84 protein-coding genes (2 of these 84 only partly in view) are annotated in these 115,343 nt (G+C 43.7%); 39 read left to right on the forward strand and 45 right to left on the reverse strand.

Annotated features, from left to right (window positions below; genetic code table 11):
• Positions 1-81: the 5' end (the start) of a DUF4286 family protein gene (locus G5B43_RS06845; RefSeq protein ID WP_165293950.1), read on the reverse strand. It extends 210 nt beyond the left edge of the window; the window shows 81 of its 291 coding nt (coding positions 1-81); its start codon is at positions 79-81; its stop codon lies beyond the left edge, outside the window.
• A 140-nt stretch (positions 82-221) separates the two neighbouring features.
• On the opposite strand from G5B43_RS06845, the gene G5B43_RS06850 reads away from it, so the two are divergent.
• The 9 genes from G5B43_RS06850 to G5B43_RS06890 all read left to right on the forward strand — a co-directional run bounded on the left by G5B43_RS06850 (position 222) and on the right by G5B43_RS06890 (position 9,079).
• Entirely contained in the window at positions 222-2,111 is a 1,890-nt protein-coding gene (locus tag G5B43_RS06850; protein ID WP_165293951.1) for a S9 family peptidase, read from the forward strand.
• A gap of 5 nt (positions 2,112-2,116) precedes the next feature.
• The gene (locus tag G5B43_RS06855; protein ID WP_165293952.1) at positions 2,117-3,793 is read left to right on the forward strand and encodes a sensor histidine kinase; all 1,677 of its coding nucleotides are present in this window, start codon (positions 2,117-2,119) and stop codon (positions 3,791-3,793) included.
• Between the two features lie 4 nt (positions 3,794-3,797).
• The gene (locus G5B43_RS06860) at positions 3,798-4,496 is read left to right on the forward strand and encodes a response regulator transcription factor (protein ID WP_165293953.1); all 699 of its coding nucleotides are present in this window, start codon (positions 3,798-3,800) and stop codon (positions 4,494-4,496) included.
• A 133-nt stretch (positions 4,497-4,629) separates the two neighbouring features.
• On the forward strand, positions 4,630-5,103 hold the full coding sequence (greA, locus tag G5B43_RS06865) for a transcription elongation factor GreA (protein WP_165293954.1): 474 nt from the start codon (positions 4,630-4,632) through the stop codon (positions 5,101-5,103).
• A gap of 212 nt (positions 5,104-5,315) precedes the next feature.
• Positions 5,316-5,726, forward strand: coding sequence for an HIT family protein (locus G5B43_RS06870; protein ID WP_165293955.1), 411 nt, complete (start codon positions 5,316-5,318; stop codon positions 5,724-5,726).
• 67 nt (positions 5,727-5,793) lie between these two features.
• On the forward strand, positions 5,794-6,468 hold the full coding sequence (locus G5B43_RS06875) for a DedA family protein (RefSeq protein ID WP_165293956.1): 675 nt from the start codon (positions 5,794-5,796) through the stop codon (positions 6,466-6,468).
• A gap of 3 nt (positions 6,469-6,471) precedes the next feature.
• Positions 6,472-7,014, forward strand: coding sequence for an inorganic diphosphatase (locus tag G5B43_RS06880; protein ID WP_165293957.1), 543 nt, complete (start codon positions 6,472-6,474; stop codon positions 7,012-7,014).
• Between the two features lie 8 nt (positions 7,015-7,022).
• Positions 7,023-8,339, forward strand: a complete 1,317-nt coding sequence (locus G5B43_RS06885; protein WP_165293958.1) for a hemolysin family protein — start codon at positions 7,023-7,025, stop codon at positions 8,337-8,339.
• 23 nt (positions 8,340-8,362) lie between these two features.
• Complete coding sequence (locus tag G5B43_RS06890) at positions 8,363-9,079, forward strand: 16S rRNA (uracil(1498)-N(3))-methyltransferase (RefSeq protein WP_165293959.1); 717 nt, start codon at positions 8,363-8,365, stop codon at positions 9,077-9,079.
• A gap of 444 nt (positions 9,080-9,523) precedes the next feature.
• Here the strand turns inward: G5B43_RS06890 and G5B43_RS06895 are convergent, their stop codons facing one another.
• From G5B43_RS06895 to G5B43_RS06915, 5 genes are all read right to left on the reverse strand, one after another.
• On the reverse strand, positions 9,524-10,009 hold the full coding sequence (locus G5B43_RS06895; RefSeq protein ID WP_165293960.1) for a hypothetical protein: 486 nt from the start codon (positions 10,007-10,009) through the stop codon (positions 9,524-9,526).
• Positions 10,010-10,074: 65 nt separating this feature from the next.
• Entirely contained in the window at positions 10,075-11,490 is a 1,416-nt protein-coding gene (locus G5B43_RS19490) for an ABC transporter permease (RefSeq protein WP_165293961.1), read from the reverse strand.
• Between the two features lie 2 nt (positions 11,491-11,492).
• On the reverse strand, positions 11,493-12,131 hold the full coding sequence (locus tag G5B43_RS06905) for an ABC transporter ATP-binding protein (RefSeq protein ID WP_165293962.1): 639 nt from the start codon (positions 12,129-12,131) through the stop codon (positions 11,493-11,495).
• 33 nt (positions 12,132-12,164) lie between these two features.
• A complete protein-coding gene (locus G5B43_RS06910; RefSeq protein WP_165293963.1) occupies positions 12,165-12,485 on the reverse strand; it encodes a hypothetical protein in 321 nt (106 codons plus the stop codon).
• Positions 12,473-12,676, reverse strand: coding sequence for a hypothetical protein (locus G5B43_RS06915; protein ID WP_165293964.1), 204 nt, complete (start codon positions 12,674-12,676; stop codon positions 12,473-12,475). The genes G5B43_RS06910 and G5B43_RS06915 overlap by 13 nt, the downstream gene beginning before the upstream one ends.
• Before the next feature lie 334 nt (positions 12,677-13,010).
• On the opposite strand from G5B43_RS06915, the gene G5B43_RS06920 reads away from it, so the two are divergent.
• Positions 13,011-14,234, forward strand: a complete 1,224-nt coding sequence (locus G5B43_RS06920) for a hypothetical protein (RefSeq protein ID WP_165293965.1) — start codon at positions 13,011-13,013, stop codon at positions 14,232-14,234.
• A gap of 168 nt (positions 14,235-14,402) precedes the next feature.
• Positions 14,403-17,222 carry a TonB-dependent receptor gene (locus G5B43_RS06925; protein WP_165293966.1) on the forward strand — a complete coding sequence of 940 codons (2,820 nt, stop codon included), beginning with the start codon at positions 14,403-14,405 and terminating at the stop codon, positions 17,220-17,222.
• A 61-nt stretch (positions 17,223-17,283) separates the two neighbouring features.
• Here G5B43_RS06925 and G5B43_RS06930 read toward each other — a convergent pair whose 3' ends face one another.
• A complete protein-coding gene (locus G5B43_RS06930; RefSeq protein WP_240904777.1) occupies positions 17,284-18,492 on the reverse strand; it encodes a hypothetical protein in 1,209 nt (402 codons plus the stop codon).
• 439 nt (positions 18,493-18,931) lie between these two features.
• Positions 18,932-19,453, reverse strand: a complete 522-nt coding sequence (locus tag G5B43_RS06935; RefSeq protein WP_165293967.1) for a hypothetical protein — start codon at positions 19,451-19,453, stop codon at positions 18,932-18,934.
• Between the two features lie 72 nt (positions 19,454-19,525).
• Here G5B43_RS06935 and G5B43_RS06940 point away from each other — a divergent pair, with 72 nt between their 5' ends.
• On the forward strand, positions 19,526-20,437 hold the full coding sequence (locus G5B43_RS06940; RefSeq protein ID WP_165293968.1) for an Rpn family recombination-promoting nuclease/putative transposase: 912 nt from the start codon (positions 19,526-19,528) through the stop codon (positions 20,435-20,437).
• A gap of 40 nt (positions 20,438-20,477) precedes the next feature.
• Here the strand turns inward: G5B43_RS06940 and G5B43_RS06945 are convergent, their stop codons facing one another.
• A complete protein-coding gene (locus G5B43_RS06945; protein ID WP_165293969.1) occupies positions 20,478-20,975 on the reverse strand; it encodes a helix-turn-helix domain-containing protein in 498 nt (165 codons plus the stop codon).
• Positions 20,976-21,295: 320 nt separating this feature from the next.
• On the opposite strand from G5B43_RS06945, the gene G5B43_RS06950 reads away from it, so the two are divergent.
• Positions 21,296-21,445 (forward strand): hypothetical protein, encoded by a 150-nt coding sequence (locus G5B43_RS06950; protein ID WP_165293970.1) that lies wholly within the window; start codon positions 21,296-21,298, stop codon positions 21,443-21,445.
• Between the two features lie 73 nt (positions 21,446-21,518).
• Positions 21,519-21,950: a hypothetical protein gene (locus G5B43_RS06955; protein WP_165293971.1), complete on the forward strand. Its 432-nt coding sequence runs from the start codon at positions 21,519-21,521 to the stop codon at positions 21,948-21,950.
• Here the strand turns inward: G5B43_RS06955 and G5B43_RS06960 are convergent.
• The 5 genes from G5B43_RS06960 to G5B43_RS06980 form a co-directional block, all read right to left on the reverse strand.
• A complete protein-coding gene (locus G5B43_RS06960; RefSeq protein ID WP_240904778.1) occupies positions 21,944-24,199 on the reverse strand; it encodes a multicopper oxidase domain-containing protein in 2,256 nt (751 codons plus the stop codon). The genes G5B43_RS06955 and G5B43_RS06960 overlap by 7 nt on opposite strands.
• Positions 24,200-24,223: 24 nt before the next feature.
• Positions 24,224-24,649 carry a heavy-metal-associated domain-containing protein gene (locus G5B43_RS06965; RefSeq protein WP_165293973.1) on the reverse strand — a complete coding sequence of 142 codons (426 nt, stop codon included), beginning with the start codon at positions 24,647-24,649 and terminating at the stop codon, positions 24,224-24,226.
• A gap of 24 nt (positions 24,650-24,673) precedes the next feature.
• Entirely contained in the window at positions 24,674-24,889 is a 216-nt protein-coding gene (locus G5B43_RS06970; protein ID WP_165293974.1) for a heavy-metal-associated domain-containing protein, read from the reverse strand.
• 66 nt (positions 24,890-24,955) lie between these two features.
• Complete coding sequence (locus G5B43_RS06975) at positions 24,956-27,370, reverse strand: heavy metal translocating P-type ATPase (RefSeq protein ID WP_165293975.1); 2,415 nt, start codon at positions 27,368-27,370, stop codon at positions 24,956-24,958.
• A gap of 94 nt (positions 27,371-27,464) precedes the next feature.
• Complete coding sequence (locus tag G5B43_RS06980) at positions 27,465-28,022, reverse strand: helix-turn-helix domain-containing protein (protein WP_165293976.1); 558 nt, start codon at positions 28,020-28,022, stop codon at positions 27,465-27,467.
• A 365-nt stretch (positions 28,023-28,387) separates the two neighbouring features.
• Between G5B43_RS06980 and G5B43_RS06985 the strand changes: the two genes are divergently transcribed.
• Together G5B43_RS06985 and G5B43_RS06990 are read left to right on the forward strand one after the other, a co-directional pair.
• A complete protein-coding gene (locus G5B43_RS06985) occupies positions 28,388-29,161 on the forward strand; it encodes an alpha/beta fold hydrolase (protein ID WP_165293977.1) in 774 nt (257 codons plus the stop codon).
• Positions 29,162-29,211: 50 nt separating this feature from the next.
• Positions 29,212-30,663 carry a glycoside hydrolase family 28 protein gene (locus tag G5B43_RS06990; protein WP_165293978.1) on the forward strand — a complete coding sequence of 484 codons (1,452 nt, stop codon included), beginning with the start codon at positions 29,212-29,214 and terminating at the stop codon, positions 30,661-30,663.
• Positions 30,664-30,723: 60 nt separating this feature from the next.
• Here the strand turns inward: G5B43_RS06990 and G5B43_RS06995 are convergent, their stop codons facing one another.
• From G5B43_RS06995 to G5B43_RS07015, 5 genes are all read right to left on the reverse strand, one after another.
• On the reverse strand, positions 30,724-31,794 hold the full coding sequence (locus tag G5B43_RS06995) for a phytase (RefSeq protein WP_165293979.1): 1,071 nt from the start codon (positions 31,792-31,794) through the stop codon (positions 30,724-30,726).
• Positions 31,795-31,815: 21 nt separating this feature from the next.
• On the reverse strand, positions 31,816-32,814 hold the full coding sequence (locus tag G5B43_RS07000; RefSeq protein WP_165293980.1) for a metallophosphoesterase: 999 nt from the start codon (positions 32,812-32,814) through the stop codon (positions 31,816-31,818).
• A 75-nt stretch (positions 32,815-32,889) separates the two neighbouring features.
• Positions 32,890-35,688: a TonB-dependent receptor gene (locus G5B43_RS07005; RefSeq protein ID WP_165293981.1), complete on the reverse strand. Its 2,799-nt coding sequence runs from the start codon at positions 35,686-35,688 to the stop codon at positions 32,890-32,892.
• A gap of 242 nt (positions 35,689-35,930) precedes the next feature.
• Positions 35,931-37,562, reverse strand: a complete 1,632-nt coding sequence (locus G5B43_RS07010; RefSeq protein ID WP_165293982.1) for a tetratricopeptide repeat protein — start codon at positions 37,560-37,562, stop codon at positions 35,931-35,933.
• Positions 37,563-37,732: 170 nt separating this feature from the next.
• Positions 37,733-41,734: a hybrid sensor histidine kinase/response regulator transcription factor gene (locus tag G5B43_RS07015; RefSeq protein WP_165293983.1), complete on the reverse strand. Its 4,002-nt coding sequence runs from the start codon at positions 41,732-41,734 to the stop codon at positions 37,733-37,735.
• 296 nt (positions 41,735-42,030) lie between these two features.
• Between G5B43_RS07015 and G5B43_RS07020 the strand changes: the two genes are divergently transcribed.
• The 8 genes from G5B43_RS07020 (at position 42,031) to G5B43_RS07055 (ending at position 56,381) form a co-directional block, all read left to right on the forward strand.
• A complete protein-coding gene (locus G5B43_RS07020) occupies positions 42,031-44,538 on the forward strand; it encodes a glycosyl hydrolase 115 family protein (RefSeq protein ID WP_165293984.1) in 2,508 nt (835 codons plus the stop codon).
• Positions 44,539-44,565: 27 nt separating this feature from the next.
• On the forward strand, positions 44,566-45,975 hold the full coding sequence (locus tag G5B43_RS07025) for an MFS transporter (RefSeq protein ID WP_165293985.1): 1,410 nt from the start codon (positions 44,566-44,568) through the stop codon (positions 45,973-45,975).
• A 22-nt stretch (positions 45,976-45,997) separates the two neighbouring features.
• On the forward strand, positions 45,998-47,137 hold the full coding sequence (locus tag G5B43_RS07030) for an endo-1,4-beta-xylanase (protein WP_165293986.1): 1,140 nt from the start codon (positions 45,998-46,000) through the stop codon (positions 47,135-47,137).
• Positions 47,138-47,157: 20 nt separating this feature from the next.
• A complete protein-coding gene (locus G5B43_RS07035) occupies positions 47,158-48,120 on the forward strand; it encodes a glycoside hydrolase family 43 protein (protein ID WP_165293987.1) in 963 nt (320 codons plus the stop codon).
• A gap of 22 nt (positions 48,121-48,142) precedes the next feature.
• On the forward strand, positions 48,143-50,176 hold the full coding sequence (locus G5B43_RS07040; RefSeq protein WP_206367262.1) for an alpha-glucuronidase: 2,034 nt from the start codon (positions 48,143-48,145) through the stop codon (positions 50,174-50,176).
• Between the two features lie 62 nt (positions 50,177-50,238).
• Complete coding sequence (locus G5B43_RS07045; RefSeq protein ID WP_317167498.1) at positions 50,239-52,134, forward strand: glycoside hydrolase family 97 protein; 1,896 nt, start codon at positions 50,239-50,241, stop codon at positions 52,132-52,134.
• Positions 52,135-52,173: 39 nt separating this feature from the next.
• The gene (locus G5B43_RS07050) at positions 52,174-53,940 is read left to right on the forward strand and encodes a glycoside hydrolase family 43 protein (RefSeq protein WP_240904779.1); all 1,767 of its coding nucleotides are present in this window, start codon (positions 52,174-52,176) and stop codon (positions 53,938-53,940) included.
• A 65-nt stretch (positions 53,941-54,005) separates the two neighbouring features.
• Positions 54,006-56,381, forward strand: a complete 2,376-nt coding sequence (locus tag G5B43_RS07055; RefSeq protein WP_165293989.1) for a beta-L-arabinofuranosidase domain-containing protein — start codon at positions 54,006-54,008, stop codon at positions 56,379-56,381.
• Positions 56,382-56,487: 106 nt separating this feature from the next.
• Here the strand turns inward: G5B43_RS07055 and G5B43_RS07060 are convergent, their stop codons facing one another.
• The 10 genes from G5B43_RS07060 to G5B43_RS07105 all read right to left on the reverse strand — a co-directional run bounded on the left by G5B43_RS07060 (position 56,488) and on the right by G5B43_RS07105 (position 72,702).
• Positions 56,488-57,336: a sialate O-acetylesterase gene (locus G5B43_RS07060; RefSeq protein WP_165293990.1), complete on the reverse strand. Its 849-nt coding sequence runs from the start codon at positions 57,334-57,336 to the stop codon at positions 56,488-56,490.
• A 207-nt stretch (positions 57,337-57,543) separates the two neighbouring features.
• Positions 57,544-57,906, reverse strand: a complete 363-nt coding sequence (locus tag G5B43_RS07065) for a hypothetical protein (protein WP_165293991.1) — start codon at positions 57,904-57,906, stop codon at positions 57,544-57,546.
• A 77-nt stretch (positions 57,907-57,983) separates the two neighbouring features.
• Positions 57,984-59,051, reverse strand: coding sequence for a peptidylprolyl isomerase (locus G5B43_RS07070; RefSeq protein WP_165293992.1), 1,068 nt, complete (start codon positions 59,049-59,051; stop codon positions 57,984-57,986).
• 79 nt (positions 59,052-59,130) lie between these two features.
• The gene (locus tag G5B43_RS07075; protein WP_165293993.1) at positions 59,131-59,562 is read right to left on the reverse strand and encodes a hypothetical protein; all 432 of its coding nucleotides are present in this window, start codon (positions 59,560-59,562) and stop codon (positions 59,131-59,133) included.
• 112 nt (positions 59,563-59,674) lie between these two features.
• Complete coding sequence (locus G5B43_RS07080) at positions 59,675-61,834, reverse strand: endo-1,4-beta-xylanase (RefSeq protein ID WP_165293994.1); 2,160 nt, start codon at positions 61,832-61,834, stop codon at positions 59,675-59,677.
• Between the two features lie 29 nt (positions 61,835-61,863).
• The gene (locus tag G5B43_RS07085; protein ID WP_240904780.1) at positions 61,864-62,892 is read right to left on the reverse strand and encodes a DUF5627 domain-containing protein; all 1,029 of its coding nucleotides are present in this window, start codon (positions 62,890-62,892) and stop codon (positions 61,864-61,866) included.
• 66 nt (positions 62,893-62,958) lie between these two features.
• Entirely contained in the window at positions 62,959-64,740 is a 1,782-nt protein-coding gene (locus tag G5B43_RS07090; protein WP_240904781.1) for a RagB/SusD family nutrient uptake outer membrane protein, read from the reverse strand.
• A gap of 2 nt (positions 64,741-64,742) precedes the next feature.
• Complete coding sequence (locus tag G5B43_RS07095; protein ID WP_240904782.1) at positions 64,743-67,574, reverse strand: SusC/RagA family TonB-linked outer membrane protein; 2,832 nt, start codon at positions 67,572-67,574, stop codon at positions 64,743-64,745.
• Between the two features lie 32 nt (positions 67,575-67,606).
• A complete protein-coding gene (locus G5B43_RS07100) occupies positions 67,607-69,517 on the reverse strand; it encodes a RagB/SusD family nutrient uptake outer membrane protein (RefSeq protein ID WP_165293995.1) in 1,911 nt (636 codons plus the stop codon).
• A gap of 11 nt (positions 69,518-69,528) precedes the next feature.
• Positions 69,529-72,702, reverse strand: coding sequence for a SusC/RagA family TonB-linked outer membrane protein (locus G5B43_RS07105; RefSeq protein ID WP_240904783.1), 3,174 nt, complete (start codon positions 72,700-72,702; stop codon positions 69,529-69,531).
• A 672-nt stretch (positions 72,703-73,374) separates the two neighbouring features.
• On the opposite strand from G5B43_RS07105, the gene G5B43_RS07110 reads away from it, so the two are divergent.
• The 11 genes from G5B43_RS07110 to G5B43_RS07160 all read left to right on the forward strand — a co-directional run bounded on the left by G5B43_RS07110 (position 73,375) and on the right by G5B43_RS07160 (position 94,650).
• Positions 73,375-74,232, forward strand: coding sequence for a transketolase (locus tag G5B43_RS07110; protein ID WP_394344145.1), 858 nt, complete (start codon positions 73,375-73,377; stop codon positions 74,230-74,232).
• A 9-nt stretch (positions 74,233-74,241) separates the two neighbouring features.
• A complete protein-coding gene (locus G5B43_RS07115) occupies positions 74,242-75,201 on the forward strand; it encodes a transketolase family protein (RefSeq protein WP_148919562.1) in 960 nt (319 codons plus the stop codon).
• Between the two features lie 39 nt (positions 75,202-75,240).
• On the forward strand, positions 75,241-77,148 hold the full coding sequence (locus G5B43_RS07120; RefSeq protein WP_165293996.1) for an alpha/beta hydrolase-fold protein: 1,908 nt from the start codon (positions 75,241-75,243) through the stop codon (positions 77,146-77,148).
• Positions 77,149-77,168: 20 nt separating this feature from the next.
• Positions 77,169-79,634 carry a glycosyl hydrolase family 95 catalytic domain-containing protein gene (locus G5B43_RS07125; protein WP_165293997.1) on the forward strand — a complete coding sequence of 822 codons (2,466 nt, stop codon included), beginning with the start codon at positions 77,169-77,171 and terminating at the stop codon, positions 79,632-79,634.
• Positions 79,631-81,199 carry a glycoside hydrolase 43 family protein gene (locus tag G5B43_RS07130; RefSeq protein ID WP_240904784.1) on the forward strand — a complete coding sequence of 523 codons (1,569 nt, stop codon included), beginning with the start codon at positions 79,631-79,633 and terminating at the stop codon, positions 81,197-81,199. Before G5B43_RS07125 ends, G5B43_RS07130 begins: the two co-directional genes overlap by 4 nt.
• A 33-nt stretch (positions 81,200-81,232) precedes the next feature.
• Positions 81,233-82,612: a glycoside hydrolase family 43 protein gene (locus G5B43_RS07135; protein ID WP_165293998.1), complete on the forward strand. Its 1,380-nt coding sequence runs from the start codon at positions 81,233-81,235 to the stop codon at positions 82,610-82,612.
• A complete protein-coding gene (locus G5B43_RS07140) occupies positions 82,605-84,473 on the forward strand; it encodes a sialate O-acetylesterase (RefSeq protein WP_165293999.1) in 1,869 nt (622 codons plus the stop codon). The genes G5B43_RS07135 and G5B43_RS07140 overlap by 8 nt, the downstream gene beginning before the upstream one ends.
• 51 nt (positions 84,474-84,524) lie before the next feature.
• On the forward strand, positions 84,525-86,615 hold the full coding sequence (locus tag G5B43_RS07145; protein WP_165294000.1) for a hypothetical protein: 2,091 nt from the start codon (positions 84,525-84,527) through the stop codon (positions 86,613-86,615).
• 118 nt (positions 86,616-86,733) lie between these two features.
• Positions 86,734-89,421 (forward strand): glycoside hydrolase family 3 C-terminal domain-containing protein, encoded by a 2,688-nt coding sequence (locus G5B43_RS07150; RefSeq protein ID WP_165294001.1) that lies wholly within the window; start codon positions 86,734-86,736, stop codon positions 89,419-89,421.
• Between the two features lie 204 nt (positions 89,422-89,625).
• Positions 89,626-92,682, forward strand: coding sequence for a SusC/RagA family TonB-linked outer membrane protein (locus G5B43_RS07155; RefSeq protein ID WP_165294002.1), 3,057 nt, complete (start codon positions 89,626-89,628; stop codon positions 92,680-92,682).
• Between the two features lie 15 nt (positions 92,683-92,697).
• Positions 92,698-94,650 (forward strand): RagB/SusD family nutrient uptake outer membrane protein, encoded by a 1,953-nt coding sequence (locus tag G5B43_RS07160; RefSeq protein WP_165294003.1) that lies wholly within the window; start codon positions 92,698-92,700, stop codon positions 94,648-94,650.
• 59 nt (positions 94,651-94,709) lie between these two features.
• Here the strand turns inward: G5B43_RS07160 and G5B43_RS07165 are convergent, their stop codons facing one another.
• Positions 94,710-95,744 carry a LacI family DNA-binding transcriptional regulator gene (locus tag G5B43_RS07165; RefSeq protein WP_165294004.1) on the reverse strand — a complete coding sequence of 345 codons (1,035 nt, stop codon included), beginning with the start codon at positions 95,742-95,744 and terminating at the stop codon, positions 94,710-94,712.
• Between the two features lie 139 nt (positions 95,745-95,883).
• On the opposite strand from G5B43_RS07165, the gene G5B43_RS07170 reads away from it, so the two are divergent.
• Both G5B43_RS07170 and G5B43_RS07175 read left to right on the forward strand, forming a co-directional pair.
• Entirely contained in the window at positions 95,884-96,114 is a 231-nt protein-coding gene (locus tag G5B43_RS07170; RefSeq protein WP_165294005.1) for a hypothetical protein, read from the forward strand.
• Positions 96,115-96,197: 83 nt separating this feature from the next.
• The gene (locus G5B43_RS07175; RefSeq protein WP_165294006.1) at positions 96,198-97,199 is read left to right on the forward strand and encodes a DUF1080 domain-containing protein; all 1,002 of its coding nucleotides are present in this window, start codon (positions 96,198-96,200) and stop codon (positions 97,197-97,199) included.
• Positions 97,200-97,260: 61 nt separating this feature from the next.
• On the opposite strand, the gene hutG is transcribed toward G5B43_RS07175, so the two are convergent.
• Genes hutG through hutH form a run of 4 tightly spaced genes read right to left on the reverse strand, consistent with a single transcriptional unit; the run spans position 97,261 to position 103,052 of the window.
• Positions 97,261-98,223 (reverse strand): formimidoylglutamase, encoded by a 963-nt coding sequence (gene hutG, locus G5B43_RS07180; RefSeq protein ID WP_165294007.1) that lies wholly within the window; start codon positions 98,221-98,223, stop codon positions 97,261-97,263.
• A gap of 1 nt (position 98,224) precedes the next feature.
• Positions 98,225-100,228 carry a urocanate hydratase gene (locus G5B43_RS07185; protein WP_165294008.1) on the reverse strand — a complete coding sequence of 668 codons (2,004 nt, stop codon included), beginning with the start codon at positions 100,226-100,228 and terminating at the stop codon, positions 98,225-98,227.
• On the reverse strand, positions 100,225-101,478 hold the full coding sequence (hutI, locus tag G5B43_RS07190) for an imidazolonepropionase (protein WP_165294009.1): 1,254 nt from the start codon (positions 101,476-101,478) through the stop codon (positions 100,225-100,227). The genes G5B43_RS07185 and hutI overlap by 4 nt, the downstream gene beginning before the upstream one ends.
• A gap of 2 nt (positions 101,479-101,480) precedes the next feature.
• Positions 101,481-103,052, reverse strand: coding sequence for a histidine ammonia-lyase (gene hutH, locus G5B43_RS07195; protein ID WP_165294010.1), 1,572 nt, complete (start codon positions 103,050-103,052; stop codon positions 101,481-101,483).
• A 221-nt stretch (positions 103,053-103,273) separates the two neighbouring features.
• On the opposite strand from hutH, the gene G5B43_RS07200 reads away from it, so the two are divergent.
• Positions 103,274-104,338 (forward strand): major royal jelly family protein, encoded by a 1,065-nt coding sequence (locus G5B43_RS07200; protein WP_240904785.1) that lies wholly within the window; start codon positions 103,274-103,276, stop codon positions 104,336-104,338.
• Here G5B43_RS07200 and G5B43_RS07205 read toward each other — a convergent pair.
• Positions 104,333-104,638 (reverse strand): Smr/MutS family protein, encoded by a 306-nt coding sequence (locus tag G5B43_RS07205; protein ID WP_165294012.1) that lies wholly within the window; start codon positions 104,636-104,638, stop codon positions 104,333-104,335. The two genes, G5B43_RS07200 and G5B43_RS07205, sit on opposite strands and share 6 nt — an antisense overlap.
• A gap of 46 nt (positions 104,639-104,684) precedes the next feature.
• On the opposite strand from G5B43_RS07205, the gene G5B43_RS07210 reads away from it, so the two are divergent.
• Entirely contained in the window at positions 104,685-106,067 is a 1,383-nt protein-coding gene (locus G5B43_RS07210) for a M20/M25/M40 family metallo-hydrolase (RefSeq protein ID WP_165294013.1), read from the forward strand.
• Positions 106,068-106,082: 15 nt separating this feature from the next.
• On the opposite strand, the gene G5B43_RS07215 is transcribed toward G5B43_RS07210, so the two are convergent.
• From G5B43_RS07215 to G5B43_RS07260, 10 genes are all read right to left on the reverse strand, one after another.
• Positions 106,083-106,475: a group III truncated hemoglobin gene (locus G5B43_RS07215; protein WP_165294014.1), complete on the reverse strand. Its 393-nt coding sequence runs from the start codon at positions 106,473-106,475 to the stop codon at positions 106,083-106,085.
• Positions 106,476-106,600: 125 nt separating this feature from the next.
• Complete coding sequence (gene panD, locus G5B43_RS07220; protein WP_165294015.1) at positions 106,601-106,969, reverse strand: aspartate 1-decarboxylase; 369 nt, start codon at positions 106,967-106,969, stop codon at positions 106,601-106,603.
• A 72-nt stretch (positions 106,970-107,041) separates the two neighbouring features.
• Positions 107,042-108,112, reverse strand: a complete 1,071-nt coding sequence (locus tag G5B43_RS07225; protein ID WP_165294016.1) for a DUF6695 family protein — start codon at positions 108,110-108,112, stop codon at positions 107,042-107,044.
• A gap of 9 nt (positions 108,113-108,121) precedes the next feature.
• Positions 108,122-109,105, reverse strand: coding sequence for a PLP-dependent cysteine synthase family protein (locus G5B43_RS07230; RefSeq protein WP_165294017.1), 984 nt, complete (start codon positions 109,103-109,105; stop codon positions 108,122-108,124).
• A gap of 103 nt (positions 109,106-109,208) precedes the next feature.
• Positions 109,209-110,261 (reverse strand): cytochrome-c peroxidase, encoded by a 1,053-nt coding sequence (locus tag G5B43_RS07235; protein ID WP_240904786.1) that lies wholly within the window; start codon positions 110,259-110,261, stop codon positions 109,209-109,211.
• A gap of 34 nt (positions 110,262-110,295) precedes the next feature.
• Complete coding sequence (locus G5B43_RS07240) at positions 110,296-111,147, reverse strand: MbnP family protein (protein ID WP_165294018.1); 852 nt, start codon at positions 111,145-111,147, stop codon at positions 110,296-110,298.
• 37 nt (positions 111,148-111,184) lie between these two features.
• Complete coding sequence (locus G5B43_RS07245) at positions 111,185-113,173, reverse strand: TonB-dependent receptor plug domain-containing protein (protein ID WP_165294019.1); 1,989 nt, start codon at positions 113,171-113,173, stop codon at positions 111,185-111,187.
• 4 nt (positions 113,174-113,177) lie between these two features.
• On the reverse strand, positions 113,178-114,101 hold the full coding sequence (locus tag G5B43_RS07250; RefSeq protein ID WP_165294020.1) for a hypothetical protein: 924 nt from the start codon (positions 114,099-114,101) through the stop codon (positions 113,178-113,180).
• 143 nt (positions 114,102-114,244) lie between these two features.
• Positions 114,245-114,592 carry a hypothetical protein gene (locus tag G5B43_RS07255; RefSeq protein WP_165294021.1) on the reverse strand — a complete coding sequence of 116 codons (348 nt, stop codon included), beginning with the start codon at positions 114,590-114,592 and terminating at the stop codon, positions 114,245-114,247.
• 266 nt (positions 114,593-114,858) lie between these two features.
• Positions 114,859-115,343: the 3' portion of a DUF6695 family protein gene (locus G5B43_RS07260; protein WP_206367264.1), read on the reverse strand. Its footprint extends 190 nt past the window's final position; the window shows 485 of its 675 coding nt (coding positions 191-675); its start codon lies beyond the right edge, outside the window; it ends in the stop codon at positions 114,859-114,861.

Consider the following 115,343-nt stretch of genomic DNA (forward strand, 5'->3'; position numbering starts at 1 on the left):
GCGCAAGTAAGACTTAAGCCAATCGACCACCTGTTCATGGCTACTGTCCTCAACAATAATGGAAATGTTATATAGAATCATGCACAAAGATACAAGATTGGAATTGGAAGTTATACGTTAGGAATTGGAAAAGATCACGCATAAGAGATGTAAAAATAAGGTTGCAGATGTCATATTTCATAAAAAAATAACAATATTTGAAACCGGAATAGGATTGGAATATGTTTAGATTTTTGCTTTGGACATTTGTAGTGTGTTTGTTTGTCGTCTCAGTTTCGTGTGGAAGTAAGCAAAATACGGACAAATTAATCCCTATTGAAGATTTTTTCGTAAAACCAGAAAAGAGTAACTTCAAAATATCCCCAGATGGTCGTCGGATTGCTTATCTGGGAGTAGATGACCACTGTCGAAATATCTTTGTTTTGGATTTACAGGAGAAGAGCAAATCAAAACAACTTACGTATCAGTCGGATATGAATGTTCAGTATTTCTTCTGGGCTTCCGATTCTTTAATAGTATATTCCAATAGCCATTCACCACAAGACAGTCTGCGCATTTATAGCATTTTTGTCGATTCTGAAAGAACTACACCATTATTGCCAGTTAAGAACGCACGATTACGTTGGTTGGCGCCACATACACTTCATGATAATTATTTGCTTGCCACCTTGAACAACCGTGATTCAACTGTATTTGATTTGTATAAAATTTTTGTAGATGGCTCTGCTCCACAATTGCTAATACGTAATCCTGGCAATATCTCTAAATGGTTTGCTTCGCCAGACGGAAAAGTGAGATTGGCGATGACTAATGACAGCGTGCAAGAAAGCATCTTGTATAGAACCGATGAAAATATGCCTTTTCAGCAGATCGCCCATACAGATTATCAAACATCGATAAGACCTTTAGGATTTGTTAAGGATTCCCATACCCATATTTATGCCTTGTCTAACGAAAATAGGGATAGATTGTCGCTAGTAGAGTACAATGTTTCTACCGGAGAAGAAGAACGGTTAATATTTGAACACTCCGAGGTAGACCTTCAACCGGTCGGATATTCCGACCATTTGCAGGAGCTCATTTTTAGCCAGTATACTATTAATAAGGTAAAACAACATTTCTTTCATCAAACCTTTCAGCGACATTTCGACAAACTGTCTGCTAAATTTGGTAACCAATCCATTGATATTTTGGACACTGACACAAGCATGCGTCATTGGATTGTTAAAGTTTATACCGATGTACATGCAGGCGGGATCTATCATTATAATGTATTAGCCGATACAGCTATATTGCTGGAGGAAATGAATCCCAAATTATCAAGGGCAAACTTGTCTCCAAAAGAACCGGTTAGCTTTCAAAGTCGAGATGGTTTAACATTGCATGGCTATCTTACCTATCCATTGACCGGGAAACGGGAAACGTTGCCGGTGGTGGTGTTGGTACATGATGGGCCAAACCGTCGCGAAACAAGTGACTTTGATGCCGAAGTACAATTTTTAGCGAATAGAGGTTATCTGGTTTTCCAATTAAACTATCGAGGGTCGTCCGGTTATGGAAAAAAGTTTTGGGCCGCGGGTTTCAAAGAATGGGGAGGAAAGATACAAGCTGATATGATTGACGGCGTTACCTGGTTGATACATCAGGGAATCGTTGACAAAAATAGGGTAGCCATCATGGGAAGTGGTTTTGGAGGCTATTCGGCTCTACATGCGGCTACCTATAACTCGTCCTTCTACAAGTGTGCTATCTCCATGTCGGGATACACGAATCTCTTTACATATTTTAGAGAGATACCACCTCACCATCAACAGTATGTTCGTTTATTTTACAATATCATAGGTAATCCGAGTAAGGAATATGAGCTGTTTAAAGCAATATCTCCTGTTTTTCATGCCGATAAAGTAAAGATTCCGGTGCTTTTTGCACAAGGCGGAAAAGATAGATTTAGTTCGCTGACGGATGCAAACCAATTTGTACAAAAATTGAAAAACAATAACGTGCCGATTAAGTATATATATAGAGAAGAGGAGGGGCGACGATTTAGAAACGAAGAGAATATTATAAACTATTATCAAGAAGTAGAGGCCTTTTTGAAGCAGTATCTATAAGCAGCATGGCGTATAACCAGCTTAAATACCGGAAAAATTTTGGGTTGCTGATTTCTTTTGTAATATTGGTGACGGTGTTATTTGGTGTCGCTATGTTCGCAGCACGATCCATGATAGCTAATTTCATCGAGACCGAATTCAATAACAGGAAGGTAGAGGTTTTCGATAGATCGGTACAACCTTTTCACGAGTTTTTTAATGACAAGATTCCGGAAATATCATATTATCAAGGGTATCTAGATTCTGTAAAAGCTGCGTCCTACGTCAACGACCTCATCCGAAAATATGCTTTTGTTGACCGTGTTCTTTTTTATGATATCACGATCACAAACTCTGACTCGATAGATACCGGAATTAAGTATAACCACCTGCTACTTTATCCCAAGAGTATTACTTCTTTCCATTTGGACAAGGATAATCGACTGATCGCTCAACGCCCAGCGGATACGCACACTCGTGCATATATAGACGATTTTAACACCATGGTGCTGAAGTTCGTCGGTTTCTTGGATCGGGTAAACGAATCGACCAGTATGTCAGACGATGAAATATATCGGGTTTTTTATACGTTAAATCCGGGGAAGGTAACTTACATGAATATCCCGCGTATTTCCGATCTGTTGGTTTATAAACGTATGATGTCTGCTCCGGATACCACCGTTGTTGCGTATGATCAAGATTTGTTCATGTTTTTAATTGACCCTAGCAAGATTCAAATTAAAAATGTCGCTTTAAATTTATATGAAAAAATAGAGATATTACCCATTGTATCCGGTAGCGTGAGCGATCAGCGTTTTTACTTGCAAACGGAACTACCTCTTCCTGGCGCCTTGTCCGATTATAAATTGCAGTATACAAGTTCCGAGGCATTTATCAATAAAGAAATTAACAGAAGGTTCTTTCCGGTAAGCTTGGGTATATCTGGCGTATATCTCATATTGATTTTGATTGCTTATTTGATTTATCGGAATGTTACTATCAATAGTAGACTGTTCCAACTTCAATATGACTTTATCAACAATCTGACCCATGAATTTAAGACGCCTGTCAGTGTTATCAAGATTGCTGGAAACAATATTCAGAGTAGTGAAAAACTATCGGCAGAGGAACAGCGTATGTATGGACAGATTTTGGATCAAGAAGCAGATAAACTGAACAGTTTGATGAATAAATTATTGTCATTTGCGCAGATTGAAAACAAATCTATTAAGCCCAATAAAGAAGAGGTAGAAGCCGAAGAGTTTTGCGAGCCGATTTTTGCAGCTGTTAAATTAAAATATCCTGATTTAAACTTTTCCTATACGATCGATGTCCAAAACAATATGATGGTCGATACAACGCTTTTATTGAGCGTGTTTCAAAATCTAATTGACAATGCCTACAAATATTCGGAGCCGCAACGGAAGTTCCTACATATTGATGTGCAACAAAACAAGAAAAATTTTGTTATAAAATTTAAAGATAAAGGAATAGGCATAAATAAGAAGGAATTTAATAGTATTTTTAAAAAATTTTATAGAGTAAAGAACCAATTCAACCAACAAGGAAGTATTGGTCTGGGTTTAGCGTTCTGTAAGGAAATTGTAGATTTCATGGGTGGAGAAATTAAAGTGGATAGCATGCCAGGACAAGGCACCACTTTTACTTTGTTTCTGCCTCTAGGACCGAAAAGAACTAAATAATATTATGAGTAAAGATATCACTATTGCTGTAATAGAAGACGACGAAAACTTACGTTTTTTGGTAACACATCGTTTGCAAACAGAAGGATATAAAGTTATTCAAGCTGCCAATGGTTTGGAGGCTGAGCAACAAATACTACAAGAGAAGCCCGATGTCGTTCTTTTAGATTGGATGCTTCCTGGAAAAGAAGGTATTGATGTATGTGAATCCGTACGCAAATCTGGTTTTGAGAATATCATTATTATGATGACAGCGAAGTCACAGGATGTAGACAAAATTGATGCTTACAGCTATGGTGTGACAGACTATATTACGAAACCCTTCAACATGGATGTATTGGTTGCCATGATCGAAAACAAAGTACGATTCTTTCTGCCAAAAAACAGTGATGTGTACACTTTTGGCAAAACGGAACATCATCCGACTATACATTCCTTGGTAAGAGACGGACGAAAAATTGAATTGACGATTTTGGAAAATCGGATATTGCTTTACTTTCTTCAAAACGTAGGTAAGGAGATCACACGGGAGGAGCTTATGGAAGTTGTTTGGGGCTATAGTTCCAATGTGAATACACGGACGTTAGATATGCACGTGGTACGTCTTCGAAAGAAAATCGAAACTAATCCCGATAAACCGCATTATTTGCAGACTGTCCGCGGTTTAGGGTATAGGTTTGTTGATACGGACGAAGAAGAATAACAAAAGAAATTTGCTTTTTTAGAAGTTGCTTGCTATCTTAGCAGACAATGAGCAAGACCATGTTGTCCTGACAAAGGGCGGTATGGTCTTGTCTTTTTTTAATTTTTTTTTGGAAATAAATAAAAGTAAAAATATGGCAGAAGTAACTTATTACACACAAGAGGGATTAGATAAGCTGAAGCAGGAGTTACAGTATCTAAAGACAGAAGGCCGGGCGAATATCGCCAAAGCGATAGCAGAGGCAAGGGATAAGGGAGATTTATCCGAAAATGCGGAATATGATGCCGCAAAAGAAGCACAAGGTTTGCATGAAGCAAAGATTGCCAAGTTGGAAGGCGTCTTAGCCAGTGCACGTCTAATCGACGAATCTAATTTAGATACGTCGAAAGTATTGGCTTTATCTTACGTGAAGATTAAGAACAAAAAAAACAATGCTGTAATGACGTATCAGCTGGTTTCGGAGACGGAAGCCGACATGAAGGCGGGGAAGATTTCTGTCAAGTCGCCAATTGCGCAGGGGCTTCTTGGTAAATCTGTAGGAGAGATTGCTCAAGTAGAAGTGCCGGCGGGTGTCATGGAGTTTGAAATCTTGGAAATATCAAGGTAATAAGATGAACGGTTATGTGCGGTTTCTGCCATAACCGCACATCGTTTAAGAATATAGTTTGAAACGGTTGCCAAAATACAGCAACCGTTTTTTCTTAGAAATATAGCTTTAAATAGGCAAAACAAGCCCTGACTTTTTTTCATCGCTATTGATGTACGTATTTCGTAAGGGTTTTTTTATATTTGTTTGTTTTTCTTTAAAAGAGATAAAAGATGTCAACAATTTTTTCAAAGATAGTGTCAGGTGAGATTCCAGCTTATAAGGTAGCAGAAAGTATTGATTATTTAGCTTTTTTGGACATTAGTCCGTTGACGAGAGGCCACGTATTGGTTATTCCTAAAAAGGAGACAGACTATATCTTTGATATTAATGACGACGAATATATGGGAATGTGGGTATTTGCGAAGATTGTAGCCCAAGGTATAAAAAAAGTATTTCCTTGTCGTAAGGTAGGAATTGCTGTCGTCGGTTTAGAGGTGGCACACGCTCATATTCATTTAATCCCTCTAAATGAGGTCGACGACATGAACTTTGCCCGCCCTAAATTGAGTCTGCCAAGTGATGAAATGACGAAAATGGCGGAAGATATTAGAGAGGCCATTTCGGAAGTTACGAATTCGTGATTAATAATATCTAATTGAGAAACGAAAAATTTTAGAACAGCTTTTGCTGGTATACTAAATAGAAATTATGCAAGATTTTTGGCTGTCCTTTCAGCAATTGATGGATCCTGAATATTTATTAAGCTATGGTGGGTTCTATATCGTAGTGCTGATTGTCTTCGCTGAAACAGGCCTTTTCTTTGGCTTCTTTTTGCCAGGAGATTATTTGCTGTTTCTGGCGGGCTTATTTTGCGCGTTGGGAAAAATTGATGTTGACATAACAACCATGTATTTCGGTATTCTCGGGGCTGGAATTTTAGGAAATTTTACGGGTTATTGGTTTGGTTATCGAACGGGCCCCGTCCTCTTCAAACGAAAAGATTCTCTTCTTTTCAAACGTAAGTACGTGATCATGGCGGAAGAATTTTACCAAAAGTACGGGGGAACTGCGCTTGTTATAGGTCGCTTTGTGCCAATCGTTCGTACGTTTGCTCCTATATTCGCGGGTATCGTGAAGCTAAATTTTCGAAAATTTGTTTTCTACAATGTTACAGGCGCTCTTTTATGGGTGAGCTTACTAACATTGACCGGGTATTTTCTAGGGGTGAAGTTTCCTGCAATTATCAATTATGTCGAGTATATCATCGTTGGATTGATCGCCATCGCATTTTTACCTATTGTCATTGCGTTGCTTAAGCGATGGCTGAAGAACAGAAAGAAACAAACAAATAAAACAAACAGTAATAACAGTAACGTTAATTAATTAATGAACAAACAACATCCTTGGCATCAGATAGCTCCTGGGAGCGACGTGCCAAATTCGGTTAATGCCATCATTGAAATTACAAATGGCTCAAAAGGAAAGTATGAATTGGACAAAGAAACCGGCCTTCTTTTATTGGATCGTGTTTTAAGTTCATCTGTTGTATATCCTGCCAATTACGGTTTTATTCCACAAACCTATTGTGACGACAAGGATCCGTTGGATATATTGGTTATCTGTTCGGTAGATATCTTGCCTATGACATTAGTTGAGGCTAAAGTAATCGGGGTAATGAATATGGTCGACGGCGGAGAACAGGATGATAAGATTATTGCTGTAGCTAAACACGATCCTAAATATAGCTATCTGAATGACATGGAAGATTTAGCACCGCATATCATGAAGGAAATTGTTCAGTTTTTTGAAAGCTATAAGGCACTTGAGAAGAAGAAAGTGAGTGTAGATGGTATTCACGGACGTGAACGTGCACAAGAAATTTTATTGGAAAGTATCGAACTTTATAAAAAAGAATTCGGTAACAAATAATCTATAGCATGGCTCTTGATGTTTTTTGGACGGTATTTTTGGTTGTAGCTAATGGTTTTTTCGTGGCTGCGGAGTTTGCAATTGTCAAAGTTCGGGCGTCGCAGATTGAACTCCAGGCAAAATCAGGAAGTAAAGTCGCCAAAATAGCCAAGAATATTACCGAACACCTCGATGGTTATTTAGCCGCTACACAGCTTGGTATCACACTCGCTTCTCTTGCTCTTGGATGGGTAGGAGAGGCGGTAATGACGCGTATTGTGCATGAGTTTTTTGGGTTATTCAACGTTGAATTGACCGGAACGGTAGCAAAAAACTTAGGACACGTCCTTGCATTTAGTATTATTACATTTTTGCATATCGTCTTTGGTGAGCTAGCACCGAAATCCATCGCCATACAGCGACCAGTGGCGACCACCATGCGTATTGCTGCACCACTTCAGTTTTTCTATTATATTTTCAAGCCGATTATTTGGTTGCTGAATGGATTTGCCAATTTCTTGTTACGCTTGATCGGTATTGAAGTTAATGCACACGAGGCGCATCACTCTTCAGAGGAGTTACAGTATCTGTTGGAGAAAGGAAAAGAAAGCGGCGCACTAAATAATGCTGAACACGAACTCATAAAAAACGTTTTTGATTTTAATGAGCGCATAGTGAAGAATATCATGGTTCCGCGCACCAAGATAGTTGCGGTCGAGATTACGGATACGCCGCAAGAACTCATTAATACCGCTACAGAGGAAGGGTATTCCCGAATTCCGATCTATGACGATAATATCGACCAGATCGTGGGTATTGTACATACCAAAGATCTATTGCCGATTATTGTACAGGGCAAAGAGGTGATCCTAAAAAATATTATACGTAAACCGTATTTCATTCCCGAGACGAAGAAGATCAATGATTTGATGGCTGAATTTCAACAAAAGCGTATTCAGATCGCCATCGTTTTGGATGAATTTGGCGGTACGGCTGGAATGGTGACCCTAGAAGATATCGTAGAGGAATTGGTTGGGGAGATTCAAGATGAATACGATGAGGAAACACCAGTTGTGGAGAAAATTTCGGAAACCGAATATATGGTAGATGCCGGCGCAAGCGTACATGATGTCAATGGATATCTGCCGTTAGAGCTACCCGAAAGTTCCGACTATGATACGATGGCAGGTTTGGTCAGCCACTATTTTGAAAAGATTCCCGATGTCGGAGAAGTGCGGGAAGCAGCCGGATATTCATTCACGATTATTAAGAAAACACAACAAAACATAGAATTTGTGAAATTGGAATTGATGGAGACGCCGTACGATGATATTGATGAGGAATAGGCCTTATCGCCATAACTGACGATATGCATTTGTTTTATACGCCAACTATTGAACCCCACTATCGGGAATTTATACTCAGCGAAGATGAAAGCAAGCACGCTATTCGCGTGTTACGTTTAGCAGCTGGGGATACGATTTATTTGGTGGACGGTATCGGTGGCTGGTATACGGCTAAAATTCTGGATCCACATCCTAAGCGGACTACGTTGTCTATACTGCAGGTAGAGCAGGATTATGAAAAACCTGCTTACTATTTACATGTGGCCGTCGCGCCCACAAAAAATATGGATAGAATGGAGTGGTTTTTAGAGAAAGCCACAGAAATTGGGATACAGGAGATTACACCTATTGTCTCCACGCATTCTGAACGGAAGGAAGTGAAAACGGAGCGCTTGCATAAAGTGGTGGTCCCTGCTATGAAACAATCTCTCAAAGCTTATCTCCCGAAAGTAAATGCTGCTATTTCCCTCCAGCAGTTTTTCGATCGGGTACAATCAGAAGAATATACGACTAGGACGATTGCGCACTGTGCTGACGGTGAAAAGCAATATTTAGCGGATATTTGTCCTCCAGCAGGTAAGTATCTTATTTTAATAGGTCCAGAAGGTGACTTTTCCGAGAACGAAATTACGCAGGCGCTATCTTTAGGATATCAACCTGTTTCATTAGGAAGCAGTCGTCTCCGTACCGAAACAGCTGCATTAGCAAGTTGTTTTGAGATTGCGGTTTTAAACCGTTGATTCTTCATTTTTTTGTCTTGACACAAAAAAAGAGCTATTTTTTTTAATCAATTTTTTCATGTTCTTTTTCCCCGCGAAAAAGAACCAAAAAGCTCGTCGCTTCGGATGTTTGACAGGGAGGGAAAGTGCAAGAAAAGGGTTTCTACAGTTGTCAAAAATCCGGATGCGACAATTAAGGTTAAGGAAGGGATAGTGCACCCGCGTTGACATGAACGATCAATAATAAATAGCTACTGTGCGGATTAAAACGACCTTATATCGTTCTACGGCCATTTTTATGAAGGCTATTCCGTTAAAAACAAAATTTGTTTGACCGAAGCGAGTTTATTTTGTTTAGGAATAGACAAAGAAAAATAGCAGAACGATATTCAGTCTTGACTTTTTGTCTCCTTTTTTGTCAAGAAAAAAGGAGTAAAAGAAATTTGATTAAAGAAAACCTTCGTTTTATTTAACGAGAACAGCATCAACAATCTGAATCTCTGCATTCCCTTTTAAAGGTTCCGGATTGAATACCATTTTCCCTTTTATTTTAATGGGCTCTTCCGTAAACCTTACAGATTCACTTTTCATGAAGATTTCGACCATGGGTGGGATCCCGTTACTTCCACAAAAAGCACATTGCATGACGGGAAGTACAGATAGCATAAATGTCTTATGGTTACGGCCACTGTTTAATGGGACGAGATAGCCCGGAAGCTCTACAACTCTGTTTTCTAAGGCTTTTAGAACGGGCGGGTAGTGTGGTGTATATACCTTTTTATTGTTTTCTGTGGTCACTTTATACATCATCTTATCGACGGCTTCCCAGGTGCTGTTCATCATCGGTGTATGGTCAGGTACGTTCTCCCCAGGGAATTGCCCAATTTGGCCTTTTGCCATACCGAAGGTGAATAATGTAATAATAAACGCTAATATCGAGGTCTTCTTCATTTTTATCTAACTAATCTAATTTTCTAATTAATCTTCTCTCTCTTCATTTAGAACTCATCACTATTTTACCTCTCTGCTAAAACCGTTGAAATGGATGTTTTGTAGGCTTTAATAGCTGGAATAATCGCTGCTAAGATGCCCAGTAGACATGCAGCAAGCACTAAAATCAACTCTTGTCCATGGATGTTAAACGCTTCGATAAAATCGGCACTTTCAGTTGTTTGCTGACCGATAACATACAACGCCCCATGTCCAAACAATAATCCCACTATTCCGCCTATCAAAGTAATTACCAACCCTTCGACTAACACCAGACCGAAAAGTTTAGTTTTGGATGCACCCATGGAACGCATGATAGCAAGGTCGTATTTCCGCTCTTTCAGGGCATTATAAAGACTGATGAATACGCTTAATACCGCGATGAGCATAATAATATAGGCTAAGATCGTGAGTGAGTCTAGTCCTACACCCAATAACGAAAACAAGCGGGTACTTTCGATTGCGGGAGAAGCGGCTTGCATATCCGTAGATTCATTTACCAGCCGTGGGATTACGCCCATGGCAGCCGGCGAACTATATTTAACCAACAGCGCGGTCACTTCCTCGCCGCGATCTTCCAGCATATCCGCTCCGATACTTTTTACAAATAGGTCGTTTTGTTTTTCAGAAACCATTTCTTCATGGTCATGTCCGTCTTCGCTATGCGTATGTTCATGATCACGATGTTCGTGCGCGTGGTGATCGTGGTCATGTTGGTGCCCGTCGTGGTCGTGATCGTGTTCATGATTTTCATCACGTGTATGTCCGCTATGATCATGTGTATGGTCATGGTCGTGTTCGTGGCTATGATCGTGGTCACCATGGTGGAGCCCGTGGACATCCCACACGCTTTCCAGATTACATAGGATGAGGTTATCTACGACAGATCCCGATTTTTCCAGAATGCCGACTATTTTAAAAGGATGATCATCGTGGACATGGCCATCTTCCGACAGACCGTGAGCAGTGAAAAATTCATCTCCTATTCCCAAACCTCTTTTACGCGCTACCTCACTTCCTATTACAGCTTCAAAGGAAGTTTTCCATAGTTCCCCGTTTTGAATAGATAAACCATATAACTCCAGATAAGTGGGTTCCGTACCAATGACGCGGTGTCCTTTGAAGTTATCTCCCAAAGAGACAGGAACCGCCATTTCAATAAATGGATTGTCGCTAAGTTGGCGTGCTTGTGCCAATGCTATGTTGCCGGTAGGATTGTCTACATGGTAAAGCGAGCTCAGAATGAGTTGTAAAGGGCTCCCCTTTGCCCCAACGACAAGATCGATGTTTTTTGTGTTGCTTGTCAGCTGTTTCTCAAAGGTATCTCCCGTAATATAAATAACGCATAGTATAGCTACCCCAAAAGCGGTAAGCAGTATACTGAGCAAGGTGGAGCCCAGTTGTTGTGTAATATTTTTCCAGACGAGTTGCAAATTATTCATAGTTACAGCTGATAGGAGTTTACGAATTGATCTTTAATGCGTTTGTCGTGGGTCGCAATGAGCAGCGTGGAACCATAGGTACTAGCAATATTGAAAAGTAATTGCAGTACTAAATCGGTATTCTTATCGTCTAAGGACGCAGTGGGCTCATCAGCGAGCAGTAACCCTGGACGGTTAATGACTGCTCTGGCGATAGCAACACGTTGTTTTTGTCCGCGGCTCAGCTGGCTCGGCAATGCATGGGCTTTATCCTTTAATTGCAGCTGATCCAACATCTCGATAATCGCTTGGGCGTCCACCGAATTTTTGGCAAGGCTCTGCGCCAGCTTGATATTTTCGGTTACGGTGAGGTTTCGCAGGAGGTGTGCTTCTTGAAATATAAATCCAAGATTCTTTGCACGGAACGCATCTAACGTAGTTCCGCTCATGGCGTATAACGATTGGTTCACCAAATGAACTTCGCCAGTTGTGGGTTTGGATAGACCACTCAGTAAATGCAAGAGCGTGGTTTTTCCTGTTCCCGAATCCCCTAAGAGTAAGCTATGTTGGTTTTTTTGTATATGGATATCCGGAAATTCCAGTTTGACACCCTGTGGATATTGGTAACTTAACCCAACGGATGATAGTACCGTATCTGCCATAGTCTGTTGTGTTAAAACGTCTTAAATAATAAATTATAAAGCACTTGCTTCTTCCATATGGTTATTTGTAATGTAAGTTACTAAATAACGATTTTCTATATTTTCAAAGAAGATATACCAAGTCGTGCGGTTATTGGCTTTATAGAATACATACTTCGTGCCGTACCGGCTGAGGTTATGTGGTGTTTGTTTCGGAGGGAACTTTACAAGTTCATATTCAATGAAATCATAAATTCTTGATACGTAAATCTGTGCAGATTCTTCAAAACCAAAATATTCTTTTTCAAAGAGGACCCGGATAAGATTTTCAAGGAAATCAATGGCATCTTCCTGGAGGATAACTACTTTTTCCAAGGCAACGATTTTATAAAATCAGCTGTTTTTTCTCTTGCTTCGTTAATAGATACTCCTTTTTTCCATTCTTTTTCAAAATCAACAGAATCTGAGTCCTTGTTTTTAATCCTCTTAATCTGTTCAATAACAAAAGGATTTTTTAAAGAATTTATCCACTCGATGATTTCTTTTTTTTCAACTGCTATATCCATTTTGCTTCATTTTATCGTATTATCAAAGTTAAGGATTTTTGTTTAGAAAGTTTAATGTTTTGCCGATCAACCTCTGGTGCCCTTTGCCAGAACAACGCATTAGTTATCCATATGTGTTTGTCTTTATGGAATTATACACAACTCCGAATAAACAAATGGGGGGACGCCCGGATTTAACGAAAAAAATACAAAAATGCAGAGAGCACCGTCTTTATTGGTTCTTTGTGTAACGTTAAAACAATGTTAAGTTGTATTAATGTATAAATAATATATAGGCAACATTCAGTTAATATTAACACGGTTATTTTGCATCAGATAACAAAAACATTTGATCATGAAAAAAGTATTTTTACCTTTTTTAAGCGTTGTAGCGTTAAGCTTTGCAACAGTAAGCTGTAGCGATGACGATCCGATTACCCCAGATCCAACACCAGAAGGCGAAGAGATCGTTAAAGAGGGGGAAATTAGCGAGAACGAGACATGGACTGCAGAAAATATATATGTCTTGGACGGCCGCGTCGTTGTAAACGAAGGTGTGACGTTAACTATTGAAGCGGGTACCATTATTAAAGCTGAAGACGGTCAAGGTGCTAATGCTACTGCGCTTATTGTAGATCAAGGTGGTAAAATAATGGCGGAAGGTACAGCGGAAAATCCAATTATTTTTACATCTGTGAACGATGAGATCGCTGCTGGTGAAACTGAAAGTTCATTAGAAGTAGGTGATGCTGGACAATGGGGTGGGGTAATTATTTTAGGTAAAGCACCTATATCGGTTGCTAATGCGGATGGCATCGGTGTTATCGAAGGTATTCCCGCCAACTTGCCTTATGGACAATATGGAGGAAATGACGCAGCAGATAACTCTGGCTCATTAAAATATGTTTCTATCCGTTTTAGTGGTACTGTCTTGTCGACTAATAGTGAAATCCAAGGATTAACCTTAGGTGGTGTGGGTAGCGGTACAACAGTTGAAAATATTGAAATTTTCTCTAATAAAGATGACGGGATCGAGTGGTTCGGAGGTACAGTAAATGCGAAGAACATTCTGATATACGGTCAGGAAGATGATGGTTTGGACATTGACCAAGCATATGCAGGAACGGTAGAGAATGCGTTGGTTATCATGACTGAAAACTCAGGAAGTGCATTCGAAATTGACGGACCAGAAGGTGATATGAAGGATGCATTTACCTTTAAAAATATTACTGTAGACATGGGTAACTTTGAAGGTAAGTTGATTGCTGACTTCCGCGAGGGAGCTTTAGGTACATTAGAGAACATATTTGTACATAATGTTAATGAAAGTGGTTCAACGGTAAACTTAAATGATGAGCGATCGGTCTTAGAATTCAATGATGATAATCTGACTTTTGCTTCTTGGGAAATTGTTACCCCTGGTAATAAAACAATAGCTGATTTATTTACTTCCAAAGGAACAACTGCTCCGGTAGCGAATAAATTTACAGAAAACGCGACTGCCGTTGAAGAGGGTACTGTAGGTGCTGATGTATCTGTATTCGATTGGACATTTACTAAGTCAAAAGGCGTATTTTAATAGTTTAAGCGTGGCCTGTCCTCAATGGAAGAGGCCATACTATACAATTAAAGCCAAGAGGTCCACCTCCCTAGGACGGTAGAAGAAAAAGCTAAATGAGCTTTAGCTTTCTAGGAGGTGGATCTTCTGTAAAAAACATAAACACAACAAACTCACAAAAATACTCAAATGAACAAGCAAATTTTTTTGCTACTACTCAGTATCATTCCTCTTGCGTTATTTTCGCAAACCGGGCGAATCACTGGAACAATTACGGATGAAAATACGAATGCCACGATTACTGGCGTTAGTGTCATGACTATAGGTGGTACGCAGGCTGCGAGCTCTGACTTTGAAGGCAAATATACCATCGAAGTAGCGCCTGGTACTTATACAGTATTATTTAGCTATATAGGTTACGCAAGTAAAGAAATTACCGACGTAAAAGTAACCGAAGGCAAAGCCACGATAGTAGATATCGCGTTAGCACCTTCCTCCGATGAATTGGAGGCGGTTGTCGTATCGGTATCAGCGAGACAAAATACCGAAGCATCAATTTTAAATATGCAAAAGAATGCCGGCATAGTTATGGATGGTTTGTCTTCACAATCTATGAAACGTGTCGGAGCAAGTGATATCGCTGCTGCTGTCAAGATAGTGCCTGGGGTGTCGGTACAAGAGGGGAAGTACGTATACGTGCGTGGACTAGGCGACCGCTATACAAAGACCACTTTAAATGGGTTGGATATTCCGGGTTTGGATCCAGACAAGAACACCGTGCAGATGGATATCTTCCCCACAGGCGTATTAGAAAATATTATCGTTAAGAAATCGGCGTCTGCTGAATTGCCTGCCGACTTTACCGGGGGGGTAGTAGATATCGTGACGAAAGATATACCAACGCAGAAACAAATCGGTCTTTCTTTGTCTTTGGGTTATAACCCGAATATGCATTTTAAAGATAACTTTGTAAGTTACAAAGGAAGTGCAACCGACTTTTTGGGCTTTGATAATGGAGATAGAAAACTTCCAGTTGCTAATACTTATGAAATTCCGAATGTCGTTGTCCCTGCTAATAAATCAACCGTCGAAAGTGTAACCAAAGCTTTTAATCCGCTTTTGGGGGCGGAAAGAAAGACGAATAGTATGCCAGATTTGTCGCTAGCATTCGATTTTAGCAATCAGTATGATCTATGGGGAAATAAACTGGGGGTTATAGGGGTGTTGAATTACAAGAAAACGACTAGTTTCTACGAAGGCTATAAAAATAATATCTACCAAAAGCCGAATCAAACCGACCCGAGTTCAGAATTACGCCCTGACCAGTTGATTACAGGAGATCTAGGAGAGCAAAACGTATTGTTGTCCGGAATGTTAGGTTTAAACTATAAAACACAGCGTTCGAAATACAGTCTGAATTTGTTGCATATCCAAAATGGTGAGTCTCGATCAGCTATGTACGATCAAGTTAACCGAATTGCGAATTCGAATGAGTTGTATAAAAATGTATTAGATTATAGCGAACGTTCAATTTCTAATATCTTATTGAGCGGTAAGCACAGTAATGAGGACGCGGATTTTATTACCGAATGGAAGGTGTCTCCTTCTTTATCCCGAGTAAATGATAAAGACGTGCGTGTATCTACGTTCCTTTTGGATGGTACGGGTAATTATGTGATGGCGACAGATGCAGATTTACCCGTCCGTATATGGCGTTCGTTGGAAGAAATAAACGTGGTAAGTAAGGTCGACTTTACTAAGAAATTAGAATTTTTCGAGCGTGACGCTGCTTTAAAATTCGGCGGTTTGTACAGCTATAAACAACGGGACTATCGTATTAATGATTATCAGGTGAATTATCGGAATATTGGAAGGGGTACCGCGAATGGTGATTTTAATGCGATTCTGAGCCCAGAAAATATTTACGACGCTGATACAGATAAAGGGTTTTATATGTTAGGCAGCCCACAGGCAGCGAATATCTTTGATGCATCTCAGCACACGGCAGCTGCTTATGGTTCCTTGGAAGTTAATCCTTGGGAGAAATTTAGAGCCATCGTTGGTTTACGTGCGGAACAATACACATCCTTCTTCACGGGAGAAAATGTGGAACGTGTAACATACGATAATGTGAAGACAATCAATAATTTTGATTTCTTTCCATCCTTAAACTTGATTTATAATCCGTATTCAAACCACAACCTGCGTGCATCTTACTCGCGTACAACTGCCCGTCCTTCCTTTAAGGAGTTGTCCGTGATACAGATTTATGATCCGATTTCAAATACCTATTTTTTGGGTAACTTAGATCTGGTTCCTACATACATCAATAATATGGATTTACGTTATGAGATTTTTGGTGAACAAGCACAAATGATTGCAGTGAGTGCTTTCTATAAACGTTTTCAAGACCCGATTGAAATACAGGCGTTTTCGTCAGCTGCTAGGCACCAGTTTATTGCTCGTAATTCGGGAACGGCAGATGTTTATGGGCTCGAGTTTGAAATGCGTAAAAACTTTGGGTTCGTTTCCGAAGCGCTTCGCGACATGAGCTTTAACTTGAACGCATCGGTCGTAAAATCTTCGATTGAAATGGGCGATAGTGAGTATCAGTCACGCGTTTTATTCGCGCGAGATGGTGAAAAGGTGGATCGTAAACGTGAATTGCAAGGCCAATCACCTTACTTAGTCAATGCTGGTTTGAGTTATAATAACGGTGATAACGGTTTTGAGGCGGGTGTTTTCTATAATGTACAAGGGAAGACTTTAGAGTTTATCGGCTTCAGTCAGAACTCTGATATTTATGTCAAGCCTTTCAATAGTTTGAACGTAAACATAGGTAAAAAGTTAGGGCCGGAGTTTCGTTGGGGTACTGTCAGCTTGAAAGTAGACAACCTATTGGACAGCAAGCGTATGAGTGTATATGAAGCTTATATGGCTGCGGACCAAATTTATTCATTACGAGCACCAAGACGTACCTTCACATTAGGCTATAGCTATAATTTTTAAGCGGGTAGCAAAATCTATAAATTGAAAAGCCTTCTAAATTATTATTTAGGAGGCTTTTTGTTTAGTATGGAATGTAATGATATACGATCTCATATTCTTCTTGTCTGTTTTTGTCGGAAAGCTCGCCTAGCCCAAGGTCCCGACCCTGCGGAGTCGGTTCGCAGATAGTGTAGTAATAGCCATTGTGTTCGATACTCTGTCCAATCGGTTTGTCTAACCGCACGGCGATGGTCACATGTGTTGGGTAACGTAGTGTAACCATAGGCAAATTATAGATCTCTTTAACCAAGTAGAAAAATAAAGCCGTACGGTCATCGCAATCACTACTATTATTCAGTAGGGTTTCTTCAGGCGACATGCGTTTTTCCTGCCCGAAAGTAATGCGGTCGTCTTCAAACTCGAATGCCTGCCGGGTGAAGCGCATGAGGAAATCTATCCCTTTTTCGGTGGGGAGTCCTATCACCTGTTCCTTTAATACCGGGATCAACGATTGATAAGTTTGTGTACTCAGTGGGATATTGAAATATGTTTCAAAATCCACGATAGGGTAGTTCTTGAAAATGGAAGCCACCTCCGTATTCACCTTAACAGTAAAATGGTGTGACTTTCCACGATATGTAAACATGAGCTCTTTGTCTACATAACTGTCGGTCTTAAAATCCGGCAGCCGGGTTACCTTGTAACTAAAGCTGTGGGGCTTCGGAGCGATCAAGTCACCTATATCCGCTAGGGTGTACCGGTTGTCATGATTGAAAAGTTCGCCATAATCATGGTAATTTAAGCAGATATAGGTATTGCTATCTAACGTGAAGTAAGGAAGGTCGGCAATATCGTCTTTACTCTGTATGTAAAAAATAAGCTGATCTTCCCGATAAGCTAACCGGGCGTCGAAACCAGATTTTACCATAAAAAACCATTTGTATAAGGTGTACCGTACATAATTTTCGCCTTTTGGACTGAGTTCCTGGGCTGTTCGGCGTACCAACTGATAATACAGCCAGTCGTTCAAGTGGTATGTTTTTTTATGTTCAAGAAGTGCTTGAATAAGCGGCCCGTGATGCCCATTTTCCATGATGGCATAAAATTTTCGGATTGTAGCGCTGGAAAGCGTATCATCAAAAGGAACTTCTAAAGTGGAATCGGTGGTAAAAGCAAAGGACTCGTTAAAAAAATCAAAATGCCGTTGTTGTCCAAGACATGGTGCCGGGAGTAGCCATGTGATAGCGATAGCGAAAAACAATCGTGCGATATGTGCGAGCGGCATCGTCATTTGTTAATATATTATATACATAATATTAATATAAATTTAATAATAAAAATTTGGTGTTTTAAAAATTTTTGACATAAAAAATTGCTGTATCACATTTTTTGAAAGCTCCTGTGGGTAGTGTTTCTTCGTGTTTCGGCAGAAATAGCCATTTTGTGCATATACATTGAGCCTTCCGCAATGTCGTTAACGACTATGTACAGTGACATAATCAACAAAGCAATGTAGTTGTTGGTTTTGAACAGTGTCAAAACGAACTTGTTGCCTGACATAACGACAATGTCCTTTGAATGGTCAATGACCGCACGGGACTGTTTGGAGATGTTCCGTGCGTGGACGGCTTTGTCCCTGTAGCTGACGACAATGTCACGGGACATCGTCAATAACTCATTTGACATATTAACTATGTTCGGGGACAACGTCGATATGTCCCGTGCGTGCATCAACATGTACATGTACAAAGACACCATGAAACATACCATCGCTGTTTTCCCCGTACGCCGACGTCTTGTCGGCGTACGGCTTGAACAAGGTGCGGGGCAAGGATGCCGTTTTTGCGTATGGGATTGCGACGCATTTGCCCACCGAGACCATGAAGTTGGCCTTCTTGTTTATCTCCCTGTCCGGGATATTCGTTTTTCCCTATGCCGAAGCTAAGCTGCTGTCCATCATGCTCATTCTTTCGTCTGCCGAGATGATGCTTCGGACCATCCTGATCGCTTTGACGTATGTTGACGCCGTCTTCCCGTACGTCGATATGTTGTCTGCATACGGGGTTAACGTTTTTTTGGACAGGGGCAACGTTTCGCCATACGCCGAGAGGACTTCCCAATATGCCGACGTGAAAAAGATGGGCGGAAGGAGCGTAAAGATGGGCAACGAAATGACGTCGACGCACGACGACGTAACACTTCCGTCCGCCGGCGTCGCATTTCCGTTCGGGGGGATAAAGATATATTTTCATAAAAAACTAAAAAAATTAGTTTTTTTTTAGTTTTAGTTTTTATCTTTGAAGCTGAATCCAATTGTAAGTGTTATGAAAAAGAACAGAAATTTCTTGGGCAATTATGTAGATATGTGTACCGACTTCGGCATGAAACTATATTTCGGCCCGGATGGTGGAAAACCAAATCTCATCAATTTTCTTAACGGTCTTTTTGATGGGGAGAAGATCATCAAAGATCTCGAATATCGTCCCGCCGAGCACAATGGTACGCAGGATAAGGATCGTAAGGTCGTCTTCGACCTCTACTGCACCAGTGCGGACAGTAGTCACTTTATCATCGAAATGCAGCAGCTGTCGCAGGAGTTCTTTAAGGATAGAACGGTGTACTATACCTCTCGACTAATCAATAAGCTCGTTCCGCGTGGACACAAAGGTAATACATATGAATTGCCGGAAGTTTACTTCGTCGGTATACTAAACTTTGTTCTAGATCGATCGATACCTAATCAGTATTATTACGATGTGGCTTTGTGTGATCAGCAAAGCAAAAAAGTTTTTTATGACAAGCTAGGGTACAAGCTATTGGTCTTGGCTAATTTTAATAAGGAACAGTATGAAATTAAGAGCTATATGGATATGTGGCTGTACCTGTTTAGGCATATGGAAGAGCTGGATGAAATGCCGAAGTTTTTGGATAATCGGGTATTTGGACTTATATTTGATATCGGAAAGGTAGCAAATTTAACGGAATCGGATATGAAATTATACGAGTCAAGTTTGAAGAACAAGCGGGATGCGGAAAGTGTCCGCCTTACCGCAATTAAGGAGGGGCGTCGAGAAGGTATGGAGGAAGGTATGGAGAAAGGTCGTCTGGTAGAACGTGCCAAAGCCGAGGCAGAAAAACTAAAATATGCGTTGAATTTAAAAAAGAGGGGGCTTCCATTAGAAGATATAGCCGAAGATTTAGGGCTTACTGTTGAGCAAGTCCAGAAACTGAAGTAGCTCGTTCAAAACTCCAATACCATTAAATCTTACGTTCTGCTTAAGGCTTATAATAATAATTTTTATTCGAAATTCTCTTACTTTTTAGTTGACCTTGGTTGACCAATGGTCGTGCTTGGTCGGTAATATCCTTATTGGTAAGGTCGCCATAGAGAAAATCCTTGTCTTTCCTCAATTTATCTATGATATCCAGCACAGACTTTTCAGATTTGAAAAAATTAGTATCAATTAAAGAATTCAACCTCTCTCTTATTGCATTAGCCTTCTCCCAATATTGTTTAGCATTCTTTTTCGGCAGATCTTGAACAACAGCATTGTGCGGATAAAAGTCGTGAGGAGAAATACCTAAATCTAGCGCAATAGCATTTATTTGATCGTGGGTATACATTTCCGGTCTAAGAGGATTTTCAATGTGGCCAATATATCCATCCGTCACATCCAATATCATAGCAATATATGACTGTGATTTCTTATGATACGTTCTTATCTGAATACTTCGGTTAATGATTTCAAGCTCAAATAGAGATTTTTTGTGCATTTTGTTCGTTTTTTTTTGCAATCTCTATAGTTATGACTATATCGGACTATAGTTATAACTATAGAAATATAATTAGGTATGAATAAAGAGTAATTAGATAACTATTTTTAACACTTCAATTCGAATGTGAGGTGTTTACTTAAAGGTCTCGTTCGAGCAATGTGGTAATTGATTAGGACACGAGCGGTAAGTGAACACCTCGGTACAATATTTATATTGGGCCGAGGTATTACTGATTGTGTCTGGTAGTTTACTACCCCCGATTACCACCGGGAGCTCGAACGTCAGTATGCCTCGCGGATAAACTTATCTCTACAACGGTGTGTTACCGAAAGGACAGGGAAGGTGTATTTACTGCCATCCGGGAAGCCGGTGTATTACTTTACGAAAGCAAGGGTATGATCAGCTTTTGCCCAGAGGATGCCGAATTAATTAAGAAAAATGAAGGTCTAATAGCCTGGTGGGAGTGAAAGTCGTACATCGAGTCGCGGAAAAGACAATTATTTGTTATTTTTAACAGTAAAATATCTAATTGATTGAACTATGGCTTTTATAAAATACGCACTTTCGCTTTGTTTGTTAATCGTCAGCGTCATGGGCTTTGGTCAAACCAAACTACCGTCCACGACAGTGAAGGATATCGATAAATCAACAGCGTTCGAGGAGCTAATAGAGCTTTTTGGGGACAGCGATTATTTTATACAGAACATGGAGAAAGATGCTGGATTTATTCAAGTAAAATCTGTGATAAAACAGCGAGGTATATTTGCGAAACGAGCCGGCAATAAAATCACCCATAATATTTTGTTAAAACAAATTAGCGAGGGTCTTATCCAGATTAACTTCCAAGCCAATTTGGAAATATCGGACAGGACTGAAGATGGTTATTATTATAGGGACGAAGGCGTCTCCTATGATCCTAAAGACTATGAAGAGATACTGGGATTCATAGAATCCCATTTCGAGAATCAGTAATTCACCGCCAGTCCCACACCAAAACCCATATCGCTGTCATAGTGCGTGCGGATACCAAGGTTTCGGGTCATGATATAGCGCAAATCCAGCATATATTCTTTATCGGTATTGACCATAAAACCTGCGCGTACGCGTCTGGAGACAGGGATGTCTTCACGCATTAAGGCCAAACGAACGATGCCGTCGTGATAAACCTCCGCCTGGAAATTGACGAGCATAGGTAACGTATACCTAACCCCGACGCTAAAGGCACTTCGGTTATCTTTCTTATTTACCTGTCCGAACATATTCTTTTCCTGCTCATGGTGTCCCATTTTGCGATAACGCCAGTCAAAGCCTACAAAGGGCATGAGCCACTGCATTTTGCCAATGTACCGGCCGAAGTGAGTTTCTACCTCGTAGCCATGTTTATCGTGATAACCCAGTCTCCATTCTGTACCTAAGCTCCAGCGGGTATTTTGTAGCATTGCCTGTCCATCATTCCCGTTGGTCGCAAAATCATTTTCGGCCATGAAATGAAGCATATTGCTTTCTCGTTGTAGCACTTTATACGCTTTTTCCTTATTGGGGAGCAAATCATTTTGGTAATCCCCCACCGCAAATACACGATTCATACCCGCCATCATGTGATATAAAATATGGCAATGGAAAAACCAGTCGCCTTCCGTGTTTGCCATAAACTCGATAGTGTCTGTTTCCATAGGCATGATATCCAGCACATTCTTTAGGGGAGCATATTCGCCTTGCCCATTGAGGACGCGGAAATCAAAACCATGTAGGTGCATGGGGTGGCGCATCATGGAGTTATTGAATAGGATAATCCGTAAAACTTCCCCTTTATCCACTGGGATTTTGTCTGTTTCGGATAAAACCTTATTGTCCATACTCCATACATACCGATTCATATTCCCCGTCAATTCAAATCGAAGTTCCTTGACTGGCGCATCACTAGGCAAGGTAGTCTTGTGAAGCGATTTGAGCATGGCATAATTTAGGGTGATTGGAGTGGAGGGGCGGGGCTGTTCTTCTTGATGTTGTTGGTCGTGTCCTTGATGTGCAGTATGATCGTCGTCTGAAGTTGTTGTATGATGTTGATGTGCATCTTTTGCAGGTATTTCAGTATACATCACCGCGTTCATATCCATCTTTTGAAGCCCCATATCCATGCCCATATCGTCCATATCACCGTTCATCTTCATCATGTCGTTCATCATCTTCATCCCCTCAAAGTACCGTAGTCGGGGTAAAGGCGAAACGAGCTGGCGAATACCTTCGCCGATATAAATAGAAGCAGAACCGGAGCGATCTTCTGCTGTTGCCATCAGCTCATACGCCGTATGTTCTGCCGGAATATCGACGACAATATCATAGGTTTCCGATACACCAATAATAAGCCTATCCACTTCCATAGGAACGACATCATTGCCGTCGTTGGCGACAACGGTTATTTTGCCGCCTGCGTAGGTTATCCAAAAATAAGAAGAAGCTCCTCCATTAATAAGACGTAAACGCACGCGATCGCCCGCTTTAAACTGCGACAGTTGCTGTTCGCTTGTCCCGTTGATCAAAAACTTTTCGTAATACACATCACTAACATCCATCGCCTCCATGCGTTTCCATTCATTAGTCACTTTGGTTTTAAAATGTCCTTTTTTGATAGCTTCTGCGTAACTTTGAACCGTATTTTTTTTGATGCCGAACCAATCATTACCACTCGCGAGCATGCGTTGTACGTTATGTGGATGGAGATCGGTCCATTCGCTCAATACGATGGGGATAGTAGGGATGTCGTCAATCCCTTTCCGGGACGTTGTATCTCCGTTTCGTTTGAGAAAAATAAGCGAACCGTACATGCCTATTTGTTCTTGAAAACCCGAATGACTGTGATACCAATAGGTGCCATTTTGTTTTACCGGAAAGCGATAGATATATGTTTCGCCGGGAGGGATGGGCATTTGTGTCAAAAAAGGAACACCGTCTTCCCGATTGGGTAACTGCACACCATGCCAGTGCAAAGAGGTGGTTTCTTTGAGCTGGTTGTGCAATACGATTTCGGCGGTGTCGCCTTCGGTAAATGTTAAAGTAGGCATCGGGATCTGTCCATTGACTGCGATGGCGTGTTTTGTTTTTCCGCTATAGTTAACCATAGTATCGGTAACATACAGGTCGTATCGAACTATATGTTGGGCAACAGTAACGGAAACAGTTAATAGTAACGTGAACAGGAGGGACAGATACCGATTATACATATTCATTTTTAGATATTACGTTTTTTAATGATGTTTTCCTTGATGCGACGAGCCTGGATTGGATTGATGATGCGAATGTTCATCTGTCTTTTTATCTGCTTTAGACTGCTTCAACACGCGATCGTACTGACAGCATTCGTGCAAGCCCGTATAGACGTCATCGGGTGCCAGATATTTTTCGTTGTCGTAACCTGCCTGTGCAATACGTTTGAGGACAGCATCCATGGTGGTCTTTTCTGCATCGTATGTGATGGAAGCCCGTTGGTTATCCGCATCCCAAACCACCTGTGCTTCATTTTTTGCATGACCTGCTTTTTCGATCGTACGCTTACACATTCCGCAATTACCACTAACTTTCGCTGTCTCTGTTTTTGGATTTTTTATTTGCGCGAAGGATAGTGTAGAAAACAGCATTAAACATGTAGTGATGATATAAGATAATGTTCTCATTTTTCTGTTTTTTAGTTATTGATTTTATACGGATTCTATTTTAAACCCGGCTTTCTGCACCGACTCAATCACGTCTTGTTCGGTTGCGGTGTCGGCTACGACGGTCAGGATTTTATCTTTGTTGTTCGTGTCAACTTCCCACCCGGTCACACCGTCCAATCCATTTAGAAAGGAGCTTACGCCGGAAACACAGCCGCTGCAATTGATGTTTGTCTTGAATTTAAACGTTTTATTTTCCATGTCAATTATTTATATGTTATGCATTATGAGTATTTCTGTATGTGTTTGCTGGTGATTCATCGTTCATTACTTTTTCAGCCGTAACCGTAAACTGTTACTTACTACGCTGACACTGCTGAGGGCCATAGCCGCACCTGCAATCATCGGGTTGAGCAGGAATCCATTTATCGGATAAAGTATACCTGCTGCAATCGGGATGCCAATTAAATTGTATATAAATGCCCAAAACAAATTTTGACGGATGGTAGCCACGGTTTGTTTGGATAATTTGATGGCAGCCGGTATTTTTTTCAAATCAGAAGAAATGATGGTCATTTTAGCTACATCCATGGCAATATCGCTTCCTTTGCCCATCGCGATGCTTACATCGGCGATAGCTAACGCTGTACTATCGTTAATCCCATCGCCCACCATGGCCACCACTTTACCGTGTTTATGCAATTCCTTGACGAAATCCGCTTTTTGCTGCGGTAACACTTCGGCTTTGTAATGCTGTATACCCGTTTGCTCTGCTATAGCCTTGGCAGTGGCTTCATTATCACCTGTAAGCATATATAGTTCAATTCCCATCTCCTTTAACTCTTGGATAGCCTCTACGGATGTCTCTTTAATTTTATCGGAGATAGCCAGTACCGCAAGCGCTTCTTTATCGTTGGCAAACCAGATTACCGTTTTGGATGCTGCACTCCATGTGTCCGCGTGTTGCTGTAGTTGCGAAGCGATTTGAATACCGCTTTCCGATAATAGTTTTTTATTACCGGCATAATAATCTACACCTTGATATGTGGCTTTTGCGCCTTTTCCGGTAATACTCTCGAAAGAAGAGAGAGGAATTGTTTGTACGTTTTTTATATGTCTGACCACAGCATCTGCCAAGGGGTGCTCGGATTGTTTTTCCAGGCTGAGCAAGATCTGTTGACTGATCGGATCGTTATGTAACCATTGTATATCCGTTACTTCGGGTTTTCCTTCGGTAATCGTGCCTGTTTTGTCCAAAATAATAGCGTTAACTTTTTTTGCCAGTTCCAGACTTTCAGCATCTTTAATGAGAATACCCTGTTCAGCCCCTTTTCCTACACCCACCATAATCGCAGTAGGCGTTGCTAATCCCAATGCACACGGACAAGCGATAACTAAAACGGTGACTGCCGCTAAGAGTCCATGTATAAGCCCTTCACTACCATCCAGTACTAACCATAGGATAAATGTGAGGATCGCAATGCCGATCACGATCGGAACGAATACGCCCGCAATTTTATCGACTAACTTTTGTACAGGCGCTTTACTGCCCTGCGCATCTTGTACCATTTTAATGATTTGGGCTAGCATTGTTTCTTTCCCGACTTTGGTAGCCTTGAACTGAAAACTGCCTTTTTGATTTATTGTTCCGGCAAATACTTTTTCATTCTCTTTTTTCTGTACGGGAACAGGCTCGCCACTGAGCATACTTTCGTCCACATAGGAATTACCTGAGGTAACCATCCCGTCGACCGCAATTTTTTCGCCCGGTTTGACCAATATCACATCGCCGGCTTTTACATCGTCAATGGCAACTTGCTTTTCTGTGCCATCTGGCTGCACGAGAACGACGGTCTTCGGTTGTAACCCCATCAGCTTTTTAATAGCGGAGGATGTATTGCCTTTCGCTTTTTCTTCCAGTAGCTTACCTAACAAAATAAAAGCAATAATAACCGCTGCCGCTTCGAAGTATACGTGTGGTTCTAGATTTCGCGCCAACCAGAATTCCGGAAATAGCATATTGAATACACTAAATATATAGGCTATTCCCGTACTGAGTGCCACAAGGGTATCCATATTTGCTGAGCGATGTTTGGCTTGTTTCCACGCGTTGACAAAAAAGTCTTTACCTAACCACAACACGACCGGAGTTGAAAAAAGCCACATGATTTCGTTGCCGTAAGGCATATGCATAAAAAACATACCGATAACAACGACGGGCAGTGCTAAGATAATGGCCCAGATGGTTTTGTTTTTTAGCTTTTTATATTTTTTCTCATGGATCGCTTCGAGCGTTTCCTGTTGCGCGCTTTCGTCTTCCAGGAACAAATCATAACCAACGTCTTGTAATGCTTTTTGCATGGCAGCAGCATTGGTCATACTAGGAAGGTACTCCACCGTTAAGGTGGCGTTTGCAAAATTTACGGATGCATTTAATACGCCTGGCAAGGCTTTTACCGTACTTTCTGAACTAACAGCACACCCAGCACAAGTCATATTCAAGACCGGGAATGATTGCTTCACCGTGGTCACGCCATAACCGAGATCTTTGATGGTTTTGATGGCATTGTCTACAGCGGATACATCGTTTACCACGATTTTAGCCTGTTCGTTATTTAATTCCACACGATGACTTTCGACACCTTCTACTTGTGCCAAACCTTTATCGACAATCATAGCACAATGCTCGCTATGTACACCTTCCAATGGAAGAGCTATAGTTTGTTTGTTGTCATTTGCCATATCTTTATCCTCGTTATTACAAGAACAAAATTCGGCATAAACGGTTGGTTATCTGTTACACTATTTTGGGAAAATGTTGTAAGATTTACGGCCTTTATACCTCATCCAGTGGCTTCCGCTTATCTTCTTTTATTTGCTTAAAATGGCTCGGTGAGAGCCCTGTAACCTTTTTAAATTGATTGCTTAGATATGCTACACTAGAGTACCCCAACTGATAAGCAATCTCACTAAGCGACAGTTCGTCATAGACTAACAATTCCTTGACGCGTTCAATTTTTTGAGCGATATGATATTTTTCAATGGTGATTCCCTCCACTTCGGAGAAGAGATTTGAGAGATAATTGTAATCGTGGTGCAATTGATCGGCTAGAAAGTCTGAAAGATTAGTGTTTCTTTCACCGTTTTCGCGTACCCATTGTATAACAGTGGCTTTTATCAGCGCAATGAGTTGACTTTTTTTATCATCGATTAACTCAAATCCTAACGGCTCTAATACAGATGCTAGACGTACACGTTGTGTATCATCTAATGTCTCCTTTACATCGACTTCTCCGAGTTTAATCGCTTTTATATGAAAACCAAGCTTTTCTATTTCTTGTCGCACCACCATGATACAGCGGTTGCATACCATATTTTTGATATATATCGTCATATTTTATGTGTTATATGGACTCATAGCTATTTTACAAAAGAACGAAGAATAATATATTTTCATCTTCTTTTTCTCCGCGAAAAAGAAGCAAAAAGCTCGTCGCTTCGGATCTTTGACAGAAAAGGAAGTGCTAAGGATGGATTTCTACAGTTGTCAAAAATCCGGATGCGACATTGAATATTAAGGGGAGATTATGCGATTGTATTGTCTCATTCTTAACCTCTTAATGCCACATGTAAAATTTTGATGTCTGTAGAAATACCATTTTTGTACTGCCCTTTGTATCAAAATTTTTAAGTGGCGATTTTTTTTGCTTCTTTTTTTGAGGGAAAAAAAGAAGAAGATAAACCTTATCTTTACCCCTTATGGAGATTTTACATTCGCGAATATACGGAGAAGATCAACCGGGCACGCCATTGTTGGTGATGCACGGTTTATTTGGTATGTCAGACAATTGGGGAAGTTTCGGCCGGGAGTTCGGAGAAAAAGTGCCGGTCCATTTAATTGATCTACGCAACCACGGTCATAGTTTTCACGATGACGAGATGTCGTTGTCTGCCATGGTAGAGGATCTGGCAGCTTACATACAACATCACGGCCTTCAAGAGGTCGATATTCTGGGACACTCTCTGGGAGGCAAGGTGGCGATGCAATATGCAGTTTCCAAGTCGACTAATATCCATAAACTGATCATTGCGGATATTGCGCCCAAAGCGTATCCTCCGCATCATCAGAAAATAATAGAAGCCCTGAAAGCAGTAAAGATGGAAGAGGCAAATAACCGCGGAGACGTGGAAGACCAATTGCGCCAATATCTGAACGAAACAGGCGTTATCCAGTTTTTGCTTAAGAATGTTTATATAAAAGAAGACAGAACGTTAGATTGGCGTTTCAACTTAAAAACCTTAACCGAAAAATACGCGGAATTTATCACGGTGGGTGTGGAGCCGGGCGTGTATGAGGGGGAAACGTTATTCCTGTCTGGCGAGAAATCAAACTATATCCTAGAAGAAGATTATCTGTTAATCAAGGAGATGTTTCCGAATTCTGAAATTAAAACCGTTCCTAAAGCAGGTCATTGGGTACAAGCTGAGAATCCCAAGGCGTTCAATGAGCTGGTTACGCAATTTTTAGGCTAGGGGTTCCTATTTCTAGAAGGACAATGTATTAAATCAAGTAAAAACTATATATGAAGCAAGTACGTAATTTACTCCTCGTGGCCATTTTACCCCTTGGTATGATGGGCTGCGGAGAAAGGCAAACAACACAAGAAACACAGGAGACCGATCACGCATGGGAAGTGGCAGACAGTATTCGTACATTAATTGTAGAGCCGACCTTTGCGAAGAAAGATTTTGTAATCACAGATTATGGTGCTAGTGCCGATAGTACGGAACTTAGCACGACAGCTATCAACAAAGCTATAGAGGCATGTCATCTCGACGGCGGTGGACGCGTCATCATTCCTCAAGGAACATTTTTGACGGGTGCCGTCCATTTGAAAAGCAATGTTAATTTGCATTTGGAAGATGGGGCGAAATTGTTGTTCAGTCGGAATACCGAAGACTATAAACCATTGGTCAAAACCCGTTGGGAAGGAATGGAATGCATGAATTACTCGCCTTTGATTTACGCTTACGGTCAAGAAAATATTGCTATCACTGGAAAAGGTGTCCTCGATGGAAATGCGAATAATGAACACTGGTGGCCCTGGAAAGCGAAGAAGGAACACGGCTGGGTTGAAGGGATGGATAACCAGCTTGCCGCGGTAAAAAAACTTACTCAGCAGGTGAAAGACGGAACTCCCGTAGAAGATAGGGTATACGGAGACGGACATTTCTTACGTCCGCCTTTTATTCAGCCCTATAACTCTTCCAATATTTTAATAGCGGATGTAAAGATTATCAATGCACCTTTTTGGAATATTAATCCGGTATTATGCGAGAATGTTACGGTACGGAATGTCAGTGTGGTTACCCATGGTCCCAATAACGATGGCTGTAACCCCGAATCCAGTAAAAATGTGTTGATAACCGGCTGTTATTTCGATACGGGTGATGACTGTATCGCTATTAAATCAGGTCGAAATGAAGATGGCCGTTCTATCGGACGTCCCGCTGAAAACCATATCATCGAAAACTGTGAGATGAAAGATGGTCATGGGGGTATCGTCATCGGCAGCGAGATATCCGGAGGAGCTAAAAATATATTTGCTCAAAACCTAAAGATGGACAGTCCTGAGTTGGATCGCATATTGCGTATAAAAACAAGTTCATTGCGTGGCGGCGTTATTGAGGATATCTATATGCGTAATGTCGAAGTCGGCACGTACAAGGAAGCCGCCGTTTTGGTGGATATGTTCTACGAAAACCCAGGTGATTTTATGCCTACTGTGCGCAATATTACGGTGGAGAACCTTAACGTTAAAAAGGGAGGGAAGTTTGGGGTCTTAATTAATGCTTATGAAGAATCTCCAGCAGAAAATCTTAAGATTATCAACTCCAATATTGAAGGTGTAGACGTACCTATTCAGGCAAACTATACCAAAGGTATGAAATTTGATAACGTAACGATCAATGGAAAATTGGTAAGTGAAGAAGATGTACAATCGTCTTCTGAAGCCGAGTTCGAGACCTTCTAACAATAACGAATAGTCGTTATAAAACAAATGGCGGACATTTCTTATGTTCCGCCATTTGTTTTACTTAATAGGGTGTTGATCTATCCAATTTCGTAAGATATTCCAATCATATATATGGAATACCTTGCCGTTGCTCATGGCAACAAATATGCCATTTGGAAACTGACTGCCAAAATTTACGTTCAAAGCATCTGCACCGTCGCATTCCACCGTAGATACAGGTATGTCGGCAATCAACGTGTGTTCGTGGGGATTACCCGTTTCACCTTCTCTCTTATAGACTAAAAAAGTATTGTTTTGCTGATTGGAAACCAAGATGTAGCCGGTCTTCTCATCCTTCTTATAGATCGCTATCCCTTCATGATCCCGTTCGGCATCTTCTTGCGCAAAGAAAGCGAGTTCTTCGTTGCCCTTTTCTGGATCGGCATAGTATTTTCTGACTCCTGCTGTTTCATCGGAACAATACACATATCCTAATTCATTATCTACGGCAATGGCTTCGATTTCTTTTTTCCCACTGTATGCCCCAAATTTACGGATAACTTCTCCAGATACTGTACCATCGTTGTTAACGAGCAGATTATATTGCCACAGGTAGCTTCCTGAAGGCCCAGTCTTACGTCCAACAATCGCCTGGATTTCGACATGGGTGGAATCGATTTGTTTCGTATATAATGCGACCCCCATACCATCCCGTTCCTCTTCACCGGTTTCTCCTTCAAAAATCGGAATGCCTCCGTTGTCGATAGGTGTCAGTTCGGGAAGGGAAAAGACGCGGAGGCGGTGCGCTTTACGTTCTGTCGTCACCGCAATATCGGTTTTCTTTCCATTGATCAATAATCCATAGGCTACATCGACATTGTTTGGACGTTCCATATCAATGTACTTGTTTACAATTTTCCCTTGCAAATCATAGGCATACAATCCGCCACCAACTTCCTTGTCGGTTCCAATGATCAGACTTTGTGTCGGATCTTCAGGGTTCACCCAAATAGCAGGGTCATCCGTGTCATTTGGTGTAGGTTCGGTAATAATTGTTGGCTTAATGGCGTTGTCTGCTACCGGAGCCATACTGTCTTGACAGGCGCTTGTCAAGAGAAGGAATGCAGACCAAATAAATAACTTGTTCATCGTACTATTTTTATGGTGAGTCTATTTAGTTAATTCATACTTATGTAGCACTTTTGCTCCTGTTTCATTTGCGCGGACTGCCTGTACCAGTATTTTATTATCTTGTATAGAAAACGTCAGGAAGCCAGGTTCTGCAGCAGCGAAAATAGTCCCTTCACGATTTCCAGATTCGCGCACTTCACTAGCGGCACCAGAAAGAAACTGCGTAGTAAAGCGGCCTTTAGGTTTGATGATCTGTAAATCATGCTCATGGCCACATATATAGGCATCAACCTGATGTTTATCAAACAGGGATGCGAATTTCTGTTCAAAACCGCGGGTATCTTCGCTGTCCTTACGCTTTCCGCCAGAATATAAAGGATGATGCCCGACTACAATCTTCCATTTTACCTGCGTGTCTTCCGTATTAAGCTGCTCAATTAACCATCGTGATTGTTTTGCAGTATCTTGTTTTGATAGATCCGCGTACTTCTCCACATCATCATGGTAATCATCAATGTAAGGATTAGTATCCATCACAATAAGAAGCAGTTTCTCGTTGTCGTTTACTTCGAATGTTTGGCTGTAGTACCGCGCAGGCATATTCCATCGTCTGCTGATATGGGAATAATCGATCTGTGCCTGGACATTTCCCCGATAGTCATGGTTGCCCAGCGCGACGTACCAATCCATATACAAACTAGGATCTGTATAAATAGTTTCAAAAGAAGATATCCAATGATAGTCTGTTGTGCTTGCGACGCCGTTGGGATAAAAATTGTCGCCTACCGAGACGATAAACTCCGCATCAAGCGCCACAGTCGCGTGTCCCAATTCTCGCGCTACGTCTCGTTGGTAATAGTTGCCGACGCGGCCAAAGTCACCGAGTACGATGAAACTATAGCTGTCTTCGATATAGGTTAAATCAGGGATGTTTTTCCCCTTATACCCGGTCTGCTTTTCGTATTCGAAAGGGGATACCTGTCCGAATGTCAAAGCGAGGTTGAAACTAATAATAGTTGTTAAAAGTATTTTTTTCATCTTATTCCGTATTAACACCAAAAACCAACAGAGGTATTTCTTTGCTGGCTTTGGCATCGTATAATAATCGAGTTGTTATAAGTCAAATTTTAGTCCTAAGTTAAAGCGTGGACGGTAATATTCCATTTGCATGGTGCGTTCTTTGTTTCCCTGATAATAGCGCAAGGGCTGGTTAGTCAGGTTATTTGCCTCGGCAAAAATGCGAAATTGACGTGCTATCTTATAGGATGCATTTGCATCAAGGAAAAATTGCTTATCGTAGTAGGCGTCATAGAAGTCGGCTTCTCCGATTTCATCTAAATAAGCGGCGGTATAGTTTGCCGATACGCGGGCGGAAAACTTATCATTTTCCCAGGAAAGTGATCCATTTAACATGTGTGGTGCGGTACGAGGAAGACCAAGGCCAGTTCTTTCGTCGCCATCCTCACTGGTAATTCCCTTAGCTACGGAGTGCGTGTAGGTATAGTTCGCATAGATGCCGAAGCCTTTTAAGAATTTTCCGGGAAGGAAGTCCAACTGTCGTTGAAAGGCTACTTCTGCGCCGTATACATCTACATTATCGCCATTCCGTGACTGTACAAATGTCCATTGATCCGTTGCGTCGGCTGGGATAGGGTTGGCTATATCTGGGAAATCCGCAGCAAATTTCTCTCTGCTGTAGTTGGCATCGCGGTAGCTATAAATAAAGTTTTTTAGATTTTTATAGAAAATTCCGGCCGATACGATCCCAATATTTTGAAAGTAGTTTTCCGCCATCAAATCAAAGTTCGTGGCATAAGTAGCTTTCAGATCGGGATTGCCAGCCATGATCTCGTGATCGCCGGGAAGAGAACTAACAAAAGGTGCCAAAGCGTAATAATTCGGGCGAGCTAAGCTTGTAGTAATTGCTGCACGCAATATGAAATCCTTTGTCACGTCGTGTCTGAATGTTATACTGGGTAATATATTAATATAATCGTTTTTGTTGTTTACCTCACCCAAAAGTTCTTCCTCGTCTTGTACATAGTTTCCCGTGTAGTCAATTTTGGTATATTCCATACGTGCGCCGACAATCATGGACGTCCGTTCGGTAAAGTTTTGATCCCAGCGAACATATCCCGCAGAAATCAATTCTTTCGCATGATAGTTTTCTGCTAAGTATTCCGAAGGAGCCGCATCTTGCTCGAATAGCGAGGTATTGTGTAAGTCCAGACCACCTAAATATCGCTTGTCGACAAAACCGCCTGGCGTGTACTGACTGCCTGGTGCGAAATTGCTGCCCGACCAGTTTTCCAAAGATACGGTGTTCATTGCTCCGAAGTCGTCTACCGGTGTATACTCGTAAAAGATATTGTCTCTTTTCTTGTTCTTTATGCGCAGCCTGGCACCGAAACGGAACCGACCTTTCTGACCGTCAATGACACTCAATGGAAAACGGAAATTGAGTTTCGCACCAAATTCGTCTTCCGAGGTATAATCTTGGTTGTCGGTTAGCTCGTTTAGGCTAAATTGCGAATAGTCGTGGTAATTGTCTCCTACGAAAGGCTTACGTGGGTTTGAAAAGTCGTTATTTAATAACAAACCTTCTTGCTCAAATTCAATATACCGTTCGTTGGGGCGATCTTCGGAAGCTTTCGAGTAAGAAGCTGCCCAATCGAAGTCTAATTTAGACGTCAGTAAATGTTCACCTCTTAACGAAAAGTTCATTACTTTTTGTCTTTCCAGACGGGCATTTTTGTTGGTATGGTCATCTATACCGCCTTTTGTTTGTCTACGGATATCGCCGACATACGAATTTTGGTCTGCATCCCATTCCATATCCTTATAGGTTACCGCATAACGATTTTCACGGTCGTCGCGCCAGTTATAGATGGCATTCAGTTCGATGCGGTTTCTGGAGTTTATTTCATAGTCGGTTGCCAGGGAGAAACTGCGGCGAATACGCTGCACATCATATTTGCGGATTTCCATTTCTTCTACCAAGGGATTGCCATCATCGTCTTTCCATGCAGCTTCGATATTATCTGATCCAAAGGTTTGGCTTTGAATCGTACCGCTCAGTACAATACCCAATTTGTTGTCGGCAAAACGGTTACCATATACCAGAGAACCATTGTAGATGCCGTTTTCGCGGATGGGCATGTATCCACCACCTATGGTAGCGGATATACGTTGTTTATTCGGTACCGCACGCGTAATCAAGTTGACCGAGCCACCAATCGCGTCGGCGTCCATATCGGGTGTTAGGGTTTTGTTGACTTCGATCGTCGATATCATATCCGCTGGGATCAAGTCCATCTGTACGTTCCGGTTGTCGCCTTCGGCAGAGGGGATACGGTCGCCATTCAATGTGACGGAGTTCAGCTCCGGAGATAGACCACGGACGATGATGTTACGCGCTTCGCCTTGGTCGTTCTGCATCGTGATACCGGGTACACGCTTCAACGCATCTCCTATATTCTGATCCGGAAAACGTCCGACTTGATCGCTTGAGATGATATTGGTAATATTACTATTGTTTTTCTGCTGGTTCAGAGCTCTAGCCTGCCCTTTGGCGATATCCCCCATTACGCTGACTTCACCAATCGTTTGAGCAAGCGGAGAAAGAAGCACTTTCATTTGCTCGTTTTTGCCATTCACCGTAACTTGTTGGGTATAGACTTGGTAGCCCATATAGTTGACGCTAAGGGTATAGGTTCCTGCGGGAACACTTAGAAACTCAAAATCGCCGGTGACATCCGATATCGTATAACGGTTACCGGGTTCTAGCCTTAATGTTGCACCCGGCAACGAAAAGGTGTCATTGCTGTCCAATACCTTTCCTTTTAGAATGCTGGTTTGCGCAAAGCTTGTGGAGCAGCATAGCAAGAATAAAATCGTGTAAAATAATTTCATAAGGATTTTTTGTTATGTGTATATAACGTTCAATTAATACTTCGGCAAAGGTTAGAGACTTGGCCAGCAATTACAATTTTCTACCGTAAACAAAACATTAACACCTTTCTTTTTACCGTATACAACGCGGCAACATAGTGTTTTTTTTATTTTTAAATAATTGTATGTCAGTTGGTTGTTGTGTATTCTTAAAGCCATTAAGTTTTTGTTAGGTATATGTTGGCTTATTTTTAACAAGGTTGTTAAAGCTTCTGGATAAATGTGCTTAAGCTTTTTCCCTCCGGTAGGGCGAGCTTTTTTCTTAGCCGGTACCGGGCAATTCGGAGACTACCTTGTGATATGCCCAACATCGTTGATATGTCGGCCGAACTCAAATTCATTTTTAATAATGCCGCCAATCGGAGGTCGGCTGAACTTAGCTTGTTGCAGTGCTCCATTAAACCTTCAAAGAAATGTTCGTGAACACGTTCGAATACAATACGAAAATCTTCCCAGTTTTTGTCTTGATTGTGGTTAAGCTGGAGCAGATTCAAGAGCTGTTTCAATTCTTTACGCTGATCTCGCTTATCGCTTTTGACGATTTCGCCAAGCTTCTCCTTCAGCTCCTCGAGTAGTTGGTTTTTCTGGATCAGGTGGAGGGTGTGGCTTGTCAATTCTTTGCTTTTAAGCTCTAGCTCGTTTCGAAGGTTTTCGGCTTTCAGCTGTTTGTTATAGAGATCGGTCTCCATGGCGATCTTCTGTGTCTCGTAGAGTTTTTGGTTTTGCTCGTTAAGCTTGCGTTCATTTGCAATCTTTGATCGTTGCCGGCTGATGATACTGAGCCCTAAAAATAGTAACAGGAGAATAATGGCTATACCGAATAGTAACATGGTAAAGTGGGCTTTCCGCTCCCGTTCGTATTGGGTAATTGCATCCTCTTTCTGTTCAAGTTCAAATAGAGTCTGCAGTATGGTTAGCTGTTTGGCATTATCTTCCGAGAATATCTCGTTATGTATATTTCTTCCGGATTCACTGTAATGGTAGGCGCTGTCGTATTGTCCCAACAAGGAAAATATTTTTGCGAGATCACGGTAGGCGCTGGCCAGCTGATAATGTTCGTTCATCCCTTTTGCCAGGGAGGCAGCCTGATGTGTATAACGCAGTGCAGTGTTGTATTCACCAGTTTTCCGATAGATGTCGCCCATATTGTTGGTAATTCTGATATGGAGTGTCTCATCATCTGTTTTTTTGGCTATTTCCAATGCTTTTTTAAAATAGAAGCGGGCCGAGTCGAGCTGAAATTTGTCTTCATAAATGCTACCGATATTTTCATGAATTTTGGCCGCGAGTGCTCGATCGCTTTTCTCGCCGAGCTGAGCGAGTGCCAAATGCTGATAATGTTTAGCTTCTTCCGGATTTCCGTTTTTCTCGTGCACCTGTCCGATGTGTGCCAGGGCATCAGCGATACCTTCGTGTGCGTCTGCCGACTTATATAACGCGAGTCCCTGTTCAAAGGCCTCTAAGGATGAAGGGTATTGTTTGTTATGGAATCTCGTTTCGCCGATTTTAATCCATATCGCTGCCAGTTCCGGTAGCTGTTTTTGTTTTCTAAATAGGGATTCGGCCCGGTAGAAATTGTCCAGTGCTTGTAGATAGGCTGCTTGAAAATAGTATAACTCGCCTATCTGTCCGTAGCAGACCGCCGTTTGGTAGTCGTCGCCATCGGCTAAAGCGGCCTGTAGCGTTCTTCTTATCTGTTTAAATGCCCCATCGGGATTTTCACGCATCGATTCCCGTAGGAGCGGGGCGTAGGGGGTATCTTTTTGGGCAAACAGCATGTTGCCCAGACATAACAAGAATATCGGAAAAAATAAATGCCTGAATAAATTTGTCATCTTAAGTTATTGTCCTATATGAAATGGAGGTAATGCTTTTAAAAGTAAAATGCTTATATGATTTTAGGGTTACGTTTATATTAATTAAATGTTTCTTAACCAACACCTATGAATAAAATACAGGCGGTCGATAATTTTTATCGACCGCCTGTATTAAAGATTGCTACGTATCAACTAGGTTGCTTCGCGTGCCGGTTAATGTACTCCGACGGACTTAGACCATACATCTTTTTAAACAATGTGGAGAAATGCGTTTGATTGGTAAAGCCTAGCGCATACGCGACTTGGGAAATATTCATTTGTTTATCCAAAAGTAGTTTTTCAGCCTGTTTGAGGCGTATATTCCGAATAAATTCGCTCGTTGAGATACCTGTCAATGCCTTTACTTTACGATGTAATTGTACTCGGCTTAATCCAACTTCGTCGGCTAACAATTGTACATTTAGGCTCGGATCTTCCAAATATCTATTAATGATACCAACGATACGTTCCATCAGAATTTCATCACTTGACTTGAAGGAGATCGTCTTTACTTTACCTTCCTGCTCTTGCGCACCCGAATATTTTCCCTTCACCGTCATGCGGTTTTTAATCAAGTTTTCGGCTATAACCAGTAACTCCTCGATTAGAAAAGGTTTCGTGAGGTAAGCGTCGGCACCTAAGCCAATTCCCTGCATGCGATCCTCATGATTTATTTTAGCGGTAAGCAGAATAACAGGTACATGGTTTGTCGTGCTGTTGCTTTTTATTTTCTTAATCAGTTCAAAACCGTCCATATCCGGCATAGAAACGTCGGATATAATAAGGTCGGGAAGTTGCGATAACGCTAGCTGAAAGGCTTCATGTCCGTTTTCGGCGGATATGATTTTATAAATACTTTGTAGTTCTTGGCTTACGTAACGCAAAATATCTTTTTCATCGTCCACGACGAGTACCTTGAAATTTGTTTTATGAGGAATGATAGGAGCGGTGACCGTTTCCTTTGCCAATGGAACGGGTACTTTTTCGACCAACATATTTTTAGCGTCGTTATCCTTTAGCAACTGAGCTTTTGGTAAATGACTAGTACCCATGGGGATATGGACGAAAAAGCGGCTTCCAGATTTGTCTGTCCGGTTTTCGGCATATACTTTTCCACCATGTTTTTCCACCAAGACTTGGGTAAGGTGCAACCCGATACCTGATCCTTGTTGTCCTCCGGAAACCTGATTGTTGCCTTGATAAAATCGTTTGAAAATTTTGACGGTATCATCTTCAAGGATACCTGGACCGGTGTCGGAGATCGTTATTTCCGCATAACTAGGCTGTTTGGTGTTCTGTTTGTTAAAAGAGGACGTGACATGGATGTCTATAGTACCGCCATTTGGTGTATATTTAAAAGCGTTCGATAATATATTATGGAGTATTTTATCCAGACTATTCGTATCAATCCAAACCGGTATATAGGTAGAATCCGAAGTGACTTGAAAGACGATATTTCTTTCATCGGCTTGTTGTTCAAATGCGTCGGCACATTGTGTAATAAATTCCGCGAGATTTGTTTCTTGAAATTTTAACTGAAGCTGACCGCTTTCCAATTTACGGATATCCAGCAACTGGTTGACAAGGTTTAGAATACGATGTGCATTCCTACGCATGTTTTGCAGCGTTTCCTTCGCATACGAGTCGGGTGCATTTTTTATCAGTTTATCGATAGGACTCAGAACCAAAGTGAGTGGTGAGCGAATCTCATGCGAAATATCGGTGAAAAGCTGCAGTTTATAGGCATGTAATTTCTCCAGTCGGCGCTCACGAAGATAATTGGCAACCAAGGTAATGACGCCTATTAATAAAATCAAGTAAACCAAATAAGCAAGCGTACCGCGGTACCATGGCGGCATGACGTGCAAGGTGACGAACTTGCTCTCTGAATAGGCGCCGAATTTGCAGGCTCTGATTTCCAGTTCATGGGTTCCGGGCGACAGGTTGTTATAGGTAACAAGGTTGACACCTGGTAGGGTGGTATTCCAGGTTTTGTTGAAACCTTTCAGCCGATATTCGTAATGAATATTTTCCGGACTGTTAAAATCCATCGTGGAGAGTTCCAATGTAAAGCTGTCGTCTTGGCTTGCAAAGTAAAATTCACTCGCTGCCGCCAAGCTTTGGGCATAAATGGGCTTCCCACCAGACAAATCTCCGGGCTTGATCGTTTGGTTGCGGACGTAGAGATTCGTGATATAGATGGGGTGTGTATATTCGGTTACATGTACCTGTTGTGGAAAGAAAGAGGTGATACCTTGTTTTCCTCCATAGTATATTTTTCCATCCGCATCCTGATGATAAACAGAACTGTTGTAAGATCGGTCTACCAACCCGTCTCCGGTATAGTAGTTTACAATTCTATCGTCGGTCGGGTTTACATAGTTGATACCATTATAGGTGCTACACCAAATATTTCCTTGCTTGTCTTCTCCCAATCCGGAAATAACGTTACTGGAAAGGCCGTTGTTGGTGGTGTAACTCGATAGCTCCCGTGTATCTTTAGCAATTTTATGCAGCCCATTATATGTGCCGACCCAAAGGTTTTGATGCCGATCTTGCAGTAGCGACAGTACGATTTGTTCGGAGAGTTCTTGATTTGCCCGTTGATGGACGAAGGCATCTTTTCGCGGGTCATAGCAACTGACGCCCTTGTGATGGCCTAGCCAGATCAAACCTTCCTGATCACATAAGAGGGTGTTGATCCAATCATTTCCTAATGTCCCACTAACAGCGGTGGTATTGTTCATGCTAAATTGCCTGGAGGTATTCGTGCGCGGGTCATATTCAATAAAACCACGGCCGAAAGAAGAGATATACAGTTTGTTATTCTTTCCGAAGACCATCGCTTTGGTGTCCTCCCCGGCGAATAGATTTAGATAGTGTACATCTTGACCATCAATAATTTTGCCCAATCCCTGCTGGTATGATAAAAACCAAAGAACCCCTTGATCATCCATCTGTAACTGCGTTATATTGCGTAGGTTAGGGAAAGTTTGGATAACGTGCCCCCCGCTGTCGGCCTGAAAAACGCCTAAGCTCTCTACGCTATACCATATATTCCCATTAGCGTCGGTTGTCACTGCGTTGATTTTGTGTTTATCGGCTTCCTCTAATTCCAATACCCGCCAGAATTCAAACTGTTTATTGCTGGAAGGAATGAAAACTAAGCCTCGCTGAAACCAGCCGAGCCATAAGTTTTTCTCCCTATCCAGCAGGAAGCTCGATATCCGGGCAATGTTGTAATTTTTATCGAGATTGGAAAGCTCCATCTGTCGGAATTGCAGCGGACGTTCCGATAGTGGTAATTGCCAAATCCCTTCGCGGTCGGTACTGGCAATGACCGTGGTCCCGTCTACATTGAGCTGGATGTCGTTAATAAACGGTTTTCGATTACCGTTAAAAGTAATCGGTTGAAAACGACGAGCAGACCGATCGCTAACGACGATATGCGCATGGTAGCTTAAGATTACCTCACCATTTTTCGTCACCAGCATATTATATTTGTCTCCACCAGGGAAAGGTACTTCCTCCCGGGAAAATTTCCGGACATGTTTGAAGTCCGGTGATAAACGTACGACGCCTAGGCGGTCCATCGCTACCCAAACGTGCTTATCCTTATCCTCCACAAGCTTGCGTCCATACATCCCCCCGATACGCTGATTTGCGCCTTCTAGCGGAATAGCCACCCGGTTCGCGATATCAATGGAAAAAAGCCCCCATCCCGAAGTGGTCACCAAGCGTGATTCATCGTGTCGTGTTAATATATCCGTGATATGCGGCGCTATTTGATCGGGAAACTGGATGCGTATAAATTCGTCTGTATTTTCGTCGTAGTACTGTAAGCCATTTGAACACCCGATCCATAGATGATCACGGCAATCTCGATGAAGAATGGTCACGTGGTTACTGGAAATGGAGGTGCTATCCTGTATATCGTGTAAGTATTGTATAAATCGTATCCCATCAAATTTATTAAGCCCATATTCTGTAGCGATCCATATATAGCCATGCTTATCCTGTGAGATGCTCTTGATTAGATTGGACGATAGTTCGCCAAACCCATAATCTCTGTGATCATAGATACGGGTAGCTTGTCCGCTGACCAAGAGCGAACAGAACAAAACTATCGAAAGCAGAAATACTCTTAACATCGGTTTTTACGGTTATGATAAGGAAAGATACAAAATCTATTTTTCTATTCGATGCCAGAACGTTTTTTTTCGACGTAAAAGATGTAACGAATCTGGGTGCGAAACAGAAAGAAACGAATATGTAACATATAAAAAGGTCTTTGCAACAAAACAAAGATGGAATGTAACATGTTGGATTGTCTTTGCTAACCGATTGATTTACCTTTACTTCACGTTTTTGATCGGCTTGTTGCGTCTTTTGACGTGCTAAGCTGATGCGAAAAATAGAAATATCCTAAACACGCTAATAAATCATTATGATGACGAGACAATGGTTAATTGTTTTTTGCCTTATTTTTTCCAATGCAATACTGTATGCACAATCGGACGATGTATTTGTGTCCGAGGATCCGGCGAAGGGATACCTGACCCTGATAAAAGAAGGACAGCCACTTTCGCTGCAGGTGGATCCCCAGGATGATAAAGGTGTTTTGCGTGCCGTCGAAAGTTTACAACAAGATTTTGAAAAAGTAGCCGGAAAACAGGCCGAGGTGGCGTCTGGAGCGAAGTCGGCTATTTGGATCGGGACGGTCGGGCAATCTACGTTAATTGATGGTTTGATTACTAAAGGACGACTCTCCAAGGAAGAGATGGCCGGGAAGCGAGAGAAATTTATCATTACGGTGGTGGAACAACCCGCGCCGGGTGTTGAATCGGCCTTGGTTATAGCTGGTAGCGATAAAAGAGGGACGATTTATGGCATCTACGAATTATCTGAACAAATGGGCGTATCGCCTTGGTATTATTGGGCGGACGTTCCCGTGACGCGTAAAGCAAATTTATACGTAAAGCCGGGTATCTATACGGATGGAGAGCCTGTCGTACAATATCGTGGTATCTTTCTCAACGATGAATACCCCGCGTTAACGCGCTGGGTCAACCATACCTTCGGAGGCTATAACAGCCAATTTTACGAAACTGTTTTTGAACTGATCCTCCGTTTGAAAGGGAACTTTTTGTGGCCGGCGATGTGGGGGAATGCTTTTTACGACGATGACCCGAAAAATGGCGTATTGGCCAACGAGATGGGTATCGTGATGAGTACTTCGCATCACGAACCCATGGCGCGTGCACAACAGGAATGGAAACGTCATGGCAATGGCGGCGTTTGGGACTACAGCAAAAATAAAAAGGGGCTTCAGGATTTTTGGCGGGGCGGTATGGAACGTACCAAAAATTGGGAAACGTTTATCACAATCGCGATGCGCGGCGATGGCGATGAGCCGATGAGCGATGAGCAGAATACCAGTTTATTGGAAGAGATCGTAAGCGACCAACGTAAAATTATTCAACAAGTCACGGGAAAGAAACCAGAACGTACTCCGCAAGTTTGGGCGCTATATAAGGAAGTTCAGGATTATTACGACGATGGGATGCGTGTACCAGATGATGTCACTTTGCTCTTCTGTGATGATAATTGGGGAAATGTGCGTAAGCTCCCTGCATTGGATGCCAAACCCCGAAAGGGCGGGTACGGCATGTATTATCATTTTGATTATGTTGGCGGGCCACGGAATACTAAATGGCTTAATGTGAGTCAGATATCCCGTGTATGGGAACAGATGAACTTAACTTATGCCCATGGCGTCGACAAGATTTGGGTAGTCAATGTGGGAGACCTGAAGCCGATGGAGTACCCCATCTCCTTTTTCCTCGATATGGCTTGGGATCCAACGCGTTTTAATCCCGCTAACCTGTTGGCACATACCGAGGAATGGTGTGCGCAGCAATTTGGCGAGCAATATGCAAAGGAAGCTGCTCGGTTAATTGATATGTATACAAAGTTCAACCATCGCGTGACGCCCGAATTATTGAACCATCGAACTTATAGTTTAGAAAACTATAACGAATTTGAGACGGTCGTACAAGAATATCGCCAGTTGCTGGTTGACGCCTTGCGCTTGTATAACCAACTGCCGAATGCATATAAGGATACTTTTGACCAATTGGTACTTTTCCCTATTAATGGGATGTCAAACCTATACGATATGTATTATGCGCAGGCACAAAATGCCGTCTATGCAAGTAAGAACGATATACGGGCCAACTACTGGGCGGATCAAGTTAAAAAGGGCTTTGAGCGCGATTCCTTATTAACCTTACATTTCAATACCCTTTCCGATGGGAAATGGAAGCATATGATGGATCAGGTGCGTATCGGTTACAGCAGCTGGAACAATCCGCCGCATAGCGTTCTGCCGAAGGTAACGTATATCGATTCAAGCGCTGTACAAACTGATAGCAAGATTTTTGTGGAAGCGGACGGCTATGTATCGATCGAAGCCATGAACTTCCACCATGCAAACCATGCTGAGCAGGTCAGGTGGACGGAGATACCGAACCTTGGTAAAACCGCTTCCGCGATCACGACACTACCCGTCACCGCGCCATTGGACGAACAAGTATACTTAGAGTACAAGGTCGACGTGCAATCGACCGGACGGGCAAAGCTCATTGTATTAACCTCACCAACTTTAAATTATAATGCCAATCAGGGCCTGCGTTATGCCGTTTCCATCAATGGTGGTCAAGAGCAAATACTCAATATAAATGGCCATTACAAAGGCGAGTTGGGACGTTGGCAAGCCAATCGCATTATCGAAAATGTCACTGAGCATGATTTTCCCGAAGCGGGCGAATATAGTATTCGTATCCGACCTTTAGAACAGGGTATCGTCATTCAAAAAATCATGCTGGATTTTGACGGATTGAAACCTTCTTATCTTGGTGCACCCGAGAGTACACAACGTATAGTCAAATTATAAAACATAAACAATTGATAACCTTATATAATGAACGCAGAAACACGTTTGGTTAACGAATCAAAAGGCTTTTATAAGCTCTCTCATGTACAACGTATCGGTTTCGGATCAGGCGATCTGGCCCAAAACCTTATCTACCAAACGGTTTCGATGTACTTGCTTATTTTTTACACAAATGTTTTCGGCATTTCTGCAGGCGCAGCCGGAGTCATGTTTTTGGTTGTACGCATTGTCGATGTAATATGGGATCCCATTGTAGGTGCTTTCGTCGATAAGCATAATCCGAAAATGGGGAAATACCGATCCTACCTTGTTTTAGGAGGTATACCACTCACCGGATTTGCTATCCTTTGTTTCTGGAACGGATTTTCCGGCTCGCTCGTATATGCTTATGTGACCTATGTAGGACTGTCGATGCTCTACACCTTGATCAATGTCCCTTATGGCGCACTCAATGCTTCCCTGACACGCGATACGGACGAGATCACAAAACTGACATCGGCACGTATGTTTATGGCGAACTTGGGTGGACTTGCCGTAGGATACGGTGTGCCGATCATGGTGCAATATTTTTCACCGGATGGGAAGATCAACTCTCGGGAATCAGGCGAGGCTTGGTTTATCACGATGACGATCTACGCGCTGGTAGGCTTTGCTTTGCTACTGTTTTGTTACACGCAAACCAAGGAACGGGTCGTTATGGATGAGAAAGACACCGAAAAAGTGCAAGTGTCCGATCTTTGGGTCGAGTTCAAACATAATGGTCCGCTAAGGGTGCTGGCTTTCTTTTTCATTACTGCATTTGCCATGATGGCTATTGGGAATTCTGCCGGATCCTATTATATGATCTATAATGTACAAGCTCCAGAAATGCTACCCTACTTCATGGCATTAGGTTCCATTCCGGCATTTATCTTTATGCCCTTAGTACCAGCTATCAAGCGGGCCATCGGCAAGAAACAGATGTTTTACGTTTTCCTCACCATTGCTATCGTGGGGATGGTTATGCTATATGTCATATCAATCGTTCCGTCATTAAAAGGCCAGATTTGGTTAGTTCTCGTCGCACAATTCATAAAGTCGACCGGCATCATTGTCGCCACCGGCTATATGTGGGCTTTGGTTCCGGAGGTAATATCGTATGGAGAACATGCAACAGGTAAACGGATTTCCGGTATCGTTAATGCGCTGACCGGGATTTTTTACAAAGCGGGAATGGCTTTAGGTGGCGTGGTGCCCGGCTTGGTATTGGCGTATGTTGGTTTTGACAAGGATAACATATTGAAGCAATCTGCATTCGCGGAGCAAGGAATCTTATGGCTCGTCGCTATTATTCCTGCAATCTTATTGATCGTCGCCATGTTTATCATCTCGAAATATAAATTAGAGGATGATCTCATCGATAAAATTAATTATGAAATAGAAAATAGACACAAATAGTAAGAAAGAAAGATCAATCATCATGAATATAGTAAAAACGATAATTTTAGCTGGAATCGCTACGTGGAGTATCGGTTGCACATCAACAAACTCGCAGGTCACGCAGAAGAAGGAAGCGGCGACATTTAAAGAGGCGTATGCTGATCGGTTCTATATCGGGACAGCCCTGAACTTAGAACAGATTTGGGAACGTAATCCCGTTGCTGAAAAAGTAGTCCAGGAGCAATTTAATTCGATCGTGGCCGAAAACTGCATGAAGAGCATGTTTATGCAACCGCGGGAAGGAGAATTTTATTTTAAGGATGCCGACCAATTTGTTGCATACGGTGAAAAGCGCAATATGCATATGGTGGGGCATACCTTAATATGGCATTCCCAGGCGCCGAGATGGTTTTTCACAGATAAAGAGGGAAAAGACGTATCGCGTGAGGTGATGATCGAAAGAATGCGGAACCATATCCACACGGTAGTTTCCCGATATAAAGGACGTGTCCATGGATGGGATGTGGTGAATGAGGCGATTCTGGATAACGGCGAATATCGTAAAAGCAAGTTTTACGAGATAATCGGGGAAGAATTTATTCCGTTAGCCTTTCAGTTTGCCAAAGAGGCGGATCCAGAAGCTGAATTATATTATAACGATTATTCCACGGCCATCCCCGCTAAACGTAAGGGCATTGTGGAAATGGCAAAGAAACTACAGGCTGCCGGAATTAAAATCGATGGCCTGGGCATGCAGGAACATCACGGATTGACCCACGCTTCCATAGAGGAAACCGAACAGACCATTTTAGATTTTGCGGCTTTAGGGGTGAAAGTTATGGTGACGGAAATGGATATATCGGTACTTCCGCATGCCCGACGTCATGTCGGAGCAGAATTGACGGATACGGCCGCTTATAAGCAGACTTTAGATCCGTATCAAGAAGAATTACCGGAAGGCAAGATGCATGAATTGGGGCAGCGTTATGTCGATTTCTTTAAATTATACCTCAAGCATCAGGATAAAATTAGTCGGGTAACCTTATGGGGCGTGGGTGACGCAGACTCATGGAAAAACAATTGGCCAATCGAAGGACGTACGGACTACCCTTTGTTGTTCGATCGTAACTACGAACCCAAGCCATTTGTTACCGATATTCTTGATTTAGCAAAAAAATAACCCGCATTACCTTTTTTAATATGAAAGCTTCCAGATATTTATTTCCGAGCGACTATATGGCGGATCCATCTGCCCACGTATTTGAAGATAAGATTTATATATACCCTTCGCACGATTGGGAAAGTGGTATTCCAGAAAACGATAATGGTGACCATTTCAATATGCGGGACTATCACGTGTTTTCGATGAATGATCCCGAAGCCGAGGTGGTCGATCACGGTGTAGCACTTTCCACGGACGATATCCCTTGGGCAGGAAGGCAACTTTGGGATTCCGACGTGGCCTATAAAGACGGTAAGTATTATATGTACTTCCCGTTGAAAGACCAAAACGATATCTTCCGTATGGGCGTTGCGGTCAGCGACCGACCGGAAGGACCTTTTGTTCCCCAGGCAAACCCGATGAAGGGCAGCTACAGCATCGATCCTTGCGTTTTTGAAGACAATGGCGCGTATTATATGTATTTCGGCGGCATATGGGGAGGACAACTGCAATTTTATCGGGATAATAAATTGACCCCTCCTTGCGAGCTTCCGCATTTCCATGAACCGGCTCTTTGTCCGAAAATAGTAAAGTTACAGGATAATATGTTGGAGTTTGCAGAAGCACCTCGTGACGTGCTTTTACTCGATGAAGAGGGAAATCCCCTGAAACAAGGTGATACCGAACGTCGGTTTTTTGAAGCATCTTGGGTACATAAATACGGAGGAAAATATTACTTTTCATACTCTACCGGTGACACCCACTTGTTGTGTTATGCTATTGGCGATAATCCCTATGGGCCGTTTACCTACCAAGGGGTGATCATGACGCCCGTCGTAGGCTGGACGACACACCATAGCATTCTGGAATTTAAGAATAAGTGGTACCTATTTTATCATGACGCGGTACCATCGGGCGGGAAGACTTGGTTGCGAAGCATGAAGATGGTCGAATTGGAATATGATGAACAGGGATTAATAAAAACCATAGCAGGACAATAACTGAGAACGATAACCCGTGGTAATGAGACGACTATTTTTTTTACTGATTTTACTGTCCCCTTGTTCGCTGTTTGCAGAGGACGGGAGCCAACTTTGGTTACGATACACTCCGGTAGACAAGCATATGGTGCAACAACGCACGATCAGTCTCCAAGCTAAAGATCAAACGGCGCAGTTAGCAAAACAGGAGTTGGAAAAGTACTGGCGGGGTTCATCGATCTCGCTACGGTTGGATAAGAAAATAAAAAAATTAAGGGACGGCTATCAGATCAAAGGAGACGGAACAGGGGTGGAGGTGGTCGCCGCGAAGCCCGCGGGGCTATTGTATGCCGCTTACCATTTATTAAGGCTGCAAGAAACGGAAACAGATATCGAACATTTGGATATCGAAGAGATACCGGATTATGACATCCGCATCCTGAACCATTGGGATAATTTAGACAGGACGGTGGAGCGGGGCTATGCCGGTTATTCGTTATGGAAGTGGGACGAACTGCCGAAACAGCTATCACCGAGATACGAGCAATATGCCCGGGCTAATGCATCTATAGGCATAAACGCTACGGTTTTAAACAATGTCAATGCTTCACCGCAAATTTTAACAGCGGACTATCTGGAAAAGGTGAAGGCGTTAGCGGATGTTTTCCGAAAGTATGGTATAAAGGTTTATCTGTCTGCAAACTTCTCTTCGCCGAAAGTGCTGGACGGTTTGTCCGACTCCGATCCATTGCGCAAAGAGGTGCAGGATTGGTGGAAAGCAAAGGTGAAAGAAATCTATCAGCATATTCCAGATTTTGGAGGCTTTCTCGTCAAAGCAAATTCGGAAGGACAACCGGGGCCACAGGATTATGGACGTACCCATGCGGATGGGGCGAATATGCTGGCGGATGCGTTGAAGCCGTATGGCGGACTGGTGATGTGGCGGGCTTTTGTCTATAATCCAACGGAAGAGGACCGGGCTAAACAAGCATATCAGGAATTTGTGCCACTGGATGGCGAATTTCGGGATAACGTCATTATTCAGATCAAAAATGGCCCGGTGGATTTCCAACCGAGAGAACCATTTACACCGCTTTTTGGTGCCATGAAGAATACCGCACAAATGATCGAATTTCAGATCACGCAGGAATATTTGGGCTTTTCGAATCACTTAGCTTATCTGGCGCCGCTGTTTAAGGAAGCGTTGGACGCGGATACGTATAGCGAAGGTAAAGGAAGTACAGTAGCACGTGTTACCGACGGGAGCATTTTTAAGGGGAAAAGAACGGCGATTTCGGCCGTGGCCAACATCGGCGAAGATATGAATTGGACAGGACACCATTTTGCACAAGCGAATTGGTACGCGTTCGGGCGGCTGGCCTGGAACCACCAATTATCATCCGAAGATATCGCCAACGAATGGATTCGGCAGACCTTCACAAATGCGGCTAATTTCGTGACACCTGTACGCCAGCTCATGATGGATTCACGTGAAGCAGTTGTGGATTATATGATGCCCTTGGGTTTACATCATATTTTCGCCTTCGACCATCATTATGGTCCGGAACCTTGGGGCGACCGAAAAGGTGGTAGACCCGACTGGATGCCTTGGTATTATCATAATGCGGATACGATTGGTCTCGGTTTTGATCGCACAGCTACGGGGAGCAATGCTGTGTCTCAGTATTATCCGCCTTTGGATAGCATATATGGAAATATGGCCAGCTGTCCGGAAAACCTGTTGCTATGGTTTCACCATGTTCCGTGGACACATACCATGAAAAGCGGACGCACGCTATGGGCTGAACTTTGTGTTCATTATGACCGAGGTGTGCAGTGCGTACGTACATTTCAGAAAACTTGGGATAAGCTGGAACCGTATGTGGATACACAGCGATTTAAAGAGGTGCAATCCAAGCTGAAAATCCAAGCCAAGGATGCGGTCTGGTGGAAAGATGCTTGCCTGCTGTATTTTCAGACGTTTTCCAAAATGCCTATTCCGTACGAGCTCGAGCGTCCTACCCACGAATTGGAAGAATTAAAAAAAATAAAACTAAATATGAAGCAGCATAATTAGTCACGCTTATGAATACAAATATGTTTTACCTACGTTTTTTTTTCTTATTTACTGTTCTTTTCGTGGGGAGATTGTTCGCACAGGAAGTGCCGATGGATAGTCCGGATAAAAACCTATCGGTTTTCTGTTCCATCGACGAGGGACGACTTGTTTACACCGTTGGCTATAAAGGGAAAGTAATCTTAGAGAAGTCTCCTTTAGGTCTAGAAACGAATGAAGGTGATTTTACGGCTAATTTGCAGATTGTTGCCGTAAATACAGGTAAAATTGAAAAAGAATATGAACAAGATCGAATCAAGACTTCACATATAAGGTACCAAGCAAATGTCTTGACGTTAACCGTGGAGAATGCCGACAAAAAAAGGATGTCGGTGGTGTTTCAGGTAAGCGACAATGACATCGCCTTTCGGTATGAACTCCCGATTTGGGGAGAACGACGGAGCGTTGTGGTAGAAAAGGAGATTACGGGCTACAGGTTTCCGAGCCATACGACATCATTTTTGTCGAACATGATGACACCGATGACCTCATTTGCACGGACAGCACCCAGTTATGAAAGTGGTTACAGCGCAGATGCTCCTATCGCGAAAGCTAAAAATGAATATGGGTTTGTTTTTCCGGCATTATTTAAGGTAGGCGAAGACGGTTGGGCGCTAGTTTCCGAAACGGGTGTTAGCAGCTTGTACTGTGCTTCTCATCTCAGTGAAATATCAGAAGATGGCGTTTTTCATGTTGCTTACCCCCAGATGGCGCAAAATAACGGTTTCGGGAGTACGGGAGCCGCACTAGGTTTGCCTGGGGTTACGCCGTGGCGAACAATTACGATTGGCAGCGATTTACAACCGGTTGTCGAAACGACGATACCGTTTGATGTGGTAGAGCCTTTGTATGAGGCGTCGAAGAAATACCAGTTTGGGAAATCCACATGGAGCTGGATCGTATGGCAAGATCAAAGTATGAACTGGGATGATCAGGTGAGGTATATTGATTTAGCATCTGCTATGGGGTATCCCTATATTTTAGTGGATGCGTTTTGGGACGAAAATATTGGATACGATCGTATGAAGGATTTAGTGGACTATGCTCGTTCAAAAGATGTAAACGTATTGCTGTGGTACAATTCCAATGGCACATTTAACGATGCACCGCAAGGCCCCCGGAATAAAATGAATACATCGATAGCGCGTAAGAAAGAGATGAAATGGTTGCGGTCGATTGGAGTAAAGGGAATGAAAGTTGACTTTTTCGGAGGCGACAAACAGGAGACGATGCGCCTGTACGAAGATATTCTTTCCGATGCTAACGATTTTGGTTTGATGGTTTTCTTCCATGGCGCAACATTGCCGAGAGGCTGGGAGCGAATGTATCCCAATTACGTTGGAAGTGAAGCGGTATTGGCGTCAGAAATGCTGATTTTCTCGCAACACGCCCGGGATAATGAAGCGTTTTACGCTACATTACATCCTTTTATGCGTAATAGCGTGGGAAGCATGGAATTTGGTGGCGTTTTACTAAATAAATACCTCACGAAAGAAAACAAGGATAGAAATGAGCGTTTAACCACAGATGCTTTTCAGTTGGCTACAGCCGTGCTGTTCCAAAACCCTGTTCAACCGTTCGCTTTAACGCCGAATAACTTAACCGATGTGCCGGCTTTCGAGATCGACTTTATGAAAAACGTACCAACCACTTGGGACGAAATTCGTTTTATAAAAGGATATCCAGGCAAGTACGTCGTCATTGCCCGCAGACATGGCGAGGCATGGTACGTTGCCGGTGTAAATGCAGAGGATAAAGCCTTAAAATTGACGTTGGATGTATCGATGCTGGGGAATAAACAAGTGACGTTGATTTCCGATGAAGCGGATGGAACGACCCTGCAGTCGGATGCTCAGATCGATAAAACAGGCAAAGTAGCAGTCACGATTCAGCCAAAAGGTGGGGTTATTATCTTTTAATGAACGAAGTGTTTGAAGAAATAAAAAAGAAAAAATAGGATGCAAAAAAAAGTGAGAAAGAGCAGGTATAAGCGGGCAGGCATGTGGTCATGCCTACTTACGTTGACGACGTTATCTGCGTGCCAACATGTCCAAGATAACGGCGATGGAAAAGCGAATATTGCTGCAGGTAACGAACCAATTTTCCAAAACTTTGAATATGTTGGAAATGACAAGATATATACGGAAAACCCTTTACCCGAAGGGCATTTTTACAGCCCGATCTTACAGGGATGTTATCCCGATCCCAGCATTACCCGTAAGGGAGATGATTATTATCTGGTAGCATCCTCCTTCGTTATGTTTCCGGGCGTGCCTATCTTTCATTCTAAGGACCTGGTGAACTGGAAGCAGATCGGCCATGTGCTGGATCGAGAATCGCAATTGAAGGTGGGTGATGCGGGCATTAGCATGGGTGTTTATGCACCGGATATTCTGTACAACCCACACAATGATACATTTTACATGATTACGACGCAATTTGCCGGTGGATTTGGGAATATCGTTGTGAAATCCAAGGACCCGCTTCAGGGCAATTGGTCGGATCCCATGAAGTTAAATTTTGATGGAATTGATCCTGCATTATTCTTTGATGATGACGGAAAAGCCTACGTGATACATAATGATGCACCAGATGAGGGAAAAGAACGATACAAAGGACACCGTGTGATTAAAGTGTGGGATTATGATGTGGAGAATGATCAGGTCATCGCGGGTACAGATAAAATTATTGTTGATGGTGGTGTAGATATTACGCAAAAGCCGATCTGGATTGAGGCTCCCCATATCTATAAGCGGTACGGTAAATACTATTTGATGTGTGCCGAAGGCGGAACCGGCGCGAACCACAGCGAGGTCATTTTCGTCAGTGACAACCCTCGGGGTCCTTACAAACCTGCCGAAAAAAATCCTATTCTTTCGCAACGGCATCTGGATAAGAGCCGGCCTAATCCAGTGGAATGGGCCGGTCATGCGGATCTGGTGGAAACGCCGACCGGCGATTGGTATGGTGTGTTTCTTGCTATTCGCCCGAATGAGAAGAATCGGGTGAATACCGGGCGCGAGACGTTTATTTTACCCGTTGATTGGTCTGGCGAATGGCCGGTATTCGAGGGCGGAATGGAACCGCTCCAGCCGTCTATCAAAATGCCTCAAGGTGCGGAAAATAGAATGAATACGGATGACTTTTTTCCTAACGGTAATTTTACGTTTGTAGATAAATTTGAAGGAAATGGTTTGGATGACCGCTGGATCGCCTTGCGCGGTCCACGTGAGAAATTTGTTGAAGAGGGTACACATGGATTGATCATCAAACCGTTTGATGTGAATATCAAAGCCCAGAAACCCATTTCTACTTTATTTCACCGTCAGCAGCACGCTACTTTTTCGGCATCCGTTGATATGAACTACAAGCCGGAAACAGAAAGTGATCTGGCAGGTTTAGCTTGCGTACAAAGCGAAACGTTTCATTACGTATTCGGCGTAACCAAGTCAGGTGCTGATTATTATCTCGTTTTAGAAAGAACAGAGAAAGGCGAATCATCTGTTATTGCGCAGACAAAGCTAGCGGAGGCGGGAAAAATTTCGCTGAAAGTAGAAGCCAGGGGAGATGATTATCAATTTACCTACGCAGTAGATGGCGGTGATTTTGAAAACTTAGGTGGCACGGTATCAGGTGATATCTTATCGACCAATGTAGCCGGTGGATTTACGGGCGCTATGATCGGATTGTATGCGACCTCAGCAAATGATATTAAAGTAGAATAGTTTTAGTTTAGTTGCTTGAACGGTTGCCCCACGTCCGCGGGGCGCCGTTTATTAAAACCTCAAATATGATCAATCGAAATAAAACCGCGATCCTCTTGCTGACTGTTGGTCTAAGCAGTACAGCTATTGCTCAAGATAAACTATACCCCCATACGTTCGCACTAGGCGACGTAAAATTATTGGAAAGCTCTTTTCTACATGCGCAAAATTTGAATGTAGAAACGTTGTTGGCATACGATGTTGACCGTCTTTTGGCCCCCTTTCTAAAAGAAGCAGGGCTAAAGCCGAAAGCGCCTAGTTTTTCGAATTGGATAGATTTAGACGGTCATGTCGGTGGACATTATCTTTCCGCATTGGCGATACATTATGCGTCGACTGGGGATGTGCGCTGTAAAGAGCGTATGGAATATATGTTGGCAGAAATGAAGCGTTGTCAGGATAAGAACGGTGACGGCTATCTGGGTGGTGTACCTAACGGCGAAAACCTTTGGAAAGAAGTAAAAAAAGGAAACGTAGGCGAGGTTTGGAAATATTGGGTGCCGTGGTATAACCTGCATAAAACGTATGCTGGCTTACGCGATGCATGGCTTTACGGGAACAATGAAGAAGCCAAAGCGATGTTTATCAAGTTGAGTGATTGGGGAGCCAATCTCATAGCTGCATTAAGCGATGAACAAATGGAGTCGATGTTGGCCAATGAGTTTGGGGGAATGAATGAAGTGTACGCAGATGCTTATCAAATAACAAGTGATGAGCGCTACCTGACGACAGCGAAGCGCTTTTCACATAAACAGGTTTTCGATTCGGTATCAAAACGCGTGGATAACTTGGACAATATGCATGCAAATACGCAGGTACCTAAAGCGGTCGGTTATCAGCGGGTGGCAGAGTTGACGCATGAACGGGACTATACGACAGCTGCAGATTTCTTTTGGGAGACCGTATCCGAGAACCGCTCTCTTTCCTTAGGTGGGAATAGCCGCCGGGAGCATTTCCCTTCGGAGCAAGATTTTCTAAGTTATATGGAAGAACGGGAAGGTCCGGAATCCTGCAATACCAACAACATGCTCAAGCTGGCGGGAGGCTTGTTCCGTATGAAACCCGATGTGAAATATATGGACTTTTATGAAAAAGCACTGTACAACCATATTCTTTCCACTCAACATCCGGAGCACGGTGGCTATGTTTATTTTACCTCGGCACGCCCGGCGCACTATCGTGTTTATTCACAAGTAAACAGTGCGATGTGGTGCTGTGTGGGTACAGGTATGGAAAATCATGGCAAATACGGGGAGATGATCTATACGCATGATGGCGACACGCTGTATGTCAATCTTTTTGTTGCCTCCGAGCTGGATTGGAGAGAAAAAGGAATAAAGTTAACACAGCACACCGATTTTCCGGTGTCTGGTAAGAGTACGTTAACCATTGATAAAATTAACTCGTCGGATGCTAAACTCCTTATCCGGTATCCGAATTGGGTGCCGTCGGGAAAGATGAAGGTCATCGTGGATGGACAAGACTATGCGACATCGTCTCAACCGGGTTCTTACATTGTGATCGACAAGAAGTGGCAGCAAGGCGATAAGATAGAAATTGATATGCCCATGGAATTCCATGTGGAGGAACTGAAGCAGCATCCGGAGTATATTTCGCTATTTAGAGGGCCGATTTTGATGGGCAGTAAAGTAGGGGGCGGTGACGTGTCCGGATTCGTCGCCGATGATCACCGTTGGGGGCATATCGCGCACGGTTCCTTGGTGTCTCTTTTTGATACACCTGCTCTTATTGGTGAACGTGCAGCATTGATCAACACGCTAAATCAAGCTATTCCCGTGGCGAACGAACCGTTACATTTTGAGATGCCCGCATCATTTATCGACAAACGTTTTGGCAAACTTACCTTACAGCCTTTTTATGAAATCCATGATAGCCGTTATATGATGTATTGGTTGGCGATGACTGGCGAGGAGTTTAGTGAGCTGCAGGCGGAGAAAAAAGAGGAAGAGCGGTTAAAACTGGAGTTGGATAAACGCACGGTTGATGCCGTAAAACTGGGAGAGCAGCAACCAGAGGTCGATCATCGCCTTAAAGAAGAAAAGTCTGCTCGTGGAGTACATCATGGTCAGTCCTGGCGGGAAGCTGAAAATGGAGGATATTTTTCCTTTGAATTGCAAACTGCCAAAAAGGAAGACCTATCGCTATTGATTACCTATTGGGGGTACGAATCTGGAAATCGTGATTTCGATATTCTTGTAGATGGGCAACTGCTGGCAACAGAGAAACTGGGAGGGAAATGGAATCAAAGTAAGTTCTTCGATGTTAGTTATGAGATACCGAAAGCGTACTTGAAAGATGCAGCGTTTGTTACAGTGAAGTTTGTTCCGCATGAGGGGCATCGAGCAGGACGCGTGTTTCGGGTGCGGTTGGTGAAGGATTGATCCGTTCGCAACGAGTTGTTAAAACAAAGAGGCTGTCTTAATATATTTGAGACAGCCTCTTTGTTTCTAGATATACTGCTTATCAGCAATATTTCCCGAAACAGTATCATTTTCGATTGTAATAGTAATCCAGCCACACATCGGCGTAGTGGTTTCCTAATTTGCGATATCCGGCCGAACTGAAGTGTATGTCGTCGGGAGCACCTTCGCAATATTTGGAAGAGACGATATGCGCGTTTGGAATGGTTTGCGGCAAGGTATTAATAATCTCATTCATACTGGCACATTTTCCATCTTGTTGTGCAGATAGCATTTCTCCAGCAAGGAGTGGCGTTTCGGAAGCCTCTAAATGCAAGTCGTTTAACAGATTGGTGTAAACCTTGTTAACTTTATTTGGCCAATCTTGGTCGCCGGTATTGCTTTCTCCTTGATGTAAGAGAATTCCCTTGATGACACCTTTCTGCTGTCCTATTTTCGCCATTTCAACCAATCTTTTGTAAGGATTGTTGTCGTACAGAGCGAGTTTGCTCTTCATCCAGCCCGGTGCTCTTTCCACGTAGGCGGCGGTGCTATCTTGATCGAATAGCTGAATGTGGCAACCGCCGATGGCCACATGGATTAACGCTACGGTAATACTATCTGGTAAATTTTGGACAAGGGCTTTGCCGAATTGCTCAGCAGGACTGACACCCGTATTGCAATGACAGAGTGGGGATTTTGCTTTGTACCAGTGGCCTTTCTGTCGGCCAAGGTCGGGACAATCGACAGCCTGTAAATGTAGTAGCCGGATATCCGCTATGGTATCCTGAACCTCGATTTTTCCGGTACCTTCCATGTTAGATTGGCCGAAACATAAGAAGATATAGACATTGCGGTCTTGGGCGTAACCGTGATGTATAGAAAAAACGAGCATGAAAAATGCCGTAAATAGGATGGAGACTTTATTTTTTATCATGATATTGTATTTTATGCTAAATATACGATCCATTGAATCAAATGAATAAGAGGGAGCGAAACCTCCCTCTTATCTGATAGCCCAATATAAATTATTTTACAGTTTTAAGCGGTTTTACCATTTGAATTCGAACCAAACAAATATCTTAAATAATAAATAATTTAAATTAAAGTGTTTTTTGATGATTTTACTTCCTTGTTAAGTTGATTACCACCAGGTTAAGGTGGCAGTTCCTGAAGCTCCGGTCGATCCATCAGCACCGATAAATACCCTAATGTAGCCCCAATATCTATATGAACCGTTTGCGCTGTGGTATCGGTCTCCACCGCCAGGTCCCCAATTATATTCAGCTAGAAGGATGTCATCGTACGCTTGTACGGACCCGCTAGTTGCCAGCATAGTCCAAGTACAATTAAGGAGTAACTGAGTACAGTAACTATTAATGTTTACCCCCATGTAAGCATAATTTGTTGGAATGCCGGCGTACGCAGTTACACTTTGTTGATTGTAGGCATACGAGCTGAACATGCTGCTAAAGACGATAGCTAAAATTAAAATGATTTTTTTCATGATTTCTAATTTTAAAAGTTTATAAAATGATTGATATAAGTAATTTATAATGGGATCTAGTGAAAAGGTAGCGGCGTTTATATTATTTTATTAATCGTGATCTTATAGAGGGATTTTAAAATGTCCAATTGTTTATTGTATTCTTCTTTTTCTTTTTCCAAATAGAGTTTGTGTCTGAGGTTTTCCTTTATTTTATAGTATGTAATATACATACTACCTACGGTGTTTCTTATTTCCAAAAGACAATATTGGTCATTGATCTTCATTGGATGTGACAGTACACCTGTTTCAAGTCCATCGATGTTTTGTTCGAGAATAGTGTCGTAGGTATGCTTTCCATCTCGGTGAAAAGTCAAGTGCTCTTTACTGGGTTCTAATTCTTTTTCTGATTGGCTGTTTGGATCGCGACGAAGTTGCTTGTATGACATCGCTTCACCTAGTGTTTTAAATTTATAAATAGTAATATCGGCCTTTTCGAAAGTTTTCAAGCTATCTTTACGCGATTGATAATAGCTTGCTATTGCTGATTCTTGAAGATCAATGTTGGCTTCAATATGTTTTTCCTTAAAATATTTGACGTAAAATTGATTTTTTATCGAGTTCTTAAACAGTGCGTATTCAAGATCCGATTCAGGAGATAGCTTTTGTGCCTCATCGTATAGAAATTGGTTGATTAAGTAGACTTCTATCAATTTCTTGACATCATCTTTATCTTTCAACGAACCTATAAACATAGGTTGATAGCGAATAAACTCTCTGAAATCTTTTCCTCTAAATTGTTTTCTTTGCTTGTGTAAGGTATATTCCATTAAGAGTAGACTATCCACGTGAGTACGCCAATCTTCTGCCAATTCATCGTATTGATCAGAGATATCCGCTATTGCATCTTCATAATATATGGGACATGTTTCAGATTGAATGCGTTGTACACTTTGCCAAACGTGAGTTTGAGTCAATTTTATTGTTAATTCCTGGCGGATAATGTTCTGAATTTCAGTAAAAGGTGGGACTGTTGCGTCCAATATGTCATGAACCAGAATAAGGTAGGCTCCTTGATCTGTCTGGACGGGCCCAATGATATCATTAATTTTTGCATCATCTAATCCATCTGTAAATGCGCCAAATGGAAGAAATGGATAGGACAATGCAATAGTATGAAATTTGTCAGATAAACTTTTTCTTTTTAGGTTGTCGAATTTTTGTTTGTTCGTTGTCTCCGCGCTTTCAGTAGGGGCGTGGGTGTCTGAGTTCCAGAACTTCGAGTTGGTAGTTTTGTTTTTTTCTTTGGTACGTCTCTCGCAACATTAAATTTGTAATCTCTATTTTCGGCTTTACAGTTTTGTTCCAGAGGTATCCGTCGACTTGTGAGATATAGAATTTCATAGCATATTCCAAACGCTTTTTTAGCTCCGCTATCGTATCAAAACTATTTTGCTTAGCGAAGGCAAGTATATAGGCGTCGTCTATAAGTTGTTTGCTGGATTGAGTAGAGTCGTACTTAGTTGTTTTTTTTAACTTTTCTATTTGATAGTTGTATTCATCACGGGAAAAAGAAAATCCACCAACCTCCAATACGATATCTTGGTTTGTTCCGGAGAAAGGTAGACAAGCACTCAAAAGGCCGAGTAATAGAGTATATATAGCTGTGTTTTTCATTTAATCTTCTCCTTTCAACGTTTTAATTGTACCAAATTGGGGAGGTTTTTATTATCCTCCCCAATTTGTTTATTTTATTATTTCTGTTTTTCTAAAGCTTCTGCAACTTTTATTATTTCTGTTTTTCTAAAGCTTCTGCAACGGCCTGATAGGCAGGCTTGCGCACGAAAGTTTCTGTCCACAACCCGATAGGTTCGCCCTTTCTCCAGAAGGAATACTGGGAATTAGGACTATCTAGCGGACTCCAGACGGTTATGCCGTACTGTTGCGCTTTCGGTATAATTTCGAAATATTTCTCAATGACAAACTTGTACATTTCTGCCTGTGCCGCATACTGTTCGGCTGTAGCATTTGGAGTTTGCGTGTTATCGCCCAGGCCAATATCCAGTTCGGATACTTTGATCAGCTTGCCGGTAGCCGCAAGAAGCTCGTACATATTGATAATGTTATCCTTGTTCGTGTTAATGTCAATATGCATCTGTGTACCGATTCCATCTACCGTTACCCCTTTGCTTTCCACATAGTCAACATAAGCGATGAGTCCTTCGCACTTGTCACCACCACCTTCGAGACCATAGTCGTTAATAAAGAGTTTATCCTCCGGGTCTCCATATTGTCTTGCATATTGGATCGCTTTGACCGCGTAATCTTTACCCAAGTAATCCTGCCAATAAAACTCATCCGCGGCCATATCTTCCTTACCTATACCTGTTTTCAAGGCATACTGATCCGGCCAATCGGACATGGGCTCATTGACGACATCCCAAGCCTTGATATGGCCTTTGGTCACCTCCATCATCCCGGCGATAAAGGTTTCCAGCGCCTGTGAAATGATTTGTTCCTTCTCTTCCGGTGTTTTCTCGATGATGCTTCCACCGGGGCCACCGTAGCCTTCACCGTTAGCAGATAACTGTCGGTTAGAGCCATTTCCCCAACCGCCCCAACCGGCCATGCCACTTTCGAAATCGCCGTTAGCGATGAGGTTTGCTGTACTGCCTGCCACGGTTAAGCGTACGTCATCGATATACACCGTGCCGTCATAAGTCCCGTGATTCACGATAAAGCGGTTTCGCAAGTCGGTGCTGGTTAACGTAAAGGTATACTCCTGATATTCGGTACCCAAACTGATGTTTCCGAAACTCTCGCCGGAATAGTCGGCTGAATTTTGAAGATCGACACCAATGGAACCGGCCTTGGAACCCTTTGCAGCGATGCTGAGCGTGAACGCTGTATTGGCGTCCACTGCGTCAAAATCGTAGGCCGTCTGCGCCTCCCAGGAGTTGACAACCGATGGGTTGCTAAGCACTAAGGCATAGCCGATATCGCCGACCGGTCCGCTGCCGCCTTCCTCGTTGAACTTGCTGATCGCGATATTGTCGAAATAGTAGGTCGTGGCGTTCAGTCCCAGATTAAAAGCGATTGCTCCCGCACCAGCCATTTCTTCGGATATCGTAATTTCTCGTGTGTAGGTCGACCATTCCGGCGTAGAGGAAATACTCCCGAAGAAATCATAGTGCATGTATTCGTAGGGCACCCGATGTGCTTGCGTGGAGTAATTAGCTGCAGCATCTGATTTTATATCGATGGATAGCTCATAACGCTCGCCTACGGCCACCGACTGGTCTAAGCTGATAAAAAACTGCACATCCCAATCGTTGGCACGAGCTGCGGTGTTGGTTAATTGTAATGCACGCCCCTGATCGTTAGCCCCTTGCCCGTCTGCTGTGAAAGAAACCGCTGCATTATCCGTATAGAGGTAGTTCGCATTGTCGTCGGTTTCAAAATCAATTGCGGTGACCAGATCCCAGCTGGGGCCGCCAATATTTTCGGGAGCAATTAAGCTGTTGAGGTAAGCCGCGTTTTGTCCGGCGTGCCACACCAAGGTATGACCGTAGATGCCCATCTCATTTTCCGCGGCCAATTCGATAAGGGACTGGACATTGGCCAAATTCAGCGATCCATCGTCCTGCACGATAGAAAAATGCTTCATGGCATTTCCGGTGACCAACTCGTCAAAATTTCGGTTCACCAAGCGGTGCATCACGCCTTTGCCCAAGTAATCAGAAGCGTTTACCGCCACACCCCAGTGAAAATCCGGGTTTGCATCTTTATCCAAATAGCTAAGGAGCGGCTCATACGAGTCAATATCTTCCTGCGCAATAATGCTTTCCGGTTTGTCCACCGGAAAGTCTGCAGTAAATTGTTTGGCACAGGAACTCCCCAGCAGGGCTGCTGCAAAGAAAAAAGTGCCGGTTTTATAACGAAGGTTCATATCCTAATCGATTAAAGTTTTGTATCTGTTTATTGTTCTTTAGGAGTAACCACAAAGGTCTCCATTTTTACCCCCCGATCACGCATCACGAGCGTATCCTTGCTGGAAATATGCATGCTAGCCATATCAATTTCATAGTCTAAGTACAGGACGTCCCGATCGGTATTGCCCCAGGAATTTTTATCGCCACGCTTCACAAACGATCCCGTTCCACTGGCATCCACACCAGAAGTGCCCGAGCTGATGCTGCAGTTGTTGTCGCTATCGAAGGTCAGAATTAATTCCATGTCAACATTAGTTTGGTCTACATCCGCGTAGGCTAAGGGCAGCACCAGTCTTTGTAAACCTTGACTGTGGAGACTGATGACTTCATCACGTTCCACTAAGCCTTCATTACGGACGATCCTTTGCGTTAGACTTTCACGACCGCTTTTTCCTTCAATATCATCTACGCCGCGGCGCAGGTAGTTACCATGCCAAGTGTTGATGTATTTAATCGCATATAAGGTGTAATTTTTCGGCATAATCTCCCAATCTTCTTCCATGGTCGGTCTAAACAAGCTGCCGGATTCTATGGGTAGTCCCGACAGGATGGTATCAGCATTGCTGACGCCGGTCATACGAATCGGTAAGACATAGTTGGTGCTGAGTGATTTGGGATCGGCAAAGAAAGCGTCCGTCAGTTGTACTTCCACGCCACCCACCAGATTGCCCTTAGGTATGATGATGTTGTTGGATGCCAGCGTATAGTAATTTTCCGGCAGGGCCTCAATAGGAGCTCCGCCAGGGGCGCTTCCCCCCGGACCGAAGACGATATCGTTCGTCAAGCTATTATCCACTTCAAAGTCAATACGGACATCCTGCAAGTTATTATATACGCCGGCAGTGGTCGCCATGACCATGAATTTATGATCGTTGTCCAAGCTGGTATCAAAGACATCCTCCCCTAAGGTTAGGGTACGTATTGGAGATTGATACGCGAAGTATACCGACTGATAGTCGTAATCCGGAAACTCCCAATCTTGATTTTTGCAGGCTGAAAAGCCAAGGACAAGCAAAGCAATTCCGCAGTATATCGTTTTTATCTTCATGGTTATTATCTTTTTAATCATCGTATAATTGAATTACCAACCTTGATTTTGGCGCAGGTTATCGTATTTGAGTATTTCACTGTACGGAATCGGCCCGTAGTGCATATAATTATCGTAACGCCGATTCTCGACATCGATGATGTTGTGTACGTTGTTTTGAATACTGACCCCTTGTGCGGTTTCGTTGAGCGGACTTTGCCAGCGACGGAGATCCCAGAAGCGGAAACCTTCGAAACAAAGTTCCAGACGCCGTTCGTTGCGGATAAGCTCCCGCATGGCCTCTTGATCGTTTTTGATGGTTTCCAGATAGGCGTCGTCGTTATCGGCGCCTACACCTGCGCGGGCGCGGATGGCTTTTACCATATCATAAGCTGAAAATCCCTGATTGCCCGCTGTCGTGGGTCCCCATGCCTCGTTTGCGGCCTCGGCAAAAGCCAAGTAGATGTCGGTCATCCGTAGACGCGGTGTGATGTGGTACTGACCTGATACCGAAGAGGGGTTCAGGTTCACATCCTGCCGGAGCAGCTTACGCAGGTAATAACCCGTACGAGTAGAGGTTTCCGCCCTGTTTAGTCCATCGTTTGTGCTGCTGTTCGCGCTGGTGTTGATGCTGCTGTTGTTTACCCCTGCTGTACTGCCGTTGAGCAAGATATAGCTGCTTAGACGAGGGTCTCGATCTGCATAGGGATTTGTTGCATCGTAATCACTCTGCGGATGGGTTATGGGGTAGCCGTTTGCCATTGGAAACGCGTCGACCAGATTTTGTGTGGGATTGATGCGGCCACTACCGAATAGCGTAGGCGGGAAGTGTTGAGCTTCCAGGTCGCTGTTAACTCCGCCACGGTCGGTACGCCAGAGAATTTCTGCGGTATTGGCGCCGGCACTCATGGCATCTACACTGGCCGATTCATAAAAGTGTCCTCCGTTGGGATCCATACCGACGATGCCACCTCGTTGTCCGATCACAACAGCGGCGTAATTTGCCGCATCTTCCCAGCTGGTGCTACTACCGGCACTAAAGGCCGGACTGGCGGCCAGCAGGGCGGCTTTGGCTCGTATGGCCTGCACGATACGGGTGGTCATCCGCAAACGAAAATCGACACCGAACACGCGGTTGTAATCCTCATGGCTGAGCTCCATTTCCTGATATTTTGTCGGAATTTGCGATGCACTGCTAATATCTTCATAGTCGAGTGGGAGCAGGTCTTCGGCCTGTTGCAGGTCACTATAGATTTGTTGCATACAGTCTTCGAAACTGTTTCTCGCATGATTATGGTCATCTTCTAAACCTTCGTGTTCCAACACGATAGGGACACCCATTACCTGCCCGTCATCGGTTTTTCCGCCATGTGCCTGCAAAAGGTAATACATAAACAAGGCGCGCAAGCCGTAGGCTTCACCCTTCATACGGTCGTTGAACAGCTGTGTGATATTTTCGTTCGTTGCCCAATTCACCCGATCGGTAATTTCCAGAAAATTGTTGATATACTGAATGGCCGACTTACTGTTTCGCCATTGATCCGTCGGGTTGTTGATGGCTGTCCACTGTCCGGTGGCAATCTTTAGGTAGTCGCTTGCCCGGTCGTTGGTCACGGCATCGTCGGTGGCAACATCGTTAAAGCTGTTGGTTGGCACACGATTATAGGCATTTAGTAATAAGCCTTGTGCATATAACGGACGCGTGTAGGCCTCCTCGATGGGCAGGATATTTTCAATGGCCGGTTCGAACATATCTTCGCACGCCGTTACGAAGATGCTGCTCATCAGGGCTATATAGATTATCTTCTTCATGTTTGTCGTTGTTAGTTCCCTCATTATTAAAATAATGCTTTTAATCCCACGTTAAAAAAACGCGTTTGTGGTGCTGCGCCTACATTGAGCAGGAGGATGTCCTTTTCCTTCGCAAAGGTCAGTAGGTTAGAGCCGTTTATGTAGGCGCCGAATTCACGCACAATGCCCTTACCGAGTAAGTTTTTCGGGAGATCGTAGGAGATCTGTACGCGCGTGAGGTCAAAGCGGTTGGTGGAATACATCCAGAAATCCGAATGGCGGAAGTTGTTATCGCTGTTGCCCGTTGTGAGGCGCGGATAGCTTGCTGTTGCCTGGCTTTCGGGCGTCCAACGATCGCGCACGATGGCGGAGTACTTGTCTTCGCCGTCCATCCAGAAATAGGAGTTGTTCCGCATGGCGTAGGCACCAAACCTGCCGCTGGCGATGGCAAAGAGGGTCATGTTTTTCCATTTTGCCGTAAGGTTAATTCCCAGTGAAAAAGGAGAACCCGACCAACCGGCTTTTCCGAGGTAAATCTCGTCGCGATCGTCGATGGTGCCATCGCCGTTTTGATCGATATATTTGATGTCTCCTGGGGCTACTTCCCCGAAAGTGCTCAACGCCGAATTATCTATATCCGCCTGATCACGGTAGAAGCCATCGCTCTGCAAGCCCCAAAGGGCATCTAGTGGACGGTTTGTCCGGTTTTGATAACCAAACTCGTAGAGTTCATCGCGTTGGGTGGCTTTCGAGTCAAAATACATGGCGGTAGCACCCAGTGATAAGAAGGTGTTGCCAAAATGCTTGTTTACATTGATCGCGAAATCTACGCCGGTACGTTCATCACTATTGAAATTGACATAGGGCAAATCCGAATATACCGGCCAATAAGACATGAAATACATGGGGTAAAGGGTAGCCGGTTGTACCAACAAGCCTTTCATTTGGTTATAAAAATAAGAAGCATTGAAGGTGATCAGGTTATTGTACAGACCCCCGTCTATGCTGAAGGATACTTCCCGGCGTTGTGGGTAACCCATGTCCGCATTGTCACCGCGAAAGCGGTCAAAGGTGTGCACCAATTCACCGTCGGCCCAGCTGTACCAAGCCGCTTCGTTGTAGGTGTAGTAACCTTGGTAGAGGTAGAAGTTTTCGATGTCCAGATCGGTGTTCAAGATTCCGCCGGAAGCCGTAAGTCGTAAGTCGTTGAAAATGGACTGTTGCATAAAGGGTTCTTCGGAGAGCCGCCAGGAAAGCGACAGGGTTGGGGAGATCGCTCGACGATTCCCTGCCGGAAGTTTCGCCGAGTGGGGGACTGCAGCACTAAAATCTGCGTAGTATTTATTCGCGTAGTTATAGCCCAATTGTACACCCAGGTTGGCATTGCTATGTTTATGGTATTCTTGCGACAGACCAATTTGAAAGGCGTTGGCGAGCAACATGGCGGATACATGATGTTTTTCAGCAAAACTTCGCCTATAGTTCAACTGTCCGTTCAGGGCAATGGTTTGCCGGTAGGCGCTGCCCGAAATATTTTGTACGCCGGAAATCTGATCGTCGCCGTAGCGCGTGAGGTGGCTGATCAGGTCGGCACCCGCATAATTGTTCCAAGTAGCTTGGTAGACCGCATAATTGTTGTTATACGACTGACTGTAGTTCGATTGGTAGTCGATGGCCAAAGCGGTGTGGAAGCTTAATCCTTCCAGCACATTTTTCAGGTCAAAATCCAAGCCGGTGTTGAACAGAAATTGCCGGTTGCTATACTCGCTGTTTCCGCCGGCATATACATCGGCAAAAGCATTGCTTTGGTCGAGTTGGCTACCGCCTAGTAAATATTTGCCGTCTACCAGAAAATTGCTGTTGTTGACAAACACCCAAGAGTTTTCATCATCGGCTTCCAGCATGTCAATGGGGATGAGTGGAGCAAAGCGATGCGGGCGCCCTGTTGCCGCGGCTCCCCAATAGTCGGCGTTTACGCCGCGCTGTGTATAAAAGGAGGCTGCAGCATCCACATGGAGCTTGATGATTTCATTAAGTTTCATATCGATGTTACCACGTACATTGAAGCGATTGGATCTGTTATTGTCGACGGCCTCCCCAAAATTAAGTAGCGAGCCGGCCGACCAAAAACCGAAGTTGGTGTAGTACTGCGCGCGTTCACCGCCACCGGATATTTCTGCGGTGGCGTCGTAGCGGTTATAGTGCTTGCGGAGAAAATCCGAAGCGTAATAATCCACATTTGGATAGCGATAAGGATTGGTGCCCGCCGCATGCTGATAGATGGTTTCGGCAGTGTATAAATCCGTTAAACCATCATTGCGGCGCGCTTCGTTATACAAGGTCATGTACTCGGCAGAGCCTAGATACTCGGGATACTGTACGGGCGCGTGTATACCAGCATTTGCACGGATATTGATTTTCTGTTCACCGACTTTTCCACGTTTGGTCGTGATATAAACGACGCCTTTTGCCGCACGACTCCCGTATAGGGCTACGGCATTTACGCCTTTCAGCACACTTATCTCTTCGATCTCTGTCGGCAGTACATTATCGGCATCTCTAGGAAATCCGTCGACCAAGACGAGGTAGCCATCCATGCCCCATATATTGCCGTTAAAGCCGGAGGTGAAAGCATCCAGGTTTTCCAGGCTATAGGTGCTGTAGTTCTTGTCCATGAGTTTTGATATATTGACAGAACGAACCTCACCCATTAGGTCTTGTTTCTTTTCCTTCCGGAAGGCTACCTGCACCAGCTCTACACTATCTGTTACGCTGCTATCTTGTGCAACCTGTTGCGCATGGGCCTGTGCGGACAGTCCCATGATACAGAGGTACGCGGCTATTGTTCGTGTTGTATACTTCTTTACGTTCATGTTCATCTGTTTAGATTTGATGATTAGGTTCATTTTATTTACCATCCGGGGTTTTGATAAAATTCCGGATAGAGGTTGACATCATTAACCTTTAAGGGAAGCCAATAGTGCTTGTTGGTAAATCGACGTTCGACTAGCACGCGTTCGCGCAGATTAACCACCCGATTCTCCTGCGGATTGTCTACATCATGCCCACTGGCGCGGTCAAACTCTATCGCCCTTTTTTCGGCGTAAGCTGGATCGGTGAGGAGCAACCAGCGACGGAGGTCGTTAAAGCGATGGCCTTCAAAGGCCAGCTCTACCGCCCGCTCCCGACGTAATTCGCCTAAAAGCGCATTAACGGAGCCCAGAAATCGCATATCCACAGGATCTACTCCGGCACGTGCCCGAATGACGTTAATGGCATCCGTAGCGGACTTGCTAAAGTTTGACGCTTGTCCTGATACGCTGTTGTAGCCCATTAATGCTGCTTCGGCGTACATGAGGTACACATCCGCTAGGCGCATATAGGGCACGTAAATGTGTAAATTCGAACCCCAGTCGTAATCCCGATCGTAGGTATTGGCCGTTAGTGGGATGAATTTGCGCAACACATACCCCGTCTGACTGCCATTCTGTATGTTGCGGTAGCTGCCACCGGTGTACAATTGTGCATAGCGGCGTTGCTCCTCAGGGAGGTCTGTATGGGTAATTGTGCCATTCACTACTTTAACCCCATCAAAGAGGATATCATGATAGAATCGTGGATCCCGATTTCGCCAAGGATATTGCGGATCGTAGCCCGACTCCGGGTCGGCGCTCGTGATATCCGGAATCGGTAAACCATTCGCCATACCGTAGTAATTTACATAATTGGAAGTCGGGATAAATTTTAACGCATCACCCTCGGAAACGACGCTAGGAAGATATTGCTTAGCCGTATTCCAATGTGTGTCGTCAGCTGAAATATAAGGCCCTCGGAAAATTACTTCGCTACCGCCCGGGTGCGCCCAGTTGTCGCGCATGCTATAGAAATTTAGGGAATAATTTTCGAAAGGAAGCAGAGCGTAATTTGTCTGTCCGCTTTCCACCAAGGATAATAACTCACCAAAAGCTTGTGCTGCTTGCTGGCAATATTCGCTGTTGTAGGCTGCGCTTCCGGTGCTGGACTGGTTCATCAGTGGACTGCCGGCCCAGAGGTAGTTTTTACCCAAATAGGCGAGGGCCATGATTTTATTAATCCGCAGTTGGTTTTTACCTAGGGTACGTCGGCCGGCATCGGTATTGTCCCAGTTGATAGGCAGCAGGTTCGCCGCCTCACGGAAGTCCGCAGCAGCACGGTCGGCACATTCGTGGTAACTTAAACGGGGGAGTGATAGGGAGGTACCGTCTGTAGGGAGCACATGATCAATGTATGGAAGCCCGCCGAAATACTCCATCAGTCGGTGATGAAACCAGCCCCGAAAGAACAGGAGTTGTCCACGAATCAGGTTGCGCTCCTCTTGTGTGGCATCCGTCATGAGCTCCATGTTCTCCAGTCCGATACTGATTTTCCGAAGGCCATACCAGGCAGCGTTCCATAAGTCTTTGTTGATATTACGCTGTCCTTCGAGAATATCCGTTGTGAAATCATCTTGTTCCATCCAGCCGGCCCCCCAACCATCGTGCTGTGCCTGCCAGCCCCAGAAATTACCATTATCTACGTTATGTACAAAATGATAGTTTCCGGCGGTGGATGTCAATTCATCCTCCCCCCAGTTCCAGGAGTTTGTCCAGTAGTTATTGGTGAAATTGACAATACAATGGTAGAGTTCCTCGGTGTAACCTTGGAAATTTGTGAAATTTTTGAAGGCCTCTTCTTCCGAGATTATGGATTGCTCCTCTTTATCTAGGTATTTTTCACAAGAAGTCAGCAGGCCCCCCAAGCAAAATGCGGTGAAGAGTATGCTATATGTTGTAATTTTTTTCATCGTCCTGTCGTTTAGAATGTAATGTTTGCGCCAAGATTAAAACGTTTGACCGTGGGGTAAGCACCCTGCGAAGCCCATCCGGTACCGGCGAAATTGGATTCCCTGTCATCTGGCATACGCGACCAGAACCAAAGGTTTTGCCCGTTTAAAAACAGACGTATGCTTTGCATGCCTATTTTTCGGATAAAGGGATGATCCTGCGTGAAATGATAGGCAATTTCAGCAGTTTTCAGGCGGACATACGAACCGTCGTACATAAAACGGCTGCCGTTGTTATAGCTACTCGCCATGGATAACCAGCGCGGCATCGGCACATCTGCATTGATATTGTCGCGTTCCCAGTAGCTGCCTTCATGGTAGGCCAGGTTGCGCTGCCGGTCGAAGCTGCCAAAAACCACCTGACGGGTAACATTGGTTACGCCGTACCACTGGGTCATTACGCTGAGGTTCTTCCAGTCGAAACCCACGGTGAGGTTATAGGTGTTTTGTGGGATGGAAGGGTAAGCATAGGGAATATTATCTCGGGTATCGATGATACCGTCGCCGTTATAGTCGATAATATGGAAATTCCCGGGCAGCTTTTGATCGTCATTGTTATCGTGCATGGTACTCGCATACAGCTCATCCCAGCTGTTGTAGTAGCCCGCACTCACGTGGGTATAAGTTTGGCTGATTTGCTTATCGTCCAGCTTTTGATAGTGGGGCAGTAGGGCCGGACTATCACCTTCGATGACTCTGTCTTTCGCGTGGGTGAAGTTCAAATCGCCCCACAGGCGCCAGTTGCTGTTCACCTGCTTATTGACCTTCACCTCTACTTCGTAACCTTGATTTTCCACGATCCCCAGGTTTGCTGCCGGAGCGGCTATTCCTAGGTATTCTGGAATGGCGCGGCTACCTCCGGGTATGAGAACGTCCGTACGTTTATCCCGGAAAAAGTTTACCTGTCCGCTGAGTAAGCCGTTGAAAAAGCCGAAATCGAGCCCGTAGTTAATTTTGCGTACCTTTTCCCAATGGGTGTTTGGGTTTCCGAGTACATTTTCTCGAAACCACGTATAGGTGCTTAGTTCCGGTTGTACTCCAACGACGCCCATCTTGGATTGCCCGCCGTAAGCCCACTGGGTGAGGTACAGCCAGCGGCCATAAACATTGTCATCTCCAATATCGCCGTATGACGCTCTTAGTTTTAACATATCCACGAAGGAGACGTCTTTCAGGAAGTTTTCTTCGGAGAGCAACCAGCCGATACCGCCGGAGTTAAAGAAAGCAAAGCGGTATTCGGAAGAGAATTTTTCCGATCCAGTGTAAGAGCCGTTGTATTCCAGGAGATACTTGCCTTTATAATTGTAGGTCGTCCGAAATACCCAGTCTTCCCGGAAGAAAGGTTGTTCGCTACCAGTCGCATATTGATTACGGTTGAACAAGCCCATGGCGCTAACAGTGTGATTCTCGTCAAAGGTATTGGCATAGTTGAGCTGCAGCTGATAAAATAAGCGCCGATAACTTTGCGAGTTGTTCAGTGTACCAGCCTGCTGTGCCCAGTTGATGCCTTCTACAAAATCGAAGCGACTTCCATCTAGTGTCTGTCCGTAGACGGCTTGTCCGGTTTCCGGGTTGATCCATTTGGTCTGTACATTGTTATTCAAGTCGTTCACCCCGCGCCCGGCTTCCACGAAGGTATTATCCAGCGAGATGGTACCCCGTACATCTAACCCTTTGAGAAACATGCTCAGGTCTTGCTCTAAAATAAAGTCGGTGGTAATGCGGTTGGTACTGGTCTTTTCAATGCCGGAAGTAGCCAGTACACGTGCCGAGTTGATACCAGCTTGTGTATCCGGCTGGTAGTAACCCCAAGTGCCGTCGGAATAGCGTGGGTAAATGAGATCCGGTGCTACCGTATAGGCAGCGATCCAGAAAGCATAGTCGTTTCCGCCACCCCAGGGGCTTTTGCGGATGCCGTGTGAACCGGCGAGATTGGTGGAAAACTTAGTGGTGGGTGTTAACTGAAAGTCTAAGTTAGAGCGCACATTGACCCGGTTAAAGCCGTACCCGGCATCGTAACCGCGGGCATTGTCGAAGGAGCGAAACATATCCCCCTCATAGAGGTAATCTGCCGAAGCAAAATACTTTACTTTTTCCGTACCCCCGGCGATATTCACATTGCTGTTTTGGGAGAAGGCGGCGCTTTTAAAGAGGACGTCCGCCCAATCGGTATTCACGTAGCGCTCCTCTTCTTCCATACTGACCGGATAGCGGTATTTATGGATAATGTCTTGAGGTACAAAATAACTCCAGTTGTCAGGTCTCAAAGCTAATTCATATTCGATCGCCCGGTTACGCAACATGAGCGCGTCGTAGGAATCCATCTTTCCGGGAAGCTGCGATACCGTTTTCACAATGTTATTAACGGTTCCACGTACCGATGCACGTCCGGCAATACCCCGTTTAGTCGTAATAAGGATAACGCCGTTGGCCCCACGGACACCGTATACGGCTGTTGCGGAAGCATCTTTCAGCACCGAGATGGATTCGATAGAACCGATATCCACACTGGTCATCGGACGTTCTACGCCATCCACCATAATGAGCGGCTCCGTGCTGTTCCAGGTACTGCGACCACGAATCACAATTTGAGGGTCTTCCTCACCGGGCATCCCGGTACTGGCAGTGGTGATCACTCCTGGAACATTACCGGTAAGTGCTGCCCCAACACTAGAGACACCTCCGGCGCGTTCCAGCACTTTTCCGGTCGTCTGTGTAATGGCCCCCACGACTGTTTCTTTCTTTTGGGTACCGTAACCAACGACTACGGTTTCTTCAATGTCAATGGCGTAATTGTTTAATACGACTCTAAGTATCGTTTGGTTGCCTAGCACTACTTCCGAACGGTTATAGCCAACCTTAGAAACAACGAGGGTACTCGCATCGGCTGGTACAGCAGTTAAGGTAAAGCTTCCGTCTGCTTCCGTAGATGTGGCGATACTACTGCCTTCCACGATAACACTTGCATTCTCTACGGGGATTTGATCTTGATCGACCACGACACCGCTGACAGTACGGGCATTCTGGGCGAAAGTAATCGTTGTGCTACTGATCCACCCGATAAAAAAGATGATCAACGATCGACGGGAATTTCCCAAAAAACTCGTCCAATATCTCCAAGGAGAATTAGTAAATTTTATCATCATAGTTTATTAAATTGATTATTGATTCTTAAACAAAGACACGGTTCCATTGTGGTGAACACGCGCCATTATAGATTATCTTGTGAGATAGTTTATGGACCCTGTTTGTTACACATATTGTTTTTGTTTAAGTGGTTATTTAAATTAGTTGTCGTTGTCTTTTTGCTATTTTGTCCAGGCGTATACGCGGGGACAAAATAAACTTTGTAGGTTTACACTTTTAGCGTTAGTGATAAACGATTCGTTCGTTTATGGATATAAATGTCTATAAAACATTTTATGAGCTCAAATTTTCTTGTTTCATTCTGATTTCTGTTTGTTACATGTGTGTTTAACTATCACTTTATCAGTTGTTTAAAATTTGTTTTTTATTTTTTATATTCTGGATGCATGAATTTTTTTGGGAAAGTGGGTAATGGTGTTTTTTGCTTCTGGATGTTGCAAATTGCTTTCTATTTATTTCAAATCGTGTCGTTTTTCGGTCTTGTGGTATGATTGTTATTTCTTTTCGCCAATACCTTTTCGTGAAGGCATGAACAAGTTTGTAATTTAGCGATAAGCTAATTAATAAGTGTACGTGAAATGAACCTGATGAAATACAAAAATATTGTACATACCAAGATATTTAGAAATTCAATAAGTGTTAAATATACATATCTAAAATAAACTGTAAGAATGGTCATGACAAAAAATAGCATACATAATTTAGAGGCAATTTCGTCACAGGTAAGACGTGATATCGTACGCATGGTGCACGCCTGCCAGTCGGGACATCCGGGCGGCTCGCTAGGTTGTACAGAGTATCTCGTCGCTTTATTTTTTGAAGCGATGGAACGTCATCAAGAATTTAATCTGGACGGGATAGGAGAAGATTTATTTTTCTTGTCGAATGGACACATCTCTCCGGTGTTCTATAGCGTGCTGGCACGCGCAGGGTATTTTGATCCGGCGGAGTTGGCCACTTTTCGCCAGATAGATTCCCGTTTACAGGGGCATCCCACAACCCATGAGGGGTTGCCCGGCGTTCGTGTAGCTTCCGGATCGCTAGGACAAGGATTGTCTGTGGCTATCGGTGCTGCACAGACGAAAAAGCTCAATCGGGATAATAGCTTGGTGTATGTATTGATGGGTGATGGTGAACTACAGGAAGGACAGGTCTGGGAAGCGGCGACGTATGCCCCACACAACAAAATGGACAACATCATAGCAGCGGTGGATTATAACGGCGCACAGATTGATGGAGCTACAGAGCAAGTCCTATCCCTAGGAAACCTCCGCGCAAAATGGGAGGCGTTTGGTTGGGATGTCATGGAGGTAGAACAGGGAAATGACATGGCCTCGGTCATCCAAGGTTTAGATGACGCTATATCACGCACAGGTAAGGGTAAACCTGTCATGATCCTGTTGCATACAGAAATGGGTAGCGGTGTGGATTTCATGATGGGCTCGCACAAATGGCATGGTATCGCCCCTAACGACGAACAATTAGCATCTGCATTGGCACAGAATGCAGAAACCTTAGGAGATTATTAATTGCATATAATGAAAAAATACACATATACAGAATCAAAAGATACGCGTTCTGGTTTCGGCGCAGGTCTATTAGAAGCCGGGAGGCAGGATGAGAACGTAGTGGCCCTTTGTGCCGACCTGATCGGCTCGTTGAAAATGAACGATTTTATTAACGAGTTTCCGGCGCGTTTCTTTCAGATTGGAATTGCGGAAGCTAATATGATGGGAATAGCAGCTGGCCTGACCATCGGAGGTAAAATACCGTTCACGGGAACTTTTGCCAATTTTTCTACCGGTCGTGTTTACGACCAGATTCGCCAATCCATCGCATACTCTAATAAGAACGTGAAGATCTGTGCGTCGCATGCCGGATTGACATTAGGTGAAGACGGTGCTACGCACCAAATCCTCGAAGACATCGGATTGATGAAGATGTTGCCAGGAATGACGGTCATTAACCCCTGTGATTTTAACCAAACAAAGGCAGCAACTTTAGCATTGGTCAATCATGAGGGTCCAGCTTATCTACGTTTTGGAAGACCTGTTGTGCCTAACTTTACACAGGCGGATCAGACCTTTGAAATCGGTAAGGCGGTGATGTTAAATGAAGGTCGTGATGTCACAATTATAGCGACGGGACATTTGGTTTGGGAGGCAATCAAAGCAGGGGAACTGTTGGAGCGTCTAGGAATTGATGCCGAAATCATCAATATCCACACGATTAAGCCTCTGGATGAAGAAGCTGTTTTGAATTCGATTCAGAAAACGGGATGCGTGGTGACGGCCGAAGAACACAACCGGTTAGGTGGGTTAGGGGACAGTGTTGCTCAGTTATTGGTCAGGAAATTGCCGACCCCGCAAGAATATGTGGCGGTGGATGATAGTTTTGGCGAATCTGGAACGCCTGCGCAGTTGATGGAAAAATATGGGTTGAATGCCGAGGCGATTGTTATCGCGGTACAAAAAGTGTTGGCTCGGAAGGAATTATAATAGACCGTGCGGTCTAATTCCTAAATATATAAACATGTTATGAGAAAGGTCATTTTAATCTTAGGAGCGGTACTGATATGGGCTACTTCAAACGCACAAAACGTAAAAATAGCGCCCGAGGGATTCGATGTACAGCGAACCGATATTGCCCGAGGTAAAATAGATACGATTTCCTACGACTCCAAAACCGTTGGCGTTACGCGTAAAGCGTTGGTCTATACCCCTCCTGGATATGATAAATCAAAGAAATATCCCGTGTTGTACCTGCTCCATGGTATAGGCGGAGATGAATTGGAATGGTTTAGGCATGGAACGCCGCATATTATTTTAGATAATTTGTACGCAGACGGGAAGATAGCACCTATGATTGTTGTACTGCCCAATGGTAGGGCAATGAAGGATGATCGGGCGACCGGCGACATCATGGCGCGCGATAAAGTGGAGGCTTTTTCCACTTTTGAGCGTGACCTTCTGGACGATCTGATCCCGTTTGTGGAACAAAAATATGCTGTTAAAAAAGGGCGGGAGCAACGGGCGTTGTTCGGTTTATCTATGGGGGGCGGACAAGCGTTAAACTTTGGACTCGGCAACATGGATGTTTTTGCTTGGGTGGGCGGTTTCTCTTCGGCGCCAAATACACGAGCACCGGAACAGCTGTTGCCTGATCCACAGGAAGCGAAAGATAAATTGAAATTCCTTTGGGTTTCCTGCGGGGATCAAGATGGGTTGATGCATAATAGTAAACGGACACATGATTATTTAAAAAAATATGATGTTCCACATGTGTTCTATCTGGAACCGGGCGGCCATGATTTCAAGGTGTGGAAAAATGACCTGTATATGGTTACACAATTGCTTTTCAAGGACGTCGATTATCATGCTTTACGTGATCTAAGTGTGGTAGGTTTTCCAGCGGAGACCAATGTAAGAAGGGCTTTGTACCCACAAGTTTTACCGAACAGCAAGGTGCTGTTTAAACTGCATGCACCGGAAGCACGGCGGGTACAGATCGATCTGGGGAAAAAGTATGATTTGAAAAAAGATGGTACTGGATCTTGGTCGGTGACTACCGACTCGATTGGAGAGGGATTTCATTATTACTCGTTATTGATAGACGGTGTCGCTGTTGCGGATCCAGCTAGTAAGACATTTTATGGGATGGGACGGATGGCTAGTGGTATTGAGATCCCATTCGTGGGGGGAGATTATTATGCTGTACGGGATGTGCCGCATGGCGAAATTCGTATAAAACGTTATTTTTCCCCCGTCACTCGGTCGTGGCGCCAATGCTATGTATACGTGCCGCATGGATATGATCAGTCAGGCGAGGACTACCCGGTGTTGTATTTGATGCATGGCGGTGGTGAAGACGAAACGGGATGGGCTAACCAAGGAAAAATGGACCTTATTTTAGACAATCTAATAGCGGATAAAAGAGCGAAACCTATGCTTGTCGTGATGTTGGATGGAAATATGAGCGGACAGCCGTTTTCAGAAACACCTCTTAAACAATTTGATAGAGAATTGAAAGAGGTTGCTATTCCATTTATTGAGGCGAATTTTCGTGTTAAAAAAGACGCTAATAGTCGTGCGCTGGCAGGTTTATCGATGGGCGGTATTCAAACCTTATATGCCGGGATCAAAAGCACAGATCAATTTGGCTATTTGGGCGTATTTAGCTCAGGTTGGTTTGCCAATCAAAACGAACTGACTGATCCACAGTATGCGTACATGAAAGAAAACAAAGATATGATCAATGCTAACTTAAAAACATTTTGGATCTCCATGGGCGGTAAGGAAGATATTGCGCATAATAACTGTCAGATTATGATGGCAAAATTTGACGAAATGGGTGTGAAATATGAGTATAGCGAGTATCCGGGAGGCCATACTTGGCCGGTGTGGCGGATGGACCTTTTTAATTTTGCGCAACGATTGTTTAATTAGTGATGCTAGAACCTGAGTATATGTCGCGTTTATCTGTTCGGAAAAACACCTTAAAAACACTGTTGTTAACCGTTGCGTTCTTGATCCATGCAATGGCCTATGCGCAAAAACAAACAGCATTAAAACTGTGGTACGACAAACCCGCAGATGCGAATGTTTGGGAAGAGGCGTTACCCATAGGCAATGGACGTTTGGGTGCGATGGTATACGGAATACCGCAACGTGGAGAGTTGCAGCTTAATGAGGAGACGATCTGGGGAGGCGAGCCGTATCGTAACGACAACGAAAAAGGAGGAGCGGCATTGCCCCAAATCCAACAGTTGATCTTTGACGGAAAAACCGGAGAAGCGGACAAACTGATTAACGAAACCTTTTTCACCAAGACGCACGGCATGGCGTTTCAGACGGCCGGAAGTGTTATCCTGGATTTTCCCGGACATGAGACGTATACGCAATATACACGCGAGCTAGATTTAGAAAAAGCGGTAGTGACCACTAAATATACCGTAGATGGTGTGACCTATACCCGTGAAGTTTTTTCCTCTTTTGCGGATGATGTCATTGCCATGCAACTGACCGCCAGTAAAAAGGGAGCGTTAAATTTTACCGTAGCCTATAACAACCCTTCCGAACATCGAATTTTTAAAGAAGGCAGCCGTTTGGTCTTGGAAGGACGAGGGACGGCACACGAAGGTATTGATGGTAAAGTCGTATATCGGACCTACACTACTGTCAAAAATAAAGATGGGAAAGTAACATTAACAGATCAGGCATTAAAGGTGTCCGATGCCACTTCTGTGGTTGTTTATATGGCTATCGGGACTAATTTTGTAGACTATAAAACGCTGGATGACACTCGAGTTTCCCGCGCTTCGGGCAAGCTTGATTTGGCAGAAAAAAGAAGTTTTAAAACAGCAAAAAAGGAACATAGTAGGCTTTATTATAAGCAATTTGGTCGCTTTTCGTTGGATCTCGGAAAGACAGGAGTGCCTCCAGGGACCACGACCGAGCATATCGCTAATTTCAAAACGACAAAAGATCCCTCTTTAGTAACCCTATTGGCTCAATTTGGTCGCTATTTGTTAATCTGCTCCTCCCAACCGGGTGGGCAACCGGCTAATTTACAGGGTATCTGGAATAACTCGCTGCATCCGGCATGGGATAGCAAGTATACGATCAATATTAACACCGAAATGAATTATTGGCCAGCCGAGGTAACCAATCTTTCGGAAACCCATCAGCCTTTATTCCAGATGATTAAAGAACTGAGTGAGCGTGGTCAAGGAACAGCAGAAAAGCTTTATGGAGCACAAGGGTGGGTAGCACACCACAATACCGATATTTGGCGTGTAACCAGTCCGATTGATTTTGCAGCAGCAGGGATGTGGCCTACTGGTGGGACGTGGCTCACACAACACCTCTGGGAGCATTACCTATACACGGGCGATACGGTTTTTTTGCGTGAGATATATCCGATTATGAAAGGTGCTTCGGACTTTTTGTTGGCTACCCTAATTGAACATCCAAAATACGCTGAAAAAGGCTGGTTGGTGTTGTCTCCGTCTGTTTCGCCAGAACATGGCCCGATGTCAGCAGGAGTAACGATGGATAATCGATTGGCTTTCGACATGCTGACCCGTACCGCATTGGCGAATGAAATATTGGAAGAAGACGAAACATACCGTGCTGCACTGGCGGCTGCTGCCAAACGTATTCCACCGATGCAAGTGGGGAAATACACGCAGTTGCAAGAATGGCTAGAAGACAAAGATGATCCAAAAAGTGAACACCGTCATGTTTCGCATTTGTATGGTCTCTATCCGAGTAACCAAATATCTCCGTATCGGACGCCCGAATTGTTTGAAGCGGCTCGCAACTCGCTGAACTACCGAGGGGATTTGGCAACGGGCTGGTCGATCGGATGGAAGGTTAACCTCTGGGCGCGTTTGCTGGATGGTAACCACGCGTATAAAATTATCAGTAATATGCTGACTTTGGCACATGGTAAAAATAAAGACGGACGAACGTACCCAAACTTATTTACGGCACATCCGCCTTTTCAGATTGATGGTAATTTTGGTTTGACGGCGGGCGTGGCAGAGATGCTGATCCAGAGTCACGATGGCGCGGTACATTTATTACCGGCGATTCCGGATGTATGGTCAACAGGCACAGTGAAAGGCATCAAGGCGCGCGGCGGTTTTGAAATTGATATGGTCTGGGCCGATGCAGAAGTACAGAAAGTGACTATTTCTTCTACGATCGGTGGAGATGTAAGATTACGTTCCTACGTTCCATTAACAGGTAAAGGATTGAAAGAAGCAGTTGGAAAAAGTTCAAATAAACTGCTTCATCCTATTGATGGTACAACGGGGCTTGTATCAAAAGAAGCTCATTTGAAAGGCAACCATTTGAAGAATGTTTACGAATATGACCTGTCGACCACCGCAGGCAGCAAATATGTATTTAAAAGAAAAGGAAAATGATGAATAAATTCGCTAATAAGATGAAAATGCTTGCATGTACAGGGATACTATCCCTAGCAAGTGTTTCCTATGCACAAAAGGCCCAGAACCCTATCATATTTGCGGACGTGCCCGATATGTCGATGATTCGGGTAGGGGAAACCTACTATATGAGCAGTACCACGATGCACATGAATCCGGGATTACCACTCATGAAATCCAAAGATTTGGTCAACTGGGAGTTGATTGGATACGGTCACGAATCGTTGGCGGATATGGATGAACTGAACTTAAATAATGGCAAAAATACCTATGGACGGGGTACATGGGCGAGCAGTATTCGACACCACAACGGTACCTATTACGTGAGTACCTTCGCACAAACAACCGGTAAAACCTATGTCTATATAACGAAAGATATAGAGAACGGCCCGTGGGAGATCAAAGCGTTCGAACCCATGATGCATGATCATACGTTGTTCTTCGAAGGCGACAAAATTTATATGATATGGGGAGGAGGCAAATTAAATATTGTCGAACTAAAGCCCGACTTTTCTGGTATTAAGCCCGAAACGCAGCGTGTGCTGATCGAGAATGCAACCTTGCCGAGTACGCCGGCAGATACAAAAGGTGGATTGCCAGCGGAGGGATCGCAACTGTTTAAAGTGAACGGTAAATACTACCTGTTCAACATATCGTGGCCTCCGGGAGGAATGCGTACAGTGATTGTGCATAAAGCCGACAAATTGGAAGGGCCCTATGAAGGGCGTGTGGTTCTGCAGGATAAGGGAGTAGCACAGGGCGGCCTTATTGATATGCCTAACGGCGATTGGTATGCGTACTTATTTCAAGATTACGGTGCGGTAGGTCGTATACCATTTATGGTGCCGGTTACCTGGGAAGATGGTTGGCCTGTTTTGGGTATAGACGGTAAAGTGCCCATGGAATTGGACCTTCCGGCTAGTACAGGTCTAATACCGGGGATTGTTAATTCCGATAATTTTAGCCGGAAGAAGGGAGAGCCTGCTTTGCCACTGGTGTGGCAATGGAACCACAATCCGGTGGATCATCTTTGGTCGGTGAGCGAACGTAAAGGATATCTACGCCTGAAAACGGATCGTATAGACGAGAGCTTCTTACAGGCGAGAAATACCTTAACGCAACGTACGATTGGGCCCACATGTGTGGGCGCTACGGCGATAGATGTGTCAAAAATGAAAGACGGCGATTTTGCAGGGTTATCACTTTTGCAAAAAAACTACGGTTTGGTAGGTGTGCGTATGGAAGGTAATAGAAAGTCGCTGGTTATGGTCAATGCGACAACGGGAAACCCGGAAGAAGTTGCGAACATCCCCGTAACCCAACAGATAATACACCTAAAAGCCGAATGCAATTTCACGGATAAAAAAGATGTAGCTAATTTCTTTTATAGCCTTGACGGGAAAAAATGGGAACCTATCGGAACAACATTAAAGATGACGTATACCATCCCCCACTTTATGGGATATCGTTTTGGATTATTTAATTATGCCACAAAAATGGCGGGAGGGTATGTGGATTTCGACTATTTCGAAATCAAGGAATAAGGATCAAAACCAAAGTATAAAAATAAATATGATATGAAGTTAGGTAACATTGTTTTCGGACTATCGGCTGCTTTATTTGGACCAGCATTATCTTTAGCACAAAACCCAATTGTGCAAACCATGTACACTGCCGATCCTGCGCCTATGGTTTACAACGACAAAATGTATTTGTATACCAGCCATGACGAAGATAATTCCACTTGGTTTGTCATGGACGATTGGAAACTTTATACCACCGAGGATATGATCAATTGGACGGATCATGGAGTAGTGGCCTGTTACAAAACATTCCGTTGGGCAAAAGGAGATGCCTGGGCAATCCAGGTGGTTGAGCGAGATGATAAGTTTTATCTATATGCGCCTATAACATCCGCTATTAACAATCGCCCCGCGATTGGTGTAGCGGTCGCGGACAGCCCGTACGGACCGTTTTATGATCCACTGGGGCATCCGTTGGTGCAGACGAAGGAAGGAGACATTGACCCGACCGTGTTTATAGACGATGACGGACAGGCTCACCTGTATTGGGGAAATCCTTTTCTGTATCATGCGAAGCTGAACGAAGATATGATTTCGCTGAACGGTAAAATTACGGAGATTCCCATGACGTCGGAAGCATTCGGTGTGCGCGAAGGAAACGTGGAAAAGAGGCCGACGTTATATGAGGAAGCCCCTTGGTTATATAAAAGAGAAGGGTTGTATTATCTATTATGGGGCGGTGGACCTATACCAGAACACTTAGGATATTCGATCAGTGAATCGCCGACTGGTCCGTGGAAGTACGGCGGGACATTAATGCCAACGGAAGGACGCAGTTTTACGAACCATCCGGGAATTGTTGATTTTAAAGGGAAGACGTATCTATTTTATCACAATGGTGCACTGCCGGGTGGCAGCGGTTTTACACGTTCTGTCGCGGTGGAAGAAGTAAAGTTTACCGAAGATGGTGTGATCGAACCCTTAAAAATGACACAGGGGATTACAGAACAGCTGAAACCGTTGAATCCATATCAAAAGGTGGAAGCAGAGACGATTGCCTGGTCTGAACATATCAAAGCAAAGCAAAATGCGGAAGTTGGCGTGTTTGTACAAGCGATGCAAGACGGTGCGTACACGAGTGTAAAGGGAGTGGATTTTGCGGAGGGAGCTTCTAGGTTTAACGCACGGATCGGAACGACGCACAACACGGGCATTACCATGGAAGTACGTCTGAACGGAATAGATGGGCGGTTATTGACCACTATAGAAGTGCCGCGAACGGGAGGAGATAATAGGTGGTCGTTGGTATCATGTGATATTCCTTCAGTTTCGGGGAAGCACGACGTATACTTTGTTTTCAGAGCGAAGAACAAGCCTGGGGTGATTATGTATTTTGATTATTGGATGTTTTCTAAAGAAAATCAGAATGGATAAACTGTTTTTTCAACTAACTGTTTTTTTCTGTTTTTTTGGAGGATCGAGCGTTTTCGCCAAGATACGTTTACCCGACCTCATCAGTGACAAGATGGTTTTGCAACGCAATATTACTCTCGACATCTGGGGATGGGGCGATGTAGGTGAGAAAGTAACCGTTCGTTTTCAGCGTGAACACTATTATACTGAGGCAGGTCCAGATGGTAAATGGACGGTGCAGTTGCCTCCTCAGGCAGCAGGAGGGCCATATATCATGGAGGTCAATGAAATCGTGATCCGCGATATTCTGATTGGCGACGTGTGGCTGGCCTCCGGGCAATCCAATATGGAAACACCAATTGCGCGCCTGACCGACCGATATCCGGAGATAAACGCATCCAATAACCACATGATCCGCCATTTTAAAGTGCCGACACAAAACACGGTCGAATCGGTGCAGGGAGATATTCCTAGGGGCGGAAAGTGGCATTCAGCCGTGGCATCGGAAGTGATGAATTGGACCGCTTTAGCTTATTTTTATGCACAGGAGGCGTATGATCATACGAAAGTGCCTGTGGGCATGCTGGTATCAAGTTTGGGTGGCTCCGCGATCGAAAGTTGGATTAGCCAAGAGCATCTCAAGGAATTTCCAGATTTGTTGGTTGATCAAGAAGCTATCGATAGCTTAAAGATCGTAGGAACCGATCGAGGAGCGGGAAAATGGAATACGTCCGATTGGAACGATACCGACTGGCAAACGACGACTGTACCCGGGCTTTGGCGCACACAGGGATTAGATAGCAAAGGCGTTGTATATTATCGCCGGGATTTTGATATCCCGCCTTACATGGATGGGCGACATGCGAAGTTGCTTCTGGGGATGCTGATCGACAGCGATTCGGTCTTTGTAAATGGTCATTTTGTGGGATCGACTTCCTATCAGTACCCTCCTCGGAAGTATGATATTCCTGCAGGTGTGTTGCGCGCCGGGAAAAATAACGTCACGGTACGACTGATGGCGAACAACGGAAATGGCGGTTTCGTAGAAGACAAGCCTTATAAAATTATTGGAGACGATATGGAGGTGGATTTGACTGGGGAATGGAGATATAGAGTTGGGTTAGACTTAGATGAAATTAACGGTTATAAAAAACGTCTTAGTAATTTTAAAGCGGCTGGATCGGGATTATATAACGGTATGATTTATCCTATCCGGAACTACCGGATGCGGGGAGCGATTTGGTATCAGGGAGAGACCAATGCCGGTCGCCCACAATATTACCAAACGTATCTGGAATCGTTGATTCGCAATTGGCGGGAACTGTATCAAGCTCCTGAACTACCCTTTTTGATTGTACAGCTACCCAATTACTTAGAAAAATCCGACGAACCGCAGGAAAGTGGCTGGGCAGAAATACGCGAAGCACAGCTTAAAGCGACACAGGAAGTTCCGAACACGGCATTAGCCGTGGCATACGATGTGGGCGAATGGAATGACATTCATCCCTTGAACAAAAAAGATATTGCCCATCGACTATTTTTAGGTGCTCGGAGGATATCTTACGGAGAGAAGTTAATTAGCTCGGGACCTATATATCAGGATATGAAAATAGAAGGCGACAAGATTGCGTTGTCTTTCACGGAGATTGGTGGGGGATTACGCAGTAGGGATGGTGCGTTACGGCATTTTGCAATCGCAGGAGAAGATCAAAAATTTGTTTGGGCAGATGCGGTGATCCAAGGGAATACAGTTATCGTCAGTAACGCGGACATAAAAAAACCGATAGCTGTTCGCTACGGCTGGAGCAATAACCCGGAAGACGCCAATCTAGAGAATAACGCGGGCTTGCTCGCCTCGCCGTTTCGTACTGACGATTGGTAAAAAAAATAGAAAGAATTTATATAGAAGTACATTTATAAGAGATTTTAAATTATGTTTAAGAAAAAGCAAATCGTGTTATCTGTCGTTGCTGCGACGTTGTTTTCTGTAACCGGGGTAAAGGGGCAGAACCATACTATGCAAGGAACAGCTTCTAAACAGAAATTTGTACACAAGGCGGCCGGAAACCCTTATCTACCGCTTTGGGAGCATGTGCCGGACGGCGAACCGCGCGTATTTGAGGATCCCGACAATCCGGGAAAATACCGTGCCTACATCATTGGTTCGCATGATGTACGGTTTGACAGTTATTGCGGGCCAGATATTCGAATGTGGTCGGCACCTGTGGAGGACCTCTCCAGCTGGCGGGATGAAGGCGCAATTTTTACCTATGAAATTGACGGGCAATGGGATGTGATGTATGCACCGGATCTAGTAGAGGTAAAACGAAAGGACGGGAAAAAGGAGTACTATCTATACCCCCATAGCCGGGGTCCGCATAGGGAGGCGATGGTGGCAAGGGGAGATCGACCGGATGGGCCGTTCAAGCCCATCAATATGACAGCCGATGGAAAGCGTACGGTACCCGGGAGTGTCTTGGGATTCGATCCGGCTGTATACATTGAGTATGTCACCGATCCGAACGACCCAGATTATGAAATTGGCTTCCGAGCATATGGATATTGGGGATTCCAACGGTCTTTAGCCGCTCAGCTAGACCAAAACACGATGTATTCGGTTAGGCCGGGCACGGAGGTAATTAATTACTTTATACCGGCAAGTGTCCGATATGGCCAGCTACGTGATCCGGAAGGAACAGAATATCCGAGCATCTTACCGGGGGAAGACTTGGGCTCGTTCAACTTTTTTGAGGCGTCTTCGATTCGGAAGGTTGGTAATAAGTACGTTTCCGTCTATAGCGGGTATTCGGGACCGGAGTATGGTATCGGTAGCTCCAACTCTACCCTCAGGTATCTGGTAGGCGACTCCCCGTTGGGGCCATGGAAAAGTGGTGGTGTGCTAGTTGATTCACGCGGACCGGTGCTCAATCAGGATGGAAGCGCTTTGGAAACGACCAATGGCGGACACAATACGCATGGCAGTATGGAATTGATTAACGGACAATGGTATGCTTTTTATCACAGGCCTCCGAGAAATTTTGGCTTTGCACGTCAAGCGGTGGTCGCGCCTATAAAAATAGACTGGGATCAGAAGCCGGTATCCGAAGGTGGTACGGTTAGAATCCGTGCGTACGATCCGTATTCTGCTGATAGTGTGTGGACGGTCAAAGATAGTCAAGGAAGGGAGTATACGGGAGCAGAGGTAACTTCAGAAGGTTTTCATGTGTATGGCTTGGATCCTTATCAGTATTACTCGGCGGGCTATGCTTGCTACCTTTCCGATGTAAGCACGATGCAAGACTCTTGGGATATCTGGGATAACCATATGCCGATTACAAAGGTAAAAGATGGTCATATTATCGGGTATAAATATTTTGGTTTCGGCGGACTTGATCAGGACAAAAAGGGATTAAAAGCCTTCGAAGGAACAAAAAAAGGTAATGAAACGGCCTTCAATGTATTTCTTACACCCAGAACAGCAAAAACCTTTAAGGTGAATGTTTGGTTGGACGGATCGTGGAATAACGACGCCTGGAATGGGAAAAAGATCGGAGAGATTGTCGTTCCTGCTGGTGCTGAAGCGAAAGAGACCAAATTCACGGTAGACGTTGCCAAGTTTGTAGACCATTTAGAGAAAAAGCATGCGATCTTCTTGGTTGCTGAAGGCGATGGATCGGAGGTGCTTTTTGATTTAGCGGGTATCGGTTTCAGTTCCCATAAAAAGGAAATCGTTCGTCCCATCATTCCGACGGTCAGCATTGCGGTAAACGGAAAGGAGATCGACCTGTCTGACGTGCCTGTTCGATCAACGAATGCGAATGGTATTGTCGGGTATGATCTATACGAAACAATCTTTACACTACCTTCGGGAACAACGGATACACCGCAGGTCTCGGCAACTGCAGATAACCCGGATGTACAAGTAAGTATTACCCAAGCGGAATCGGCACAAGACGTAGCGCTGGTTAAATTCGATTATAAAGGAGTCGTGAAAACGCATCGTGTGGTGTTCGCTTCGGAGTAAAGACGTCATCAACCTATTTAGTTAGTCTACCGAGCATATGGTACAGGGATAAAACGATCAGTAATGTCGGGGGCTAATTTAACGTTCAGGATACATTAGAAAATCGAATATAAATGATATGAAGTACAATTCTTTTTACTTAACGGGTGGACTTTTACTGCTCATCTTGATGGTTTTTACAGTGAATGAGCATCTCAAAGAGGATCGTTATCCGTTCAGAAACCCTGATTTACCGGTTGAAGAACGGATAGATAATTTGATTGGGTTATTGGCCTTGGAAGAAAAAATCGGATTGATGATGAACAGTTCGAAGCCTGTACCACGATTGGATATTCCGGCCTATGATTGGTGGAACGAAGCTTTGCACGGCGTGGCACGTTCCGGAAAAGCGACGGTGTTTCCGCAAGCCATCGGTATGGCAGCAACTTGGAACGAACCGGGTCATCTGAAAACGTTCGAAATCATTTCGGACGAAGCGCGTGCTAAGTACAATGAAGCTAGCCGGCGTGATGAACGTGGTCGCTACTATGGATTGAGCTTTTGGACACCGAATATTAATATTTTTCGTGATCCAAGATGGGGAAGGGGACAGGAAACTTATGGTGAGGATCCTTATTTGACGACAAGATTAGGACTTGCTGCCGTTAAGGGGCTACAAGGCGATGATAGTACCTATTTCAAGACACATGCCTGCGCTAAACATTATGCTGTACATAGTGGCCCAGAATGGAACAGACATTCGTATAATGCTGTGGTTTCCGATCGTGATCTTTGGGAAACCTATCTGCCTGCATTTAAGGCGTTGGTACAAGAAGGAAACGTGCAGGAAGTGATGTGTGCTTACAATGCCTTTGAAGGACAGCCTTGTTGTGGAAGTGACCGGTTGATGATGGATATTCTCCGCAACAAATGGGGTTTCGAGGGGATGGTGGTATCGGATTGCTGGGCCATTGACGACTTTTACAAGAAAGGTCATCATGAATCGCACGACACACCAGCGGAAGCTGTAGCGAATGCGGTGTTGACTTCTACCGATTTGGAATGTGGACAGTCTTATGAACATTTATTAGCGTCGGTTAAAGAGGGGCTGATCACGGAGAAACAAATCGATGTTTCTTTGCGACGTATTTTACGAGGTTGGTTCGAATTGGGTATGTTCGATCCGGCAGACCGTGTGCCGTGGAGTCAATTATCTTATGACATTGTAGCCTCCGACAAGCATAGGCTGCAGGCGTTGGACGTTGCACGCCAGTCTATGACCTTGTTAAAGAATGAGAATCAAATACTTCCGTTAAGCAAAAACATAAAACGGATAGCTGTGGTGGGAGCAAATGCGGCGGATAGTATGATGCTTTGGGGCAACTATAATGGTACGCCGAGATCGACAGTGACGATTTTAGAAGGCATCCGGAAAAAAATGCCCAATGCAGAAATCATCTATGAAAAAGGTAGTGATCTTGTCGACCCTTGGGTAAGACATTCCTTGTACGAATCGTTCTTCACAAAAAAAGACGGTGAACAAGGTTTGAAAGTGGAATTTTACAATAATAATACGTTGGAGGGGAAGCCCGTTCGTACGTTAACAAACCGTTTGGGAATCGAATATTCTAACCGTGGCGGTACCGCCTTGGCTCAGGATGTCAATCTGGAAAATACTTCCATGCGTATTTCAGGCGTTTTCGTAGCCCCTTACACAGGTGAAGTTGTTTTTAAAGCGCATGCCAATGATGGCTACACAGTGACTTTTGACGGTAAGGAAATCGGTAAGATGGAAGGTCGGGAGGCGGTTCGTGGCGCTGAATATGCCGTCCAGGTGGAGAAGGGAAAAGCGTATCCGGTGGTATTCGAACACCGTCAAAAAGGAAGTATTCTGACCATGGGGTTCTCTGTCTTTAAAAAGGAAAAAGCCGATTTTACGGATTTAACGGAACGTTTGAAAGGGGTTGATGCTATTGTTTACGTCGGCGGTTTGTCTCCACAATTGGAAGGGGAAGAAATGTTTGTGGATGCCGAGGGTTTCAAAGGAGGCGATAGAACTTCAATTGACTTGCCGAAGGTTCAACGCGATCTGTTGGCGGCATTACGCCAAACCGAAAAGCCGGTCATCTTTGTCCTATGTACCGGAAGCGCTCTTGCACTCGAGCAGGATGAAAAAAATTATGATGCACTGCTTTGTGCTTGGTATGGCGGAGAGCAGGCCGGAACGGCCGTTGCGGATGTACTCTTTGGAGATTACAATCCCGCTGGCCGGTTGCCGATAACTTTTTATAAATCCTTAGCCCAGTTGGACGGCGCTTTAACGCAAACGGGGGACAAGACACGTCAGGGATTTGAAAATTACGATATGCAGGGCCGCACATATCGGTATATGAAGGAAGATCCATTGTATGCATTTGGCCATGGATTGAGTTATGCCACTTTTTCCTATGGAGATGTACGGTTACCGCAATCCACGATAGATGGCAATAGTCCGGTACAGTTGTCGATTCCGGTGACTAATACTTCAAAAATAGACGGCGAAGAGGTCGTGCAAGTTTATGTGTCACGGAATAACGATGTGCTCGCTCCAATTAAATCGTTACGTGCCTTCGCGCGGGTTGCGCTCAAAGCAGGCGAGACGAAAATGGTGGATGTAGAAATTGAACCCGAGGCTTTTCATTTTTATGATGAACGTGCAGGTGCTTTACAGCGAAAATCTGGTGTATATACGGTTCGTTATGGAGGGACTTCGACCGATCGGGGATTGGAAACTTTAACACTCAAAATCATGGATTTGAGAACATCAACGCATCATGTAACCAATTGAAACGTTTATGTTACATGCACGAATGTGATCATTTGTGCATAGTCCTAATATTGCATGAGCAACCAAGATAATTCTATTACAGTTCCGATATTTTATGGGAGAAGTGCAACCGGTTGTATAAAGAAAGAATGCAACAAATTTTATACTAAATTTAAACTTAACATGATAACAAAACCTGATTTTTTATCGCTCGAGCGATTTCAGATGAACAGGAGAAAAACTCCCCTGCATCGTATTATGCTCGTATTGTTTTTTTTATTGGCAAATAACGTATGGGCGCAGGAAACGGAAGTTAAAGGGAGAATCACCTCAGAAGCGGGAAATCCATTAGCAGGTGTTTCCGTTCACGTTAAGGGGACGACGAACAGCACTTCCTCTGGAGACAACGGACAGTTCTCTTTGGCGGCAAGCTCGGGATCGGTACTCGTCTTTTCATATGTCGGTTTTGCAACACAAGAATATACGCTGGGCGATGAAACAGATATCCAAATTACGATGTCAAGTTCGGATGCGCAGCTGGACGAAGTCGTCGTCGTTGGATACGGTACACAGCGTAAAGAAGCGATAACGGGATCGGTGGCTTCCATCAGTGGCGAGAAGATGAACGAGGTGCCGGCGGCGAATATTACACAGGCCTTGCAAGGCCGGGTGGCAGGGGTGCAAATGACCCAAACATCATCTAAACCCGGAGCCGCTATGCAGATACGTATCCGGGGTACGCGTTCTTTGAATGCCAGTAACGATCCCCTAGTCGTGTTAGACGGGATTCCATTTGCGGGATCTATCGGAGACATCAATCCGATTGATATCAAAAGTGTCGATATCTTAAAGGATGCGTCAGCGACCGCTATTTACGGTTCACGGGGCGCGAATGGGGTGATCCTTGTCACAACGCATAAAGGATATAGTGGGCAACAAGCAAGAGTCACTTTTAATAGTTATACAGGGCTGAAAACGCTGTTTTCGCGTTACCCGATGATGGATGGCCCTGAGTTTGTCGAACTTAGAAAAGCTGCTGGCCTGTATCAGAACGGCGAAGACGAATCCGATGACGTGGATGTAGACTGGCAGGATCTGCTTTACAAAAGCGGGATCATGACCAGTCAGGATCTTAGTGTTTCGGGCGGTACGGAAAAAACAATCTATAATTTTAGTACCGGTTATTTCCGCGATGAAGCTGTCTTGCCTGGACAAAATTTCGATCGCTTTTCGTTGCGGGGAAGTTTGGACCAAAAAATAGGAGAGCGGATACGCGTAGGTTTCAGTACGAATAACAATTATTCGGTCAATAGAGGAAATAACCTAGGGATCTATACGACTTTGAGTACGACACCTATTGCAAACCCCTATAATGAAGATGGTTCCTTCAAGGATATCGTCCGGATGGCGCAGGATAATCATTGGGTATATTCGAGGGAAACCATAGAAAATCTCGGAAATAAGTGGGTGGATATGGCGAAAGGCTTTGGTTCCTATAACACTTTTTTTGGCGAAATAGATATCCCTGGCATAGAAGGATTGAAGTATAGAGCAAATGTAGGTCTTAATTTTCGAACGACGAATGGAGGTGCTTACACGGGGGAAGGTATTTTCAGTTCGGAGATCAACAATCCGTCTACGGCGTCGATTAACAACTCACTACACACGCAATGGACGATAGAAAACCTATTGACCTACGATCGTACCTTCGCGGAAAAGCACAATCTTAACGTGGTAGGGCTCTACTCGGCGGAACAAATCCGTTACAATAGCTCGTATGTTTCGGCGTTGCATATTCCGGAAGATAAATTCCAATTTTATAATTTGGGACATGCGACAGGCGAGATCACGGTCAATCCGAATGATCAGGATTATTACAAAACGGGGTTAATGTCTTGGATGGGGCGTGTCATGTATGACTACGATGGTAAATATATGGTGAGCGCCACTATTCGTACGGACGGTTCGTCAAGACTAGCGCCAGGACATCAGTGGCATGCTTACCCTGCGGTATCTGCGGGATGGAACGCAAAAAGAGAATCGTTCCTCTCGGATGTCCGTTGGTTGGATCTGTTAAAATTCCGTGCCGGATTCGGTCAAACCTCTAATCAGTCGGTGGCGCCATACAAAACGTTAGGACAGCTATCTACAAGGCCTTATAATTTCGCGGACGAGTTTGCTATGGGATATTATATGTCAGAATTACCGAATGCGGCCTTGGGTTGGGAATATACCAAGACTTGGAATTATGGGGTAGACTTTGCCCTATTGAATAATAGGTTACGAGGTACTTTTGAGTATTACACGCAGCATACAAAAGACTTGTTGTTGAGTGTTGGATTGCCGGCTTCATCGGGTGTAGGTAGTTACATGGGGAATATCGGAGAAACGGAAAACAAAGGTTTTGAATTTTCGCTGGATGGATTGATTTTAGATAACCCTGATGGATTGACTTGGGAAGCTGGATTTAACTTCTATTTGAATAGGAACAAGTTATTGGCTCTTTCTTCGGGACGCGACCGCGATGAGGGAAATGCATGGTTCGTAGGCCATCCAATCGACGTAATTTATGACTACGAAAAAATAGGTCTATGGCAGGAGGGCGATCCTTATTTGGATATTCTGGAACCGGGTGGGAATCCAGGTATGATCAAAGTGAGATATACTGGAGAATATGATGCCGACGGGGCGCCTGTACGTCAGATTAACGCCGACGATCGGCAGATTATAGATGTTAATCCCCGTTTTGAAGGAGGTTTTAATACACGTCTGGCATATAAAGGGTTTGACTTGGGGCTTGTTGCGGCGTTTAAAAATGGCGGAACGTTAATCAGTTCGTTGTATTCTTCTGCGAGTTATTTAAACCTGATGAGCGGACGTCGAAATAATGTTCGAGTCGATTATTGGACCACTGAAAACACCGATGCCAAATATCCGAAACCGGGCGGGATAGCTAGTGGAGATAACCCGAAATATGGAAGCACGCTGGGGTATTTTGATGCCTCTTACTTAAAAATAAGAACGATTTCGCTGGGATATAATTTCAATCGTGAAGGCTGGTTGCAACGGGCAGGTATTGGTGGTTTGCGTATTTATGGAACGGTACAAAACCCTTTTGTATTATTTTCTCCGTATCATCGCGAGTCTGGGATGGATCCCGAACCTAACTCGAGGGGAGATGAGAATCAAGCGGTGGCTTCTTATCAAAGCAGGCTCATGGTCATTGGGACCAACACCCCGGCCAACAGAAATTATATGATCGGACTGAATGTATCATTTTAAGAAGAGGAGGTAGTTATGAAAAATACATATATAAAAATAGTGTCGGGTGTTATCATGGCGACATTAATACTAGGCGGTTGTTCAAAAATACTAGAGGAAGAACCAAGAAGTGTATTTACACCGGATTTTTTTAAAACGGAAAAGGGCGTCGTTGGTGGAATTACCGCATTGTATGGGCATTTACGGAATATATACGGAAATGGTTACTATTATAATGCGTGTTTAACGGGAACCGATGAGTATACCTACGCGCAACAAGCGGATGGCAATTTCAAAGATGCGGATTTGTCAGGAGTGGGGTCGTTGACACCGAGCAGCAGCCGATCGGACGTATTGTGGAACGAAGCTTTTCCAGCGATAAATACGGCAAACGGCGTGATAGAAAATGCGGTGGAAGTAGAGGGCATTTCGGATGCCATCGTCGCCGAAGCGTATTTTTTTAGGGGGTTTGATTATTTTATGCTGGTGCAATCCTTTGGTGGTGTTCCGTTGGATTTGGGATCGGGCGAACTAAAGTTCAATACATCCACCATCCGGACATCAGTTCGTAACACAGTTCCCGAAGTATATACCAGAGCAGTCTTTCCTGATCTAATGAAGGCAATTGAAGATCTGCCCGACGTTGGACGTGTTACGGGAGGTGCAACGAAAACCTTGGCCCGTTTATATTTGTCTAAAGCATACCTCACGTATGCCTGGTGGCTGGAAAACCCCAACAATATACCGACCTATCCGGAGACAACGCGGACTGATCCAGATGGACATGATGCAGCATATTATTATCAAAAAGCATACGATGTTGCAGTCGAGGGTATTGACAATCCTGGGAACCACAGTTTACAAGAAACTTACTATGATGTGCATTATGGGCCGAACGACCGGAATAGCGAAATTATGCTCTACGCAGACCATACCGAGGATAGCGAATACTTTAACGGAGGAAGTCATTCTTACGGAAGTGGTGGAGCACCGGATAACTTTGCCGTTTGGATGGTCACTTGGGATTATACTTTTTTGGAAAGTGCAAAGACACCAGAATGGAAAGAGAAGGTAAGGTCGGTTCAGCGAGAGGCTGCACAAGCTTACGGCAGGCCGTGGACCCGAATGGCGCCTACGCAAAACGCGATTATCAGTACGTTTGCAGACAAAACAAATGATTCACGATATGATGGTACATTTGTCACTACTTGGAGAGCGAACTGGGATAAAGCGGGGGTTGCCAATACGGTGCTTTACAACGCGCATGGTTTGGAGGTTCGGCCGGGAGATGCAATTCTAACTATTTTGGATGACGAGCCTACGATCGCTGTCGATTACTCCAACTCGCCTTATAACAGTAACGTTGGCGCGGGAATTATTCCGGGACAGGCTGCGTTTGTGATACCTCCTAGCGCAATTAGCAGAAGAAAGTACCCGAACTTATGGAAACTAGGTACATATCGTACAGATAATGGCACTGGTTTGGGACAACCCAATGGCGGAAGTACGCGTCCTTTCAATATTGCGAAGTTTTCAGAACTGTATTTTGTTGCAGCAGAAGCGGCCGTAAAAGGCGCATCGGTTCAAGCGGGTAAGGGTGCTCGTGATTTAATTAACGTCATAAGAGCACGAGCAGGTGTATGGCGTTGGGACAATAACGGTAACGTGGAAAAAATTGAAGACTTGAGCATGGAAATGGTAGCAGCAACGCCAGCCAATATAACCATTGATTATATCCTCGATGAGCGTTCAAGGGAATATTTTGGAGAAGGCTATCGCTGGTTTGACTTAATAAGAACACAGAAATGGAGTGAACTTTCGAAGACTTACCAGATTGCGGGACCCGATATCGGGGATCATACGCCTATCACCTTTACGCGGGATATTCAGCCATTTCATTACCTACGCCCTATCCCTCAAGGTCAAATGGATGCGATGGAGCTGGGTGCGGCCGAAAAAGCGGCGTATCAGAATCCGGGATATAATTAATACGACCTAGAAACATTTTTTTAAAACTCGTTCATCTAATCTTGAAGGTGAACGAGTTTTTAAATATCTGTTGATTTCCGATAGCTAGTTGTTGCCTCCAGTAGAAAATTTTCATAAACCATGTTCTGCCTGTTTTGTTGTTTTTCTATCAATGGAATCAATAGATCCAACGTAAGTTGTGCCATTTGTTGTGTTGGCTGTCGAATCGTCGATAACGCTGGATTTAAATAATCTGCTAAGTCGGTATTGGTAAAACCGATGACGGCTACGTCCTCAGGAACACGGAGGTGAAGACCAGCCAATACGCCCAAAATCTTAATCGATAGTGTGTCTGTGCCGCCCACAATGGCATTAGGCATATGATCACTTGCTTGTAGCCTTTTGAAAACTTCTTTCAATTCGCTATCAATATTTTCGGCCGGATCTTGATAGTCGGCATCAATCACATATTCCTTCCGAAAGGGAATGCCGTAGTTGTGAAGCGCATTTTTATAACCACGAAGACGGTCTTTTGTATTTCCAATATCTTTGCCACAGAGAAAAGCAATCTGGGTACGTCCTTTCTTGATGAGTTCTTCTGTCACTTTAAATGTTTCTAAACTATTATGTATGCCGATCTTATACGTGTCCAGATTATGCTGTATGCGGTCAAATAGAATGACGGGACAGTGCTGGTGGTGGATGTCTCTTAATACTGCTGTATTGGAGTTTTCAAAAGCGGGTGAAATGATAATTCCGGCGACATTCTGACGTATAAGAAAATCCAGCGCTTCTTTTTCTATTTTCTCACTATTTTGGGTTTGAAAGGGCAACAATGTATAGTGGTGTGCCATGGCGAGTTTATAGAGCTCATCAATGAATTCTAAAAAGAATGGACTGGAAAGGAAAGGAATGACAACGCCAATAAGGTTGGTTTTTCCAGTTTTGAGGTGCTTCGCAAATGGATTGGGTCTGTAATTATGTTTTGCAGCATAGGCCAAAACCCGCTGTTTAGTTTCCTCTTTAATTTCATAGCTATCATTTAATGCCCGGGAAACCGTAGCCGGAGACAGATGGAGTGCCGCTGCAATAGACTTTATGTTGATTTTCCCCATGACGAACTACGAATTGTTTTTGGCTAAATTATCGATTTATTTCCATATAACCGGGATTCGATTGGAATAACTGGCCATTTAGTCCATGGGTGTCGCTTTGGCTCAGAATTTGTATGCACTTGCAAAATAGAGATTGGATATGAAAAGAATTTTAGGATTTTTAACGATCGTATTACTGTTGTTCGCGGTTTCTTCTTGTTACTCGCACCGACATCCCCACGGACATTTGCCGCCGGGTAAGGCAAAGAAAATTTATGGAGACAAATCGGCTAAACGACACGCTCCTGGTCAGAAAAAGAAAAGATATAAAAAAGCGAAGAAGGGGAGAGGGCATTACAAACATGATGTATTGCTTCATTTTGGAAGATGATCAGTTTCTCTTTCGTTAAGAATGGATTATATCGTATTATTTTTTTGTAGATTAGTGCCTTCAAAAAACGCTAAACTAAAGTTATGCTAAAAAAGTATGTTGGTTATAGCACACTGCTGTTTTTATTGACAGCAAGTGTGGTTTCGTGTAACAACGGAACAACAGAAGAGAAACGGAAAGAGGAAATACATAATGCCGCTACACAGGTGGTGCCCGAAGAAGCCCAAGGACTGATCGGCCGATGGGATATTACGGTTGATAAAGAAGGTAAGGAAGTACCATCTTGGTTGGAAGTGAAGCTGTCGGGACTTAATGTATTGGTCGGATCGTTTGTAGCGGATGCTGGAAGTGCTCGCCCTATTTCAGTTATTCAACTCAAAGAAGGAAAGTTTTCTTTTCAGATTCCACCCCAATGGGAAGGTGGGGATGGGTTTTTTACCATTGAAGGCGAATTGATCGGTGAAGAGATCAAGGGAACGATTACTTCCAATAAAGGGAATACATTTTCATTTACCGGCGTGAAAGCGCCTTACCTTGTTCGGACAGGTGAAATTCAATGGGGAGAGCCAATCGAATTATTCAATGGCAAAGACCTAACGGGTTGGACAACTTCAGGCAATAACAGCCAGTGGGTGGTTGAAGATGGTATTTTGATCAACAAGGAAACCGGAGCTAATTTGATCAGCGAACAGAAATTCGATGACTTCAAACTGATTGCCGAATTTCGTTATAAGGAAGGGGCAAATTCGGGCATCTACTTGAGAGGCCGTTATGAAGTACAAATCGAAGACTCGCCAAAGGATAGACATCCCGGATCCATGTATTTCGGTGGGGTATATGGTTTTCTATCACCCAGTGAGATCGCTACGTTAGGACCAAACGAGTGGAATACCTATGAGATCACGTTACGTGGACGTATGGTAACCATCGTGGCAAATGGAAAAACAATCATTAGCAACCAGGAAATTCCCGGTATTACAGGAGGAGCCTTAGATAGTCAAGAAGGTGAGCCGGGGCCAATTTATTTACAGGGCGACCACACCGGTGTAGAATTTAGGAAGATTACGGTTATTCCGGCGACATAAATTATGCCGAATAAATATGATTCTAAAAGGAGGTGCCTAATCAAACGGCACCTTTTTTACTTTATAGTTTTTTTACTACCTTAAACACGAGGTCTGCCACCAATTTCGCGGTGCGATTATCGATATCATAATCGGGATTTAACTCGGCAAAATCAATACTGACGAATTTTGGAGAGCTGATGATATGTTTAAATGTGCTCATAAAGAAAGCGTTAGGCATGATCCCGTTATAGGCAGGCGCACTCACACCGGGCGCATAAGGTGCCGCAAATACATCCATATCCACGGTAACATATAGCTGATCGATCTGATTTATAAATGATGTGATCTGGGTTTGGATGGTTTCTTGATTCGAAACATCAAAACCCTGTGCTTCTATCCAATTTACGCCATAGGTCTGAGCGGTGTTGAACAGTGCTTGTGTGTTGCTTATTTGCTGTATTCCAATAGGAAGATAGTGGAAGCTTTTTTCGCGCTGTGCTATCTGATAAAAACCCGTGCCGGAAGAGGCTCCGTTATTTTGCGGTTCTCGAATGTCAAAATGAGCATCGAAGTTGATGATACCGATTTTTTGGTCGTTTGCCTTCCGAAGGCCAAGATAATGGCCAAAGGTAACTTCATGTCCGCCACCGAGTACAATCGGAAAACCACCTTTCTTGCGGATGTTAGCTACCGCTTCGCCGAGTGCTTCTTGCGAGGCTTCCAAGTTCTTATCTTGACAGTGGATATCACCAACGTCTACCATACCCTTTTGTTGTCCTGGAAGGAAAGGAAGGTTCGATAAGCTTTTTCGTAGCGTTGTCGGGGCTTTTGCAGCACCGACTCGTCCTAAATTTCGTTGCACGCCTTCGTCACATGCATAACCCAGCAGGACGAAACGGTCACTTAAATCTTCGGCTTCATCCAGATGTATACATTCCACAACTTGATGCCAGCGGAGATGATCCCGGTCAGAACCGTCCACTCTTCCCGTCCAATTATCGGGTGATGGTGGGGTATAATAGTTTTGAAATGCGATCGACATATTATTTGAAAATATGATTTAATATACGGTCATCTACTTCGTTTGCCAGCGTCACCTTCAGTGAACCTGTTCGGTTCAACTCTACTTCTATGGCTTGGCGAGCTTCTTTATTGCGTGCCCATGCACGGCGTGCGATACCATTGTTAACATCGTAGAATAACATACTTTCCAGTTTTCGGTCGGCCTCCGGAGAGCCGTCCAAAACTATGCCGAATCCACCATTGATAACCTCGCCCCAGCCCACACCGCCACCATTATGGATAGAGACCCACGTAGCACCTCGGAAACTATCACCGATAACATTGTGGATAGCCATATCTGCGGTGAATTTACTACCATCATAGATATTGCTCGTCTCGCGATACGGAGAGTCGGTGCCACTAACATCATGGTGATCACGTCCTAAGACAACGGGAGCTGTAATTTGTCCGTCCCGAATGGCTTTATTGAATGCTCTGGCGATCCGTACGCGTCCGAGGGCATCGGCATAGAGTATCCGGGCCTGTGAACCGACTACCAGTTGGTTGGTTTTCGCCTGCCGGATCCATTGGATGTTGTCTCGTAATTGTTGTTCGATTTCCGGGTAAGCAGATGCTAATAACGCTTCTAATACTTCGATAGCTATGGTATCGGTTTGGCGAAGATCGTCGGCCAAACCAGAGGTACACACCCATCGAAAAGGACCAAAGCCGTAATCAAAGCACATGGGGCCTAAAATATCTTGTACATAAGAAGGATAGCGGAAATTGATACCGTCTGCCGCCATCACGTCAGCACCTGCCCGGCTGCTCTCCAAAAGAAACGCATTGCCATAATCGAAGAAGTAAGTTCCACGAGACACGTGCTTGTTGATGGCATCTACTTGTCGTATCAATGAACGCTGTACCACCTTTTTAAAAACTTCGGGTTGTTCGACGAGGAGGATATTGGATTCTTCGAATGAAAACCCTACCGGATAATAACCGCCAGCCCAAGGATTGTGCAACGATGTTTGGTCTGAACCAATAGATATCTGTATGTTGGCGTCTAAAAAGGCTTCCCATACATCAACTACGTTCCCGATGTAGGCAATCGAAATAACCTGTTGTTTTTTAACAGCTTCTCTTACGCGGCTAATAAGCGCTTCCATATCATCGATCAACAGGTCTACCCAGCCTTGTTGGTGGCGTTTATGTGCTGCAGCTGGGTTCACTTCTGCGCATACCGTAATACATTCCGCGATATTTCCTGCTTTGGACTGTGCGCCACTCATGCCACCGAGTCCCGATGTAAGGAAGATTTTGCCACGTGGACTTTCGTTTTTAGGTAATTGTTTTCGGAAGGCATTCATGACGGTTATGGTCGTACCATGGACGATACCTTGCGGGCCAATATACATATACGATCCGGCGGTCATCTGCCCGTATTGTGTCACGCCAAGCGCATTGTACCGTTCCCAATCGTCTGGTTTGGAGTAATTGGGAATCATCATACCGTTGGTCACGACCACCCGCGGAGCATCCTTAGAAGACGGAAATAATCCCATTGGATGCCCACTGTAGACATGGAGCGTCTGTTCGTCTGTCATATCGGATAAATATTGCATCGTCAGCAGGTACTGTGCCCAATTCTGAAAAACGGCCCCATTTCCACCGTAGGTAATCAATTCGTGCGGGTGTTGTGCTACGGCAGGGTCAAGGTTGTTCTGTATCATGAGCATAATGGCCGCGGTTTGTTTGCTTTTGGAAGGGTACTCTGAAATAGGACGTGCATGCATGGTATATTGGGGACGGAATCTGTACATATAGATACGACCATAAGTGTTGAGTTCTTCCAGAAACTCTGAAGCCAGTTCTTGGTGCCATGCCGACGGAAAATAACGGAGCGCATTTCGAACGGCAAGTTTCTTCTCTTCAGGTTGTAGTATATCTTTACGCTTCGGCGCATGGCTCACCGCTTTATCGTATACTGGTTTTGGAGGTAGTGCTGTAGGTATACCTTGTGCTATTTGTTCCTGAAATGTCATAGTTGCTCTCCTTTCGTATAAATCAGCTTGCCACTTTTCCAAACTTGTTGCGGTCGGAGTGTCCCTTGCTTATAGGTGATGTTTTGATAGTTGGATGTCATATAGATATTAAAATCTGCAAGTTGTCCGCGTTTTAGTTGTCCTCTATCTGATAAATTCAAGGCCCTTGCTGCCCGGAAGGTAAGAGCAGAAAATACTTCCGCATTGCTGAGCTTCTCGGCAGTCGCTAAAATAGATGCTTGTACCATGAGTTGCCCCATGGGCGCTGAACCGGGGTTCCAATCGGTCGCGATGGCGAGGATTGCGCCTTCGTCCAATAGGCGGCGTGCAGGCGTATACGCATAGCCTAGTCCCAAGGACGCGCCGGGCAATGCTACGGCAACAGTATCCGACTTGGCGAGGATTTGGATTTCGTTTTCCGTAGATGCTTCCAAATGGTCGGCGCTAACAGCTCCAAATTCAACGGCGACTACGGAACCCGATGTCGTAAATTGATCCGCATGGACCGTAATATCAAAGCCTTGTTCTTTAGCCTTTCGAAAATAAGGCCTTATTTCGGTTGCGCTAAAGGCACTTTTCTCGACGAAGGCATCGATTCTATTCGTTAGGTTCTCTCGTTGTAGGATAGGGAACAGTTCGCTCGCTATCTTGTCTAAATATACGGAGGCGTCTCCGTCGAAATCGCGTGGTTTCATGTGCGCAGCAAGACAAGTAGGCACTAAATCGGCGGCTACTCGTTTTTGCGCCTGTTGTATTGCGCGTAGCGTTTTGACTTCTTGTTCTACCGAAAGACCATAACCGCTTTTGACTTCAATGGTGGTAATACCTTGTTTTATCAAGGCATCCACGCGTTCTACAATTCGTGCCGTAAGTTCTTCTTCAGGAGCTTCCCGTGTATGTTGTACCGTGCTCCAAATGCCACCGCCTGCTTCGGCTATTTCCAAGTAGGTAGCACCGGCATTGCGTAGGGCAAAATCATTTGCCCGGTTTCCGCTAAAAGCAATGTGGGTATGACAATCAATATAGCTTGGCATGCATACCGTCGGCGTGTCAATGTCGACGAATGTTACGGTAGCACCATATTTTTCCTGTAAAATCGGGTATGGTCCAACGTCGATGATAAGATCATGCTCCATGACAATACCGCCTTTTTCGATAATTTCCAACGTATTATCCAGCAATGCACCATGTAAAGGCATGTTTGCCAGCGGTAATAATTGGGTGAACGGACCTATCAGTTTTTTTGCCATGATTAAAATGTATTGAATTGTTCTACATGATTGCCGTAATAAGGAATGCTTCTTTCTTCTGCTACCTGCAAGGCCAATTTGACAAGTTCCCCTGAACTGACCATCTCTTGCGCGTTGGATAGGATATCCTCCATCGGCTGATCGACTTCGATATGCGGAATATGCTGACGAATTTCTCGATGAATAGCTTCTATGATAGGGGTTGATTGTAAAGGACGATGGAAATCAAACGCCTGGGCTGCGCAAATCAATTCGATGCTGAGGATACGGTTCACGTTTTGGATGATTTGGCAAAGCTTGCGTCCACTGATGGAACCCATGCTCACATGGTCTTCCTGTCCGAGAGAGGTTGGAATACTATCGGCACTAGCAGGAAAGCACAACCCTTTATTTTCGCTTGCCAAAGCAGCCGTCGTATATTGCAGGATCATAAAGCCGGAGTTTAAACCGGTAGACTGGAGGAGCAATTTGGGGACACCAGGAGTGTCTCCTTCTAACGAAAGGTAAATACGTCGATCAGACATATTACCAATTTCAGAAATAGCAAAGGTCGCATAGTCCATGGGGAGTGCGATGGGTTGACCGTGAAAACTACCGCCACTAATGGTCAGCTCGTTGTTGATAATAACGGGATTGTCCGTCACGGCGTTAATTTCTATTTCAACAATATCTTTAAGATGCAACCAAGCCTGCCGGGATGCACCGTGGACTTGGGGGATACAGCGTAGCGAATAGGGATCTTGAACCCGCGAACAGTTTTTATGGGATTCCACAATCTTGGAGCTGTTTAGCAAATTATAAATCGTACTGGCAACAAATTGATTCCCCGGATGTGGGCGGAGGGCATGTAACTCAGGAAAAAACGGTTTGATGGACGCATTTAATCCTTCGAGCATCAAGGCGGCTATCAGGTCAGCATTTGTTAATGCGTTATGTAGTTCGGCTACCGCCATGACACCGTGTGCAGCCATGAACTGCGTTCCATTAATAAGTGCCAGGCCTTCTTTGGCACCTAATGTAATGGGAGCAAGTTGATGTTGCTCGAGAACTGAGGTAGTCTCTTTTATTTCGCCATTTACCCAGACCTTTCCCAGTCCGATAAGGGGTAAGAAAAGATGGGCTAGGGGAGCTAGGTCGCCTGAAGCACCTACAGATCCTTGTTCGGGGACGACAGGTATGATGTTGTGATCGATATGCCAGCGGATACGTTCCATTGTACTCCACTGTACACCGGAGAAGCCTTTTGCCAGCGCATGGATCTTCAGTACAAGCATGAGTTTAGAGAGGAGCGGGGAAATGGGGTTGCCTACACCCACGGCATGGCTCTTCAAAATATTTTCTTGTAGTTTTTGTGTGTCACTGGCGTTTATAATCGTTGTGCACAACGGACCAAAACCCGTATTGACACCGTATACGGTATTGCCCGAGACGACAATATCCTGAACATAGGCTGCGCTGCGCTGTACCGCTTCTTTCGTATCTTCCGATAAGATGCCCTTTTGTTCTCCTCGCGCTAAACGTAAGGCTGTGGAGCTATGGAGAACATCGATACCATATTTGAAGTTGTTCATCATATCATTTATATTTGGACGGGAGGATAACATCCTCGCTGGACATCAAATTTAATGGATTTGATTTGTATTCAACAATCGACTACCGTACACCGGATTTACCATAATCGTCAAATCGCAAAAAACAAACTAAATAGGTGTTATCTTGTTTAAAATTATGGAGATATCGATATCAAAAAAGAAATATTATGCCGAAAAATTTAATTTTTATTTATTTAACAATCATGAGCGTACAAGTGATTGCCCAAGAGATAAGAGACCCGCGTTTGGAGATCGTCGCCTCCTTCGGGAAGTCACAGCCGATAGGCGTGAGCGTCTCAAGTGATAACCGGGTGTTCGTGTCGTTTCCTCGAAAGGAACCTTATACGATGGGGCTGTCTGAAATCGTTAATGGTGAGCGTACATCTTATCCGGATATGAAATGGAATGCGAAAGAGGGACTGCCGGATAGTCATTTTGTGAATGTACAAGATATCTATGTGGATACCGATGATCAATTATGGGTGCTGGATTCAAAACCGTCGTCATCGGGTTCTGTATTTGGGAAAGATGGTTCAGAGGAGAGTCAGCAAGGACAGTTCAAATTGGTACAAATAGACTTAGCGAGCAACAAAGTGGTTCGACAATATACTTTCGACGATTTGGAAAAAGCGAAATCAGGTTTAAACGATGTACGCGTGGATACGGATAAAAAATTGGCTTACCTTTCAGATCCCGGACAGGCGGGTATTGTCGTATTGGATTTAGCGACAGGAACAACGAGATTGCTGCTAGCAGAATCATCCTTTACAACAGCTGATCCTAATGTAGTGTTAAGCTACGAAGGAAGCGATATGCGTGATAGCAAAGGTAACCCATTCCGTTCCAACGTGAATGGTATTGCACTGACAAAGGACAATAGATATTTTTATTTTAAGCCGATCAATACAACTAAGCTTTATCGGATAGAAACAGTTTATCTTGCAGATGCCTCTTTAACGGCAGACGAATTGAAAGCAAAGGTTGAAGACCTTGGAGAAACGACGATTACACATGGTTTGGTAGCGGATGTAAAAGGGAACATCTATTTAACGTCTTCCTTGGATTATAGTATTAAACGATATACACCCGAAGGCAAAGTGGAGACTGTCGTGCAAGATAGCCGTTTGATCTGGCCGGATTCTTTGGGTGTGGGAAGTGATGGGTACTTGTATTTTTCGTGCGCACAAATGAACCGTTTGCCTCAATGGAACGACGGAGAAGATAAGGTTTCCTATCCCTATGAGGTTTATCGTATAAAAGTGTTATAGACCGATATTGATGACCACGATGTCTTCGTTGTGATAAGAGGGATGGTAGCTAGCAATGGCGCCGCTCTGTTTATAATATGCCAATTCTTCATAAACGGCTTGGCGCAGTATACCCTTCCCTTTACCATGGATAAAGCGGATTTCTGTATAATCCCAATAGATGGCGGCGTCAAGCATCTCACGCATCAATTCCAGTGATTCAGCCAGTAATTCATTGGTCTCGTATATGTCGAGATTTCGCAGGAAAGCTTCTGCATGTAAATCCACCGTCTTTGGGGGCCTCGGTAATGTCCTTGCCATGTTTCAAAAATAATGGTTATTTTAGGATTATAAATAGTAAATGTGTATGAAAGTAATTTTTAAGGTTTTGCTTCTTGGTGTCTGTAGTTTGGGGAAAGTGGTTGCCCAACAAGATTCACTGATGATGGAGCGTATATATACAACATCTTTTGAGAAAGGGAAAGCCTACGAGAATCTACGCTACCTAACCAAGAACATTGGTCATCGTATTGCGGGCTCAGCGAAAGCAGAGAAAGCTGTATTATGGTCCAAGTCGCTTATGGAGGACCTGGCATTTGATCGTGTTTATCTACAAGAAGTACAGATGCCTTATTGGGATAGGGGAGAGAAAGAAGAAGCCTATATTGTATCTATAAAAGAACCGCTTAATGTATTGTCGTTGGGAGGTTCGGTAGCGACACCGCCGGGTGGTTTGGAAGCAGAAGTTATAGAAATTGAGTTATTGAGTGAATTGCGTGCACAAGGAGATAAAGTAAGGGGAAAAATTGTGTTCGTCAATAAGCCTTGGGATGAATCGATGGTGGAAACGGGTGTTGCGTATGGTTTAAATAGCAGCCAACGTAGTAGGGGGCCGGTGGAAGCGGCTAAACTGGGCGCAGTAGCCTATCTTTTTCGATCTTTGTCATCGTCTCCAGATGACGATTACCCACATACAGGAGGTACAAGATACGTAAATGACATTGATAGTATCCCGGCTTTGGCTATATCGCCTGTCGGCGCAAATAACCTTTCAGCAGCATTAAAGAAGGATTCGGCAACGCGTATTCACATCGTAAACCATTCCGCATGGAAAGGAAATGTAGCTACCCATAACGTAATCGCCGAGTGGCGCGGGACGGAAAAACCGGACGAGATTATAACAATAGGTGGACACATTGACTCTTGGGATGTGGGGGAGGGTGCACATGATAACGGAACGGGTACGATGGGAACTTTAGATGCGATACGGACTTTAATGGAATTGGATTACAAACCGCGACATACCATCCGGCTGGTATTTTACATGAATGAAGAAAATGGCGTGCATGGAGCGCTTCAGTATGGGGAAACGGCGAAAGCAAAGGCAGAAAAAATAATTGCCGCTATCGAAAGTGATGCGGGAGGATTTGCACCGCGTGGGTTTGACATTAAATCGTCGGCCGAACGGGTGAATTGGATTCAAAAACGTTGGAAGCCACTCTTTGAACAAAAATTTTGGGTGTCACGATTTTTACATGGGAGCCCCGGCGTAGATTCGGGCGTATGGGGACGGCATTTCCCCAATACGATCATGTTTAATTTTCGTCCGGATCCACATCGTTATTTCGATCTACACCATACTGCCAAAGATGTTTTTGAAGCAGTAGACCGACGTGAATTACAATCTGGGGTGGCCGCTATTGCTTCTTTATTGTATTTGATCGATCAGCAAATAGATCAGTTGCCATAAGAAAGGGAGAAGATTTTAAAGCAAGGGTTTAAAAGGTGATTGACGGATATGGTCAAGTTTTACCTGGAACAACGCGGCCATTTTACGTCCGCGACTTTTTGCTTCTTCGGCGACGGGGCCCGCAAATAGATCGTCTACCGTCTTATCAAAAAGCTGTAGCCAGCGATCGAAGTGTTCCGCTTCTATCGGTAATTGTGCGTGCGGAGGGAAGGGGCGACCTTGGTAGGTGTACTCGTCCAGTAAGATGGTCTGCCAAAAGCTGTACATTTTCTCTAAATGCTCCGGCCAATGACCTTCCAATTTGGTGTTGAAGATCGGTCCTATAAGATGGTCTTCCTGTACACGACCATAGAAAGTATTGACCATCAGTTTAACGTCATCCAATGTTTGTATATCTGCTTTTATCATAATGTACCTTCCTTATACAAAGTTAAACAACAAATAATAGAAAAAATATGACAGAACGCACAAAAGGTTGCCCATTTGTCTGTATAGTGCAACCTTTTGGGAGAGTCGATATCGGACAGTCTATTTTAGTAGTCGTATTTTTCGACAGATTTAATTTTGTTTTCCCCTTCTGTGAATACAAGCGTTGGCTGATATGTTTCTGCCTCTTCCGGAGATAATTGGATAAAAGAAAGGATATGTACGGTTTCTCCTAGTTTGGCGTGAAGGGCTGCCCCACCATTCATGCAAACTTCTCCACTGCCTCTTTTTCCGGGTAATACGTAGGTCATAATTCGACTCCCGTTAACGGCATTGTTAATATAGACTTGTTCATATTTCTTGATGCCAGCTGCGTCCAATAAATCGGCATCGATCGTAATAGAACCGTTATACGCTACATTTGCTTCGGTAACCTTAACCGTGTGAATTTTTGCTTTTAAAATTGTTAATTTCATATGTATATAATTATTTATAAGTGTAAGTATTCATTTGTATAAATGAGCTCGTTACACTCGGTTTTGTCTTTTTTATAAAATAGCTTTTATTTTTTCTGGATTGCTGTCTGTTTTGTTCGTATCCGTTTCTGTTGAAAAGATGTAGAGATTGTTGTCCTGTATAACCGCGTAGCTGTTATACAGGAAGTTTGGGGTAAACGTATATGGACGATTGATGTCGAAGTTTTGCATGCAGGTTGTCTCTACGTTATACTCCAGTTCGCCGGAGGCGTCATATTTATAAATGATAAATAGATTTTGATCTTGAGGTTGCTCTAAATGGAACCAGGCACCTTCACCGATACCGCCCATCCATTGTGCGTACTTAGATATGTGAGATGGACGTGGGGGGGCGGTGATCATTCCTGGTACTTGGTCGGAAGCTAAATGTTGTGAACCTTTTTTGGTGAAATTATCTTTCAGCAAACGGAATTGGAATGCGAGAGAATCTTTGCGTCTCATCCTCCACTGTTCTAGTATGCCTCGCTCGTAACAAAAAATATCTTCATCAGAAGTAGCGTTAACGACATTGCTCGTAGGACTTGCTTTTAAACACTCGGGATATAGTATTTTTCGACGTCTTTTATCATCATCATCCATACCTTCCGTTAATATTTGAGCTACAAACCGGGAACAACTGTTATTGTCTTTAGCCAACGCTCCATATAAAATAGGACCCTCTGCAACGAGTTTTTCCGCATAGGCGACACTTTTTGAAAAGGAAACTTGCTTGCATATTGAAAATACGGTGCGCCCCCCTCCATGTGTGGCGGCTTCTTTTTTACACAACTCCTCCAGAATTTCTTCCATATTCTTTATTTCGCACTGTGGTCCAATTTGTGCTTTTACGCAAATCTCCAAACGTGGGTCAAAAAGAGCAGATCGCGCTCTGCCGTACCCGCGTGGAGATAAATAGCGTCCAAAATCAAAATAAAGTATGCTACCGCTATGCCTTTCAATAAGCAATATGGCGGCATGTCCTACTTTAAAATGGAGATTTTTTACTAGGCCTATTTGCTTTAAGAGTAGCATCCATTTTTCATCTCCCAATGCGGTTTTATCAGGCCAAGAAATTGGGATAGCGATATCATTGAAAGTGTACATATTCAAGAATTAAAATGACGTTATGTTGGAGGAAGCGATGGATTGATGAACGCTCCCCTTATAAAGTTTACTGATATATCGGTTCCCGTGATCTGGAAAAAATAGAACAACCGTATCTGCAGCGGTAAACTTCATGTTTTCAACGTGTCTTTTCAACGAAGCGATTACGGCAGCACTTGAAAATCCAGTCATTATGCCTGTTTCTGAATAATATTCTTTTGCTATCGCTTTTGTTTCTTGATAATTTACTTGAAAAATATGATCTACGTAAGCTGCGTCGAACGACCCCGGAACAAAGTTTCTGCCAATCCCTTCAATCGGATCAAAAGGAACAATCTGATTCGGTTGGTTACGGTATTTAAGGAAATGGGCAAGTATGGAACCGTAGGGCTCTACGCCCCATATATTGATTTCAGGTTGTTGCTCTTTTAGAAAACGGCCAACTCCCGATACCGTTCCACCGGTGCCTACGCCGGCAATGAAATGCGTGATATTACCTTTAGTTTGTTCCCATATCTCGGGAGCCGTGGTTTTATAGTGTGCTCGAATATTCTGGGTGTTGTAGTATTGGTTGGTAAAATAAGCATTGGGATGCGATGCCGCAAAGGACTGTGCTCGAAATTGTGTCGAATTGAAGTCATGTAAACCGTTGGAATTTTCGCAAATTTCGATATCAGCCCCGGCTTTTATCAGCAGATCTACTTTTTCCTGAGAACAGCTCTGCGACACGAATATTTTGGCTCTATATCCTAATTTTTTGGCTACTAAGGCAATCCCTAATCCCGTGTTGCCACTACTGGCTTCCACAAAAATTCCGCCAGGTTTAATTTTCTTTTTAGCTATAGCGTCCTCGATCATAAACAGTGCGGGTCGGTCTTTTGCGGACATTCCGGGGTTATGGAATTCCTCTTTAATAAAAATGTTGGTGTGATATCGAGTCGAAAGAGCATCACAGTGTCGAAGTGGGGTATTTCCTATAGATTCGCGAATCAAAATATCGTCGTTTTTAATTATGCCATATCTATAACGAAGAAATTAGTGTTATAGCATATCTTAAAAACAAATATTAATTTCAATTTGGGAAACAATTGGGAATTTATCTTCCAACAAACCTACGATCGCTTAATGTTTTAATAAACGCGATAATATCGTTTTTTTCTTGTTCGCTCAGTGGTATCCTATTGCCATTCTCTTTTAAAATAGGATCGAGGTTGTCGGCATCTAAAACGCCGTTATCAAAATAATCCAAAACAGCCCTTAAAGTTGGAAACTGCCCGAAACTACCATAAGGCGCCGTGTATTCGGCATTCCTTAAAGACGGAACCCGAAAACGCATATAATCTGCCGGAATGCCTGTTACTCTAGCACGACCGGCCTCTTCTGTACTGGGATTGACTGGGAAGCCAACATTCCTGAAGCTTTGGTCTGTAAAGAGTTCGGTGCTGTGGCAACTGGCACATTTGATTTTAAATACTTGATAGCCCCTTGCTTCACTTTCTGTAAATATTTCTCCTTCTTTTCGTTTCACTTTATCATATTTACTGTTGGCAGAGATCAATGTATATTCATATTGTGCAATACTTCGATAAATCCTGTCAGGCGTGACACCTTCATCGCCGAATGCTTTTCGGAACATATCTCTATAATTATGATCATCCCTTATTTTTTTAATCACTTCTAAAATAGAAGAATTCATTTCTTCATGTGTAATGATAGGGACTAACGGCTGGCTTTCCAACGTGAGTTTGTTGCCATCCCAATTATAGAACTTCATAAACGCCAGATTTTGAATGGGAGGTGTATTGCGAAGACCTACTCTGTCATAAATCCCTATAGCTTGGGTGTTATTATCGGCAAAGGCACTTGATTGATTATGACAGCCCGCGCATGAAATTGTATTGTTCCCACTGAATTTTTTCTCGTGAAATAATTTTTCACCTAGTTCTACCCCGTACTTTGTAGGCTTGTTCTGGTTTACTGCAGGGGTCAACGCGGGAAAATCTTGCGGAATCGCTAGTTGGATTTCGGGGTTGTCATGAGGTGTGGACTGTATAATATCGTCTTGACTACAGGATAGCAATAGCAATAAAATGGAGAATACAATAGATACGGTTTTCATGCCTGACAGATTGGAGAAGAGAGCTGCCATTTTTTTAGATATTTTGGCAGCTCATTTAGCCATGTTAGTTTTCAACACTTTTAACTGAAAACATACCGGTAAGGTCGCTGGAACCATCTCCGCCAAGGTTATCGACGAATAACACCATATTCGCAGCTGTATGTACGCTCGGAGTAGCATTTCCTGCACCGAGTTCAATTGTATTGGTCTTTCCGCTTAGTAGTTTGTCAAAGTCCGCCTTGATTGTGATTTTAGGAACATTGCTGCTAACGACTGCATTATTCGGGAGCGTTAAGGTGATCTCTCTGTAAGCATCAACACCTTGCGTGTAAGCGCCTTCTTCACCTTCTACCGTACTTCCGGTATGGATAGATAATTCTTTGTGGTCGGTATCGTAAAAGCCCTCTATTTTCGTGAAACGATATCCGGTTCCCCATTCCCAATGCATTTTGGTGTCGTTGGCTCCTGCTTCCGCATAAAAATTGGGAAATCTGACTTGATCGAGTGTATTCAATTCTGATTTAACGCCCAGACCAAATTTGATCTGTTTATATTCGCCTGCCGGTATATTGGTCAATACGTAATCCAGTGTCTGTGGTTTCGCTTGATTGATAACGGTAGCTCCCTTATCCAGGTCATTAACGTTATATGGAAATTCGGCCCCGTCGGCTTTTATCAAACGGATATTGCTTATCACGTATTTTAATTCGGAAAAGTGGTGTACTTGACCTTCTGCGGAGGTGTTAACGGTAGCTGTAGAAGACGTAGCATCGCCAAGCTGGATTGTTTTCTCTTTGAATGTGTTATTAAAATGCAGCGTTATATTATTGGCTACAGGGTTATCGTCGTTGTTACAGGATATAAAAAATGCTAGCGAACATGCTGGTAGTAGTAGGTAGTTTTTAAGTTTTTTCATCGTTTTATTAATTATTTTGTTCAATTTGTTGTTTATATTAAAATTCAATCTTCAGTGAAGTGAAAACATTCCGTCCCATTCTCGGGATATTGCCCCAATCGGCATAGGTGCTGTAGTATTCGTTGAATAAATTTTCGGCACCGACCTGCAACGCGGCTTTGTAATTTCTGAAGCTGAAGCTATAATCTGCTGCTACGTTCCATATTTTATAGGCTGGGGTATGGTCTTCGCCATATTCGGGACTGAAGTTGTCTTGTGCAAGATCGCCGTGTAAAGATGTCTGGATGCTGAATTTTTTATGCATGAAATGGAGAGACGTTTGATAGGTGAGCGGACGGATAAAGGGTAGGTTTCCATTTTTATGGTCCGTCGCTCTTGCGTAGGTGACCATTCCTTTCCAATGCAAGTGTTGCAGGAAATCGTATTTGGCATTTATTGTCGTATTGAAAAGTTTGGCGTGATCTAATGATGTGTAGCCTTTCACACCAACAGATTGATAATTCATCGGACTTCCTAAACTCAAAATTCTTCCGACGATATAATTTTGGATATGAAAATAGTTTACCTTAGCTTCTATGGTCATCTTTTCATTGTTAAACCCTGCACTTGCATTGAGTTCATAAGAAATTTCGTTTTTCAGATCGGGGTTTCCGATATAATCGTAGCGGTCAAAGCTGTTATAGATGTAATATCCGTATCCCTCCGAGACAGAAGGTGCCCGATGTCCATACCCTGCTCCCAAAGAAAAATCGAATTGATCGATGTTCAGTTGGTAACTGGTATGCAGTGCCGGTAACGCTCTGCTTTTCTCCTGTGGTGCTCCGGGGTAAAATATCCAATTGAATTCCACGTATTTGGAATAGTTGTAATTCCAACCCAAAGAACCACCAAAATTTAATCGGCCCATTTCCGAAATATCCCACGCGTTGTTCATCGAAAGCCCCGCAAAGCGGGTGGTGACCCATGGCCAGGTATATGCAAACATCGTTTTCTTACTTCGGTCTTGTGGATACATAGTCATCTCGGCAATGGATAGATTGTCGTACACGTTCAACTGGATTTCAGCGCTATAATCACCGCGCTTCAAGTTTGCAGTTGAAACTAGCCCATACGTCGTACTCCAGCCCGGCATATCCATATGAACCAGGTTTTCGGGACGTTTGGTATCATCCATGTAATGCTCAACGGCATTGAAATAGAGCTTGGTGTCCCAAGCGCGCAGGATTCCCTCTTCAAATAATTGTTTGTAAGCGGCTGAGGTGATAATCGCGCGCGAAAGCCATAGATCCATCGGCAGTGCAGGGAAACCTACATCTTTGGCTCTATCGTAGATAGCATCGACGCGTACGGAGGCAAGCGGACTTGTTTTATAGGCTAGGCCCAATGAGGTGTTGAATTTATTGTACTGTGAATGGTTCACTTCATCGCTGTTCCCATCAAAGTAGTTACCGGCTTTCCTGAAAGCAATACTGCCATCTGCGACAAATTTATCGTCTGAATAAGATAGGTTTCCGAGGTTAAAAAACTGTTTATTGTTGGTCTCGAAACCGGTTTGATAACCGCCGTGCCATTTCCTGTCTAGACCGAATGGGGTGCTTTTCCTTTTCAAATCGATGCTCCCGGCTACAGTCGCCCCGTGCATACTTCCTTCTTGGCCGGATGTGATATCGATGGCAGAAAGGTTATTGCTTTCGACATATGAAGTGACCGGATCCATCTTATCTGTACACGCGCCAAAGACGTGCATACCGTCAATTGTAATGGTAGACCGCTCGGTACTCATGTTGTTGAGCAATGGCTCCCACGCGTAAGCGCCTCGTTTTATAAAGCTGATGTTGTCCGAAGAGGCTAAGAACTCATCCACTGAAACAGCCATTTTCATGTCGGTCTCTATTTTTTTCTTCGTCTCGGCGATAACCTTTACGGCTTCAATACGGTGGATACTGTCACTCTGGGTATGTATGTGTTGAGCATTTGCACTCATTCCAAGAAAGAGTAGCCCACAGATGATATGTAGCTTCTTCATGATCTTAGAATAGAATATCAAGGTACAACTCACTTTTGACCCCCTCAATTCCTGGCGTGAAATCGGTAGGCACATTAGTCCCTTTGAGGATTTTTCCATTTTGGTTCAGCATGATGAAATTCAACGTCCAGTTTCCTGTCATGGTGTAATTGACTACACCGCGATACAGACCGTCGTCTCGCTGCACCAAATCCTCATTGTTAGGGGAGGAATGGTTCCCCATAGAAGGCTCGGGCATCCTCGGATCTAATTGTAGCGTATAACCACTTGCCTCGGTGTATGAGAATTGCGACGGATCTGGATAATCCTTGGCGGAGGCGGCAGATTTATTGAACTTGTAAATTCCGGCTATCAATTCGTTTTCGCCCACCTTCGGCCTTTGTGGCGACACCAGAGCGATGACGTACTGCTCATCGTCTCTTCCTGTAAACGTTGTCATGTTCAGGTTTTTGTTGGTTTGCTGCTGAACGGTGATACGTTGTTTCGTCGTGTAGGTTTTATGGTTGATCGTAAAACGAATATGAAGTTCCCATACTCCGTCCACTAAACTTTCTGATGTAAATACCGAGTATCCTGAGAAGTATTTACCGTCTGTTCTATACGCCAAATTGTATCTATGTGGACAGGAATGCTTATTCCCATCGGCTTTAGTCATGATAGGGAGCAATGTTACATTTGTTACATTTGCTTCGTTACTGGTTTGACTATCTGATATCGTCAAACGGATCTCGTTGTATCCTTTATAGAAAGTTCCATTCAGGGCTTCAATCTTGATATCGTAACCTTCGCTATGGATAGCAACAGCTTCTTTAAATTCGTTGTACTCAGGTACTTCTACTTCAATTTCTGCTTCGTAATCCGTTTTTTCTTTTGTACAGGACAACACGGCAAAACATGTTGCGATAAGAAAAAATATTATTTTGTTCATTGTGATTTATATAGACTTAACCATGCATGCACAGCAATGATCTTTAGAAAGATATGCTGCTCTTGATTTATGCTAGGAAATAGGCTTTATCCTCATGACAAACAATGCCATATAGAGGACAAGCTAGGTTCCACGGATGGGAATTAGCTAATAGGGGGGTGGAATATGGACGTATTATAATTAAATATATAATCAATCCGATAAGGTGAAAAATGGTTTGGACTGGCTACTTCTTTCGGCTGGCACATGGTGTACATGGTGTTCTCTCTATGCACATAGAGAGCGCTGTATTCATACACCACTAAATTCTTCTTTGTTTCCTCTTTTTCTTTTTCCTTTATTTTCTGCATCAGCACACACTGGCCATCACAATGAAGCTGAGGTCGGTCTTTGTTTATACATTTTGCCAGATAATCGGGAAGGTGTATCTGATACTCTATAGCCATAATACTGCGATAGAAAGATTGCAGCGTCAGAGCGATTAGTAGCATATATGTACAAAAACGTATCAAACTTGTTGCTAATATTAATTGATTCTCGCCAAATATACACAAAGAATTTCTTTTGGGTATATGATAAACATCACTTTGTGAATTATTTTATATTCGGTGAACTTTTACTGCCGATTATTCCACTTGAAATAAAAAAGCTCGATATTCATCGAGCTTTCTTGTCGGGGTGGCAGGACGAATCCACACCACTTCAAACATCTATAAATCAATAAATTGACTTCTTTTCTTAAGAACTACTCACCGTTTTACTCACATACAATATGTGATTCGGTAATGCAAATATAGCCAACATAACCAAAGTGAGCAATACATTTTGATGTTTTTTTTGTAATAAAGAAATAGCTAAAATCAAGATAGATTATGTATTGATGCTTACTACATACAGGAAAGTTTATACTATGATTCCAATTATATTGTTTAGATGAATACATCAGCATACGGGTAATAAAACGGGAACAGTTATTGTTATAGCGGGCTATTGCGCCATAGGGATAACTCCCTTGACGTACACAGTCATCTCCGTAAGCTTTAGCGCGCTGAAAATTGATATTATTAGCTATGGAGAAATACAGAATGCCTTTCCCATACATGACAGATTTCAATATTTCAAAATGTTCTATGATTTTTTCTAAGTTGACAATTCTATTATCTTTAAACTTCGCCTTAATTTTAATGTTCAAACGGGGATCTGAAAATCTGGAGCGTGCGCGTCCATATCCTCGAGGTGTTA

The sequence above is a fragment of the Sphingobacterium sp. SGR-19 genome, assembly GCF_011043555.1.
Taxonomy (GTDB): Bacteria; Bacteroidota; Bacteroidia; order Sphingobacteriales; family Sphingobacteriaceae; genus Sphingobacterium.

What these genes read in the sequence shown, in the direction of transcription:
- G5B43_RS06850 (WP_165293951.1), top strand. Translation starts at nt 222, where the DNA reads ATGTTTAGATTTTTGCTTTGGACATTTGTAGTGTGTTTGTTTGTCGTC.
- G5B43_RS06855 (WP_165293952.1), top strand. Translation starts at nt 2,117, where the DNA reads ATGGCGTATAACCAGCTTAAATACCGGAAAAATTTTGGGTTGCTGATT.
- G5B43_RS06860 (WP_165293953.1), top strand. Translation starts at nt 3,798, where the DNA reads ATGAGTAAAGATATCACTATTGCTGTAATAGAAGACGACGAAAACTTA.
- greA (WP_165293954.1), top strand. Translation starts at nt 4,630, where the DNA reads ATGGCAGAAGTAACTTATTACACACAAGAGGGATTAGATAAGCTGAAG.
- G5B43_RS06870 (WP_165293955.1), top strand. Translation starts at nt 5,316, where the DNA reads ATGTCAACAATTTTTTCAAAGATAGTGTCAGGTGAGATTCCAGCTTAT.
- G5B43_RS06875 (WP_165293956.1), top strand. Translation starts at nt 5,794, where the DNA reads ATGCAAGATTTTTGGCTGTCCTTTCAGCAATTGATGGATCCTGAATAT.
- G5B43_RS06880 (WP_165293957.1), top strand. Translation starts at nt 6,472, where the DNA reads ATGAACAAACAACATCCTTGGCATCAGATAGCTCCTGGGAGCGACGTG.
- G5B43_RS06885 (WP_165293958.1), top strand. Translation starts at nt 7,023, where the DNA reads ATGGCTCTTGATGTTTTTTGGACGGTATTTTTGGTTGTAGCTAATGGT.
- G5B43_RS06890 (WP_165293959.1), top strand. Translation starts at nt 8,363, where the DNA reads ATGCATTTGTTTTATACGCCAACTATTGAACCCCACTATCGGGAATTT.
- G5B43_RS06895 (WP_165293960.1), bottom strand. Translation starts at nt 10,009, where the DNA reads ATGAAGAAGACCTCGATATTAGCGTTTATTATTACATTATTCACCTTC.
- G5B43_RS19490 (WP_165293961.1), bottom strand. Translation starts at nt 11,490, where the DNA reads ATGAATAATTTGCAACTCGTCTGGAAAAATATTACACAACAACTGGGC.
- G5B43_RS06905 (WP_165293962.1), bottom strand. Translation starts at nt 12,131, where the DNA reads ATGGCAGATACGGTACTATCATCCGTTGGGTTAAGTTACCAATATCCA.
- G5B43_RS06915 (WP_165293964.1), bottom strand. Translation starts at nt 12,676, where the DNA reads ATGGATATAGCAGTTGAAAAAAAAGAAATCATCGAGTGGATAAATTCT.
- G5B43_RS06920 (WP_165293965.1), top strand. Translation starts at nt 13,011, where the DNA reads ATGAAAAAAGTATTTTTACCTTTTTTAAGCGTTGTAGCGTTAAGCTTT.
- G5B43_RS06925 (WP_165293966.1), top strand. Translation starts at nt 14,403, where the DNA reads ATGAACAAGCAAATTTTTTTGCTACTACTCAGTATCATTCCTCTTGCG.
- G5B43_RS06930 (WP_240904777.1), bottom strand. Translation starts at nt 18,492, where the DNA reads ATGACGATGCCGCTCGCACATATCGCACGATTGTTTTTCGCTATCGCT.
- G5B43_RS06935 (WP_165293967.1), bottom strand. Translation starts at nt 19,453, where the DNA reads ATGAAAATATATCTTTATCCCCCCGAACGGAAATGCGACGCCGGCGGA.
- G5B43_RS06940 (WP_165293968.1), top strand. Translation starts at nt 19,526, where the DNA reads ATGAAAAAGAACAGAAATTTCTTGGGCAATTATGTAGATATGTGTACC.
- G5B43_RS06945 (WP_165293969.1), bottom strand. Translation starts at nt 20,975, where the DNA reads ATGCACAAAAAATCTCTATTTGAGCTTGAAATCATTAACCGAAGTATT.
- G5B43_RS06955 (WP_165293971.1), top strand. Translation starts at nt 21,519, where the DNA reads ATGGCTTTTATAAAATACGCACTTTCGCTTTGTTTGTTAATCGTCAGC.
- G5B43_RS06960 (WP_240904778.1), bottom strand. Translation starts at nt 24,199, where the DNA reads ATGTATAATCGGTATCTGTCCCTCCTGTTCACGTTACTATTAACTGTT.
- G5B43_RS06965 (WP_165293973.1), bottom strand. Translation starts at nt 24,649, where the DNA reads ATGAGAACATTATCTTATATCATCACTACATGTTTAATGCTGTTTTCT.
- G5B43_RS06970 (WP_165293974.1), bottom strand. Translation starts at nt 24,889, where the DNA reads ATGGAAAATAAAACGTTTAAATTCAAGACAAACATCAATTGCAGCGGC.
- G5B43_RS06975 (WP_165293975.1), bottom strand. Translation starts at nt 27,370, where the DNA reads ATGGCAAATGACAACAAACAAACTATAGCTCTTCCATTGGAAGGTGTA.
- G5B43_RS06980 (WP_165293976.1), bottom strand. Translation starts at nt 28,022, where the DNA reads ATGACGATATATATCAAAAATATGGTATGCAACCGCTGTATCATGGTG.
- G5B43_RS06985 (WP_165293977.1), top strand. Translation starts at nt 28,388, where the DNA reads ATGGAGATTTTACATTCGCGAATATACGGAGAAGATCAACCGGGCACG.
- G5B43_RS06990 (WP_165293978.1), top strand. Translation starts at nt 29,212, where the DNA reads ATGAAGCAAGTACGTAATTTACTCCTCGTGGCCATTTTACCCCTTGGT.
- G5B43_RS06995 (WP_165293979.1), bottom strand. Translation starts at nt 31,794, where the DNA reads ATGAACAAGTTATTTATTTGGTCTGCATTCCTTCTCTTGACAAGCGCC.
- G5B43_RS07000 (WP_165293980.1), bottom strand. Translation starts at nt 32,814, where the DNA reads ATGAAAAAAATACTTTTAACAACTATTATTAGTTTCAACCTCGCTTTG.
- G5B43_RS07005 (WP_165293981.1), bottom strand. Translation starts at nt 35,688, where the DNA reads ATGAAATTATTTTACACGATTTTATTCTTGCTATGCTGCTCCACAAGC.
- G5B43_RS07010 (WP_165293982.1), bottom strand. Translation starts at nt 37,562, where the DNA reads ATGACAAATTTATTCAGGCATTTATTTTTTCCGATATTCTTGTTATGT.
- G5B43_RS07015 (WP_165293983.1), bottom strand. Translation starts at nt 41,734, where the DNA reads ATGTTAAGAGTATTTCTGCTTTCGATAGTTTTGTTCTGTTCGCTCTTG.
- G5B43_RS07020 (WP_165293984.1), top strand. Translation starts at nt 42,031, where the DNA reads ATGATGACGAGACAATGGTTAATTGTTTTTTGCCTTATTTTTTCCAAT.
- G5B43_RS07025 (WP_165293985.1), top strand. Translation starts at nt 44,566, where the DNA reads ATGAACGCAGAAACACGTTTGGTTAACGAATCAAAAGGCTTTTATAAG.
- G5B43_RS07030 (WP_165293986.1), top strand. Translation starts at nt 45,998, where the DNA reads ATGAATATAGTAAAAACGATAATTTTAGCTGGAATCGCTACGTGGAGT.
- G5B43_RS07035 (WP_165293987.1), top strand. Translation starts at nt 47,158, where the DNA reads ATGAAAGCTTCCAGATATTTATTTCCGAGCGACTATATGGCGGATCCA.
- G5B43_RS07040 (WP_206367262.1), top strand. Translation starts at nt 48,143, where the DNA reads ATGAGACGACTATTTTTTTTACTGATTTTACTGTCCCCTTGTTCGCTG.
- G5B43_RS07050 (WP_240904779.1), top strand. Translation starts at nt 52,174, where the DNA reads ATGCAAAAAAAAGTGAGAAAGAGCAGGTATAAGCGGGCAGGCATGTGG.
- G5B43_RS07055 (WP_165293989.1), top strand. Translation starts at nt 54,006, where the DNA reads ATGATCAATCGAAATAAAACCGCGATCCTCTTGCTGACTGTTGGTCTA.
- G5B43_RS07060 (WP_165293990.1), bottom strand. Translation starts at nt 57,336, where the DNA reads ATGATAAAAAATAAAGTCTCCATCCTATTTACGGCATTTTTCATGCTC.
- G5B43_RS07065 (WP_165293991.1), bottom strand. Translation starts at nt 57,906, where the DNA reads ATGAAAAAAATCATTTTAATTTTAGCTATCGTCTTTAGCAGCATGTTC.
- G5B43_RS07075 (WP_165293993.1), bottom strand. Translation starts at nt 59,562, where the DNA reads ATGAAAAACACAGCTATATATACTCTATTACTCGGCCTTTTGAGTGCT.
- G5B43_RS07080 (WP_165293994.1), bottom strand. Translation starts at nt 61,834, where the DNA reads ATGAACCTTCGTTATAAAACCGGCACTTTTTTCTTTGCAGCAGCCCTG.
- G5B43_RS07090 (WP_240904781.1), bottom strand. Translation starts at nt 64,740, where the DNA reads ATGAGGGAACTAACAACGACAAACATGAAGAAGATAATCTATATAGCC.
- G5B43_RS07095 (WP_240904782.1), bottom strand. Translation starts at nt 67,574, where the DNA reads ATGAACATGAACGTAAAGAAGTATACAACACGAACAATAGCCGCGTAC.
- G5B43_RS07100 (WP_165293995.1), bottom strand. Translation starts at nt 69,517, where the DNA reads ATGAAAAAAATTACAACATATAGCATACTCTTCACCGCATTTTGCTTG.
- G5B43_RS07105 (WP_240904783.1), bottom strand. Translation starts at nt 72,702, where the DNA reads ATGATGATAAAATTTACTAATTCTCCTTGGAGATATTGGACGAGTTTT.
- G5B43_RS07110 (WP_394344145.1), top strand. Translation starts at nt 73,375, where the DNA reads ATGGTCATGACAAAAAATAGCATACATAATTTAGAGGCAATTTCGTCA.
- G5B43_RS07115 (WP_148919562.1), top strand. Translation starts at nt 74,242, where the DNA reads ATGAAAAAATACACATATACAGAATCAAAAGATACGCGTTCTGGTTTC.
- G5B43_RS07120 (WP_165293996.1), top strand. Translation starts at nt 75,241, where the DNA reads ATGAGAAAGGTCATTTTAATCTTAGGAGCGGTACTGATATGGGCTACT.
- G5B43_RS07125 (WP_165293997.1), top strand. Translation starts at nt 77,169, where the DNA reads ATGTCGCGTTTATCTGTTCGGAAAAACACCTTAAAAACACTGTTGTTA.
- G5B43_RS07130 (WP_240904784.1), top strand. Translation starts at nt 79,631, where the DNA reads ATGATGAATAAATTCGCTAATAAGATGAAAATGCTTGCATGTACAGGG.
- G5B43_RS07135 (WP_165293998.1), top strand. Translation starts at nt 81,233, where the DNA reads ATGAAGTTAGGTAACATTGTTTTCGGACTATCGGCTGCTTTATTTGGA.
- G5B43_RS07140 (WP_165293999.1), top strand. Translation starts at nt 82,605, where the DNA reads ATGGATAAACTGTTTTTTCAACTAACTGTTTTTTTCTGTTTTTTTGGA.
- G5B43_RS07145 (WP_165294000.1), top strand. Translation starts at nt 84,525, where the DNA reads ATGTTTAAGAAAAAGCAAATCGTGTTATCTGTCGTTGCTGCGACGTTG.
- G5B43_RS07150 (WP_165294001.1), top strand. Translation starts at nt 86,734, where the DNA reads ATGAAGTACAATTCTTTTTACTTAACGGGTGGACTTTTACTGCTCATC.
- G5B43_RS07155 (WP_165294002.1), top strand. Translation starts at nt 89,626, where the DNA reads ATGAACAGGAGAAAAACTCCCCTGCATCGTATTATGCTCGTATTGTTT.
- G5B43_RS07160 (WP_165294003.1), top strand. Translation starts at nt 92,698, where the DNA reads ATGAAAAATACATATATAAAAATAGTGTCGGGTGTTATCATGGCGACA.
- G5B43_RS07165 (WP_165294004.1), bottom strand. Translation starts at nt 95,744, where the DNA reads ATGGGGAAAATCAACATAAAGTCTATTGCAGCGGCACTCCATCTGTCT.
- G5B43_RS07170 (WP_165294005.1), top strand. Translation starts at nt 95,884, where the DNA reads ATGAAAAGAATTTTAGGATTTTTAACGATCGTATTACTGTTGTTCGCG.
- G5B43_RS07175 (WP_165294006.1), top strand. Translation starts at nt 96,198, where the DNA reads ATGCTAAAAAAGTATGTTGGTTATAGCACACTGCTGTTTTTATTGACA.
- hutG (WP_165294007.1), bottom strand. Translation starts at nt 98,223, where the DNA reads ATGTCGATCGCATTTCAAAACTATTATACCCCACCATCACCCGATAAT.
- G5B43_RS07185 (WP_165294008.1), bottom strand. Translation starts at nt 100,228, where the DNA reads ATGACATTTCAGGAACAAATAGCACAAGGTATACCTACAGCACTACCT.
- hutI (WP_165294009.1), bottom strand. Translation starts at nt 101,478, where the DNA reads ATGGCAAAAAAACTGATAGGTCCGTTCACCCAATTATTACCGCTGGCA.
- hutH (WP_165294010.1), bottom strand. Translation starts at nt 103,052, where the DNA reads ATGATGAACAACTTCAAATATGGTATCGATGTTCTCCATAGCTCCACA.
- G5B43_RS07200 (WP_240904785.1), top strand. Translation starts at nt 103,274, where the DNA reads ATGAGCGTACAAGTGATTGCCCAAGAGATAAGAGACCCGCGTTTGGAG.
- G5B43_RS07205 (WP_165294012.1), bottom strand. Translation starts at nt 104,638, where the DNA reads ATGGCAAGGACATTACCGAGGCCCCCAAAGACGGTGGATTTACATGCA.
- G5B43_RS07210 (WP_165294013.1), top strand. Translation starts at nt 104,685, where the DNA reads ATGAAAGTAATTTTTAAGGTTTTGCTTCTTGGTGTCTGTAGTTTGGGG.
- G5B43_RS07215 (WP_165294014.1), bottom strand. Translation starts at nt 106,475, where the DNA reads ATGATAAAAGCAGATATACAAACATTGGATGACGTTAAACTGATGGTC.
- panD (WP_165294015.1), bottom strand. Translation starts at nt 106,969, where the DNA reads ATGAAATTAACAATTTTAAAAGCAAAAATTCACACGGTTAAGGTTACC.
- G5B43_RS07225 (WP_165294016.1), bottom strand. Translation starts at nt 108,112, where the DNA reads ATGTACACTTTCAATGATATCGCTATCCCAATTTCTTGGCCTGATAAA.
- G5B43_RS07235 (WP_240904786.1), bottom strand. Translation starts at nt 110,261, where the DNA reads ATGGCAGCTCTCTTCTCCAATCTGTCAGGCATGAAAACCGTATCTATT.
- G5B43_RS07240 (WP_165294018.1), bottom strand. Translation starts at nt 111,147, where the DNA reads ATGAAAAAACTTAAAAACTACCTACTACTACCAGCATGTTCGCTAGCA.
- G5B43_RS07245 (WP_165294019.1), bottom strand. Translation starts at nt 113,173, where the DNA reads ATGAAGAAGCTACATATCATCTGTGGGCTACTCTTTCTTGGAATGAGT.
- G5B43_RS07250 (WP_165294020.1), bottom strand. Translation starts at nt 114,101, where the DNA reads ATGAACAAAATAATATTTTTTCTTATCGCAACATGTTTTGCCGTGTTG.
- G5B43_RS07255 (WP_165294021.1), bottom strand. Translation starts at nt 114,592, where the DNA reads ATGCTACTAATCGCTCTGACGCTGCAATCTTTCTATCGCAGTATTATG.